Origin of the sequence: Arthrobacter humicola, assembly GCF_022803015.1 — a bacterium.
Lineage (GTDB): Bacteria > Actinomycetota > Actinomycetes > Actinomycetales > Micrococcaceae > Arthrobacter > Arthrobacter humicola_A.
The window spans coordinates 853,319-966,536 of record NZ_JAFKON010000001.1 but is presented as its reverse complement, the minus strand read 5'-3'; the positions used below and the strand labels follow the sequence as shown (position 1 = coordinate 966,536).

Genomic DNA, 113,218 nt, shown 5'->3' with positions numbered 1-113,218 from the left:
CGGGTGCAGAGATCGGCGTGACCACGCTGATCCCGGGCGGGATGAATACCCGCTTCTTCGACGACCGGGCCGAGAAGTACAAGCCCCAGGACGGTTCGCGCCTGAACGATCCGGCCAGGGTGGCGCAGGCCGTGATGTTTGCACTTTCCCAGCCTCCGGGTTGTGAAGTCCGCGAGTTGCTCATCTGCCATGCGCAAGAGGAGTCCTGGCCGTGAACCACCGCACGTCCGCGTAAACATCCGCCGGACTGATTCCCGCCAGGAGGGAGGTATCGTGCTCGCAGCGCGGCGCCGTCCATCCCACCTGGGTGAGGTCGGCGCCGCATTGTGGGCACCGCGTCACCCATGACAGATGGATGCGGTGCAGGCTTCGGCCCAGCGGCCCTGCGTTGATCAGGTTGCCAACCCAGTACAAGCCCACCGTCGGCGTCCCCAGGGCCTGGGCCAGATGACGGGGGCCGCTGTCATTGCCCAGCAACACAGCACAGCTGTCCAACAACGCCGCCAAGGCGCCCAGGCTGAGTGTGCCGGCCAGTGAGATGACCCGGTCTGAGCCGGCCGCCGTCACGACCCCGTCAGCGAGTTGCCGTTCGTCCGCGGTGCCCACTACCACCACACGGCAGCCATCGGCGGCGCAGGCCGCCGCCACCTCGCCGAACCTCTCCGCCGGCCAGCGCCGGCGGGGATCCATGGCGCCGGGATGGACAGCCACAACAGGGGTTGCCGGGCTGTCGCGGAGGCGATCAAGGAATTCCTTGACCTTGGACAGGTGCTGGTCCTGTGGCCGCAGCCTGGCTTCCAGGTCAACCGGGGGAGCGCCGGCCAGTCCCGCCACCTCCAGCCCCCGAAGCGGCTCGTGCTGGTAATAGGCGTAGGGGACGCTACGCTCCAGTGGCGCAGCGTCGGCCGTCCGCGTTCCCACGGTGTGGCGGGCCCCCAAGCGCAGGAGGAACGGATTGGAGTAGCGGCCGCCGCCATGGAGCTGAACCGCGAGATCGAACTCCTCGTCCCGCATGGAGGCCAGGAAGGCGTCGATCGCTGCGGGGTCTTGCCTGCCGGGCCTCAAGCCTTCAACTATGGGCAGCACCCGGACGTCTCTGACCGGCCCCAGGGTGCCGCCCAGCAGTTCAGTGTGGACGGGGGTCCCCAGCATCGTGACACTTGCCCCGGGGTACGCCGCGACGAGCGCCGACACTGCCGGCAGGGCAAACAGCAGATCACCCAGCCCGCCGCCCCGCAGGACCGCGATCCGCGAGACCTTCGGAAATTTTTTCAGCACCGGCCCGACGCCCCAGCCCGCTACGTCAGCTCCGCCGAATTCCGCCCTGAGGTCCGCCACCACCCGTCCTGTCCTGTCCGTCCGGTGCACATGTGTGGGGCCACCATAAGTCCCGGACGCAACCTTTGGCTACATTTCGCCCCGCAAGCAATCGTCCGGTTTCCGCGGACCGGCACTGGATGTTCGGGAACGTGAAACTGTCCGTGGCTGCAGGGTGTAGATGCCCCGGCACGAGGGTATGGGTCTACGTAAGAGTGATCTCCCGCCCGGACCGTGACCGGGCAGTTTGCATTCAAACCACAGGGCCGCCGGAAAGGAACAACATGCCAGCGATCGTGCAGATCAGACTCTGCGTGGTGAAGCCGTGACCCGCCCGCGCCCGCAGGATGGCGACGAGCGCCGGGGCGGCCTCTCGGACCAGCGCGGCCTGACCGGCTGGCTGCCCCGACGGCTGGCGGCGGCTGAGCCTTCCATCACCGTCATCGGCGATGTGATGCTCGACGGCTGGTGGTCGGGATCCATTGACCGGCTCTGTCGTGAGGCGCCGGCCCCGGTCGTGGAAGTCGGCCAGCGGAAATTCTCTCCGGGCGGCGCCGCCAACACCGCCATGAACCTGACCGCCCTCGGGGCCAAGGTACGACTGGCAGGGCTAACGGGGCGCGATGATGCCTCGGCGGAGCTGCTCCGCCAATTAGGGGACAGTGGCGTGGACGCCACCTACGTGGACCAGGTGGCCGGTCTGACCACAACCACCAAAATCCGGATCAGCAGCGGCGGCCAAATTCTGCTCCGGCTCGACGAAGTCGCAGGTGAGACCCCGGCGGAGGCCTTGAGCCGACTGGCACAATGTATCCCTCAATTGCTGCAAGACCAGGACGCAGTGGTCCTGTGTGACTACGGAGCCGGGGCGCTCAGCGGAGCGGTACGGAGCGCCCTGTTTGACGTGCTGCCGGGACGCTCGGATCTTCTGCTGGTCGTGGACGCGCATCAGCCACGCGCCTGGGCCGGACTGAAACCGGACCTGGCCACCCCGAACGCCCTGGAAGCTGCCGCCATGCTCGGCGTTAAGCTCACCGCCGGACCCGAGCGGGCGGCCGCCGTCGTCGATCACCGCAACGAGCTGCTGGAAGCGGCCGGCGCGGAGGCGGTCGTTGTGACGCTGGACCGCGAAGGGACGGTTCTGTTGCCCAAATCCGGGGAAGTCCACCGGACCTGGGCACGTCCCGTCCAGGAGGCGCAAGCATCCGGCGCAGGCGACACTTTCGTTGCCGCGCTGACAGTTGCCCGGGCGGCGTCACTGCCGCTGACCACCAGCGTTGATCTTGCCCAGGCCGCCGCCGACGTTGCGGTGCACCGTCCGGGAACTTCGGTGTGCAGTACTGAGGATCTCAGCCGTCACCTTGAGGGGTTCACCGGTGCCGCCCTCGACGCCGACGAGCTCGCCCGGCAAGTGCGCCGGCACCGTGAGGAGGGACGCCGCGTGGTTCTCACCAACGGGTGCTTCGACGTCCTGCACCGCGGCCACACCCGTTACCTCAATCAAGCCAAACAGTTGGGCGATGTCCTGGTGGTGGCTCTGAACAGCGACGAATCCGTCAGCCGGTTGAAAGGGCCCGGACGACCCATTAACACCATCACAGACCGTGCCGCTGTGATTGCCGCCCTTAGCTGCGTGGACTATGTCACAGTTTTCGACACTCCCACGCCCATTCCCCTGCTCAAGAGGATCCGTCCGGAGATCTACGCAAAGGGCGGCGACTACAGCCCCGAAATGCTGGCAGAAACCTCCGTCGTGGAGCGCTATGGCGGCCGGGTGGCGATCCTGGACTACGTTCCTGAACAGTCCACCACTGCGGTGGTGGACCGGATCCGCAGCTTCGACGGCACACCCCGCAGCAAATCCCCCGACCATGCCGGGGACACAGCCGGTCCGCAGACGACCATCAGTCCGATCACAGAGGGGAAATTGCGATGAAGAAGAGCGCCGATTCCGAAGATACAGCTGCCAGCCATTCCTTGTCCGCATACTTGCACAGCCATCTGACCGCCGCCAGCGCGGGGGAGCGTCTCTTCGAGCAGGCCGCCAAGTCCTGGCGGGACACGTCCCATGCCGGCGAAGTCGGCAGGCTCGCAGCCGAGGTGAGTGAAGACAAACGGGCGCTGGAAGAAATCTGCGAACAACTTCATTCGAGCATGCCTGCCTACAAGAAGCCCGTTGCCTGGGCCGGGGCGCAGGTTGCCGCCCTCGATCCGCTCAACCCGCTGCATTCCATCGAGGGAGCCAAAGGGCAACTCGAGCTTGAGTCGCTGATCTCAGCCGTCACCGGAAAACTGCTGCTCTGGAAGACACTCCGGGTGCTGTCACGTGAAGACAAGCGCATCGACCCGGACCGCATGGAACAGCTAAGCAACCGCGCGGCGGCCCAAATTCGGGCCCTGGAGACATTGCTGCTGGACACTTGCCGGACCAGACTCGCGCCTGCCGCGAAGCCGTGAGCATTCCGGAACCGTGAGCATCCAAAGCGCCGGCAGCACCTGGGCTGTGATCCGCCCACGCGATGCCCAGCATCTCGCGCTGCAAACCCTGGGTGCTTAAACTTTTAGTATCGTCGCTGGCGACCGGCCCGCGGCGGAACCATCGGAGGACCATCATGGGAGCGGGAGACAAGATCCAGAACGCCGCCGAGAATCTCGGTGGCAAGAGCAAAGAAGCGGCCGGCAAAGCTACCAACGACCCGGCGCTGGAAGCCGAAGGCAAAGGGGACCAAGTCAAAGCTGACCTGAAGCAGGCCGGCGAAAAGGTCAAGGACGCCTTCAAGAAGTAATGATTCCGGGAACGACGCGAGCACACCGGCGGGCGCACTTGTGATTTGCTTCCGCAAGTTGGAGTGGGTTCGAGGCCTGCGCCCGCCGGGAGGTGTGCCGGATCAGGCCAGGTTGGGCGCGCCGGCCAGAATGTAATCCGTAGCGGCCGGTCCGGTCATAGTCAGGCGGTTGTCCGCAGGATTGATCCGGTGTTCCTTCAGTGCCGCCCAGAGGGACCGGCGGGCTGTGGCCGGTCCTGGTTTATCAGGCACCAACTCGTGTAGAGGCCGTAGAGCTCCTCCTTCCCCAATCCGGTGTCGGACTCGCGGCCAGTGGCGAGAGCTTCGCTAAGGAACCGGTCAAAGTGGGTGGTGGTCATGTCAGTTCCTTTCCTGCTGTTGCTCGTGGCGGGCCCCTCGGCTTCAGCTTGGCTGACTTCGTTGTTCCGGATCCGGCCTGGGATGTGGTGAGAATTCTGCCCGGTGGGCGACGCCCCCGCCTGGGCTGGGCGCCGTCGCTCAATTCCCTGCTTGGCTGACTGCTTTCCTGACGGCGTCAGTGTGGAGGCAGTCAGGCGCTGATCTCGCGGGCCTGGTCACTGCTTGTCTCGATCTGGATCCGGCGGGGTTTTGCCTTTGCGGCGATGGGGATCCGTAGCAACAGCACGCCCGCGTCGTAGCTGGCCTTCACCGCCTCGGTGTCCAGGGCATCGCCGAGGACGATCTGGCGGCTGAAAACGCCGCGGGGACGCTCGGACGCAATTAGTTCCGTGGTGTCGTCTGTCAGATTCTTCCGTTCGGCGCGGACCGTCAGGACGTTGCGTTCGACGTCGATCTCCACCGAGTCGACGTCCACCCCGGGCAGATCGAATGCGACGACAAATTCCTCTCCGGCTTGCCAAGCGTCCATGAGCATCGCGGCGGGCCTGGCCGCCGTGCCGAGGACCTGCTGGGTGAGCCGGTCGAGCTCGCGAAACGGGTCGGTGCGCATCAGCATGGCTATCTCACTCCCTACAGATCGTGTATGACGTTGCCCAGCCAGATTATCTATTCTGGCTGCGATAGATTTTTTATAACACCGGTGCCACACTGGTGCAAGAGGTTAATTCACAGGTCTTAGGGGGATCCTATGGGGCCGGACACCGGCGGGGCCGCGGGCGTCTATGCCATCTCTGTGGCGGCCGAACTCGTGGGGATGGGACAGCAGAATTTGCGTCTCTACGAACGCAAGGGGCTGTTGCAGCCGGGCCGGACCGACGGCGGTACCCGCCTGTACAGCGAACAGGATTTGGTAGCGCTTCGCAGGATCAGCGCGCTCCTTCAGGACGGGCTCAACCTTGCCGGGATCCGGGTCGTCCTCGAGCTGGAGGCGGCCAACCGGCACTTGGAACGCGAACTCGCCGCAGCCAAACGACGAAGTAATCCCTGAGCCGGGCCGCCACGTCACAACTCAGCGGACCACGCTGTGTTCAATTCGCCGCTGGCTGACTTGGGCCCTGGGTGGGCAGTTCGCGCCGGGAGGCTCCGGGCGCCTTGAGGCCAGGCGTGCCGTAATCAGGCGCTCAGCTTTCCAATCGCGCTGCTTTCAAGGTTTTCCAACAGGTGCCGCGGATTGTCGTAGACCTCTGCGGCACCGGCCTCCCGCAGCTCGGCTTCGCTGATTCCGCCACAGGTCAGGGCAATGGCGGGAACTCCGATTGCCGCCGCCGCCAGCACGTCCCAGACGGCGTCGCCAACAAATACGACGTCCGCCGGGCTGAGCCCAAGCTTGTCCAGGCACGCCAGCAGAATGTCGGGAGCGGGCTTGCTCTCGGCGGCGTCGTTGGAACTGGTCCACGCATCGATGGACGTGCCGGCGTCCAGGAGGCGCCGGGCGATGTCCAGGTCGCGCTCCTGCGCTGATGACGCCAAACCCACGGCCAGCCCGGCGCCGGAGCAGGCGGCCAGGAGGTCCCGGGCAGAGTCGAAGGGGCGCAGGGAAGGCCAAAACGTGGCGAACACGGCGCCGTGCGAGGACTTGAGGTCTTCCTGCATGTCCTTGGTGCACCCGGGGACCAAGTGTTCGATGAGCTTGTCGCCGCCCATGCCGACGCAGCGGTGGATAGCCGAGATCTGGACGTCCAGCCCCTCCCGCCGGAACGCCTGCCACCAGGCAAGGGCGTGGAAATAGCTGGAGTCAATCAAGGTCCCGTCGACGTCGAAAAGGACGCCGCGTTTCTTTTCGGATTTTGAACCTGGCACCATTGCTACTCCACCTTTAGTTGAGGGCCGCATGTGCCTGACCAGGCAACGGCTCGGCCCATATCGGATCTTTCCTGACCGGGGTCCGAAGGACCTCTCAAAGACTCATAGTAAGACTACTTAATAGAGGAGTTGAGCGCCCGGCCGGGCCCCCGCTCGCTAGGCTATGTCCATGGACGGGAGCGAGATATGACGCAGCGAACCTACCCTCAGGGCGTACCGTGTTGGATCGACACCGAGCAGCCCGACGTCGAGGCGGCCGCCGAGTTCTATGCCGGCCTCTTTGGCTGGACGTTCGAGGACGCCGTGCCGGCGGGCGCGCCGGGCCGATACTTGATAGCCAAGCTCGATGGCCAGGACGTCGCCGGGATGGCGGACGCCCGTGGTGCCGCGGCATGGAATACCTACATATCCGTCGAGGACGCGGATACCGCAGTGCAGCGTCTGGTCGCAGCCGGCGCTACGGTGCGGTCGGCAGCCGCAGACGCTGGAGAAGGCGGCCGCAGTGCTGCGTTGACCGATCCAGGGGGCGTCGGGTTCCGCATTTGGCAAGCCAGGCGACGCTTGGGGGCACAGGTGGCCAATGCGCCGGGGTCCTGGAATTTCAGCGACCTCCACACGCCTAACCCCGGCGCGGCCATCAAGTTCTATGAGGACGTGTTTGGCTGGCAAGTCGACGACCTCGGCTTCGGGATCATGGTCCGCAGGCCCGGTTACGGTGATCACCTTGAGGCGACAATCGATCCGGGCATCAGGGCGAGGCAGTCAGCCCTGGCCCCTCCACTTGGCTTCGAGGATGCGATCGCCTGGATCGCGACCACGGCCCCCGACGAACTGCCGCAGTGGCACGTCTCGTTCACCGTTGCCGACCGGGACCAGACGGTGGTTGATGCGAAGCGGCTCGGCGCCCAAGTCCTTAGCCAAAGCGAGACCGAGTGGACGCGCACGGCACTGATCCGGGACCCCCAGGGAGCGGAGTTTACCGCCAGCCAGTTCACGCCCCCGTCGCCATGAGCGCTCCTTCAATGGAGGCGCCGGGTCAGAGAGCGCCGGGTCACGAGGGGCTGGCACACGTGGCGTCGGGTCTGGCGCGAACTTTCACTCGGTTGGCCCGGCAAGGAGCTTTCTGATCTCGGCGAGCTTTGCCTCAGACTCTTCGAGGCTCAGGCGGAGCCCCTCGACCGTTGCGGCACTCGTATCAGCCGCATCGACGGGCGGCGCGGAAGCCTTCTTGGGAGCCAGGAAGAAGTTGGCCAGATAGCCGGTGAATGTGCCGAAGATGCCGACACCGACGACGATGATGCCTGTCCCGATCATGCGGCCCGCATCGGTGACCGGATATTGGTCACCGTATCCGACGGTCGAGATCGTGACGATCGTGTACCAGAGGGAGTCCGAGGCGGTCGTGATGTTGGCCCCTGGGGCGTACTGCTCGACGCCGAGCATCGTGAGGCTTCCGAATTCCAGCACGAAAATGCCCATGAGCAGCAGTATGTACAGGGAGCTGCCGGCCCGATCTTTGATCAGCGCTCGGCCGACCGTCTGGATGCCGACATCGCGAAGCAGCCGGTACACCCGGGCAAGCCGGAAAACGCGCAGGATCTTGAACTGCGCCAAAGGCACACTGGCCAACAGGTCGGCCCAGCCGAAGTGCTTGAAGAAATAGGCGCCCGCCGATGGTGCGGTGAAGATCCGGTAGAGGAAGTCGGCGACGAAGATAATGCTGAACAGGGCGTTCATCGCCTTCAGTACGGTGTCGAGCGACTCGTCCTGCGCGGCGTACAAGAGTACGAGATTGACGATCGACAGGATCGAAAGGATACCGATGAAGATTTCGTATCCGATGCTCTTCAGTTCATTGCGTTCCTTGCTCATGTGAGGATTCTGGCACGCGGGCGGCGATGTAGCTGACACTTTTTGCCCAGGTTGCTGGCGCGTACAAAAGGGATCTGCGTGGAGTTCTGTACGGTGTCGCGCGCCGCAGAGCTTTCACGGCAGGTACGCGAAGGTCGCACAGCGGGAATCTATTGACACCCCGGTGTGATGACTGCCATATTTTCAAAGTACGCGCTATGTGAATCGTGTTGTGTAATACGCAATTCGATGGCAGGTGGGGGACGTGCCCTCACCGTCAAAGCACAGGACAAGAGCTTGGGGGAACGGGCAGACGATTTCGGGCCGCAACGGCTGGGCCAGATTGGCATCGCGTGTCCGTCGCCAAGAGTCCCGCAAAAGAGTCCCTCGCGGACTCAGGAAAGGAACACAGGAACTATGGTTCACAAAGTAAAGGCGGTCATCGCCAAGGAAAAGAATGCCCCTGTTTCGGTCGAGAACATCCTCGTGCCGGATCCCGGACCCGGTGAGGCGCTTGTGGACATTCTGACCTGCGGCGTCTGCCACACTGATCTCCACTATAAGCAGGGCGGAATCACCGATGATTTCCCCATCCTGCTGGGCCATGAGGCCACCGGCGTGGTCAGCGCCGTGGGACCGGATGTCACCGAGGTCGCTCCCGGGGACCGCGTGATCCTGAACTGGCGCGCGGTGTGCGGCGAGTGCCGTGCCTGTGCCAAGGGCCAGCCGCAGTACTGCTTCAACACCCACAATGCAACGCAAAAGATGACTCTGGAGGACGGCACCGAGCTGACGGCCGCGCTGGGCATCGGGGCCTTCGCCGAGAAGACGCTCGTCGCGGCCGGGCAGTGCACCAAGGTTGACGAGGACGCCGATCCCGCAGCTGTCGGGCTGCTCGGCTGCGGTGTGATGGCCGGCATCGGCGCCGCCATCAACACCGGTGAGGTCAAGCGCGGCGAATCCGTCGCCGTCATCGGCTGCGGCGGCGTGGGCATCGCCGCGATCACCGGCGCGAAGCTGGCCGGCGCGACGACGATCATCGCGGTGGATATCGACGCCAACAAAATGGAAATGGCCAAGTCCCTCGGCGCCACCCACGGCGTGGACTCGAGCAGGGAAGACCCGATAGAAGCCATCCGGGCGCTGACCGGCGGCAACGGTGCCGACGTCGTGATCGAGGCGGTGGGACGCCCCGAAACGTACAAGCAGGCGTTCTACGCCCGGGACCTCGCCGGCCGCGTAGTGCTGGTGGGCGTGCCGACACCGGACATGTTGCTCGAGTTGCCGCTGCTGGATGTCTTTGGCCGCGGCGGGTCGCTGAAATCCTCCTGGTACGGAGACTGCCTGCCGTCCCGCGACTTCCCGATGCTGGTCCAGCACTACAAGCTCGGCAATCTGGACCTGGACGCCTTCGTCACCGAACGCATCACCATCGACCAGGTGGAAGAGGCCTTCGGCAAGATGCACGAGGGCAAGGTCCTGCGCTCCGTGGTTGAAATCCGGCCGGCCGCCGATCTCGCGGCCGTGGCGGAGCCCGCATGAGCGTCACCATCGAGAGCCTGGTGACGTCGGGGACGTTTTCGCTCGACGGCGGCACCTGGGACGTGGACAACAACGTCTGGATCGTCGGCGACCGCGAAGAATGCGTGATCATCGATTCCCCGCACGACGCAGCCGCAATCATCGACCAGGTCCGCGGCCGGAAGGTCCTTGCCATCCTGCTCACCCATGCGCACAACGACCACATCGGCGCGGCCCGCGAGGTCGCAGCGGCGGTGAATGCCCCCATCCACCTGCACCCCGATGACCTGATGCTCTGGGAAAAGGTTTATCCCGACGTCAAGCCGGACCGTGATCTTGCCGATGGCGAGGTCTTCCGCGTGGGAGGCGCGACACTGAGGGCCATCCACACCCCCGGCCACTCACCCGGATCCACCTGCTTCCTGCTGGCGGGGGAGGGAACGGTGTTCACCGGCGACACTCTGTTTAACGGGGGCCCAGGGGCGACCGGCAGGTCCTACAGCGACTACCCGACCATCCTCTCCTCGATCCGGGAACGGCTGCTGACGCTCCCTCCCGAAACCGTGGTCCGCACCGGGCATGGCGACAGCACCACAATCGGGGCGGAGCGGGAGACGCTGACCAAGGTGAAGCTGTGAAATTAGGCAGGCAGCCGGCTCCCGTCGCGGACATTAACGAGGACGAGCTGGAAGTCCACACACCGAAGAAGCAAGCAGCCGGTGTCAAGGCAGTGATGGTGGCGCTGGAGCGCGCCGTGGCCCAGGCCGGAGTATCCCGGACGGCCCACTCGCTGCTGCGGCTGAACCAGCGCGGCGGGTTCGACTGCCCGGGCTGCGCGTGGCCGGAATCGGATAAGAAGCGCAAAACGGCCGAGTTCTGCGAGAACGGCGCCAAGGCGGTGGCGGAGGAGAACACCCTGCGCACGGTCGGGGCGGAGTTCTGGGCCCGGCATTCCATCGCCGAACTGGCTGGGAAGACGGAATACTGGCTGGGCAACCAGGGCCGGCTCAGTGAGCCCGTGGTCATCCGGGAAGGAGACGCGCATTATTCGCCGATCTCCTGGGCCGAAGCGTTCGGTCTGATCGGGGAGCACATCCGCGCTTCAAGCCCTGACCGCTGCGTTTTATACACCTCCGGGCGCACCGCGAACGAGACGGCGTTTATGTACCAGCTGTTCGCCCGGGCCCTGGGCACGAACAACCTCCCGGACTGTTCCAACATGTGTCACGAATCCTCGGGCTCGGCGCTGAACCCGACCATCGGCATCGGCAAGGGCACCGTGTCCCTGGAGGATATCCACGACTCGGGACTCATCTTCGTCGTGGGGCAGAATCCCGGCACCAACCATCCCCGGATGCTCTCAGCGCTCAAGGAATGCAAGGACAACGGCGGCAAGGTGGTGGCGGTGAACCCGCTGCCCGAGGCCGGGCTGTTCAACTTCAAGGACCCGCAGACCGTCTCCGGTTTGCTCGGCAACGGCACACCGCTGGCAGACGAGTACCTGCAGATCAAGGTGGGCGGGGACCTGGCTTTATTCCAGGCCTTGGGCCACCTGCTCTTGGAGGAGGAAGATCGGGCACCCGGCACCGTCGTCGACCGGACTTTCGTCGAGGCACAGACGGACGGCTTCGACGCCTACCGCGACGCCCGCCGGGAGCTGGACTGGGAAGAGACCGAGACAGCCACCGGCCTGGCCCGGGCCCAGATCGAGGAAGTGGCCGGACTGCTCATCCGGTCCAAGGCCACCATCTTCTGCTGGGCCCTCGGCGTCACGCAGCAGCCGCACTCCGTGGACACCATCAAGGAAATGGTCAACGTCCTGCTCCTGCAGGGCAACTTCGGCAAACCCGGCGCCGGCGCCTGCCCGGTCCGCGGACACTCCAACGTCCAGGGCGACCGGACCATGGGCATCTGGGAGAAGCCCAAGGAATGGCTGCTCGAAGCCCTGGACAAGGAATTCCGGATCACGTCTCCGCGCGGCCACGGCTACGACGCCGTCGAGGCCATGGAGGCCTTTGAGCGGAACGAGGTGGATGTGTTTGTGTCCATGGGCGGCAACTTCTCCCTCGCCTGCTCCGACACCGAAACCCTCGAAGCCGGGATGCAGCGGATCGGACTGACCGTCCACATCTCCACCAAACCCAACCGCTCCCACATCGTGCACGGGCGCACCTCGCTCATCCTTCCCACCCTGGGCCGGACAGACAGGGACGACAAGCACCCGGGCGGCGCCCAGTTCCTCTCCGTGGAGGACTCCATGTCCGTGGTCCACTCCACGCAGGGCCGGCTGATGCCGGTCTCCGAGCACCTGCTCGCCGAGCCGGTGATCATCGCCCGGATGGCTGACGCCACGCTCGGCGAGGACCATCCGGTCAACTGGAAGGCCATGGCCGGGGACTACGACGTGGTCCGGGACCACATCTCCCGCGTCATCCCGGGCTTCGGGGACTTCAACGCCCGGATCCGGACCAGGAACGGCTTCGTACTGCCCAACCCGCCGCGGGACACCCGGTCCTTCAAGACAGACATCGGCCGCGGACGGTTCACCGTCAGCCCGCTGGAGTACCTGACCCCGCCCCAGGGCCACCTGGTCCTCCAGACCATCCGCAGCCACGACCAGTACAACACCACGTTCTACGGCGTGGATGACAGGTACCGCGGGATCTCGGACGGACGCAGGGTGATCCTGGTGCACCCTGAGGACCTGGCGGAGCTCGGTTTCCAGGACCGGGACCTGGTGGACGTGGTGAGCACGTTCCGGGGTCACGACCGGCAGGCGGACAAGTTCCGGCTCGTGGCCTACCCGACGGCCAAGGGCTGCGCTGCGGCGTATTTCCCCGAGGCCAACGCCCTGGTCCACAAGGAGAACGTGGCACGGGAATCCAACACCCCGGGCTTCAAGGCGATGTTCGTCCGCTTCGTGCCGCACCCTGTGGAGCGCCTCGAGCCGGCTGCCGCGCTTGGGGCGGCCACGGCGAGCTAGCCACTGCGACGGAGCGGCCCCGCTTCCTGGTTGGGATCCAGCCCGGGAGGCGGGGCCATTCCGTTGCGCCTCTCTTGCTCCACGTGGCAGATAACGGCAGTGTCCGACGCCGGGACTGCCGTTAAATGCCAGCTGGCGGCAGGAGGGCGGACTCCATTGTCTGTTCGCGCGAACGGCCCGCCAGCCTCGGGATTTCCCCAGACCGGCGGGCCGGATCGCGTCAGCCGCGCAGCCGCTCCATGCCGGGATCGAAGAGCGGCTCGGCCGTGACAGTCGCCGCGATGCGCCCGCCGAAGTACTCCACCTCTACGGCGTCGCCCTCGGTCACCGAGGCAGGCAGCCAGGCATAGGCGAGGGGCTTGCGGACCGAGTAGCCGTAGGCGGCGCTGGTGACATAGCCGGCCGCCTCGCCGTTGACGTACACCGGTTCCTTGCCCAGCACCACGGATGTGCCGTCGTCCACGGTCAGGCACCGCAGCGCCCTGGTGGCCGGCAGTTCCCTGAAGGCGGCCAGGGCGTCGCAGCCCACGAAGCCCTCTTTGTCCTTGGCGATCGAGAATCCCAGGCCGGCCTCGTAGGGGTGGTGCTGGGAGGTCATGTCCGTGCCCCACAACCGGTAGCCCTTCTCGAGCCGCATGCTGTTGAACGCTCCACGCCCGGCCGCGATGATGCCGTGCTCCTTTCCTGCATCGAAGAGGAGGTCCCACAGCTTCAGCCCGTACTCGGCGGTGGTGTATAGCTCCCAGCCAAGCTCGCCTACATAGGAGAGCCGCATGGCGGTGACGGGGATGCCGCCCACCGAGATGTCCTTGGTGCGGAAGTACTTCAGGCCCTCGTTGCTGAGGTCGTCCGTGCTGAGCTTGCCGATCACTTCACGTGCCAGCGGCCCCCAGAGCCCGATGCAGCAGGTGCTGCCGGTGATGTCGGAAACGTGCACCCACCGGGCTGGATCCGCCGCCGACTGCTTCCTGGCCTCGACACGGAGGTAGTCGAAGTCCACGTTGCTGTTCACGCCGAGCTGGAACTGCTCCTCAGCGAGCCGGGCGACCGTCACGTCGCTGCGGATGCCGCCGTCGTCCGCCAGCAGGAGGCAGTACGTCACGGCACCCGGCTTCTTTGCGATGTTGCCGGTGCTCAGCCGCTGCAGCAGTGGCAGCGCCCCGGGCCCCGTGACCGCCAGCCGCTTCAGCGGCGTCATGTCATAAAGCCCGACGGCGGTACGCGTCTTCCACGCTTCGGCCGCCGAGATGGGGGAGTGGAACATCGCGGACCACTCGTCCCGCTCGGGTGCCTGCCATTGCACCGGCAGTTCGTCGAGCAGGCCGCGGTTGGCCTCGAACCAATGCGGGCGCTCCCAGCCAGCGGACTCCAGGAAGAACGCCCCGAGCTCCTTCTGACGGATGTTAAACGGGCTGACGCGCAGGTCCCGCGGGGATTCCTTCGGCTGCAGCGGGTGCAGGACGTCGTAGATTTCCACGAAGTTCTGCTGGGACGTTTCGCTGACATACTGGTCGCTGGTCTGGACCTTCTCGAAGCGCGTGAGCTCGCAGCCGTGCAGGTCGGTGCGGGACTGGCCCTCGATGAGCAACTCCGCCATGGCCCTGGCGACGCCGGCTGAGTGGGTGACCCAGACTGCCTCGGCAACGAAGAAGCCGTCGACGTCGGGGGACTCGCCCAGCAGAGGGCCGCCGTCGGGAGTGAATGAGAAGATGCCGTTGAACCCGTCCTCGATCCGGGCCCCGCGCAGGGCCGGAAGGAGGTCCTGGCTGTCCTCCCAGGCGGGCAGGAAGTCTTCCATGGTGAAGTCCAGGCGCGAGGGCATCCGGTGATCGGACATCTCCTCCGCGCCAACGCGGGGAAGCCGTTCCATGTCCACCGGCATCGGACGGTGCGCGTAACTGCCGATGCCGATCCGGTCGCCGTGCTCGCGGTAGTAGAGGTCCTTGTCCTGGAAGCGCAGGATGGGCAGTCGGGCCCCGTTGGGAAGTTCGTTCCGGCCCTTCAGCTCCGGAAGTGGCGTGGTCTTCACGTACTGGTGCGCCAGCGGCAGCAGCGGCACCTTCAAGCCAACCATCTTGCCGAGCTCGCGGCCCCAAAACCCGGCGCAGGACACCACAATGTCCGCCGGGATCACGCCGTCGGCCGTTTCGACGCCGGTGACCTTGCCCGAGGTCTGTTGGATGCCTGTCACGGTGGTGGAGCCGAGGTAGGTCACGCCGGCTTGGCGGGTGCGGCTGATCAGCAGCTGGACGGCGCGGGCGGCGGAGGCCAGGCCGTCCGTCGGGACGTGAAGGCCGCCGAGGACCTGGTTGCCGTTCGCCAGCGCCCCGGTGGTCAGCAGCGGGTAGTGCTTCCCGCACTCGTCGGGGTCGATGATCCGGCCTTCGATGCCCCAAGAGGTGGCGTACCCCAGCTTGCGCTTGAGGTCCTGCAGCCGCACCTCGGTGGTGGCAAGCTCAAGCCCGCCGAGCTGGTTGAAGCAAGACACTCCGTCGGCGCTGAGGGAGAGCAGCTTGTCCACCGTGTAGCTGGCGAATTCCGTCATGGTCTTGGACGGGTTGGTCTGGAAGACCAGGCCGGGGGCGTGCGAGGTGGAACCGCCGGCCAGTTCCAGCGGACCCTGCTCGACGACCGTGAGGTTGTTCCAGCCGCGGCTGGCGAGTTCGTCCGCGAGGTTGGTGCCGACGATGCCGGCGCCGATGATGACGACGCGTGGTGATGCGCTCATAAGTTGTTCTCCTGGTTCGCGTTAGCGGAATACGACGGTGCGGGTGTTGTTGAGCAGGACGCGGTGCTGGCAATGCCACTTCACAGCCCGGGACAGAGCCTGTGATTCGGCGTCCCGGCCGACCGTCACCAGGGCGTCCGCATCCAGGCTGTGGTCCACCCGGAAGACCTCCTGCTCGATGATGGGTCCCTCATCCAGGTCGGGCGTCACGTAGTGCGCCGTGGCCCCGATGAGCTTCACGCCGCGGTCATAAGCCTGGTGGTACGGCTTCGCGCCCTTGAAGCCCGGCAGGAAGGAATGGTGGATGTTGATGGCCCGGCCGCGCAGGTTTGTGCACAGATCATTGGACAGCACCTGCATATACCGCGCCAGTACCACCAAATCGGCGTCATACCCGGCCACGAGTTCCAGCAGCCGCGCCTCGGCTTCCGGTTTGGTGCCGGGGGTCACCGGAACATGGATGAACGGGAGCCCGGCGTTTTCGGCCATAGCGCGAAGGTCCTCATGGTTGGAAACCACGACGGCGATCTCCGCACCCAGGCTGCCCGCGCGCCACCGGTAGATCAGGTCGTTCAGGCAGTGGCCGAATTTGGAGACCATGACCAGGAGGCGCTGCGGCCGGCCGTCGTGGAAGGTGAAGTTCATGCCAAATTCGGCGGCCGTTGCCGCGAAGCCGGCCGTGAGCCTCTCCGCGATGAAAACCCGGTCGTTGAGCCCGTCGAAACCGGGATCTGGACGGGTTCCGTCACCGGTGTCCGTGCGCCCGCCGGTGAAGGCGGTGCGCAGAAACAGGTTCCCGCTGACGTGGTCATCGAACTGCTGATGCTCCACGATGTCGAAACCGCGGTCGGCCAGGAAGGCGGTGACGGCCCGGACGATGCCGGGCCTTTCGGGGCAGGCCAGGGTGAGGACGAACTCAGGCGTGCGGGTTTTGGGCGACGAGGGCTTAGCAGCGGCCTCGGCCGTTGCGGCTGGAATGCCGCCGGTGGGGCGGCCATCAAGAATTGTGGTCACGATTTCCTCCTACTTCGTGGCGACAGCGTCGGGAGAGGCGCCGGATTTGGCGTCGCTGTCTGTGGCATCGCCGGGGCAGCGGGTGGCTGAGGAACAGCGTCCGTCGCACTCATGCTTGGTCACGAGATCAAACTGGACGCCTCCGTGCTGTTCCACGCCGGTGCGGATGGCACGTTCGACGACGGTCGTGGCGAGCCTCTGTCGCAAGGCCAGCGGATCGCGGCGCAGGTCACGGGCCAGTGCGACGCACAGCAGCAGCATGACCAGAACGAAAGGCAGGGCGGCCACGATCGTGATGCGCTGCAGGCCGGATAGCGCTTCGGACGGTTCATCGCCGCCGGCCAGGAGCATCACGGCTGCCACTCCGCCGGTCAGCAGGCCCCAGAAGATCACCAGTCCGCGGCGAGGTTCGCTGGCTCCGTTGGAGCTCAGCGAGGCCATGATGATGGAGGCTGAGTCTGCTCCGGTGATGAAGAAGATTGCCACGAGGACCATGGCCAGGACGATGACGGCGGTGGTTGCCCAGGCAGGCATGTTCAGGTTCTTGACCAGGTCGAAGAGGGCACCGTCGAAGGATATGGAGGGTGCGCCGTCGACCATTTTCACGAGGCCGTCAGCGGGGTTCTCCGTCTTGTCGGCCTGCTGCTGGATGCTGAAGGCAGTGCCGCCGAAGATGCCGAACCAGATCACGCTGACAATGCTCGGAACCAGCAGTACTCCGGTGACGAACTGCCGGATGGTGCGTCCCCGGCTGATGCGGGCGATGAACATTCCAACGAACGGCGTCCAGGACAGCCACCAGGCCCAGTAGAAGATCGTCCAGCTGGACATCCAGCTCCGCAATGCCTCGTCTCCCACGGCTTCCGTCCGGGAAGACATTTCGGCCAGGTCCCTGGCATAGTCACCGATCGCGGCTGGAATCAGGTTGAGGATGAAGAGCGTGGGGCCGGCAACAAAGACGATGAGTGCCAGGACGACGGCCAGGACCATGTTGATGTTGGACAGCCATTGGATGCCGCGGCTGATGCCGGATACCGCGGAGGCCACGAAGCAGGTGGTCAGGATAGCCACGATCACCACGAGCACCGGGGTGCCGATCTCCCCGACCCAGCCGTTGGACGTCAGGCCGCTGCCGATCTGGAGGGCGCCAAGGCCCAACGACGCTGCCGTACCGAACAGCGTGGCGAAGATTGCCAGGATGTTGATGAACTTGCCGACGGGCCCTTCGACCATCCGTATGCCAAAAAGCGAGGTGAAGGCCGCAGAGATGAGTTGCTTGCGCCCCAAGCGGTAGCTGCCGTAGGCCATGGCGATGCCAACAACCGCGTACATTGCCCAGGGGTGCAGGGTCCAGTGGAAGATGGACGTTGCCATGGCGGTCTGGATGGCTGCGGGGGTCCGTCCGTCCACGGTTCCGGGCGGCGGTGAGATGTAGTGGTACAGGGGTTCAGCCACGCCGTAGAACATGAGCCCGATGCCCATGCCTGCGGCAAACATCATGGCTATCCAGGAGATGGTGCGGAATTCGGGTTTTTCCCCGTCTTTGCCCAGCGGGATGTTGCCGAACTTACCGACGGCGAGCCACAGCACGAAGACCACGAAGAGAGAAGCCAAGACCATGAAGAGCCAGCCGGTGTACTCCATGACCCAGTCGAGAACGCCCTGCGACGTGGCAGAAAGGCTGTCCCTTCCGAGGAAACCCCACATCACGAAGGCGACGGCGCATGCGCCCGTGATCCCGAATGTGACCTTGTCGAGGGTCAGCTTGCGGTTCCGACGTTCCGTCACGGCCCGCTCGGTCTTGCCCTGACGCAGTTCCTGCAGGAGCTGATCATAGTTTTCGGTATCCGGGACGAGTGCAGGAGGGAGGGGATCCGGGGCAGTTGGCTCCGCTTCCAAAGGTGTTGAAGGTGTGAGGACTGCCGCCTGCCCGGCGGGGGTGGTGACGTTGACGTCGGTGTCCACACCGATGTCACTGTTCAAGTTCGTGTCGCTGTTCAAGCCAATGTCACTGTTCAATGCCATGAGGGATTCCTCTGTTCGGATTCATGGGCTGGGGCTAGATGTGGCCGTCCACTGTCAGGCCTGGGGGGAGGTTGGGAACCTCATTGGATTCGGTGATCATGATGTCGCCGTCGATCACTGTGACTTCGTGGGAGCGGACCGGCAGCTTGGCCGGCGGGGCGTCGACGCTTCCCGTACGCAGGTTGAACCTGGATGCGTGGAGCGGGCATTCGACCCAGCAGTCCTCCACCCAGCCGTCCGCCAGGGAAGCATCCTGGTGGGTGCATGTGTCGTCAATGGCAAAGAGTTCGCCTTCCTCGGTGTGGAAGACGGCGATGGGCGGTGAGGTGTTCAGCCGCAGCGCTTCCCCGGGCGCCAGTTCGCTGAGCGGGCATGCCTTGTGCATGGAGGGACCTCTTCTTCGGTCGGGATCCTTGGCTGTGCAACTGCCGCTGGTGGTGTTCCGTAGTGAACAACAGCAATCGCAATAAGCAACAGAGTGCGGTAGGTCACAATGCTTGTCAAGGTATTACCTCTCTGTTTCGTGCCAGGGTCCCTTTGGCGGAGGGACCCTTGACAGTGGGCGTGGCATGAATCACGCTGTTGCATATAGCGATTGTTGTTGCGTAGGAAGCAATTGAAGGGACGTCGAAATGCAGACGCTTGCGATTGTGGGAGCTTCCCTGGCGGGTCTTTCCGCCGCCCGGGCGGCCCGCGCCCAAGGCTTTACCGGCCGGCTGGTCATTATTGGCGACGAGCCGCACCGGCCGTACGACCGGCCGCCGCTGTCCAAGGACTTCCTGCTCGGCGCCATCACAGCGGAGGACCTTTTCCTGGAGTCCGACGCCGACGAGCTGCAGGCCGAATGGCTGCTCGGAGCCGGAGCCGCGTCCCTGGATGCCTCTTCGCGAACCATCCTCCTGACGGACGGCCGCAGCGTGACAGCGGACGGAATTGTCATTGCCACCGGCGCGAAGGCACGGCAGCTGCCTATCTTGGCGGGGCTGAGCAATGTGTTCACGTTGCGCACCCTGGCGGACGCACAGAGTCTTGCCCCCGAGCTGGTGCCCGGGAGCAGGATGGCTGTGATCGGGGCCGGATTCATCGGCGCCGAGGTGGCCTCCGCTGCCGCGTCGCGCGGCATGGAAGTCACGATGATCGACACCAAGGCCGTCCCGTTCGCCGCCCAGCTCGGTACGGAGATGGGCGGCGTGGTGGCCGGGCTCCATGCCGCCAACGGCGTGGAGCTCATTTCCTCAGCAGTCATAGAGGACTTCTACAGCGGCGAAGGCAACGTCACCGGGCTCCGGCTGGCCGGTGGACGCTATGTGGCCGCCGACGTCGTGGTGGTTGGCATTGGAGCCGAGCCGAACACCGGCTGGCTGGAGGGCTCCGGCGTGGAGCTCCGCGGCGGTGTGTTGTGCGATGCCATGGGCCGCACCGGTGTCCCCGGGATCGTGGCCGTGGGCGACTGCGCCTCCTGGTTCGACCATGCAGCCGGCACACACCGCCGGGTGGAGCACTGGACCGGCGCCCTGGAGCGTGCGGCCCTGGCCGTTGAGGCGCTGCTGGACTCTGATGCCCCGCCGAAGCCGGCAAAGCCTCACTATTTCTGGTCCGACCAGTACGGCGTCAAGTTGCAGTTCGCCGGCCACTGCGCCGGCTATGACCGGGTGGAGATCGAAGCCGGCGACGTCCTGACGCATAGCTGTCTTGCCGTGTACTACCGGGGGGATGTTCCGGTGGCGGTCCTCGGGATGAACCAGCCGCGGCTGTTCACGAAGTGGCGGCGCCTGCTCGCTGCACCGGCCCGGCCACTGGGCTCGCCCAGCGGGCAGGCTGCCTGTGCGGACGCCTCCGCGCTGGTGGCCCTGGTGGGGGCTGCCGCCGTGTCCTGACAACCGTGCCTGAAACCTGACCCAAGAATCCCGTCCCAACAAGTTCCAGCTTTCGTTGTTCGTTTTGTTCGTTAGGAGGACAAATTGTCTGTTGAGGTAAGCGCTCCGAGTCTGATCCCCACCCTGCCCGGTTACACCTACGTGGATGAAGCCGTATTCCGGGCGGAGCAGGAGCGGATCTTCGAGCAGATGTGGTTCTGCGCCGTCCGGTCCGCGGACCTGGACAAGGCGGGTGCCTGGAGGACAGTCCAGGTGGGGCGGGAGAGCGTGCTGATCAGCCGGACCCGCAAGGGCGGAATCCGTGCCTTCTACAACATCTGCCGGCACCGGGGCGTCAAGCTGTGCATGGAAGAGCAGGGCGAAGCCGCCCGCTCGTTCCAATGCCCTTACCACGCCTGGACCTATGACTTCGAAGGCAAACTCATCGCGGCCCCCAACCTGACCAAGATGCCGGACATCGACCGGGACGAGTACGGCCTGGTGAAGGTCCATATCCGCGAATACCTGGGCTACGTCTGGGTGTGCCTGGCTGACGAGCCGCCGTCATTCGAAGAGGAAGTGATGGGTGCCATCGAGGAACGGCTCGGCGACCTCAAGGCGATCGAAGGCTACGACGTGGCCAACCTCAGCCTGGGCCGCCGGATCCGCTATGACGTGAAGGCGAACTGGAAGCTCATCATCGAGAACTTCATGGAGTGCTACCACTGCGCCACGATCCACCCCGAACTCACCGAGGTGCTGCCGGAATTCGCTGACGGCCTGGCTGCGCAGTACTTCGTGGGCCATGGCGCCGAGTTCGGCGAGGACGTCAAGGGTTTCACCATCGACGGCTCGGAAGGGCTGGACCTGATTCCGGGGGTGGGGGAGGACCAGGACCGCCGGTACTACGCCATCACCATCAAGCCCACAGTGTTCGTGAACCTGGTCCCGGACCACGTGATCATCCACCGCATGTTCCCCATGGCCGCGGACCACACGATCGTGGAGTGCGACTGGCTCTACGTGCCCAGCGTCGTGGAGAGCGGCAAGGACGTCAGCGCGTCCGTGGAGCTGTTCCACCGCGTCAACCAGCAGGACTTCGACGCCTGCGAGCGGTGCCAGCCGGCCATGGGATCGAAGGTCTATGCCAAGGGCGGCGTGCTGGTGCCGAGCGAGCACCACATCGGCGCCTTCCATGACTGGGTGCAGGAGAAGGTAGGGGACATCGTGGCCGGTTCCTGAGCCGAACCCGGCCGGACCTCAGCTGGTGGTTGGGCTTGCTCCAGCAAGCCCAACCACCAGCGTGGAGTTTAACGCCCGGTGTAGCCCATCTTCGCGCTGATCTGCAGCCCCGCCTGTTTCAGCGCATCGAGGAGTCCCGGCGCCGTCTCCGGATCAAAACGGAAGGCCGGCCCGGAAATACTTACCGCGCCGATCACGGCTCCCACATGGTTGTACACCGGCACGGACATCGAGTTGAGCCCAATTTCGAACTCCTCCCGGACCACTCCGTAGCCGTCACGGGCGACGTCGATCAGCTGGCTTTCGAGCTTGTTCCTGTTGGTGATGGTCCGCGGCGTCCGGGCCGGAAGCCCGGTCTCCTTCAGGACACGGTCCCGCTCGTCCGCGGACAGTGCAGCGAGCAGCACCTTTCCACTGGAGGTCGCGTGGAGCGGCGTCAGGCTGCCCACCCAGTCGTAGGTGGCCAAGGTCGACGGGCCCATGGCCTGGTCCACGTTGACGGCGTAGTTGGAGCGCAGGACGGCCAGGTTCACCGTCTCCTTGAACTCCTCTGCCAGGCTTTCGAGTACGGGCCGGGCCTCGCGGACCAGGCTGAGCCGCCCGGGGATGGAGCTTGCCAGCCTCAGGATGCCGAAGCCCAGCTGGTACTTTCCGCGCTCGCTGTTCTGGTGGACCATTTCCCGGCTCACCAGCGAACCCAGCAGCCGGGAGACTGTGGACTTGTGGATGCCCATCTCGTCGGCGATTTCGCTCACGCCCGCGTGGCCGTCCCGCGCCAGGATCTCCAGGACCATAAGCGCCCGGTCCACTGACTGGACACCACCGTGCTGGCCCGACTCCGCATCGGCGTCGGACTCGGGGTCATTTTTGGAAGCCATGATCCATACTCTCAAGTAGTTTCTGCGGCTTGCTTACCCGCCACAAGGCCGCCTGTAGCGTCCTCTCGGTTAGTTCCACAGTTTCGATCCTATGCCGTGAGGTGTGATGAGGCCGACATTGGGTAGGGACCCGCGCCAAGGAAGCCCAGCGACGCCCGGATCCGCTCACGACTGCGCCCTTCAGGAGTAGGGTTTGGCTTGGCAGACGAAGGGGTCGGCAGACGAAGGGGTCCACATGAGCTACAAATATCGAACCGTCCGGGTTCGCGGCACTGACCTGGTTGGAACCATCGCGCGCAAACACGGGGGCGCGCCTGAGATCTACGAAACCTCGAAGGACCCGAGCACCTCGGTTGTCCCGGTGTTCTTCCAGGCAACGGGTGAGGTCCGATTCTTCGACAGGTCAATGCTGGAGGACGTCGTGACGCCGGCCAGCTAGCAGCGGTGTTGCACCGCTGCTGCAAACGGAAAAGTCGCCTTGGCGACCGTTCCGGCAGGACGACCCGCGCCCCTTTATTCGAAGCGCGGGGCCGGCCGGGAGGGCCCTTTGCGTGGGTGTCCGCATGGCGTTGACACTGCTCAGGGCCGCGAGGAGGATTTGTTTTGGGGGGGCCTCTTCGAAAGGAGCCCTAAATGCCGTGGCATGTCGAAGGTACCTATTTTGAGAACTGCAACTGCGACATGGTCTGCCCGTGTACGGCGACAGGACAGACGGCACCGGCGGACAATGACCGCTGCAACGTGGCCTTGGCCTTCCACGTGGAAACCGGCGAAGTCAACGGTGTCGACGTCGGCGGTCTGACAGTCTGCGTCGTGGCCGATACCCCGGCCCTGATGAGTGAGGGGGGCTGGAAGGTCGGTCTCCTGATGGACGCCGCCGCCTCCGCCGAGCAGGCCGAAGCGCTCGGTGCAGTCTTCGGCGGCCAGCTCGGCGGACCGATGGAGGGCCTCGCTCCCTTGATCGGTGAAATGGCGGGCATGGAGTCCCAGGAAATGGCCTACGCCGACGACGGGCGTATCCACCAGGTGCGTATAGGCAGTGCCGTTGACATGGTGGTCGAGGACTTCATGAATCCATTTGATTCCACAGGGCGGGGAGTGAAACTTAGTGGGGTCGGATTCCCGGCCGACACTCTGGCAGCCGGCACATCCAGCACCGCCCGCGTCGACGTGTTCGGGATGACCTGGGATAACGCCGGGAAGAACTCCTTCTCGGCCCCCTTCGCCTGGTCCGCTTAGGTGCCGGGCAGCAGCCGCCTGACAGCCGGCCACCATGCCGGAGAGTTGGCGCTGATCGGGTGCGCCGCACTGGCCTGGTACCTGACTTTCCTAGGCCTTTCCGACATGTCCACAGGCCCGGGAACGATGGGATTGAGGCTCTGGGGTTTCCTGGCGGTGTGGACGCTAATGATGGCAGCCATGATGTTGCCGGCGCTGGCGCCCCTGACTTCGATGTATCTCAGATCCATCCGCGCCGTGCGCAGCAGCCGGGTCAGGGCCATCCGGACAACGGCCCTGGTAGGCGGCTACCTTCTGACATGGATCGGATTCGGCGTCGTGGCCTACGCGGCCGCGGCCCTGTCTGAGCTACTGGCTGAGAACGCGGCGGACATCGCACCCTGGGTGGGTGCCGGCGTCCTCGTGGCGGCCGGAGCCTACCAGCTGACCCCGCTGAAGGACTTCTGCCTCAGGCACTGCCGGTCGCCCATAGCCTTCCTGCTGCACGTATCCGGGTACAAGGGCCGCTTGCGGGACGTCCGCGTCGGCATGTATCACGGCGTGTACTGCGTCGGCTGCTGTTGGGGGCTCATGCTGGTGCTGATTGCCGTGGGCGTGATGAACCTGGCGTGGATGGCCGTGCTCACGGTAGTTATCTTCCTGGAGAAGACATGGAAATACGGGCCCGCCTTCAGCCGGATAACTGGTGTCTCGCTGATCGTTTTCGCGCTCTTCGTCCCGGCGCACCCGGAGCTGCTGCCCGGGCTCTATATGCCCGCGCCCATGTAAGGGACGCTGACCACCGTCTTCGAATAGGAGTCCGGGGATCGACGTCGGCACGGGGTTCCGCGCCGTCTTCGCTTCTACGGCGTGCCCCCGTGGGCGGGTCGGCGCGAAAACAGCGTGCTGACCAGCCGGACCCCAAAGCCTTCATCCAGCGGCGAGCCGCTCAGGAAGAACCGGTAGTAGATCGGCCCCAGCAGGAGGTCGGTGAGCATCTCGGCGTCGACGTCCGGGCTCAGGTCTCCTCGGGAGATGCCCCGCTCCACCAAATGCAGCACTGGCGGTCGGACACCGGGAGGTCCAAGCTTTAACCATTCGACGCGGGCCACGTGTGGGCGTCCCGGCTTCCGGGGATGGCACGGCGAGGGTGACTGCACGGCGAGGGTGACGGCACGGCGGGTGCGAGGAGAGTGACGATGGTTGACACGGCAGCGCAGACTCTTCGGGCCGGGGCGCGCAACGACCTTGTGACGCAACTGCTGGGCATCTGGCTCCTCCTGGCTGTGTTCCTGGACGGCTGGGCCCACTTGCACGTTCCCGGGCTGGAAACCTTCTTCACCCCCTGGCACGCGGCACTCTATTCGGGCCTCATGGCCACCGCCGCGTGGACGGCAAGCGTGATCTGGAGGAACCGCCAGCCCGGGCGGCCATTGAACCGGTCGGTGCCGGCCGGCTACCGGGGCACGGTTATCGGACTGGTCCTGTTCGCCCTCGCGGGTGTCCTGGATGTGGCCTGGCACGAGATCCTGGGCATCGAAGTCTCCCTCGATGCGCTGGTGAGCCCCACCCACCTGCTACTGGGGTTCAGCCTCTTCCTTATCCTCGGCACCGGTATCCGCAGTGCACGGGCCGCCGGCGGCGCAGAGGCCTTCAACTGGACGCCGCCTGCACTGTTGTCGCTCGCCCTCATGACGGGCCTGGGAGCCTTCTTCCTCATTTACTGCTCGGCGTTCGTCCGGACCCCGCCGGCCGTCCCGTATCTACAGACGCCGATCGGGAGCCCCGGGCACACCCAGGCGGAGCTGCCCCCGGCCCTCGGACTGGCCAGCTATTTGGTGACCACAGCGCTGATTATCGCGCCCTTCCTCTACACCTTCTCCGGAGCCCGGAGGCCTCCTTTCGGTATTGCCACCATCCTGGTCGCCGTGGTGGCGTGGCTGCCGCTGGCCATGTCGGGGCTGCGCCCGGCCGCGGTCGCCGGTGCGGCCGGAGCCACGATCATCGCGGCAGCGTCGGATCTGCTGCTTGCCCGACGGTCGGGCCCGTGGCTGAGGCGCAGGTTGCCGGCGGTCACCGCCGTGCTGGCGGCACTCATCTGGACCGGGCAACTGGCTGGGATCGCCCTCGGGGCATCGATTCAATGGCCAGTGTCGATGTGGCTGGGAGCCGTCGTGCTGAGTGCCGGACTGGCAGCGGCCCTCGCCTTCCTCAGCTCGTTGAACACCAGGAGCGTCCCGGGGCCGGCGGCGCCACGATGACCGTCAAATCCCCACTGTTCCCGGTGCCCGGAGTGGGCTAATTTGGGGATATAGGGGAGCGCCCGGTGCCCGGTTCGTTGACGGCGGAGGCACCTGGCTTCGCCATCGAGTAAGGAATCCGACCGTGGCCTACAACGTGGCCCAAAAGCTCATCGCATCCCATCTCGTGGCCGGGGAGATGATTCCCGGCCGTGAGATTGGCCTGCATATCGATCAGACCCTCACCCAGGACGCGACCGGGACGCTGGTCATGCTTGAACTGGAGGCCATCGGGCTCGACCGGGCACAAACTGAAGTGTCCGTGCAGTACGTGGACCACAACTTGTTGCAGGCCGACAGCAGGAACGCTGAGGACCATGATTTTCTCCGCTCGGCCTGCCGCCGGTTTGGTCTGTGGTTCTCGAAGGCCGGAAACGGCGTGTCCCATCCGACCCACATGCAGCGGTTTGGCCGTCCGGGCACGACCATGGTCGGTTCCGACAGTCACACCCCGGCCGCTGGGTCGCTGGGGATGCTGGCAATCGGGGTCGGCGGCACCGAGGTAGCCCTGGCCATCGCGGGCGAGCCGCTCTACCTGAAGATGCCGGAGATCTGGGGCGTGCGGCTTACCGGCAAGCTGCCACCGTGGACCAGTGCCAAGGACGTCATTCTTGAAATGCTTCGCCGGCACGGCGTGAAGGGCGGCAAGGACCGGATCATCGAGTACTACGGTCCCGGCCTCGCCACGCTGAGCGCGATGGACCGGCACGTGATTGCCAATATGGGCGCCGAACTCGGTGCGACGAGCACGGTCTTCCCGGCCGACGACCAGGTCCGGGCCTTCCTGCGCACCGAACAGCGCGAGGACGATTTCACCGAACTCCTCGCCGATTCCGGGGCCATCTACGACGTGACCGACGAGATCGACCTGGCCACGATCGAGCCGCTCATCGCCCTGCCCAGCTCGCCCGGCAACGTCGTTCCGGTGCGGGAGGTCACTGGCAGGCCGGTGGCGCAGGTCGTGATTGGGTCCTCAGCGAACCCGGGCCTGCGCGACTTCGCCATTGTCGCCGCCATCACGAAGGGACGGCAGTGCCACCCGGGACTGTCCTTCGACGTCAACCCTAGTTCCCGGCAGATCCTCCAGGACCTCACCAGGATGGGGGCCACGTTTGATCTGATACGCGCCGGAGCCCGGCTGCACCAGACCGGATGCATGGGCTGCATCGGGATGGGACAGGCCCCCGCGAACGGAAGCAACAGCCTGCGCACAATGCCCCGCAACTTTCCCGGCCGTTCGGGCACGAAGGAGGACTCGGTCTACCTGTGCTCACCGGAGACGGCCGCGGCTGCTGCGCTCACGGGAATTATCACCGACCCGCGGGACCTGACGGAGCTTTTCGACCTTGAGTACCCCGAGATCGAACTTCCCGCGGTGTCGAGCGTGAACGTGGCAATGCTCGAGGAGCCGTTGGCGCCGGAAGACGCCGGCAAAGTAGCACTGGTCAAGGGCGAAAACATCTCCTCGCTTCCGGTCTTCGGCCCACTCGCCGACCGCATCGAGGCACCAGTGGCCTTGGTGGTGGGCAACGATGTCTCGACGGACGAGATTCTGCCAGCCGGAGCCCGCGTTCTGCCCTACCGCAGCAACATCCCCAAACTCGCCGAATTCACCTTCGACCAGCTCGACCCCTCCTATGCCGCCCGCGCCGCCCGTACCCGCGACTCCACTGGGCACATCCTGGTCGGCGGCACGAACTACGGCCAGGGATCCTCTCGGGAACACGCGGCTATCACCCCGCGCTTCCTCGGGCTGCGCGCAGTGGTGGCCGTCTCGTTCGCGCGGATCCACTGGCAGAACCTGGCCAATTTCGGCGTCCTTGCAGTCGAGTTCACAAATGCGGCCGATCATGACCGCATCGAACAGGACGATGTGCTCGCGCTGACAGGGATACACGACGCCCTGCTCACAGGCAAGGAGATCCTCGTGGAGAACCGGACCCGCGGCGAGGTCTACCCTGTGCGGCACAGCCTCTCCAGCCGTCAGGTGGACATGCTCCTGGCAGGTGGCCTCATCCCGTGGCTGCGCGAACGGAGAGCGCGGGAATGAGCTGCCGATCACCGCTGACGAGGATGGGTGTGCCGCGGTGAGCGGATGGCCGAGGCCGGACGATCCCTCCGGCGAAATCAGCCTTGTACTCGACCAGCGCAGCACCCTGGATCCGAAGGCTGACCTGCGCGACGGGTTGTCCGCGGTCGCCCGGCAGGGTTCCCACCTTTGGGTCGCCAATGACGAGACGACCAGCCTCGAACGGCTCACCCTGGAGGCCGGCGACCAGGCCCGCACCCACCGCAGCTTCGATCTCACCCACCTCCTTGAGCTGCCCGGGGACAGGGGTGAGATGGACATCGAGGGCCTCGATGTCGAGGATGACACGCTGTGGCTGCTTGGATCGCACAGCTCGGCCCGCAAACAGGTCAAGAACAACGCCACGCCCGCAGAAGCGCGGGATTCCCTGGCGACAGTGGAGGTCAGCCAGCGCCGTCGGGTGTTGGCCCGGCTTTCGACTAAGGACCTCCTCGATCCGGGCGGCGGCCGGACGGGGCAGCAGCAGCGCCCCGCCGTGCTGGGCCTCGGCCGGGGCACGGACCTGGTGGATCTGCTGGCCGATGACCCACATCTTGGTAGCTTCATCCAGTCCTCGACGACCGGTCGCCCGATCCCGGGCAAGGACAACGGCATTGACTGCGAGGGCCTCGCCGTAGCGGGCGACCGGGTGTTCATCGGTCTGCGCGGGCCGGTGCTGCGTGGGTGGGCGATGATCATAGAGCTCCAGGTTGGTGACGGGCCCGGCTTGGAGCCGCAGCCGATCGGTCCCGGGAATCGTCGCTACCGCAAGCACTTCCTTCGCCTGCATGGTTTGGGCGTGCGGGATCTGTGCCGGCACGGACAGGACCTGCTCGTCCTGGCAGGACCCACCATGGAACTCGACGGGCGCGCGGCCGTGTTTCGCTGGCGGGGCGCGCTGACGTCGCAGGCCGAGGCCGTCTTGCCGAAAGACGACCTGCATTGCGAATTTGACGCGCCATTCGGCGAGGACGAGGACCATGCCGAGGGGATCACCGTTCTCGACGACGATCGGTCGGTCTTGGTGTTGTATGGGACGCCGTCGGGCAAGCGCAAGACCGGACGCCACGCGATCAAAGCCGACGTCTTCCGCCTCAGCGCTTAGGAACCGGCGCCGCCACGGTCCCCGGGAGGTGTTCCTACTGCTGCCGGCCCACTTTTCCCAGCCAGGCCCGCAGGAGAGGAACGACGACGTCACTGTGCATCGCACCCAGGTGATCGAGTGCGGGGAGTACTTGCACATCCCACCCGGCCTCGATGAGCTCGCGCTCATGGGCTGCCAGCGGTTCGCCGATCCGCACCGTCACGTCCCCCCAGCGGGGTCCGTAAGCGATGTGATCGGCGGCGCCCGCGAACGCCAGCCGGGGCAGATCCGGCGCCAGGCCAATAGTTGAATCGTCGAAGTCCTGGAGCGCTTCGTAAAGCGTGAGGAACTGGCGGGTCTGTGTCTCGTTGGTCTGTATCGTGGCGGCATCCCAGTCGCCGGGTTCGACCGGGAGGTTCACCTCCGGCGATTGTTCCGGGGCCCTGGCAGCCGCCGAGTGGGCCGCCCGCGTCACCGCCAACATGCTCCTGTACGGGCCGTCGCGCGGCGGGAATCCTCCCATGATGAGCGCCCAGAGCCGGTTTGTGCGGATCGCCAACTGCAAACCGCACAGGCCCAGCCACGAGTAGCCGTAGTATCCGAAGGTCTCGGCGGGTGCCGCATCAGCGATAGCCAGCAAGTCGGCGGTGACGTTCTCCGGGGTGAGGGTATCGGGCGCCGGGTGCGCCATCCGGTGCCCCTCGTAGTCGGCCGCGATTACCCGATAGGACTGCGCGAGGCCCGACACCAGATTGGGCCCGAGGTCCGGGTCCGCGCCCCACTCCCGCATCGTCTGGGCTTCCGGCCCGGACCGCGGCTTCACATTGGCAGGGATGAGGAGCGCCCGGCCGTCACCGCTCACCAGGACGGGTATTGCCGTGCCGTCGTGCAAAAGGGCCTCAACCATCTCGGACACCGGGATCCTCCTTATGGCTACAGCTCCGGTGGACAAAGTCTGCCACCGGTGCGTTCGCTTCGGAACGCCCCGGAGCCATGGTGTCCCGGCCCTGCTCTGGCGCACACCGGCGCAGGGGGGCCAGAATGGGGTCGTGCTCACCCCTGATCGAACCCAGAGGAAGGACTTTCATGACGCTCTATCAGCCTGAACCGGTCGAAATTTCAACACGGATGCGGCCGGGGGAGTGGACCGAGGAAAGCCTGGAGATGCTGGTCGCGTCATACCGCGAGCAGCTCTCGCGCATGGGGGCGACCGCCTCCGAGATCGACGTCGCGATCGACCGCGACGACGGAGGCGGCGTCAGCGTGGTGGCGTCGTGGCTTAAGCCTGACATCGCGCAGGAGATGACGGAGGTGAAGGACGACACCGGACTCGTGGCGATGGACCCCGACGCCGGGTCAGTGCGGCCGGCGCGCGACGACTCCGCGCCCCGATAGTACTTCGGGACCCGCTTGCGCTCCGGCAGGGTGGTGTTCCCGAAGCAGCCCTTCGATCAGAGTGGAGCTTTCATGGCACCGCAGATTTCCGGCAAAATCGATAAGAAACTGTTTGGGCTCTACCTCTCGGACCACCTCGCGGGGGCCACGGCGGGGCAGGGTCGCATCGAGCGAATGGCGCGCGACTTTACGGACACTCCCTTCCGCACAGAACTTGAAGCGCTCGCCACCCAGATCCGGGAGGAGCGGGAGTACCTGAACGGACTAGTGGGGGATTTTGGCCTGCCACGGCGAACTCCCCGGAGGGCGGCGGCGTGGGTCGCGGAGCGTGCCGGCCGGCTCAAGCTCAACGGGCGGGTGGTGCGCCGCTCGCCGCTGACGCTGGTGTTGGAGTCTGAGGTCATGCGGTCAGCGGTGATGGGAAAGCTGGGGCTGTGGCAGACGCTGCGGGACCTCTCCGGCGATCTGGGACTGGACGGTGCCAGGTTTGACGGCCTGGCCACCACGGCTCGCCACCAGATCGCCACCCTGGACAGGGTCCATGAGTACGCCCGCCGGCGGTCGTTCTACACGAACCAGGGCAGCTGAGCAGACCGGGCATCGTCGGCTCGACCTTTCGCGTCGTGCCCTGCGCCCGGTGGGCACTGGCGCGCGCCGGCAGCGGAGACGAGAATGGGCTCGTGCTCCCTCCTCGCCCCGGCGGGGACGGCGACGCGATGAACGCCGCCGCCCGAAAGATTCAGCGCATCTATCTGACGTTGACGCTGGGCAATACCCTTGCGGCCTCGTTCATCTGGGGGATCAACACCCTCTTCCTGCTCGACGCCGGACTCAGCAACTTCGAGGCGTTTGCCGCGAATGCCTTCTTCACGGCCGGCATGGTCCTGTTCGAGGTGCCCACCGGAGTGGTTGCCGACGGTTGGGGCCGGCGCGTCTCGTTCCTGCTCGGAACCGTGACCCTCGCCGTCTCGACCTACTTCTACTACCTGCTCTGGCAGTTCTCCGCCCCGTTCTGGTGGTGGGCGGTAGTGTCGGTCCTGCTCGGCCTGGGCTTCACCTTCTTCTCCGGAGCGGTCGAGGCCTGGCTCGTCGATGCACTGCGCTTCTCGGGGTTCGAGGGCGGGATGGAAGCGGTGCTCGGGCGGGGCCAGATGGTCGCCGGAGTCGCGATGCTCGCCGGCTCTGTTGCCGGCGGCGTGATCGCGCAGGCCACCAATCTGGGCGTGCCGTTCCTGATGCGCGTGGGAGTGCTGCTGGCCATGTTCGCGGTGGCGTTTGGGCTCATGCGCGACGTCGGGTTCACCCCCGAACGCTCGACCCATCCCCTCCAGGCGACCCGGGCTGTACTCGCCGCCTCGATCGAGAACGGCTTGAAGAATCCGCCCGTTCGTTACGTGATGCTGGCCGCGCCGTTCACCGCCGGCGTCGCGATCTATGTGTTTTACGCCCTGCAGCCGTACCTGCTCGAGCTTTATGGGGACCCCCACGCGTATTCCGTCGCGGGCCTGGCGGCGGCCATCGTGGCCGCGGCGCAGGTGCTCGGCGGCTGGATGGCTCCGCGCATCCGGCGCCTTGTCCGCCGGCGCACCACCGTGTTGATCCTGAGCAGCGTCATGGACACGGTGATCCTGGTGGTGCTCGGGTTGACCCACGTGTTCTGGGTGGCCCTGGTGCTGTTGGCGCTCTGGGCAGTGGTGTCATCGGCGGGCATACCGGTGCGGCAGGCGTACCTGAACGACATGATCGCCTCGAAGCAGCGCGCCACAGTGCTCAGCTTCGATTCACTCATGGGCTCAAGCGGTGGCGTGGTGGTCCAGCCGCTGCTCGGCCGGGCGGCAGATGTGTACGGCTACGCGGCGTCGCTGGCGATCGGCGGCGTGATCGAGTTGATCGCGGTGCCGTTCCTGCTGGCGAGCCGCCGGCAACGCCACCAGGCCGATCAGTCCAACGCCCCGACCAGCACCAACACCGGATCCCAGCCGGCGTAAGAGGCCAGCCGGAATAACACTTCGGCCTCGCTCCTTACTTGGCGGGGCCTTCGGGGCCTACAGTGGGCGTGTAGAACCGTCGACAGGAGCGCCTCAGTGATTACCCTGCAGATCGAACACCAGGTCCGGGATTTTGACATGTGGCGGAGGGCTTTCGACAGCGATCCGCTGGACCGCGCCGCGTCGGGCGTGCGGTCATTCCGGATCTCGCGCCCGCTTGACCAGCAGGATTACGTGATGCTGGAGATGGACTTCGATACGCAGGCGGCGGCGGTGGACTTCCTGGGCCGGCTGCAGAACGATACGTGGAAAACGGGTGTGACGGCGCCGGCGCTGGTCGGCGAGCCATCGACCAGAATCATCGAAACGGTCGCCATCGAGAACGTGGCGGCCGCTGACCGCGGCCTTCGGTAGAACGTCTGCGCCGACACGGGGATCAGACGCGGGGATCACAAGACGCTCACGTCATGCGTTTCGCTGTTGCCCCTGCTGTCCCTGGACGGGGTCCTGCGCGCTCCGCGGAGACACCGTGAGGGTGGCGACGCGTTCCAGCCTCGGATGCAGGTGGTCGCCGTCGTCCACCACCCCGGTCTGCCACCACAATTTCAGCCCTTCCGGCACGACTTCCAGGTAGGCCAAGTTGTTTTGGAACCAGGGCCCCCGGATGCCGGACCAGTGGAACGGCGGGTCCGGCACCTTGGCCGAGCGCGCGACCAAGGCGCCTACCGGGGTGGCCAGGCCGTAGGACATGACGGCCGCGAAAGACCTCATCAGGCGGGGCAACGGGTTGCGGATGGGGGAGCAGACGGCCTGCAGGATCCGGCTGCCCGAGGCACGCTCCACCTCCGCCACATAAGAGTAGTGGACGTCCCCGGAGAGGAAGGTGATTGTTTCCGGTGCCGGGCCGCGCTTGCCGTCGGCCACTTCGCTGGCCATGGCCGCCAGTTCCCTGAAGCTGTTTTGGAATGCGCCCCAGTGTTCCAGGTCCAGCGCCTGGCGCAGCTTCTCGCCGGCCCAAGCGGCACGGTTTCCCCACGCACCTTCAGAGACGGCCTCATTCCACGACTCGACGTAGTGCAGGCCCATCGGCAACAGGAAAGGCAGGGATGTCGCCACGAGCAGGTGGCGGAAGCCGCCTTGCATCCGGTCGTTCAGCCAGGCCATTTCCACCGCGTCAACCAGCGCCCGGTCGTCCGGCGTCAGGTCCCGGGCTGCGCGGGAGTCAACCACGATCAGCCGGGTGTCGCCGAAGTCGCGGCAATAGCTCCACCGGTAGGATTTCGGGTCCCGATCAGCCCGCTCCGCGAAGCTGTCCAGCTCGGCGCCCACATCGAGCTCATCCCCGCCGGTGTGCCCGATGATCCGCTGCCACACGGCATCCTCCGCCCGTTCCTGCGGTGACAGGTTCCCCAGATGCTGGTAGACCCAGTACGAGGCCAGTCCCGCGACGATCCGCCCATGCCACCACGAGGTCGCCTCCATCTTCTTCTTCCAGCTCAGCGAGGTGTTCCAGTCGTCGCGGATGTCGTGGTCATCGAAGATCATGGCGCTGGGCAGGGTGGACAGCAGCCATCGGTTCGCGGGGTCTGACCAGGCCAGAAAGTACAGGTGGGCGTATTCCTCGTAGTCCTTGAGCTCTTCGCCGGGGGGTGCCTTGATGTCGCGCCGGCCGCGGATGAACTCCTGCATCTGTTCGCTGGTCAGGTCGGCATAGACCTGGTCTCCGAGGAAGGCCAGCAGATCCGGCCACGGCAGGTCTCCGCCGGAGGCCATCTTCAGCGCATAGGCGCGCAGGGAGTCGACGCCATGGGTCCGGTTGCCGGATGCATCGTGCGGGACGCTGGTCCTGCAGGAGCCGTAGGCCATCCGCAGCGGCTTGCCGGTGGCCAATGTGGCGATCATTGACGGCGGAAACCCGGATGAGGGGTCGGGCCAGACCTGTGTTCCGTTGATATCGAGGGCGTACGGCGTCACCGTGCCGGGCTCCAGCCCGTCCAATTCCACCAGCGCGTAGTGGTGGCCGTGAACTGCGAATGTGCGGGCCTCCCAGCCCCGGCCGCCGGCACGGATGGAAACCCGGGCAGCGGTTTGGGTCTCCACCCAGACACTCGCCGACGTCTCATCCACGTACCGCACCATAGGGCCGAGCACCAGGGAAGGGGTGGTCATGAATCAGTTGTACCCGCTCCGGCCGGCTGCGGCCATGGCGTCAGGACAGTCCAAGCGCAACGCAGGCAGCGTCAATGCCCCTGAGGCGGTTCTTTGGGTGTCTCTCCGAGGGCCGGGGTGCTGCCGGAATCGCCCGGTCCCTGGGCGAGCTGGTCATGGAGCCTGCTGATCTGGGCCACGAGGCGGGCACGTTCCTCGCTGCCGATGCCTTCGTCCGACCGCTTCCGCAGATTGGTTGCTGCCGTCACACTTTCAACGAGCCAGGAGGACACCACCGCCGTGACCATGCTCAGGACTGCAAACCCGCCGACCATCAGCGTGGCCGCAGCCCACCGGCCCGGAACGGTTACGGGGTAGTAGTCGCCATAGCCGATCGTTGTGATGGTGACAATTGCCCACCACAACGAGTCGCCCATTGAGGTGATATTCGCGTTCGGTGCGCCCTTTTCGAAATTGAAGACGCTCAGGGCGACCGTGTAAAGCAGGAGGATCGCGGAGACAATGACGTAGGCCAGGACGCGGGTCCTGATGGCGGTGCCCGGGGCCCGTTCCATGACCCGGCGCAAGGTGAACGGACGCAGGAGCCGCAACGGCCGCGCAACGGGGAGCACCACCATGAGCAGGTCCAAGGGGTGGCGGACGAACCACCGGCCCCGATGGGGCGCCAGGAGCAACTTCACGATGTAGTCGGCGCCGAAGGCGACCCACGTTGACCCCACGACGATTTCGAGAAGGTCGGCGTAGGGCTGCGGCGGTTCGGCAATGACGAGGATGGAGTAGGCCGCCAGAAAAACAAAAGCCGCACCGACGAGGGGCCACTCGGAATACTTTTGCCAGGTTTCTTGCCTCATGGCTGAATGCTAGGACTTTGTCCCGCGGATGTCCTTACGAAATTGCCACACTGTCCCAAGCCCGCCACCAGCTGACAGCGAGCCACCCGCGTACCGCTGACAACCGTCGCCGGCAGCGGTACATTGGCCTTCTGAGGTGGCAGACCGAGGCTGGGCACGGCAGACCACATGGCCAGAACCTGCGGAGGCGGACAGCCATGGCGGCAAATCAGGACAAAGACAGCGCTAACCAGGGCCACGCCCATCACCGCGTCATCCCCAACGTGCTGGGAACAGTAGAGCAAAGCGTCGTGCAGCGGATTGAGGATTTTAATGATCCGCGCCAGGAATGGCGGCGCCTGTTCTCTGAGTTGTACGGCACGTTCCTGCTCGTGGTCGTCGCGGCCGGCGGCGGTATGATGGGCCAGGCGTTCCCCGGTGTCATCAGCCGCACGGCGGCAGTGGTGGCTCCGGGCCTGATGGTCATGGGCATCATCTTGTTCATGGGCAAGATCTCGGGCGCGCATCTGAACCCTGCGGTCAGCATTGCGTTCGCGCTCCGCGGTGATTTCCCGTGGCGCCGGGTGCCGGGCTACATCGTCGTTCAGCTCATTGGCGCGACGCTCGCCTGTCTGCTGCTGCAGGGCGTGATCGGCGTCTCCGCCACCTACGGTTCAAACTATCCGGCGGCTGGTTATACGGCCGGCGCCGCGTTCCTGATGGAGGCACTGCTGACGATGGTGCTGGTCAGCGTCATCCTGGGAACCGCCTCCGGGGCCCAGAACGTCGGGCTGTTTGGGGCGTTCGGGGTCGGCGCGTACATCGCCTTGGCAGGCCTGTGGGGCAGCCCCATCTCCGGCACGTCGATGAATCCGGCACGAACGTTCGGGCCGGATCTCGCCAGCGGAAATTTCAGCGACTACTGGGTGTATGTCGCCGGGCCGCTGGTCGGCGCGGCCGCCGCCGTCGGTATCGCATTCATCCTGCGCGGAGCGGGCGGCGGGAGGTCGGGCTCGGGAGCCGCGCAGGGTGCCCTCTTCACCGAGGCCGCCGAGGAAGAGAAGCCGTAGCGGGCCGTGAACGTGATCTCGCAGAAGGAGGGCGCCGTGAGAAGGTCCGCGCCGTCTCATCCGCTGGATCCGCTGGGCGAGGACGAGTTCCGTGCAGCTGCGTCCTTGCTCGCGAGCGCGCAGGGCGTCACGTTTCCGGCGTGGCGGCTTGCCGCAATCGAGCTGATCGAACCGGAAAAGGCTGCCGTCGTAGCCTTCGAAGCCGATGCCGACGCGCCGGCTCCGGAGCGGATCGTCGGCGTGAACTGCTTCGAACGGTCCTCCAACAAGACCTACCAGGCGCGGCTGTCGCTGACTCACGGGGTTGTCCTCTCCTTCACCCATATCCCTGGCGTTCAGGCGAACATGACCGTCGACGAGTGGGAAGAAGCTGACGGAGCGCTGCGCAGCCACCCGCAGGTGATCGCTGCGCTTGCCAAGCGCGGCATCACTGATCTGTCCCTGGTCTTCATGGACGTGTGGACCTATGGCCTGTCAATGATCCGGGAGGAGTACCAGGGGCGCCGGATCGGCTGGTCCGATACGTGGGTCCGTGCCCGTGCGGGCGCCAACCCCTATGCGGGGCCGGTCAACGGGTTCCACTGCGTCATTGACCTGGCTTCCATGGAACTGCTGGACATCGAGGACACTTTTGTGGTGGACCGTCCCGAGATCATGGGCGAATATGTTCCGGCGCTGATCCCGGACCGGCTCCGCGACGCAAGCACCCGCGAACCGCTCAAGCCACTGGACATTGTCCAGCCCGAAGGCGTTTCCTTTCAGATGGACGGCAACAGGATCAGCTGGCAGAACTGGTCCATGCGCGTCGGGTTCAACTACCGCGAGGGGCTGACGCTGCACCGGGTCAGCTATCGTGACGGCGGCCGCGAACGGCCGATCGCGAACCGCCTGTCCTTCGCCGAAATGGCCGTTCCCTACCGGGATCCCAGCGATGACCACTACCGGCGCACCGCGTTCGACGTCGGCGAATGGGGTCTGGGATTCATGACGACCTCGCTGGAACTGGGCTGTGACTGCCTCGGGGAAATCCGGTATTTGGATGCGGTCATGCACAATTCTGCGGGGGAGCCCTACACCATCAGGAACGCCATCTGCATCCACGAAGAGGATGGGGCGGTGTTATGGAAGCACATCGATCACGACGGCGGCATGGAAGTGCGCCGGATACGTCGACTGGTGATTTCTTTCCATGTCACCGTGGCCAACTATGAATACCTGGTGTACTGGCGCTTCTACCAGGACGGGAACATTGAGTGTGAGGTGAGGGCCACCGGCATCATGGTGGTCAGCCATTTCGGCGAGGGCCAGCAGCATCCGAGCGGAACGCTGGTGGACAACCGCACCTACGCACCCTTCCACCAGCACTTCCTCGTGGCCCGGCTCGACCTGGACATCGACGGCACCGCAAATACCGTTTACCGTTCGGAAACCGCGATGGTCCCGATGGGTCCGGGCAATCCGTACGGGCTCGCCTTGCATCAGAACAAGACCCCCATCACGACCGAGGGGCACGACGACTACTCCTGGGAGACCCAGCGGGCCTGGACGGTGGCGAACGACAACTCGGTCAACGGGCTCGGGACCCCGGTGTCGTACAAGCTGGTGCCCGGCGCAGCTTTCCCGTCGTTCTTTGACCCGGCATCTCCGGTTTTCCAGCGTGCGGAGGTCATCGGGCACACGGTATGGGTGACGCCCAACGATGCCGCGGAACGCTGGCCGGCCGGCGAGTTCGTGAACCAAGGCACAGGCGGGCTGGGAATGCCCGAATGGGTGCGGCAGGGGCGGTCCGTGGAAAACACCGACGTCGTCCTTTGGTACGTCTTTGGCATTCACCACATCCCGCGGCCGGAGGAGTGGCCGGTTATGCCGGTGGACACTGTCGCGTTCTGGCTTTAGCCGGCCGGCTTCTTCGACCGGAACCCGGCGCTGGACGTTTAGGCGGCCCGGGCCAGGGCGTGCCGCCAGAGGCACGTCACTGAAGTAGATTTGTCGGAGTCGAGGCAGCATTTTGGGACTAAAGAACAGGGGATACGTGTGAGCAGGCTGGGCGGAAGATCGGACGGAACCGATGCGGACTTCGCGGCAACGCGCCTCACGGAGCCGGCGTATCCGCAACTGCGGCTCAACAGCGCTGCCCTCGAGAACAACATCCGGGTCATGGCGGCGTGGTGCCGGGATCGGGGCGTGGAACTCGCACCGCACGTCAAGACAACGATGTCGGCACCGATCATCGAGCGGCAGTTGGCGGCCGGCGCCGTCGGCGTCACTGTCGCCACCGTGGATCAAGTCGCCTCGGCACTGCGCTGGGGTCATCAGCGCGTCCTCGTCGCCAACGAGATCGTCGACAGGTCCGGACTAACGCGTGTCCGTGCCTGGCTGGAGGAAGATCCCGCCCGGGAAATCCGCTGCTTCGTCGATTCGGCAGCAGGGGTGAAGGTGGCTGCCGAGATCTTCGACGGCGCGGCGGCCGACCTGGAGGTGCTGATCGACGTCGGAACCCCCGGCGGGCGCACCGGCATCCGCAGCCTGTCCGAGGGTCTGCGCCTGGCCGGGCTGGTCCGTGTCACGCCGGGACTGAGGCTGGTGGGTGTTGCCGGGTATGAAGGCGTCGTGCCCAACAGCCGCGCTGAGGATACGGTCACTGCAGTTGACCGGCACTGCCGGCTGGTGCGGGACGTCTATCTGGAAGCGGCGGAGTTCTTTGAAACCGCCACTCCCATCTACTCCATGGGTGGGTCGGCGTTCCCTGACCGCGTGGTTGAGTTCCTTCCCGACCGCGGCCAGGTGCCCGGAACGCGAATTCTTCTCCGATCGGGCTGCTACGTCACCCACGACCACGGCACCTATGCCGCCGTCAGCCCCGTTCCGGGACTCATTCCGGCGCTCTCCGTTCGCGCGATCGTCCTGTCCACGCCCGAAGCCGGGTTGGCCGTCGTCGGCGCCGGCAAACGGGACCTTCCCTACGACGCCGGACTGCCCAGCGTCCTCTCGGTCCGGACCGCGGACGGAGCCCTCAAGCCCGCTACAACCGCAGCGGTGCGCAATCTCTTCGACCATCATGCGGTGCTCACCGGGGTGTCCGGAGTGGATGTCACCGACACGGTGGATTTCGGGATTTCCCATCCTTGTTCCGCGTTTGACCGCTGGCCCGACTACGTCCTCACCGACGCCGACGGGCAGGAGACGGACGTTTGGCAGACCGACTTCCGCCGGTCGTCCCTGGCCCCAGGCTACGCCCCGTCCTGACGCTCAATCCTTGAGCTGCCTGGTCAGCACTTCGAATTCCTCCACGCCCAGGATCTGCATGTGCTGCTCTGCGCTGGTCTCCGTGCGGATCTTGGCTGCGGCCTCTTGGCTGCCGGCGAGGGCCTGCTCGTCCGCCCACAGCGTGATTGACAATGATTTGCTGTCCTTCCCCAGCAGGTAGTAGATGCCCAGGCATCCCGGCAGCTGGAGCACCCGGTTGACGGTGTCCTCCGACGGTGCCCCGGAGCTGTCCGGGCTTGGCTGATACGTGCTGACGCGAGCGAACATGTGCATCCTCCTAGTTCCAGGTTCGACGGTTGGATCGCCTGCCGCCCCAACCGTTGAACCGGGAGCTGGATCCTTGCGATGTCGCGCCCTGGTGGCGGGCGGCCTGGTCTCCTCCCACCAGTAAGGACCCGCGGGCGCAGAAGCACAAGGCTCCTGTGCCGGTCTATCCGCCCTAGTCCGCCGGCCGCTGCTCAGCCGCCGGCGCCGATGGCCGCACGGGCGTTCCTCTTGAGCTCGGCGAGTTCCTTGCGCGCCACAAGGGCTTCGTCCAGGCTGATTGCCACGAACCTGGTGGATGTGCCGGGAGCGGCCCGGGCCACCAGATCCATGTCGGCGCTGATGACCGTCCCCACCATGGCGTAACCGCCACCGGAGACGGCATCGCGGTGCAGGATGATCGGTTGGGTGCCGCCGGGAATCTGGATGGACCCGACAGCGTATCCGGCATCAACAATGTTGGACGGGTCGGAACCGGCGCCGAATGGCTGTTCCCGCTCTTTCCACTGCACTCCGGGACCCGAGTACCGCAATCCCATCCGGTCCGCCACCGGAGTCACCTTCCACTCGCCGTTGAGCAGGTTGTCCAGTCCCTCGTCGGTGAGGCGGTGGTCATAGAGGCCCAGGACGATCCTGACCGTCTGCTCCTTGGAGAAGGCGGGACGGAATTCTTCCGGAACAGTATCGGCGTCGGGCACGGCTCCGCCGTCCAGCGGGCTACCGACTGGAACCTGGTCGCCGGCCTCCAGCTTGCGGCCGTGGAATCCGCCGATTGCGCCCAGACTGTAGGTGGACCGGCTCCCGAGCACGGAGGGGACATCGATGCCGCCCCGGACCGCGATGTAATACCGCGTGCCGCCCTGGATGACGCCGAAGCTGAGTTCGTCGCCAGCCTTCAGCTGCAGCCGGGCCCACTGGGGCCGGGCTTCGCCGTTGACCTTGACTTCAACCGGTGCCCCAGTGACGGCGATAAGGGCATCCTGGTCGGTGGACAGTACAGGGCCCAGGTAAGTGCATTCCAGGACGGCTTCCTTGGCAGTGTTGCCCACCAGGGCATTGCCGAGTTCGGCAGAGTATTGGTCCAGGGAACCGCTCTGCGGGATGCCGACGTTGTAGTGGCCGGTGCGTCCCTGGTCCTGGACCGTGGTGGCCAGCCCGGGGTTCCTGATGTCAAACGCCATTGAGGGCCTCCATGAGTTCCTGGTTGTAGCCTGCGGGGTTCGCCAGCGCCCTGGACAGATCAAATGTCACGGGCACCTGCCGGTAGTGGAACGTTCCGGCGGAGATCTCAGACTGGATGGTGTTGTATTCGGCCTCGGTGACGGGCTTGAACTTCACGATGTCGCCCGGCTTGAAGAACACCATGAAGTCCTTGAAATCGGCCAGGGACTGGGCCGGATCGAAGATGGGGGCGGCAGCGACCCCGAACATCTGGTAGCCGCCGGCACCCCGCACGGAGTAAATGCAGCCGAAGCAGCCGCCGTGGCCCACGGTCAGTTTGGGGGTGTCGGTGCGGGGACTCAAATACTTGGGCACTTCGAGTTGTTTCTCCCGCTCCACCAGTTGGAAGAGGAACGGCAGGCCGGCGACGAAGCCAACCATGGAGACAAGCCACGGTTGCTCATGGTGGCGCTGGATGAATTCGGCGGCATCCTTGAGGTTGTTGACCTTGGCTGCGTAGTCAATGTCGGTGCCGCCGGGCTCCTGATGGAATCCTTCGCGGAATCGCTCCGCCACCTCCGCCGTGAACGGGTCTTCGTACCAGACCGGGACCTCGACGATCCGGGTTTCCAGCGAATGGTCGTGATGGTGCGCCAGATCCCCTTCAATGGCCCGGACGGTCTCTTCCAGGGTCGACGGCGGCAGGACATCGGGATCGAACCTCACCAGCAGCGAGGCGTTGGCGGGACAGACGTCCACGATGCCGGGCAGCTGCATGGCCGAAAGTTTCGCTGCTATCGACATCACCCTGAAGTTGGCCGCCAGGCTCATGGACTCCGCGACCTCAACGAACAGGAATTCGTCTCCGCCCCAGGTGTAGCGGGCCTCCATCACGGCGGGTTCCGGGCTGCTGCTCATTGTGCCTCCATCAGATCGGGGACGGTTTCAAGGAATTTGGAGTGGTGGGTGACGGCTACGAATTCGGGCCGGCTCAGCAGTTTCTTGTGCACCGGGATGGTGGTCTTGACCCCTTCGATGTGGGTTTCATCCAGGGCCGACAGCATCGCCTCAATGGCCGCTTCGCGCGTGTCCGCATGCACAATCAGCTTGGCCAGCAGGGAGTCGTAGTACGGAGTGACCGTGGAACCGGCCTCCACCCCGGTGTCTACCCTGATGCCTGCGCCCGCGGGCCAGTCCATGGCGGTGATGAGGCCAGGGCTGGGGAAGAAGTGGTGGTCGGGGTCCTCCGCATTGACGCGGCATTCGATGGCGTGGCCATTGAATGCGATGTCGTCCTGGCGGAGGGACATCGCCCCGGTGAACGCGATCTGCAGTTGTTCGCGGATCAGATCGACGCCCGTGATTTGCTCCGTAATCGGGTGCTCAACCTGGATGCGGGTGTTCATTTCGATGAACGCCGCTTCATGGTTGACCGGGTCATAGAGGAATTCCACCGTTCCGGCGCCGCTGTAGCCGCACTCGCGGGCGAGTTCCACGGAGGAATCCCAGATCCTCTGGCGGACGTGGTCGGGGAGGTCCGGCGCCGGTGCTTCTTCAATGACCTTCTGGGAGCGCCGCTGCATGGAGCAGTCGCGGTCGCCGATATGGATGAAGTTTGTTCCATCGCCGAGGACCTGTACCTCCACGTGACGGGCATGCTGCACAAAGCGTTCCAGGTAAACGGTGGGATCGCCGAAGACAGCAGCCGCTTCGCCGCGCGTCTGCTCAATGGATTCCAGAAGCTTGCCTTCGCTGTGCACAAAGCGGATGCCCCGGCCGCCGCCGCCGGCGGAGGCCTTAATCATGAGCGGGTAGCCGATGCCGCGGGCGATTTCTACGGCGTCGGCCGCCGGATCGAGGGGGCCGTCCGAGCCACGGAGCACGGGGACGCCAGCCTTCCGGGCCGATTCCCTCGCCAAGGACTTATTGCCCATCATCGCGATGGCGTCCGCACGCGGCCCCACCCAGATCAGGCCAGCATCAGCGACCTTCCGGGCGAAGGCCGCATTCTCGGAGAGGAACCCGTAGCCCGGATGGACGGCATCGCAGGCGTTGTCCACGGCCGCGGCGACGATGGCGTCCTGGTTCAGGTAGCTGGCGGTGGCAGGCGCCGGACCCACCACGACGACGTGGTCAGCGGACCGGGCAGCCAAGGACTCGACGTCGGCTTCGCTGGCAACCACGAATGTTTCGATGCCCATTTCACGGGCGGTCCGGGCAATGCGCACGGCGATCTCGCCGCGGTTGGCGATGAGCAGTTTCTTCATGGCTATCCTTCCCGGACGACGACGATTGCGTCGCCTGGGTTGACCATGTCGCCCTCGTTGACCTCAAACGACTCCAGGGTGCCGGCCACATCGGACTGGATTTCGGTGAACTGTTTCATGATTTCGATAATGCCGAGGGTCTGTCCGACCTCGATGGCGTCGCCTTCATTGGCGAAAGGCGGCTTGCCGGGGCCGGGCTTGCGGTAGAAGACGCCGGGGAGCGGGGAAATGATGGTTGCCACGGGATGCTCTCTTTCAGGTGGTTTGGATAGATCGGTTCAGCCAAGGACCGCACGCACTGCTGTGGCCACTGCGACAGAATTGGGTGCGTCGGAGTGGACGCAGATGCTTTGGAACTGGATGTCCAGTTCGGTGCCGTCAACAGCGAGGACTGGCTTGCCCGCCAGCGCCCTGCTGACACGCTCGGCCGCGGCGTCGGGATCGGTGGGCGCCGGGCGGCGCTGGATCAGCAGCTCACCGCCCGGGCCGTAGTTGAGGTCAACATAGAGTTCGGGCACGAAGTCCACCCCCATGGCCCGGCACACGCTTTCGTGGGCGGTCCCTGCGAGCCCGAAAAACGGAACGCCGAACTGCAAGGCTGTGCCGGCCGCGGCTTGCATTAGTTCCTCGTCGCCGGCCAGCATGCCGTAGAGGGCGCCGTGCGGCTTGATGTGGTTCAGTTTCAGCCCGTGCTTTGCGAGGAACGCTGTCAGGGCCCCGGTCTGGTACAGGATGATCGACTCTACCTCCGCCGGGGTGAGCACCATTCGGCGGCGTCCAAACCCCACAAAGTCCGGCAGGCCGGGGTGCGCTCCGACTGCCACGCCGTGCTCTGCAGCCAACGCCACGGTCCGTTCCATGACGTCGGGATCGCCGGCATGATACCCACAGGCCACGTTGGCGACGTCGATGATGCGCATGAGTTCTTCGTCATTGCCGAACTCGTGAAGGCCGAGGCCTTCGCCCAAATCGGAGTTCAAGAGCACCCGCCCTGAAGTGTGGGGAGAGGCCTCGGGAGAGGTGTCGGGGGTCACATTGGTTTGCATGAATGCAACGCTACTCAGCAATTCACGCGCCCGATATTGTGCAGGTCGCTGAATCTGCAGGCATGACTTATGGTTGTTGCACTGTCCGGCGGGGCGTCCCGCCATAGTTGGAGGGCCCGTGCGAATTTCAGACTTAGCCGACAACGCCGATCTCAACATCCGACTCCGTGTTGCCGGCGGCGAAGGCCGCCTGGCCCGGCCCATCACTTGGTGCGCCCCCACCGAACACATGGACCCCACGCCCTTCCTTAGCGTGAACGCCTTGGTGCTGACCAACGGCATGGGCCTGAACGTCAAGGACTTCCGGACCTGGGACGCCTACGTGGAACGGCTGGTTTCCGTCCCCGTCTCCGGTCTGGCGTTCGGCTTGGGCGCGGCCCACAGCGAGCTGCCGGCCGGCCTGCTCCGTGCCTGCGAGGTGCACGGCCTGCCATTGTTGGAGCTCGCGCCGCAGGTGCCCTTTGTGCTGGTCATGCGGCACGTGGAGCGGGTCATCGCTGCCGAGCGCTATGAGGAGTTGCGGAAGGGGTGGGAACTGGCGGACCAATGCACCCGGTTGGCGGCCGACGGACATTCCTTGGCGGAGGTGCTGGCGAGGGTGGCGGACGCCATTAATGCGAGGGTGGCCGTGATCGACCAGAATGCCTTCGAACTCGTCTCGGCGGGCGCGGCTCACGGAGGGACCGCGCGGACCGCGCTGCGCCTGCCCAGCGGTGAATCCGAGCAGTTCAGGCTTGCCATCGAGGGGATCGGGAGCAACATTGTGCTGCAGCCCATCCTGGGCCCCGTGGCCGCCGTCATCGCTATGCAACTTAGCTATACCCTCGGTTCCCATTCGCCCCTGCATTCCCGGGAAGCCGCACGCTTTATGGAAGCCCTATATGAAGACCGCGGCGAGCCGTCCGTGCCGCTGCGCCGCTACGCCCTCGAATCCGGGTTCGATCCTGACACGGACTGGGGTGCGGTGCTCATCGGCACCTCAGAAGAGGTGGCCCCCGCAAAGTTGCGCGCCATCGCATGGCGCGCCCGGGTGGGACTTCAGGCCGGGTTCGGCACGGTGAGGTTCATGGAAGAAGCAGGGCTCACGACTCTCTTGCTGCAGCAGGGGCACGCGCAGGCCGACCTGCTGGATGCCGCCCGGGCGTTCTTTACGGACGTCCCGGAACTATCCGTTATTGTCTCGGAATCCGCGGGCCTCAGTGAACTGCCGCTCGCGCTTCAGCTTGCCCGCCGTCACCTGGGACAGCCCGGCGTGCACCAGGCGCCAACGGCCGATCTCGCCGGCATTGTGCAGGGATTGCCCAGCCCGGGGCTGGTGGCAATGTGCCAGCGGCTGCTGGCTCCCTTGGCCTCCGACGGCGGCAGTTCGCTGCGGGAGACCTTCGACGCGTACCTGCGCCACAGCGGGAACTCCGCGAAGATCTGCGACGAGCTCTTTATTCATCGGAATACGCTCAGCTACCGGCTGCGGAAAATCGAGGAGCTGCTGAAACTGGATCTGTCCGATGGCGAAGTCCGCGCCACGTGCATGCTCGCTCTCGGGATTGTTGCGTCCGCCCGCTAAGGCGAATGTGCAGCTTGCACGAAAAGCAGTCTCAATCTTGGGAGTAATGCCAATGTGACACTGTGAGACGGATCACTAATCTCAACTCATGGGCTCCTCAACTCATGGGTTTGGAGCCCCACGGTTGGGCTATTGATTGGCGGACGGCGCGGGCCCGTATGGCCTCCCGCTTCCACCCACTGATTCGACTGACTGGAGGATTCACTTGCAGTGTCACACCGGGGTCCTGAAGGCGCTGCTTTCCCGCACGCACAGTACCGGCTTCAGTCTGATGGATTCGACCTCCCGGCCGTCCAGGACGCCCTTAAGGAGCTGTACCGCAGTCCGCCCGATATCCAGCATGGGCGAGCGGACTGAAGAGAGCGGGATGGGCAGTTCCGCGGCCAGCGAGGTGTCATTGAAGCCAACCACCGCCACGTCGCGGCCGACGCCGAGGCCATGGGAACGCAGGGCTCCCATGGCGCCGATGGCCGCGAAGTCGTTGACGGCGAACAGTGCAGTCGGGTGGGAGTTGCCGTGAGCCAGGATGGTCTCGGCCGCTTCCCGTCCTCCGCCGGTATCGAATCGGGACCACACAACGGCGTCAGGGGGAATCTTCCCGCCCAGCGCACGCCAGCGGTCCACGAAACCGGCCGTCCGGTCGACGGCCGTGCTGGCATAGGGCTCGCCGGCGATCACGGCGACGTCCCGGTGCCCCATGCCCCACAGGTGGTCGGCCACAAGCTCGCCGCCAAGGACGTCGTCGCAGGTGGCCGATGGGAAGCCCGGGACGCGCCGGTTCATGAGCACGAACGGCACTTTCCGGGAGGCGAGCTCCCGCAACAGGCCGCTGTCCAAGTGTGCATCGCCGATGATCAGCCCGTCCACGCGTCGGGCCAGCATGGACTCCGTTTTGCGGCGCTGCTCCTCGGGCTCATCGCGCGAGTTCATGACAAACGTGGAATAGCCGAGCTCCGCCGCGGCTTCGTCGATCCCCTCGTACATAATCGCCAGAACGAGGTCCGAAAGCCGGGGAACTATCACGCCCATGAGATGCGTGCGCCGCGTCCGCAGGCCGGCGGCCTGCGGGTCGGGGGAGTAGCCGCGCTTCCGAGCGAGCTCACGCACGCGTTCGGCGGTAGCTACGGAGGCTGCCCCGCGCGCCACCTCGGAGCCCGAGTGCAGGATCCTGGATACGGTCGAGGGGTGGATGCCGAGCTCGCTCGCGAGATCCTTCAGCGTGATGGTGCGGCCACCGGCCGTGCTCTCTTCCATTCAGTCCCCTGCCTCAGCTCAAAAGGTCGTCATCACCAAGGGTGCCTGATAATGCCCGGATCTTTGGTCCAGGCACTCTTGACGTGTCGCACCTCACATTCTATAGTCAATCAAACGGCGTACCCAATCGATTGGGTAGACGGAATCCCGGGAGCTGGCGGCGAAGTATTTACCCCCCTGAAACTTCCGGGAGCATCTGCAGGAAACATGGCAGGGATAACTTTTAGCCAACAACCCAATCGATTGGGTAAGTGCGCGGAAACAGTTACAGAACAAACGGAGTGGACATGACCGTCACAGATTCAGTTGGCCCCCACGTGGTCCTGCTGGCCACGGGAGGAACGATTTCTTCCCGCGCGTCCGAGGCCGGCGGAGCCGCGGTGGCGTCCGACACGGGGGAGCAGGTGTTTGCCAGCATGGGAGTGCCAGCGGCCCATCCGGTCCGCGTGGTCGACGTTTTCCGGAAAGGCTCGTACCTGCTGACAGTCGACGACATGATCGCCATCTGCGCCACGATCCGGCAAGTATTGGCCGATCCGCAGGTTCTGGGCGTCGTGGTCACCCACGGGACGGACACGATGGAGGAAACGGCCTATCTCGTTGACCTCACCCACGATGATCCCCGCCCGGTGGTATTCACCGGAGCGCAGCAGGCTGCCGACGCCGACTCCCCTGACGGTCCTGGCAATCTGTCCCGCGCGATCGCCGTCGCCGGTTCTCCGCGGGCGCGGGGAACCGGTGTGCTGCTGGCGTTTGCCGGGACTATCTTCCCTGCGGCCGGCGTCCGCAAGCGCCACACGACCAGCCTCGACGCCTTCGCCAACCCGGACTTCGGAACCGTGGGATCGGTGTCCGACTCTGGCGAGGTCGAAATCCAGGCGGTACGGCCCGGATCTTCCCCGTTGCCCCTGCCGGGCGCGGACGCCGGTTCGCCGCGCGTGGACCTCGTTGCTGCCCACCCCGGAGCTGACGCCACCCTCCTGCGGGCCGCTCGGCAGGCCGGGGCCGCAGGGATCGTGCTCCAAGGGACGGGAACGGGCAACGCAAACCGCGTGCTGTGCCAGGAAGTCGCCGACGCCACCGCGGCCGGCGTCGTGGTGGTGACGAGCACCCGCGTGGAAGCCGGTGCCGTAGTGCCCCGCTACGGCGACGGCGGCGGCGAGGATCTGCGCGCTGCCGGTGCCATCCCCGCCGGGCTGCTCAAGCCATCCCAATCGCTGGTCCTGCTGAGCCTTCTGCTCAGGCTCGGCACTCCCGCCGACGGGATCGCGGACGCCTTCGCCCGGAGGGGCACGCTCGCTGACTAGTTCCCGCCCAAAGCCAGGCCTCACCAACAAGCCACAGCCCAAAGACAAACCTCAACAAGAAGCCAAACCTCAACAAAAGCGCAGTGAAAGGTTGATCTCATGACTAAGGACATCCAAGTCGCGTTCGGCGTGGACGTGGACGCAGTTGCCGGAATGCTCGGCTCCTACGGGGGCGAGGACTCGCCCTGCGATATCTCCCGCGGCTTGTTCAGCGGCGAGGTCGGCGGCCCGCGCCTCATCCGGCTTTTCGAGAAGTACAGCCTGCCCGCCACCTGGTTCGTGCCGGGCCACTCGATCGAGACCTTCCCGGACCTGACGCGGATGATCGTCGACGCCGGGCACGAAATCGGCGTGCACGGGTACTCGCATGAAAACCCCATCGCCATGACCCGCGAGCAGGAGACGGCCATCCTGGACCGGTCAATCCAACTCATCGAGAAAGTCTCCGGCCGACGGCCCACGGGCTACGTTGCTCCCTGGTGGGAATTTTCCCCGGTCACCAACGAGATCCTGCTCGAACGCGGGATCAAATACGACCACTCCCTGATGCACAAGGACTTCGAGCCCTACTACGTCCGGGTCGGCGACAGCTGGAAGAAGATCGACTACACCAAGGCTGCCGAAACCTGGATGGAGCCGCTGGTCAGGGGCACGGAAACCGACCTCGTCGAGATCCCGGCCAACTGGTACCTGGACGACCTGCCTCCCATGATGTTCATCAAGGCGGCCCCGAACTCCCACGGATTCGTCAGTCCCCGGGATATCGAACAAATGTGGCGCGACCAGTTCGACTGGGTGTACCGGGAAATGGATCAGGCCGTCTTCACCATGACCATCCATCCGGATGTCTCGGGCCGCCCCCAAGTGCTGCTCATGCTTGAGCGCCTCATCGAACACATCAATTCCCACGAAGGCGTCAGCTGGCTGAAGTTCGACCAGATAGCGGACTCCTTCCTCGCACGCAGCCCCCGAAAGGAAAACCAGTAATGACCATCCAGCAGCCCGCCGTCGATCTGACGCAACCCGGACCGGACGAAAAACGCCGCTTCCCGGTTTTCTCCAAGCACCACACAACCGTCGCCACCGTCTTGGCGCTCTGTGCCTGGACGGTCGCCGTATTCGACTTCGGACTTTTCGGCACCCTCCTGCCGGCCATGCAGCAGGAGTTCGGCTGGACCGCCACCGAAGCGTACGCAATCAACACCTGGATCGCCGTCGGCACCGCGATCGTCTGCTTCGGAATCGGCCCGGTCATTGACCGGCTCGGCCGCCGCAAGGGCATGATGACCACGATCGGCGGGACCGCCATTGTCTCGGGCCTGACGGCCCTGATTCCGACCGGGATCCCGTTCCTCAGCAACGGCCTGCTGGTGCTGGTCCGTTCCTTCGGCGGGCTCGGGTTCTCGGAGCAGGCCGTCAACGCCACCTACATGAACGAGGTCTACCAGGTCACCGAAGTCGCGGATAAGCGCAAGCGCCCCGGCTTCCACTACTCCTTCATCCAGGGTGGCTGGCCGCTGGGCTTCCTGCTTGCCAGCGCCCTCGCCCTCGTCTTCCTCCCGTCCCTCGGCTGGCGTGCCCTATACCTGATGGCGACCGTTCCGGCCGCGATCATCGTGTGGGTCATCGCCAAGAAACTGAAGGAGACGCCGCAGTTCGAACTGCACCACAAACTGACCCAACTCGAGAAGAGCGGCAAGACCGAGGAAGCCCATTCCCTGGCCCACGCCTTCGGCGTCGAGCACTCCTCCGCAGCCCCGCTCAAGCGCATCTGGGAGCCGCACCTGCGCCGGAATACGATCGTCCTGTCGCTGGCCTGGATCTTCAACTTCTTCGGCATCCTTATTTTCAGCATTCTCGGCAGTTCTGTTCTGAAGAACGCCAAGGGTGTGGAACTTTCTGACGCCTTCTGGATGCTGATCGTCATCAACGGGCTGGCGTACTTCGGCTATGTCTTCCATGGGTGGCTCGGTGACAAGATCGGCCGCAAGCGGACCATCATCGGAGGCTGGATTATCTCCGGCATCTCCTTCGCCATCATGCTCAGCCCCCTTGCCACGGACCCCTTCATGATCATCGTCACCTACGGCGCCGGACTGTTCTTCCTGGTCGGACCGTACGCCGCGATCCAGTACTTCATGGCGGAGTGCTACCCCGTCAGCTGCCGTGCCACCGGCACAGCCTTTATCGGCGCAATGAGCCAGCCCGGCACGATTCTCGGTGGTTTCCTGTTCACGCTAGCGGCCGCCAGCGTAGGAACCGGTGCTGCAGCCTTGTGGGTCGGCGCGGCCGGAACCCTTTTCTCCGGCCTGCTGATGATCGCCGCGAAGCCGCCGGTCGAAGCCCTGCTCGAGGACCACCCCCATGACGCCTGAGAACAGGGTGGCCGCGATCACCGGAGCGGCCAGCGGCATAGGACGGGCCCTCGCGGTCCACTACGCCCACCGCGGCGTGCATTCTGTCATCGGAACCTTTCCCGGCGACCCGCACGACCCGGAGGAAACCCTTCGGATGGTGAAGGACGCCGGCGGCCAGGGGGTCATCCACGAAGTGGACGTCCGCAGTACCCCGTCTGTCGATGCCTTCGCCGAACGCGCCGTCGACGAGTACGGCCGCCTGGACTACGCCGTGGCCAACGCCGGAATCCTGCGCAACTCACCGCTGGAGGAGATGACCGATCAGCGCTGGCACGACATGCTCGACGTCGACCTCACCGGCGTGTTGCGGACCCTGCGCGCCGGGTCCGCGAAGATGACCAACGGCGGAGCGATGGTTGCCGTATCCTCCATTGCCGGCGGCGTCTACGGCTGGGAGGAACATGCCCACTACGCAGCCGCCAAGGCCGGCGTGCTCGGCCTGATCCGCAGTGTGGCCGCCGAGTTGGGGCCGCGCGGCATCCGCGCCAACGCCGTTATCCCCGGACTGATCGAAACTCCCCAGTCCCTGGATCCGGTGAATTCCCTCGGGCCCGAGGGCCTGCAACGCGCCGGTTTGGAAATCCCCTGGGGCCGGGTCGGACGTCCCCAGGAGGTTGCCAGCGTGATCGGCTTCCTGACCTCCGATGACGCTGTCTACGTCACGGGCCAGTCCCTGATTGTTGACGGCGGCCTCACCATCAAGATGCGTGCCTGAAAAGCCTCGGAAGGACAAGAATGAACAACCCTGACGCCTCCCGGAAAACGGAGGGCCGCGCCGTTGTGGTCACCGGCGGAGCCAGCGGCATCGGCAAGGCCATCGCCGAGGCCTTCACCGCCAACGGCGACAGAGTCGTCGTCCTGGACCGGTCGGGCGCGGCGGGAAGCATCGCCGTCGACGTCTCAGACGAGGCGAGCGTGAAGGCGGCCTTTGCCGCCGCACGCTCCCAGCTCGGAAGCATCGACATTCTCGTGAACAGCGCCGGCCTGCTGACGGAATCGCCGTTGGAAGACATGACGCTTGCCATGTGGAACGAGACGATTGCCGTGGACCTGACCGGTGTCTTCCTCTGCTGCCGGGAGGTGGTGGGGGAGATGCGGCAGCAGAAGTGGGGCCGGATTATCAACATCGCCTCCCAGCTGGCTATCAAGGGCGGCACCGGGCTCAGCCACTACAGCGCCGCCAAAGCCGGAGTCGTGGGGCTGACCAAGGCCCTGGCCCTGGAAACGGCCGCCGACAACGTGCTGGTCAACAACATTGCCCCGGGCCCCATCGAGACGCCCTTGGTTGACGGCATCTCGGAGGAATGGAAAGCGGCGAAGCGTGCCGGGCTGCCGCTGCTGCGCTTCGGGCTGGCGGACGAGGTGGCGCCAACGGCGCTGCTTTTGGCCAGCGATCCCGGCGGCAACTTGTACGTGGGGCAGACACTCGGACCCAATTCCGGCGACGTCATGCCCTAGGAGGGAGACCTATATGTGCGGTGCCTGTGGACGAAATGTGGTGAGCGATCCTGTCCTGGGTTCGATCAGAACGCTGCGGCAGCACCTGATTGTCGCCCAAACGATTAATGGTGCCAGCCAATCCTGGCCAGGAGCCCCGAAAGTGGCCGCGACCAGCGGCGGCTGGCTGGTCTCGGGGCCGACGGGAGCCACGGTGGCCGTATCAACCGTGCAGGCGCTGTGGTCGGCTGTCCTGCTGGGCAGGCCGGGGCTGCAGCGGCAGGACCTGCGTGCCGCCGGGGACCTGGGAGCGGGTGAACCGGGAGCCGGTGAACTGGGCACGGGGGCGCTGGGGGCCGGGGAACCGGACCCGGGGGAGTTGGCGCGCCGGGTGATGAACCTCGGCCACGAGATGGCACAGGATTCCGCTACGGAAACGGACACGTGACACGCCACAGGTCAGGCGCTACGGGGATCCCCGTAGCGCCTGACCTTTTCCGCGGCGCCCGGCCCGAATTCGTCGCGAAAACCTAGCCAAACGGCCGGGCCGGGCCCAAGTGCCGGGGTCAGCCTTCAGCCATCAGGATGCAGGCGTAGCCGGGGGCGCGGCCGGGGAGTCGGAGTGCGGGCAGCGAATCTGCTCGCGGCCCTGTCGCGCGTTCTCGACGTCCGCCGCGCTTTCCAGGTCACCGCGGGCCCGCAGCCCGGCCACCACACCGTCAACATCGGCGCCGGGCCGGTTCTGGCTGAGTTTGTGCTTCGCCTCGATCCTCGTGATGAGAAGCTCGACGCCGACGATCGCGCGCAACTGGCCGGCAATGTAGCGCTCCGGGGCATCCTCGACAGTCCAGGGCTGCTCGGAGCCGGCCTCGTTGTGGTTGCTCAGCCGCCTCACATGGCTGGCGAGCCAGGCGGGATCGTCGTGGATGACCAGGGTGCCGTACACGTGGGCCGTGGAGTAGTTCCAAGTGGGAACCACGCGTCCGTGCTCCGCCTTGGACGCATACCACCGCGGCGAGATGTAGGCGTCCGCGCCCTGGATAATGGCGAGCGATTCGCCGAGGGCGGGTTCAGACCACTGGGGGTTGTTGCGGGCCAGATGCGCGTGCAGGGCACCGTGCTCACCGGCCGAGGGGTCGAAGACGAAGGGCAGCAGCGTGGCAAGCATGCCCTTCGCGGTTGCGGTGACCAGGTTGGCCGCGGACGGTCGCGTGAGCAGATGCCGGACTGCATCGGGGCCGGCGGCGAAATGTGCGGGGATGTACACGGAACTTCCATTCGGATTGCGGATCGGGTCTGGGCTGGGCGGCTTCGGGGGCGGGGCGTGTGATCAGATCAGCCGGATTGTTTCACTGTCACGGTGTCCTTCGCGTTGTTCCCCGGGCTGTCCTGGGGGCTGTCCAGCACGCCCGCATTGCTTCCCGCCTCCCTGGCCGCACGTGGCCGGGAGCGGACGGCCAGGCCGGCGCAGAGGATGACCGCCGTGCCGCCGATGATGGTCGCCCAGGTCAAGTCTTCGCCCAGTATGAGCCCGGCCCAGCAGATGCTCAAGACCGGCTGGACGAGTTGGATCTGGCTGACCTGCGCCATGGGTCCGATGGCCAGGCCGCGGTACCAGGCGAAGAAGCCGAAAAACATGCTCACGACGCCCAGGTATGCGAAGGCCGCCCACTGCACGGGAGTAGCGGAGGGAGGCTGGCTGGCCATAGAAAAGGCCGCGATGCCGGCCATGAGCGGCGAGGACAGAACGAGGGCCCAGGAGACGGTCTGCCACGAGCCGAGTTCGCGGGCCAGCAGGCCGCCTTCGGCGTAGCCGATTGCCGCCGAGAGGACGGCGCCGAACAGCAGCAGGTCGGCCAATTGCAGTTGCCCGATGCCGCCGGACTGCGCAGAGGCGAAACCAATCGCCGCCACTGCGCCCGCGCCGGTGATCATCCAGAAAGACCTGGGCGGCCGTTCGTGGCCGCGGATCACCGCCATCGTTGCGGTCGCCGCGGGGAGTAGCGCAATAACAACCGCGCCGTGGCTGGCGGGAACCGAGGTGAGGGCGAAGGAGGTCAGCAGCGGGAATCCGACCACCACGCCGCCGGCGACCACCGCAATACGCGCCCACTGGGCGCCCCGGGGCAGGCGCTGCCGGGTCAAAGTGAGGGCGAACGCGGCGAGAACGGTCGCAACAACAGCCCGGCCCGATCCGATGAACAACGGAGACAACCCCGCAACCGCCACCCGGGTGAACGGCAGTGTGAAGGAAAATGCGGCGACGCCGACGAACCCCCACCACAGTCCGGCTGCCGGCCGGGACGATAACGGTTGTTTGATCTCCTGAGTAGCGCTACTATTGCCTTTCATGTCTTACGATAGCACCACGCGGATGGCGGCGCGGCTCCGGGAATGGATTGCGGCCGCCGCGCCGGGCGCCCGGCTGCCTTCCACGCGTTCCCTGGTCGCCGAGTACCAGGCCAGCCCCGTGACCGTGCAAAAGGTCCTGCGGACCCTCTCCGCGCAGGGCCTGATCGACAGCCGCCCCGGCGTCGGGACGTTCGTGCGGGCCGTTCGAACAGCGCGGCCGGCGGACTACGGCTGGCAGACGACGGCGCTGGGATCGCCCCGGGCGCCGCTCCGCCCCGTCTCCACTGCGATGCGCAGCGCCTCAAACGACGTCATCGCTTTCCATTCAGGCTATCCGGACCGGGAACTGCTGCCCGAGCGGCTGGTCAGGGCAGCTCTGACCCGGGCTGCCCGGGGTGAGGCTGCCCTGTCACGTCCGCCTGCCGCGGGCCTGCCCGACCTGCAATCCTGGTTCGCGCACGAGCTCCGGGGGGCTACCGGGGCCGGCGTCGCCCCGCCAACGCCGCGCGACGTGATCGTACTCCCGGGGAGCCAGGGCGGGCTCAGTTCCGTGTTCCGGGCGCTGGTCGGCAGCGGGCAGCCGCTGCTGGTGGAATCCCCGACATACTGGGGGGCGCTCCAGGCCGCGGCGCAGTCCGGTGTCCGGGTTGTTCCGGTACCCAGCGGTCCCGAAGGCCCGGACCCCGAGGACCTGGCCCGCGCCTTTGACGAGACCGGCGCCCGGCTGTTCTACGCGCAGCCGAACTATGCGAATCCCACCGGGGCGCAATGGCCCGCCCGCCTGCGCGAGCAGGTGCTCGACGTGGTGCGCGAACACGGTGCTTTCCTGGTGGAGGATGACTGGGCCCATGACTTCGGAATCACCACGGATTCCGTGCCCGTTGCCAGCCTCGACGATTCCGGCCATGTCGTTTATCTCCGTTCGCTGACCAAGAGCGTGTCCCCGGCCATACGCATTGCCGCGGTGATCGCCCGCGGCCCGGCACGTGATCGCATCCTGGCCGACCGGGGCGCCGAGTCCATGTATGTCAGCGGCGTTCTCCAGGCGGCCGCCCTCGACGTCGTCACGCAGCCGGGATGGCAGACACACCTGCGCGGACTGCGGCTGCAGCTCCAGTCCCGCCGTGATCTCATGCTCAGCAGCCTGCGGGAACTTGCCCCGCTGGCCCACGTGGAGCACGTGCCCACGGGCGGGCTCAACCTCTGGGTCCGCCTTCCCGACGGGACCGACGTCGACCAGTTCGTAGGGGACTGCGAGGCCGCGGGGGTCATCATCGCGGCCGGTACCGAGTGGTTCCCGGCCGAACCGGCCGGACCGTTCATCCGGCTGAACTTCGCCGGACCCAATCCGGGCGCTTTCCGGGAAGGCGCGCGGATCCTCGGCCAGGTGCTCGAACGCACCGCCGGGCGGTAGGCCGCCGCCGCGCTACGCCGGCGTGAGCAGCGCCTCAGGTGCCGCGAGCGTCACGAGGCCCTGCACGGAGCGGGCGAGCCCGGCGTTGAGCGTCACAAAGGCGTCTGCCTGAAGCCGGGCCAGGGCCACGTATTCGGCGTCGAGGGTGTCATCCAAGCCAAGTTCCTCGGCGAGGCTCCACGCGGTGCGTTGCAGGACGCGGTCGCCGAGGAGCCGGATGCGAAGGCCCCGGATGTAGTCGAGCTGACGATTGGCATCGGCCCGCGTCACGTCGCCGCGCCGGACTGACTGGTACAGGAGCGAGAGCACCTGCGAGCGGAGGAGCGTCGGCGCCACCAGCTGGTGATCGTCTGAAACCGCCGGCCTTTCGAGGGCAAGATGAAGGGCAACGTCCGGGCCAATCACGAATCGGGTCATGGTTACTGGATCCTTCCTGGGTACAGCGGCGGTCATCCCGCCTCGCGGGGCGCGAACATGATGACGGCGACCCCGAACAGGCAGATCACCGAACCCAGGACGTCCCACCGGTCGGGCCGGAAGCCGTCGAAGATCATGCCCCAGGCCAGTGAACCGGCCACGAACACGCCGCCGTACGCGGCGAGGATACGCCCGAAGTGTGCGTCCGGCTGCAACGTCGCGGCAAAGCCGTAGATGCCCAGCGCCACGACACCCAGCCCGGCCCACCACCAGGCCCGGCCCTCACGGACGGACTGCCAGACGAGCCAGGCCCCACCTATTTCGGCAACGGCGGCGAGGACGAACAGCAGGATGGTTTTCGGGATAGTCACGCCCTCATGATGGCACCGGCTGGTTGCCTATCCGGGCCGGTGCGCGCCGACGCGCCCGCCCGGCCGTCATGCGGGGTCATCGCTTGCATCACCGGCCACCCGGGCCTATAACTTTAAGGTTCAAGTAAACTTGGCCGGAAAGGCTGTGCCGCTCGAAGCCGACTGGCTTGACGGCTCCGCCCCCGCCGACGTCAGCACCTGCTGCCCCATACCTGAGGACCCGAGATGACCCTTGCGCCAGAAACCACTGCAACGCCGAGGGCCGCAGCACCTTCGGCCGCCGTGCGCAGCCGCGTCGTCGTGCCGCTGCGCTTCCCCGACGGGTTCGAAGCCGTTGCCGACGTGCTGAGCTTCAGCGGGCTCACCGACGGCAAGGAGCACCTGCTGCTGGCCCTCGGCGAGTGGGAGGCTGCACTGCAGGGCGCGGCGCAAGGCGGTGCCGGACCGCTGGTGCGGCAGCACAGCGAGTGCCTTACCGGGGACGTATTCGGGAGCCAGAGGTGCAATTGTGGCCCGCAGCTGCGGGAGGCCGTGGAGCGGATTGCCGCCGAGGGAGGCTTCCTGCTCTACCTCCGCCAGGAAGGCCGCGGCATCGGCCTGTATTCGAAGCTTGACGCCTACGCACTGCAGGATGGCGGCCTTGACACCTACGCCGCGAATCTGGCCCTGGGCCACGGCGAAGACGAGCGGGACTACACGGCGGCGGCCCAGATGCTGGAGGCAATGAGTGCCAGCACGCTGCGGCTGCTCAGCAACAACCCGGACAATGCAGCCCAGCTGACCGGCCTCGGCCTCGAAGTGTCCGGGCAGGTCGCCACCGGCGTCCATGCCTCGGCGGCCAATCTTCGGTACCTGGCCGCAAAACGCGACCATACCGGCCACACGCTCGTGCTCCCGTCCGACGCCGGACCCGTCGCCGGTGCGCCCGGCGCTGCCCCTGGCGGTGCCCCCGGCGCTGCCCCTGGCGACGTCGGGGCTGCGTCCCGGGCCGGGGCGGCGGCCGTCCCGACCCATGACGACATGCTCGCCCGGGTCCAGGGGCTCGTGCCCGGCCTGCGCGAGCGGGCCGCGGAAACCGAGGAGCTCCGAAAGTGCCCGGAGGCTACTCCATCTCGGGCCGGTGGACCTTTGCCTCCGGGGTCATGCATGCCCGGTGGGCGCTGCTCGCCGCGCAGCACGGCGACGTGCGCCTGCAGTGCCTGGTGCCGCTGGCCGACGTCGAGCTCCTCGACGTGTGGCAGACGGCCGGCCTGCGGGGTACCGGGAGCAACGACATTCGGGCGGGCGACCTGTTCGTCCCGGAGCATCGGACTCTGGACTGGGAACTCCTGGGCGCGGAAACCAATCCGGGGAGCCTGCTCCATGCGGATCCGCTGATCCACACCCCCATGGGCGCGCTGCTGAACATGGTGGCCCCGGCCGCTGCCCTGGGGTCTGCCGAATACGCGCTCGACCTGTTCCGCGAGCTGATCATGGTCCGGAAGGTCAAGCACGCCGTGGAGAACCGCCAGGCGGACTCCCCGCTCGCGCAAGTCCGGTATGCGCACGCCTTCGGGCTGGAGGCCACCGCGCGGCTGCACTGGCAGGAGGCGGTCCGGGTGGTCTCTGCCGCCCATGCGCGCGGGCCTTCGACCACGACGGAGCCGGACCGCGGGCAGTACCGGCTGTCCCTCGCCCTGAGCGGCGAGGCGTCGGCCGAGGCGGTTCGGGTGATCATGCTGGGATCCGGCGGGAGTGTGCACCGGCTGTCGCATCCGCTCCAGCGGATCCAGCGCGACGTCAATGTCCTGATGAACCATGCGGCGCTGACGAGGGATCCGGTTCTCGAGCAGGCGGGCCGGGGCCTCCTGAATCTTGGGTTCAGTGTGCCCTCGTTCTAGCTGGAAGCTTGAAGCTTCAATCAAAATGGATTAGGATGATCCCATGACTCAGACCACTGACCGCCCCCCGGTTCTCTTCCTCAGCCATGGCGCACCGCCGCTGGCCGACGACTCCACGTGGACCCGCGAACTCCACGACTGGTCCGGCACCTTCGGCAAGCCCCGGGACATCCTCATGGTCTCCGCCCACTGGGAAAACGCCCCCGTGACGCTCAGTGCAACCGGGCGGGATCCGGGCCTGGTCTACGACTTCGGCGGCTTCCCGCAGAAGTACTACGAGGTGGCCTATGACGCCCCGCAGGCACCCGAGTTGGCTGCCGAAGTCGAGAAGCTCGTCGCCGGCCACGGCCACCACGTGGAGCGCGATGAAAGCCGCGGGCTGGACCATGGCGCCTACGTTCCGCTGAAGGAGATGTACCCCGACGCCGACGTGCCGGTCGTGCAGATGTCCATGCCGACGCTTGATCCGCAGGGGTTGTTCGACCTCGGCATGTCGCTGGGGCCCTTGCGGGAGCGGGGCACGCTGATTGTCGGATCGGGATTCACGACGCACAACCTGCGCTGGTTCAATCCCGCCGGGGGACCGGACTCCGCCCCTCCCGCGGCCTCCAGCGAATTCGACCACTGGGCCGAGGAGGCCATGGCCCGCGGCGATGTCGACTCCATCCTCGACTTCCTGAACAAGGCGCCCGCCGCCCGGGAAGCGCACCCCCGCAGCGAGCACTGGGCTCCGCTCTATGTTGCCCTCGGGGCTGCGTACGGCTCGGGAGACATCCACGCCAGGACAGCAATCGACGGGTTCTGGTTCGGGTTGTCCAAGCGGTCGTGGACCCTGACGTAGCAGTCGCACAACGTAACACGGGGAATGAACCGGACCAGGGTCCGGTTATGCCCGCCAGCGCCGGATCGCCGGCGAACCAGAACGTGACGTGGCTTGACCACTGATGAGGAGTGCAACATGACGATTGCAGTAACGGGTGCGACAGGACAGCTGGGCAGACTGGTCCTCGATGAACTGCTCACCAGCCAGGAACCGGATTCGCTGGTGGCCATCGTGCGCGACGCCGCGAAAGCCGCGGAGCTGGGTGCACGTGGCGTCCAGGTGCGCGTCGCGGACTACTCCGATCCCGCGGCTCTCGAGGCCGCGCTCACGGGAGTTGACAGGCTCCTGCTGGTCTCCGGAAGCGAGGTGGGTTCCCGGGTGGCGCAGCACGGCAACGTCATCGACGCGGCCAGGGCCGCCGGCGTCGGGTTCATCGCCTACACATCCGTCCTGGCCGCGGACACCACCGAACTGATCCTGGCGCCCGAGCACAAGGCAACAGAGGAGCTCATCCGCGCGTCGGGACTCGACAACACCATCCTGCGCAACGGCTGGTACACCGAAAACTACGCCCAGACCGTGGCAACGGCCAAGCAGACGGGCGCCGTCGTGGCCGCTGCCGGTGACGGCCGGGTGGCCAGCGCGACGCGGGCTGACTACGCCGCGGCGGCCGCGGCGGTGCTCAGCTCCACCGGGCACGAGGGCCGCACGTACGAACTCTCCGGCGACTACGCCTGGGACTTCAAGGAACTGGCGACGGCGATCACCCGGATCACGGGCCGGGAAGTTGTCTACCAGCCCGTCTCCGCCCCGGAACTGGTTGAGGTCCTGACCGCGGCCGGCCTCGACACGGGCACCGCGGGATTCCTCGCCGCCCTGGACGCGGACACCGAGGCGGGCCTGCTGGCCACCGTCACTGGCGAGCTGTCCCGGCTGATCGGTCGGCCGACGACGCCGCTGTTGCAGGCTCTGACGTCGGCGGCCGCGAGCTAATCCGCACTGCCCAAGGAGGCAGCGAGACCGGGAGGCCGGGAGTGGGCATAATGAAGGCGTGGATTCCCGCTGCGCCCGCAGGGCATAGACACCCTGCGGGTGCGCGCCTCGACTGACAGGACCCATGGAAACTCCCGGTGATTTTCAGCAGGCCGGGGCCGGTGAATGGTCGGACGGCCCGCTGGTTCTCGGTGTGCCGTGGGAATTCGACGAGCGCCTGGTACGGGCCGCCGCCGGGCTCGCCGCGATCATGGGAGTGCACCTGATTTGCGCGTTCGTGGACCCGGCGAGCTACCTCACCGAGTGGGAGCCCGCCGGAGTCCTGGATGGCACCTCACTTGATCCTGCCCCGAATGTCGAAGCCGAATACCCGGCCTCACAGCTGCTCAGCTGCCTTGAGGGCATTCTCGGTCCTCCCGGCGGGGCATGGTCCTTCCGGGTGCTGAACGGCGAAGTTGCCCACGCCCTGGACCGGCTGGCGCAGAACGCGGACGCGGCTGCGCTGATTGTCGGCGGGCAGCGGCCTGGGCGGATTGCCCAGATGGGCCGGCTCCTGGAGGGCTCGGTCAGCGTTTCCCTGACCCGTCTGCAGGGCAGGCCAGTACTGGTCGTTCCGCACGCGGGTCAGTGACGCACGCGCCGGCCGTGCGTTCCGTCCACCGACGGCGGCCCAACAGCGGGCCAGCACCGCGCCAACAAACCTGAGGCCGGCGGGGCGGGTTCATCCGTTCCGGGGGACGGCCCCGGGCCGCCGCGGCCATAGCGTTGGAGTACCGCCGGTGTGCGAGCGCCCGGGATGCGAAAGATTGCTGGAGCACAAGGGGCTGACGCTGACGGCGGAACTGCACGAGCCGTTAACGCCAGCGAATCGAAGTGAGTGATGGTAGACCCGAACAAGCCAGCAGCCGTCACGTCAGAGGCGCGGGCGCTCTTCGTCGGCAGCGCCGCCTTCCTCGTCCTGGGCGGCATCGCTTTTCTGCTGATCGGGCGGGAACCCGTCCCGTTGTCCGGACGGGGTTCAGTCGGTGACATTGCCTCGATCGGCACGGCAGTGTTGGGCGCCGGGGCGGTGGTGGCCGGTTGCCTGCAACGTCGTCCGGCTGTGGCACCGGAGGCCCGCGGGGGAGGCCGGATCCGCACGTCCATCGATATCGCCGCACTCGCGCTGGCGCACGCCTGCATCTTCCTGCTCGGCTGGCTGGCGCTCTTTTCGCTGTTCCAGCAGGCGTTCATCGGTGCGGTCGTCTACCCGTTCGCGGCCGCTGTCCTGGTCGGGACCACAGGAGCCATCAGCGCCTATATCGCCTACCTGTCCGCGCTCAGCATGACCGCCTACCGGCTCGCGGCCCTCCTCGCCGGCTTCCTGGTCACCGGCCTGCTCACGAGCATGCTCACCGCACAGGATCCACTGTGGTGGCAGGAGAACCTCAGTGCCCTCGGCATGAGCTCCGACGTCTCCGGAGTGGCGTTCAACTTCACCCTGATCGTCGCCGGCGTGGTCATCTCCACGCTGGCGGGATATGCGACGGCGACCCTCGCGGCGACCGCGAAGTCCCCGTCCGCGCTGCATCGGGTGAGGCTGCTCGAAGGCGGGATCGCCCTGATCGGCGTCTTCCTCGCCTGCGTGGGATTGTTCCCCGTCGATGAGCGCTTCGGGCTCCACACCCTGGTCGCGTCCGGCATGGTGGTGGTCTTCGCGTCCCTTATTGTCCGCATCCGCACGCTGGTTCCGTCCGTCTCGGCCACCTTCGCTGCGCTTGGCTGGCTATTCCTGGCGGTCATCGTCGCCGCCGCGGTGCTGTGGTTCCCGGTGGGCTACTACAACCTGACCGCGGTGGAGCTGATCGCCGCGTCGCTGATCTTCGCCTGGCTCATCATCCTGATCCGTAACCTCGCAGCCGTCGATGCCGACCAGCTTGAGGCGAACCTGCCGGCCCGGCCGCTGCCATCGCCGGCTGAGCCTGCGAATCGGCCAGTTTCCGCAACAGACAGCGCAGTGCCCGACCCGTAAGTGCCGCGGGGCCTGCCGACGACGGAAGTGCCGACGCCGGGAGTGCCGTCGGGAAGGGCCGCTTCAAGGCTCGCCTATGAGTGCGTCGGTTCTTCGACCAGCGCTGTGGCGATGCTGTCGGCGTCCTCGAGCGCGGACAGGAAGCGTTCGGCGTCCAGGGCCGCGGCGCAGCCGGTGCCGGCGGCGGTGATGGCCTGGCGGTAGCGGTGGTCCACGGCGTCGCCGCAGGCGAAGACGCCAGTCAGGTTGGTGACCGTCGTAGGGGAGTCGACCTGGATGTAGCCGTCGGCATCGAGGTCTATCTGGCCGGCCAAAAGCTCGGTCCGGGGCACGTGCCCGATCGCGACGAAGATGCCCGTGGCGGCCTGCTGCCGGGTGTCGCCGGTGCGGGTGTCGGTCAGGGTCACTCCGGTGACCTTGCCGTTGCCGTGGATCGCGGTGACGGCGGAGTTCCAGGCGAACCTGATCTTGGGGTTGTCCTTGGCCCGCTGGGCCATGATCCGGGAGGCGCGCAGTTCGCCCTTGCGGACCACCACGGTCACCGATTTGCCGAAGCGGGTCAGGAACGTGGCCTCCTCCATCGCCGAGTCGCCGCCGCCGACCACGATGATGTCCTGGTCGCGGAAGAAGAAGCCGTCGCAAGTGGCGCACCAGGACAGTCCGTGGCCGCTGAACTTCTTCTCCTCCGGCAGGCCCAGTTCCTTATACGCCGAGCCCGTGGCGAGGATGACGGCGGGCGCTTCATGTCTCGCCCCGGCGGCGGTGACCACACACTTCAGGTGCCCGGCGAGCTGCACCTCGGTGACGTCGTCGAACACCACCTGCGCGCCAAACTTTTCGGCCTGCTGCTGCAGGCCGTCCATCAGTTCGGGGCCCTGGATGCCGCCCGGGAAACCGGGGAAGTTTTCCACCTCGGTGGTGTTCATCAGAGCGCCCCCGGCAGTGACCGCACCGGCGATGACGAGCGGCTTGAGCCCGGCCCGGGCGGCGTAGATCGCCGCGGTGTACCCCGCGGGACCGGACCCGATGATGATCAGCTTCTCGGTTGTCTTGATTGCGGCGCTCACGGTCGGGCTCCTTCGGTGACGGTTGCCGGCATGTGCTGATCATCCCGCCCGGTGGGGCGCTTATCAACGCCCCCGGGGTTGATCCGGAGTTCGGACACCCGGGAACGCTGCGCGGGAGCTGCCCGGGCAGCTAGGCGGAGGCCAGCGTCTGAGTCAGGATGGTGCCGCCAACCCCGACCAGGACCGCGCCTGAACCCCCGACAACGATCCGGCCGGTCCGGGGCCGCGCGAGGACTCCGGTCACTTTCTTGAGCGCGCTGAGCAGCAGCACGTACCAGGCCAACGCGATCAGCAGGAAGATGCCCGCCATCAATGCGTGCTGGGCGAGGGGCGGCAACGGGGCGACAGTGAACTGCGGGAACAGCGACAAGTAGAAGACGGCGACTTTCGGGTTGAGCAAGTTGCTCACCATTCCTTGCACGAAAGGCGAGCTCCCGCCGCGTTGGCGTTCTGCTGCCGGTGCCGGGGGTTGGCTGGGTTTGGGTGTTCTGGCGAACGCCTCAGCGAAGGCGCGCAGGCCCAGGTAGAGCAGGTAGGCGGCCCCGGCAATTCTGATCCCGGTCCCGACGACTTCCGAGGCCCCCAGCAGCGCCGTGACACCGAGCACCGCCAGCACGGCAAGGATCGTGTTGCCAACCATTATGCCGGCGGCGGCTGTGGTTGCCGCCCGTGTGCCGCGGGGCGCATTCCTGAGGACAAGTGCAAAGTCAGGTCCGGGCACCACCACTACGACCAAGCAGGTCAGCACGAAGGCTGCCAGTTGTTCCAGCATCGGGGATTTCCTCCGGGCGTCAGTCTGTGGCGGTGGGTGGTGAATTTCTGTCCGGGAACGAAACCCGGGCAGCCTTCTACGTTAGGCCAATACGGGCACACTGGAGCGCAGCCCCGCTCGTCGCCGGCGGAAGGGGGCAGCAACCTCACCCGCTGGGCATGATTCGGTCTCGAGGCCGGACCGCTAGCTTTGCATCAGCATCGCATTGCGGTGGGCGCTGATGGGATGTGCCTGCAGGACCATGCTCATGCGTGAACTGCCCGGTCTGCTCCAGAGGAGGCAACATGTCCGGTTGTGTGGTGGACCCGAGCGAGCCAACGAGTGTGGGAGGCGGACCGCGATGAACCCTCCGAAGGACGCCGGGACCCCGCCGGTGCAGTTCAACCAAAGGCTGGCGCTGCTGCTGGCCATGGCGATGTTCGTGCTGGTTGTCGACACGTCGATCATGAACGTATCGATCTCCGCCGTGGTGGACGACATAGGCGCGACCGTCAGCGGACTCCAGTCGACAATCGCCCTCGAGGCGCTGGTATCCGCGGCCTTTATCCTGATCGGCGGCAAGATTGGCGACCTGATCGGGCGCAAGCGCGCCTACGTCATTGGGCTTTCCTGCTACGCCGTCGGCGCCGTGGCGATGACGCTCGCCCAGACTCTCCTCCCGGTGATCATCTGCTGGGCCCTGATCGGCGGCCTTGGCGCCTCGCTGCTCCTTCCCGCCATGCAGTCGCTCATCCACGGAAATTTCGAGGGAGATGCCCAGCACCGGGTCTACGCCCTGGTCGGCGCGTCGGCCGCGATCGCCGCCGCCGTCGGTCCTCTGCTCGGGGGCTTCCTCACCACGTTCCTGTCCTGGCGCGTCGCCTTTCTGCTCGAGGCCCTCATCATCGCGGTCGTCCTGTCCGGAATCAAGCTCGTCAAAGACGTGCCGTACACCGGGCCCCGGGAACTGGATATCTTCGGATCACTTCTGTCCATCGTCGGCATGGGCGGCGTCGTGCTCGGAATCCTGGTCTGGCAGGAAGGCGGCGAGGCAGTGGGCGCACTCCTGGCCGTGGGTGCCGTCGGACTGGGCGGCCTGGTCTACTGGCTCCTTCAGCGCAAACGCCGCAACAAGCCGACGCTGCTGGACCCGGACCTGTTCCAAGCAAAAGCCTTCCGCTTTGGTGCCACGGGACAAATGCTCCAGCAGATCGCTCTGGGTGGCACCATGATCGTGCTGCCCATCTACCTTCAGATGGTGCTCGGATACAACGCGATGCAGTCAGGCCTGTCCATCGCCCCGCTCTCGCTGACCATGTTCGCTGTCGCCATGATCGTCGGGAAGAGGTCCGGGAGGCGGCGCCCGGCCAGCCTCATACGTTGGGGCTTTCTGTTTCTGATCGCGGGTTTGCTGGTGCTGGTCCCAATCGTGCCGCGAGCTGACTCCGGCTGGTGGCTGCTGATCCCGCTGATCATTTCAGGCTTTGGCCTGGGGCTGCTGGTATCCCAGCTCAACAACTACACCTTGTCCCCGATTTCGGACGAGCGGGTCAGCGAGGCCGCCAGCGTGAACTCGGCCGCGGGATCGTTCGGCTTGTCCTTCGGACTTGCGTTCGCCGGCGGCATCATGCTGGCATCGCTCTCGACCATCTTCATCGGCTTGTCCGATGCCAGCACGGTCCTCCCGCCCGACGACAAGCAGCAGGTCGCGACGGTACTGGAAGACGACGCCCAGGTGATGAGCGACGCGCAACTCCAGGAACAGATCGCCGGCCAGCCGGAGGACATCCAGAACGAAATCATCCGCATCAACACGGAGGCACGGCCCCTGGCCCTCCAGATTGCACTGTTCGTCCCGATCCTTGCCGGCCTTGCCGGGCTGGGTACTTCGTTCCGCATGATTCGGATCCCTGACCCCAAGCCCGCCGGCACCGGCGAGGGGAGCGTCCTGGGCTGAAGTCCACAGCGGCGAGCGTCCAGGTGCACCCCTGACAGCGAAGTTCCCCGGGATCCGTCGAGGCGCGTGGTTTCGGGGTAGTCCGATCAGAGCTGGAGAAGGCTGTAGCCCACGAGGAAGATCCCAATCGTCAGCGTCGCGATCGCTGCGATCCTGCGGCCATTGCGCTGCAGCCAATTGAACAGGGCGGTCAAAGGCACTTGGGCCCGTTCGGGGGAGCGCAGCCACACAGCGACCGGAATGATGACGGCTGACTGGACCACGGCGGCGTAGGCGAGGACAAGCAGGCTGCTTGGCAGCGGCGGCAGTTCCTGGACACCGATCACGGCACCGGCGGTGACGGCCAGCAGGAGTGCCTTCGGTCGAAGGTTAAAGCCAAGGCCCAGGACGACGAATTCCCAGGGCCGGGCCGAGCGGAACCGCGACTTCATCTTGCCAAGCATGGCGTTGTCCCGGCCGCCCTTGCTCACGAGGAGGTACACGGCGTACGCAACCAGAAGCGCGCCGATCACAATGGCGAACTGTGCCACCCATTCGTCCTTACGCAGGCGCGGCGGTTTGACGGGCAGGAATTGCAGCCCGACCGCCGCCAGGCCCACGACCACGATCGAACCCGCGAGGCTGCCGATCAGGAAGGGAAGGGCGCCGCGGCGCGGACTTGGCGAGAGCAGAATCATGATCGTCACGCTGACAGGCACTGTGCTGAGAGCCCCGGCCAGGGCGAAGAGAGCCAGGCTGCTGAGAGTGCTCAGCATGCTCCCCTCACCTTCCCCCGGCAGCACCCCGACGGCATGTCATGCCTTCGGCCCGCTTCCGGTGTCCGGGCGGCCCGTCTTCAGTCGTCCGCGGCGTGCCCGGATCGCCTTGTCTTCTTCCTTGATGAGCAGTTCGAGGTCCTTATTGTCGCCCGTCAACGGCCGCCACCATGAAAGTGTCGGGTCGGAATCGAGCAGGATGGTTCGGAACAAGAGCGTCAGGGGAACGGCGAGGACGGCGCCCACAGGACCCAGGACCACTGCCCAGAAGAGGACGGAGAAGAAGGTCAACGTCTCACTCAGCGACACCGCGTTGCCCACGTATTTCGGCTGGATGATCGACTGGATGATGCTGTTGATTCCGCCATAGATGATGATGACTGCCACGAAGGTCGGCCAGCCCCCGGTGAGATAGCCGAAGAACAACGGTGGGATGATGGCGATGAAATACCCGATGTTGGGGATGAAGCTGCAGATGAAAGACAGCAGCCCCCAGAGCAGGGCGCCGGGGATCTGCAGGATGACCAGAACCAGCCAGTTGAACAACCCCTGCGCGATTCCGAGGACTGTGGTGGCGACCATGTAGCGGCGTACACCGGTTCCGAAGCCGTTGAGCGCTGAAACCAGTGCCGGCCGGTGATAGTTCAGGTGAATCAAGAGCGCCGGCACGCGCGAGCCGTCAATCGCCATAAGAATGAGCATGGTCAGGATGATCACGAGGCTGGTCACCAGGCTTGCGACGTTTCCCAGGAGGCCGCCGAGGAACCCGACGATGCGGCCCGGCGTAAACCCGTTCAGGACTGCCTGGGTTTGCTCCGGGCCAAATCCTACAGATTCCAGCATCGCGGAGATCCTTGCGCCGAACTCGGCCATTTGGGGGGCGTATTGCGGCAGCAACGCGGAGAACTGGGCGAGTGAGGCAATCAGGACTGCGGCGAAGGCGGTCAGCAATCCGAAGACAGCCGCGATGGTGGTCCCGGTGGCGATGCCCCGGGAAATTCCCCGTGCCTGCATCCAGCGGCGCAGCGGATGGACACAAAGCGTCAGCACGAAGGCAAAAAAGACGGGGGTGACTATTCCCTGGATCGCGCCGAGGCCGAACGCTGCAATCGTCGCGCTGGCCAGGGCGAGCAGGATTATTACGGTGCGGGGGAGGGCCGAACGATTGGATTCCGATGGTTCCGGCTCCATGAGCCCTCCTTGGTTCAGCCTAGCCATATCTTAGAAGCCTCATGGCCTCATGAATAGCGAGTTGGCCAGGCCTGCTCCTCGCGCCTCAACCCGGAGTCAGACGACGATCTTGCTCTTGATCTGGGCAAACTCCTCTGCACTGATGGTTCCCGCGTCCATGAGTGCTTTGGCTTTCGCGATCTCCTCGGTGGGGCTGGCCGTGGCGACACTGCGGATGTAGGCATCGGTTTCCTGCTGGGATTTACGGGCCCGCGCCATTGACCGCTCCGCCATGCCCTTGCCCCGGGCAATCATGTATGCCAGCACGGTCAGGAACGGTATGAAGACCAGAAGGACGATCCAGACGGCTTTCCACCAGCCACTGAGTTCGTCGTCGCGGAAGAGGTCGCCGATCACCATGAACACTGCATACAGGAAGGCGATAATCGCATAGAAGATGAACAACCACCAGAGAATATCCCAAAAGTTCTCGAAGAAATTCATTTTGGCTTCCCTACTTTCGCTTGGTGCGGCGTCGCCTACGAACGCAGCCTTGGATGGGAATGGGTTTCACCGCGGATATCCCGGAAGACCCGGGCTAGCACTTGGCGTCATTCGAGAGATCGCTGATGGCGGCCTGCACGTTCGCGGCTTCGTCCTTGAGCGAGTTGGCCGCCTGCGTCAGGGTGGCGTCGTCGGGAACGGAGTTCACAGCGGAGGTGAACTTCTGTTGGGCAGCTTTAACGGCATCCACCCGATCTTTGGCCGCGTCGCTGGCCGCGTTGACCAGATCGTCGTAGCTCTTCCGCACCTGATCACGGGCCGCCTGGATCTGGCCGATCGTGGCGCCTGGCTTGAGGGAGTCCTTGAAATTCGTCAGGGCTGTTGAAAAGCCAGTGGCCGCAGCGCAAACCGGTGAAACGCTCGCCGTCGGGCTCGCGCTGGGGCTGTTGCTGGGTCCCGAGGTGGCGCAGCCGGCGAGCAGCGCAACTGCCGCCCCGAGCGCAGACATTCGCGCGAGGACTGGTTTTGGTGTCGACATTGGACTCGCCTCTCCATGGGCTTTCGCCTGGCAGCCCAATCACTGGCAGGTACCACCAGTGTTGGGTGAGGGGCCCGCTTGCGCGTCACCCGCCGCGGGTGATCCTTTCACGCCGCTCCCCATGCCAGGCACGCCGCTGACCAGCGGGGACGCGACGCCGGAACTATCGGACACGGGTGGGACCCCATTGCCTCCCACCCCGCGGCCCGAATCACCCCGGGGTGATGATGTGCCCGCTCCGTCGCCGTGATGGACTGCAGTCCACAACTGAGGGAGGATGCCATGTGTCGTTGGCTAGCGTATTCGGGTTCGCCGGTGCAACTGGAGGAGCTGTTGTACAAACCGACCAACTCGCTCGTGATGCAGAGCAAGCACGCTCGAATGGGCGTTGAAACCACCAACGGGGACGGCTTCGGCGTGGGCTGGTACGGATCCGCGCCGTATCCCGGGTTGTTCCACAGCACGGAGCCCGCGTGGAATGACCGCAACCTCCGCGAGTTGTCGGCCCAGGCGTCGGCCGGCCGGGTCTTCGCGCACATTCGGGCCTCGACCGGATCGGCGGTCCAACAGACCAACTGCCATCCATTCCGCCACGGCAGCTGGCTGTGGATGCACAACGGACTCATCCGGGAGTTCCCGACGGTGAAGCGCGACTTGGCCATGGCCGTTGAGCCATCGCTCTTTCCGCTGATCGAGGGAGCCACGGACTCAGAGCTCTTCTTCTTCCTCGCCCTGACCTTCGGGCTGGAGCAGGACCCGAGGGCGGCCGTAGCTGCCGCGGTTGGACTGATTGAAGACGTCGGCCGGCGCCACGGGATCGAGCAGCCAATCCAGATGACAGTGGCCACGACCGACGGCGACACCACCTGGGCGTTCCGCTACTCGAGTGAACGGCAGTCCCGGTCGCTGTTCCACAGCACCGACGTCGCGACCCTTCGCGTCCAGTACCCGGAGAACCCGTTGCTTCATGACCTGGCGGACAACGCGCGCCTGGTCGTCTCCGAACCGCTGGGGGATCTCCGCGGGGCGTGGCGGGAAGTACCCGAGGCCACCTGCGTGGTGGTGCACGGCGCCGGCGAGGACCTGTTCCCGTTCACGCCGACCGCCCCCTAGTGCCGGCGGCGGTGCCCCCCTCAGCGTCTGCGACGGGTGCCGCTGCCGTGCAGCACCGGCTGGTGCGGCGCTAACCGGTGGTCCGGTCCCGCCGCCGGCCCTTCACGCGCCGGTTCCTCCGGCGTCGGGCGCCCGGGGGATGGGAGTCGTGGGATACGTGTCATCGGGAGGGCCGCCCGCCGTGACCGGCTCACCGGTTGGCTCGGTGCCGGACTCGACACTGGACTCACCGCCGGGCTCGATGCCCGGCTCGCCTCCGGGTTCGGCGCCCGGCACGCCGGCTACGGCCGGCCGGCACAGCAGTTCGACCACGAGAATGACCAGCACGGCCAGGACGGCCGTCCAGATGGCGACGGCCGCCGTCGGGTCCTGCCAGAAGACCAGCACCAGCACAGCGATGCCGACGACGGTGGCTTCGATGATCCGCCGGTAGCGGGCCAACCAGAGCTGCCATGGCTTGGCCTGGCCGCCGCCGATCTTGCCGGTGATGTAGTCGCCCGCCGTCGCCAGGCCGTGCCGGACATACTCCGCGGGACGCGAGTGGCCCCCCAGAAATGCTGCCAGGGCGATCAGCAGTCCGACGACGAAGACAAGGCGCAGGCTGGTGCGCAGCGGTACCAAGAGCGCCTCGACCAGGCTTTCTGCCGCCGCTGGGGAGACAGCACTCGTCGGAATCGAGTTCAGGACGTAGCTTCGCCCGATCACAAGGGACAGCGCCAGCACCGCCATCGATACCGCCACGGCCAACCCCACGCCGCTCGTCGTGCTCCGTCTCCGGCCCCGGGGGGCAACGGCAATGGCGCCCACGGCGCTGAGCACCGTCAGCCACGCCAGTATTGGGCCGAGCCGGTCCAGGGTCCGGATGGTTTCCGTGGCACGGACCAGTTCAGGCGACTGGAACAGGGCGATCTGCGCGTCAACTTCCGGGATCCTCGAGGCGATATCCACCCCTTGCTGGACAAGGAGAGTCTTGACCCGGGCGATGATCTCTTTCGTGGAAATCGACACCGTGCCGTTCTCATCAATACTGACCGTGCCTCCCGTACTTCCCGTGGCAAGGTTGACCAGCCCCTGGTGCGCGACCCGGTTCACCTGGATCCAAAGGTCCTGGAACTGCGGTGTCGCAACGAATCTGGCAACGGCGGTATGGATGAGCGTTTTGGTCTGCTCCGCAAGCATCGGGGCCAGCCCGGTGAGCACGGCCGCCACGCGGGGCGCCGTTTTAGCGAGCTCGTTCAGGGCATCGCGCGTGATGGTCTGGAAATCCACGGCGTCGGTGATCTGTTGGGTGACCTTGTCGGCGATTTCGGCCTGGATCGCAGGGTCCGAGGCCAACGGTGCGACGGTGGCGACGTAGCGATCGGTGTCGATGACTTCGCTGCGCAGGTAAAGGGCCGGAACTGTCGCGAAGGCCAACAGGCCAGTGATAACCACCAGCACGATTGCCACAATGCGCCGGGCCAGCCCCGTATGCCGCACGGCCGGCCTGGGCGGGGCCTTGCGGGCAGTGTCCCGTTCCTGCTGGAGACGGGCAACTTCTGCCCGTAACCGCAGAATTTCTTCCTGTTCCGGGCTAGCGGGGCCAGCGGGCTGATCGTTCAGCGACATGAGGGGATCCGCCTTAGCTTGTGTTCCGCGGCTGGGCATTTCACGGCTATTTTCATTGTTCACTCGGCGTGCCGGTCCAGCCCCACCCACACAGGGTGATCTGTCACGCCGGGGAAGGGCCGGCCACGGCCGTCCCTACGGGCTGGAGGCCGCGCGTCGGACGTGCAGAGTGGCGCACCGAATCCCGGCGCTGCCCGCGAAATTTCAGCCGGCCGGCCCGCTGTCATCCGTTTTGGGTGATGACGGCGGCGGATTCAGGATTCGCCGCCCAGACGCCGCCCGGCCGCGAAGAACGCGACTTTTGCGATCAATAGGAGTGCACCTAAATCGGCAATCATTTGGACGGACACGACACCCCTCGCCAGCTGGCTTACCGGCGTAATATCCCCGAACCCGACGGTGGCAAACGTGGAAGTGGTGAAGTAAAGGGCATCGGTTCGGCTCAGGGGCTCGCTAAACGCCGCCGCAGATGTGATCGACATTGATGTGTAAAGGAGCGCGAAGAGACACAAAAACATCAACAGGGTTTCGGCGACAGCCGCGGCCGCCCGAACCCTCGGAATATGCGCCACGAGTATCAGCCGCAATTGAATTGCCAAGACTGCGAAAAAGACCAGCACGACACCCGCCAGGCGGATCCAGGCGGCCGCGGGATCGGCGTCATTGAATCCCCCGACGGGAATAAAGAAATACAGGGCGAGGACCACAACCGAAAATGCGATGAGACGTGCAATCGCGAAAATAATGACCCGCCTGCGGTCGGCCTTGTCGAGGTCATGAAGGAAAATCGGGTCTGTCGGGCTGCCGTGCTTCATAGGCATGACTGATGATACAGCCGGGCACCCAATTCGTGCCGTGCCGCAATCGGGTCGTCCTAATCGCCGTATTGTCGCGCTATGGAACGGCGCACAAGGGGTCTTTGCGCCCTGTTGGTGCCCTTTTGCCCCCACCTAGCATGTGGAATGTGAGAGATAGGCTAGAAGCCGAATGGGTACCGGGCCCACAGTTCAAGATCCGCCCGCCTGTGCGCGGTCTCGGAGCGCTGGAGCGTCCACGTCTGGAAAGCGCCCTGTCCGCGGCCGCAGATTCGCACCGCCTGACCCTCGTTGCGGCCCCGGCCGGCTACGGCAAGTCCACGTTCCTGGGTGATTGGGTCCGCAAGTGCGCTCTGCCGTGCGCATGGCTGTCACTTGACCGGTTCGACACGCAGCCCGCGCGGCTGTTTCACGGTGTCGTTGGGGCGATCCAGTCCGCGGCGAGCAAACTGCCGTTGCCCGGAACCGACGCCCTCCTGGCTCTTGACCCGAGCCTTGCCCATGACCGGGCGGCTTCCTACGACCTTCTCCTCGGGGCACTCGAGCACCTCACCGAACCGATTGTCCTGGTGATCGATGACGTCCATTTGGCCGGACCTGGGCTGGCGAACGGAATCGTCGGGGTGCTCGCAGCATCGGCACCCCCCTCACTGCGGCTGGTCCTCTCGGGACGCGGCCATACGTCCATCCAGCTCGAAAGATTCCGGTACGGCGAGGGACTGGGTGAACTTCGCGCCGCCGAACTGGCCTTCACGCGGGAGGAAGTTGCCCAGTTCGCCAGTGCGCTGGGACAGGATCAAACGTTCGACGCCGGGTCGCTCTGGAAAATGACAGCCGGCTGGCCTGTGGCAGTCCACGCCAGCCTGGTCACGTTGGCGCAGGCGCGCAACGTCCCGCTTGCAACGTCAGGCTCCGCGCCGACGCACGTCCCGCTCGCCGACTACGTCGCAGAAGAGATCCTCGACCAGATCGAACCGTCGCTGGCCGAATTCATTCTCAGGGCCACTACCAGCGACTGGCTCGGCCGCCGGCTCGCCGTCGAACTCGAAGGCCGTCCCCGCGGCGGCGTGCTGCTTGAGGAATGCCTCCGTAACGGGCTCTTCATCGAGGAGCACGAATACCGTGCGGGCGAATCGATGTTCCGGTGGCATTCCCTCTTCGCGGCGCAGTGCCGGCGCATCCTGCAGCGGCGCGACCCTCTGCTCGCCGAGCGTCTGCACCGCGTGGCGGCGAGGTACTACCAGGACGTCGACGTCGTCGAGGGCGTCGCCCAGGCGCTGCAAGGAAGCGCACCCCGGCAAGCCGTGATTTCCCTCGGCGCCCATTGGCTCGAATTCCTGCTCGGAAATGACGTGCAGACCCTTGAACGGCTGTGCCTGGATCTCCCCGCACCGTGGGGCGAGGATCCGGAGATCCTGATGATCCGTTCGGTCTGCCGTGCCCTTTCCGGCGACGGCACCGCCGCAGCCGAGCTCACCGACCGGGCGCTGTCGCGGACCTTCGCGCTGGACGCAATTCGACGCCGGAGACTGGAGAGTTACCGGGCGCTCTACGAGCCGCTGCCTGCCGACGGCCGCCTGGACCCGCACACCGAGACGGACGACGGCCAGTCGACGACGGACATTTCAGGCGATGGGCGCTCCAGCTCCTTCTCGACAGGACTCTTCCTGCTGGCCCAGGCAGAGTTCCGGCTGCACCGCACCGGCGAACTTGCGACGGCGCTGCTCCAGGCAACGGCGGCCACCGGCAACCCGGAACAGCTGGAAGCCGTGGAAATCTGCGCCCAGGCCGAGCTCGCGTTGGCTCACGCCATCGCCGGTAACCTCGCGAGCGCCGACGAACTTGGCACGGCGGCGTTGGAACGGGGAGAGGCGCTGGGTTGGAATTCGCGGCAACGGATGGCTCCGGCCTGGCTGGCCCGGGGCATCGCGTGCTACTGGAATGATGATCTGAAGGCTGCGCGGACCTGTCTTACCAAAGCACAGCGATTGGGCAGCGAGCTGTTACCGACGGGTCCGCTCAGCGCCATCTATCGGGTCCTGGTTGATTGCGCCGCCGGCGACCTGCCCCGCCTGGCCGACTCCGGTGCGGCGCTGGAGTCCTTTCACGGGCGGGGACGGTACGCCGTGTCATGGAATGCCCTGGAGACCATCGCGGTGGCGAAAATTGCCGAAGCCAGGGGCGACCGGGACGGAGCTTTGCGGACCGTCCAACCACTGGGTGCCGGGGGGCACGGCGCATTGGCGGATACGCTGCTGGCGGAGTTGCTGCGTCGCGAAGGTGACACCGCCGCTTCGCAACGCTGTGCCGAGTCACTGGCCGAACGCCGCGGCAGCTCATATATCGACACCTGCCTGAGCCTGACCGAGGCGATCATGGCCCATGGAGCCGGAGATGCCGCGGCGGCACACGAGCGGATTGAACATGCTGTCCTCCGTGCCGAGCCTGAAACCGTCCTGCGTCCTTTCGCCGAACGGAGAGAGGAATTGGCGGATCTGCTCGTGGAGCACGCTGTATGGGGCACAGCGCACGAGTCGTTCATCGCAGCGCTGATGGCACGCGAGGCACAGGGTGAGACCCGCCTTCGTGCGCAGTCCTACTGGAACCTGACCGAGCGCGAACGCGAAGTCCTTTCCTACATGCGCTCCATCATGACCGCTGCTGAAATTGCCGAGGCGTTGTACATTTCCGTGAACACGGTCAAGACCCACGAACGGTCCATTTACCGCAAACTCGGGGCGGTAAGCAGGCGCGACGCGCTCAAGACGGCCGCCAAGCGTGGCATCGTCTGAACCCCCGCGGCAGCCTTGATGGCCTTCGCGGTGAGGCACCGGTCCCGGATGGGGTCAGAGGCCCCTAGCCGCCGCAAACCGGCAGTGAAAGTCTGGAACCATGAAAAAAGTTGATCCCTTTGTGATCGTGATCGGATTTGACGGCTCGAAGCAATCACATGAGGCCCTGGCGTGGGGTGTTGAAGAGGCCCGGTACCGCAATGCGGAGCTCCGGGTCCTGACCGTCTGGAACAAGGCGCCAATGGCGTGGTATCCGGCGATGCTGGAAACGGCGGCAGGCGAAATCGTGGCGGAGGACTCACCGGAGCAGCAGGCCGAAGCGCTGGGCGCCGAGGCGGCGAAATCCGCAGTGGGTGTCAATGTCGTGACGCGGTCCATCAAAAACGACTCAGCGGCCTCGGCAATACTTGAGGCCGCACGGGAAGCCGACCTGGTGATCGTCGGCTCCCGCGGCCACGGCGGTTTCGCCGCGCTGCACATCGGATCGGTCTCCGCCCAGGTGGCCAGCCACTCTCCGTGCCCTGTCCTGGTGATCCGGCCGAAGGCTTCCTGAGCGTCCGATGCCAGCGAGCCGGGAGGGCTACCATCGGCGTATGACCGTCCTGGACTGGCTGATGGATTCAGATCCTTCCCTTCGGTGGCAGGTGTTGCAGGATCTCAGCAACGCCGCGCCCGAGGCCGTTACCGCAGAGCGCGCGCGGGTAGCGACCGAAGGCTGGGGTGCCCGCCTGCTGGCATTGCGGGACGAGGACGGCCAATGGGCGCATGGCGCATATTTCCCCGCCCAGGGCGACCGCCCCGACGGCGGCCGTGCCGAGAGCGGCCGTGCCGAGGGCGACGGTCCCGAGGGCGGCGGTGCGGATGATGCCGGCGGTGACACAGGTTGGGACCGCGTGCCCCAGCCGTGGACCGCCACAACGTACAGCTTGCTCCTGCTGCGTGACTTCGGGATCGACCCGCGAAGTGAGCAGATGCGCCAGACCATAGCGCTGGTCAGGGACAAATGCCGCTGGGAGGAGGGCGGCCAGCCGTATTTCCAAGGCGAGGTGGAGCCGTGCATCAACGGAATGACAGTGGCGCTCGGCGCGTACTTTGATCAGGACGTCGACGGCGTCGTCTCCCGGCTCGTCAGCGGGCAACTGGGCGACGGCGGGTGGAACTGTTGGGCGGAGTCCGGCGCCGTGGTGTCCTCGGCCGCCACGACGATCAACGTCCTCGAGGGCCTCCTGGCCCACGAACGGGTCACGGGCGGCTCGGCGCAGTCCGTGGACGCGCGGCGCCGGGGCGAGGAGTATCTGCTGGAGCGGGGCCTGTTCCGACGCAAGAGCACCGGCGCGGTCATAGACCCGGCTTGGCTGACGTTCTCCTTTCCGACCCGCTGGCACTACGACGTGCTCCGTGCCCTGGAGTACTTCCGTTCGACGGGAGAGCCTCCGGACCCGCGCGTGGCCGAAGCCGTGGAGGTGCTCCGGTCAAAGGAGCAGCCCGACGGGACCTGGTTGCTCGAAAACACGCATCCCGGGATCGTCCATTTCCCGGTTGATGACGGTGACGGCCGGTCCAGCCGGTGGAACACCCTCCGCGCGTTGCGTGTACTCGACTGGTACGGGCGCGCCGTTTGAAGTGGCGTGCGGTTTACCTGCTGCTAGGGCAGAACCTTGTAGAGGTCGATCACCGTCTCTTCGGGCGGAGCGGCGAAGCCGCCCTCAATACCCGCCTGCATCCGGGGCAGGAGGATCGTGTCCCGGAATTTTTCCCAGCTTTCTTTCGATTCGTGGACTGCCATGACCGTCCAGCCACCCTCGGATGCCCCGCCGGCGTGGAAGATCTGACCCTCGGGCAGGAGCCCCGCGCCCGGATGGACGGCTGCAAGCGACGCCTCGTATTGTTCCTTGGTGCCTCCCGGGAAGAAGTGCACGATTCCGTAGGGCGTGGTGGCCATAACAACTCCTAGGCTGGTGGATTGGACGGGACAAGGCCAGTCCTAGACGCCGCCACCGGGCGTGTCAAGGGCTCGCGGAAGCAGGCGGGGCTCCGGGGACCGGCGTGCCCCGCAAGTTCAACATGATGAGCCTTGATCCCAACGCCGCGGCGGCCTTTCCGCTGGTTGGCAGGGCCGGCGGTTGGCAGGTCCGCGGTCAGCCGTCCGACAGGGTCCGGACGTCCTCGGCCAGGGCAGCCCGGTAGCCAAGGTTTCGTGAGACTGCCCTCGCGGTGGCCATCACCGCCGGAGCCAGGACGTTGGGCGGGGTGGTCCCGTCCGGTACCACGATCGACAGTGCGGCCACCACCGTGCCCTGGGCATCAAAGACGGGCGCCGCCACGGACACTGTCAGCGACGGCGCGGACCGGCGGATCATGGCAATCCCCGTCCGGTGGACGTCGGACAGGGTGCGCCGCAGCTGGCCCTCCGGCATGGGAGCCACGCCCGGTTCAGTTTCCGCGGGTTCCCTGAGGATCTTTTCCTGGAATGCCGCGTCCGAGCCGGCCATCAGGACCAGGCCGACGGCCGTGGAGCGCAGGGGGAGCCGGCCGCCCACCCGGTAGGCGACTTCCGTGGCCTGCTTGGAGGAAAGCCGTTCGATCAGGACGGCCTGGTCTTTATCCCGCACGGCCAACAACACGTGATGGCGCGTCACCTCGAAGAGATCCTCAAGGTAGGGCAACGCGATTTCGCGGATCCCGTGGCCCCTCGGGGAGAGGGACGCTATTTCCCACAGCCGGACGCCCACAACGTAGCGTCCGTCGTCGAGCCGTTCCAGAGCGCCCCAGGCGACCAGCCGGGCAATGAGGCGCAACGCCGTCGGGGCGGGCATTTGCGCAAAACGGGCCATCTCTGACAGGGTCAGCGCCCGGCGGCGGTCCGTGAAGACGGCGAGCAGGCTCAGGGCCCGGTCTATCACCGGTTCGCCCTGTTTGGGCCGCTTGCCGCGCGCGGGAGCGGGGGTTCCGGGCCCGGCGCTGTCCGGATCCCTTTCCTGGGCTGCTGTCATTTCAGACCGTTCCTAGTTCGTCGCCAGTGACCCCCACCACAATAGTGTTTCGCCCAATGAAACTCCTAGCCGGTACTCCATGGCTGCGGCACTGTTGGGGTGGGGCGTCGACTGCGCCGGCGCTGGTTCAAACGGACGCAGTCACCCTCGTCCCGGCAAGGCTGCCGAGGAACTTGGCACTCTCCTTCGGGGTCCGTTCCTGCGTGGCCCGGTCCACCGCGATGAGTCCAAACTTCGGACCGTAGCCAAAGATCCACTCGAAGTTGTCGAAGGCTGTCCAGGCGATGTAGCCGCGGACATCGATGCCGTCGGCCAGGCAGGACGCCACGCCGGCGACCGCCGTGCGGAGGTAGGCCAGTCGCTGAGAGTCGTCGTCGGTCGCCAGGCCGTTCTCCGTGACGATGACAGGGATGCCGGCGACGCTGGCTGCCTCCCGAATGGTCGCTTCGAGGGCCTCGGGGTAAATTTCCTCGCCCATCTGGTTCGTCGCGGCTCCCTCGGGGGCCGGCATCACCCCGTCCGGACCGAAGACCGTCCGGCCGTACGTCTGGATCCCCACGAAGTCGTCGTCGCGGGACGCCACGAGGAAGCGTTCGTTGACCTCTCGACGGATCCTGTCCGCCCGGTCCTGGCCGCCTTCGGCTGCCTGGATGTCGGTGTTGGCCAGGGTCCACCCGACCGGGAGCTCCGGCCGGATCGCCTTGATGGCGGCCCGGCCCTGCCGGTGTGCAGCAAGCTTGATGTCGAAGCCAGCCTCGGAGACCGTGAACTGGAAGGGTGCCACGCGGCTTGCGTCGATCCCGAGCCGGTCTGCCGCGGCCGCCCACAGCGGCACCTCTGCCCTGCGTTCGGGGGCCTCGCCGCCCAGGCCAAGTTCCTTGAGGAGCCACGGGAGGTTGGGCTCGTTGAGGGTGCAGGCGACGCCGATGAGATCGCCGAGGTGCCTCATGGCCCGGTCGCAGTAGCGGGCGAACCGTTCGGGGGTCTGCGGGTCCTCCCAGCCGCCGGCCGCCAGGAGCCACCTGGGTGACGTGAAGTGATGGAAGGTGACTACCGGGATGAGCCCGTGCTCATGGCAGGCCTCCAGCACGCGGCGGTAATGGTTGAGTTCCGCCACCGAGAAGTAGCCTTCCTCGGGCTCGATGCGGGCCCACTCCAAGGAGAAGCGGTAACTCGTGAACCCCAGGCCGGCGATCAGGGCAATGTCCTCGCGGTACCGGTGGTAGTGGTCGACGGCGTCCCCGGACGGTTCGGCGAAGATCGTTCCGGGGAGCCTCTCCAGGAACCAGCAGTCACTGTTGACATTGTTTCCCTCGACCTGGTGGGCTGCCGTGGCGAGGCCCCACAGGAAATCGTGCGGGAAGGCAAAAGAGTCGGTCATCTGGTTCCTTTCGATCTGAGCGCCAAGCGACTGTGCATGGGCTGACTGTCCATCCTCCGCGGTCAATGCCAGGGGAGGGCGGCCGTTTTCATTGGTTGAAAGACTCATCGCTGGTCCCGCGGACATTGCGCGTCCATTCGAGACCCGTCCGGAGTGACCCTCACCACAATACTTTTCCAATCAATGACATTCTCGTGTTTCCGTTTGAGGCGTCGCCGTGATCCTTGAGTGAGCCGGTCGCCGAGACCCATCTGACGAGAGGGGCACCGGCGCAACGGCCCGGAAGCTGGTCACGGACGATCGGTATACAGGCCGCCAGGCTCCCCACGGATGTTGACCCCCGTTTGCTGAGAAAGAATGCGAAGGCGCACTACATGAAACTTCTGAACTCCACCGCACGACGGAGCGCGGCCGTTCTGGCCGGGGCGCTTCTCATGAGTTCGCTCACCGCCTGTGGCGGCGGGACCCAGGCGGCAACCGCCGTCAACAAAGACACATTGACCATCGCCGTCGACAGCGACAGCGCTTCCTTCGGCTTCGATCCGCTGCGTGTCGCCGACGCGCAGCGGCAGTTTTTTGAAGGCCTCTACGAAAACCTCATGACCCTGCAACCGGACGGTTCCGTTGGGCCGGGCTTGGCCAAGGAGTTCAGCTACAGCGCGGACAACACGGTCCTTACGCTGACCCTCAAGGAAGGCGTCATCTTCACGGACGGCGCTACCCTGGATGCGGCTCTGGTGAAGGCAAACCTGGACCGCCGCAGCGACCCCGCACTCAGCGCCTACTCCGCAATCGCCAAGGGCGGAGCCCAGGAAATCACTTCGGTGAGTGTTGTCAGTCCCACGCAGGTGGCCATCAAGTTCGCCAAGCCGCAGCCAGGGTTCGAAAAGAACCTCGCCTCCACCATGGGCATGGTTGTCGGCAAGAGCGGTGTTGCCGATACGGCCAGCCTCGCCAAAACCCCGGACGGCTCCGGTCCCTACACGCTCGACCCCTCCACGGTTAAGGGCAACAAGTACGTCATGGTGAAGAACGGCAAGAATGCCGACGCCGCAAACTACGCCTACCAGAAGATCACCTTCAGCGTCATCCAGGATCCCCAGGCGCGCGCCAACGCTCTCGTCTCCGGCCAGGCCGATGTCGCCATGCTCACTTCCCCCACAGTGGACTTCGCAAAGTCCAAGGGCCTCGGCGTGTCCCAGATCGGTGGAACGCTGCACACCATGGTTTCCTTCGACAAGACCGGAAAGACCGCTCCAGCCTTCGCCAGCGAGAAAGTCCGTCAGGCGTTCCAGTTCGCCATCAACCGCCAGTCACTGGTGGATGCACTGCACAAGGGTGACATCGCGGCCTGGAATGCACTTCCCAAGGATTCCGCAGGCTTCACCCATGAGCTGAACACCAAGTTCGCCTACGACCCGGCGAAGGCCAAGAGCCTGCTGGCCGAGGCCGGCTACGCCAACGGCTTCGAGTTCACCATTGTTGGCAGCGCTGAAACCCAGACGGACCTGCAGGCCGTCCAGAAGGATCTGGCCGCCGTCGGAATCAAGATGAACATTAAGATGGCGTCCTCCACCGATGAAGCCTTCGCGGCAGTCGCGACCACGCCCCTCGGCTACGCCGCACTCGGCTGGGACAACCCGGTGGGGCTGATGTACGGGGTGGTCCTGAACGGTTTCACCAATGTGCAGAAAGCCTCCGATGAGCAGTTGACTGCGGCTACGGGCGAAGCCGCGGCCGCGAAGGACGACGCCGCCAAGAAGACCGCCCTCACCAAGCTCAACACCCGCCTGGTGGAATCCGGCTGGATGATCCCGCTCTATGAGTCACTCACCAACCAGGGTTACAACACCAAGAAGGTTCAGCAGGTGAAGTTCGCAGGTTCGAACGCCTACCCGCTTCTCTCGTCCTACGCACCGGCTAGCTGATCACCGAACCTGCCGGACGGCCACCCCGACTCTGGAACGGGCAGCCGTCCGGCAGGTCCTGACCGATGGAGGTCACCATGGCACTATTCATCACCAAGCGTCTGCTGATGGCGCTGGCCACCGTGCTGGTGGTCGCGGTACTGGCATTCCTGCTGGTGCACGCGATGCCCGGCAGCCCCGGCGCTGTGTCGCTCGGCGCCGGTGCCTCCCAAGAAGCGATTGACGAGGTCAACGGGCGGCTCGGCTGGAACGATCCTCTCCTCGCCCAGTTCTTCCGCTGGCTCGGCGACGCCGTCCAGGGCAACCTCGGCACGTCCCTGATCGATGGCCGCTCGGTTAGCGCGGACCTGGGCAACAGGCTTCCGGTGACGGCATCACTCGCGGCTGGCGCCACCGTCCTGAGCGCGATCCTCGGGATCGGCCTGGGCGTGAGCGCGGCGGTCCGCGGTGGCCTGGTGGACCGGATCGTGGGCGGGATCTGCGGCCTGGCCGTGGCCCTGCCTGCCTTCTGGATCGGCATCATCTTTGTGTACCTGTTCGCCGTGCAGTCCTCGGTCTTTCCCGCCACCGGCTACGTGCCGTTCGAAGTCTCACCGCAGGACTGGGGCATGTCCCTGGCCCTTCCTGTCATCACGCTTGCCGTAGGCGGCGCGGCCTTCATCGCCCGCCAGACCAGGGCCTCGATGCTTGAGGCGTTGCAGCAGGAGCACATCCGGACGCTGCGTGCCACGGCCACACCGACCTGGAAAATCCTCTACATCCACGCCCTGCGCTACGCCAGCCTCCCCATCGTGGCCGGCATCGCGCTGCAGTTCATCGGCCTGTTCGGCGGCTCCGTCATCGCGGAGCAGCTCTTCGCCATGCCCGGCCTGGGCCAGGCCGTCCAGACCTCCGTCAGCACCCACGACGCTCCCGCCGTCCAGGGCGTGGTGGTCATCGCCACCGTCGTGGTGGTGGCCGTGAATCTCGTGCTGGAACTCGCCACCAAGTTCCTCGACCCGAAGTTGCGTGCCTCATGATCCCCAACGTCGCCCCCGCTCCTGCCGACAGTGCGCCAGCCACGGCTGCCGCAGCTGTGCAGCCCAAGTCCGGCCAGCGGGCCGCCTTCAGCAAAATTTCCGCAAGCCGGCTCTTCGCCTCGCCCGGCGGCGTGGCCGGCGTCGTATGGCTGGCAGCCCTGGTGGTTGCCTCGCTGACTGCCCAGTGGTGGCTACCCTACAAAACGGAGGACCAGGACTTCACCGCTGTCCTGTCCGGTCCCACCGCCGCGCACTGGCTCGGCACCGACGAACTCGGCCGGGACCTCCTCAGCCGCATCTTCGCTGCCGCCGCAGGCACCCTGGGAACCTCACTGATCACGGTGATTGTCGGCGTCGTGCTCGGAACCGCCCTGGCCATGGTGGCCGCCGGCAGAGGCCAGACGGAAGGAGGGATCAGCCGCGTCACCGAGGTCATGATGTCGCTGCCCGGCACCGTCATCATCCTGGCAGTTATCGGTGCCGTGGGAACCAACATCCCGCTGATCATGGCCATCTTGGGCGTCCTCATTTCCGCCGGCATCTACCGCGTCATGCTGGGCCAGGCCAAGTCGCTCCAGTCCCAGCTGTACGTGGACGCGGCCAAGGTGGACGGCGTCAGCACCCTGGGGATCAGCCTCCGCCACGTTTTGCCCGGACTGACCAACACCATCGTGGTCCAGTCCGCCCTCATCTTCGCTGTCGGCATGCTGATCCAGGCCGGCCTGGCGTTCATCGGCTTCGGCCCGCCCATCCCGCAACCCAGCTGGGGCGGCATGATCCAGGGCGCTTCCCAGCACGTCTACGACGCCCCGTGGCTGATGGTTCCCACCGGTGCGGTCCTTGCCCTGACCGTCCTGGCCGCCAACGCGATCGGCAGCGCCCTGGGGAAGGCGCCGAACACTGGCGTCTCGCACCTGCCGTCGGCAGCGGCGCGCGGCCAGCGTTCTGTTGCAGCGGGCGCCGCGGCCTCGGTGGCCGAGGCGGGAGCCATCCCGGCCAAAGGCCACCTGAGCGTCCGCGGACTCTCTGTAGGGGTCGACGGCGGGACTCCGCTGGTCACGGACGTCTCGTTCGACGTCGGGCCGGGAACCGTGTTGGGCCTGGTGGGGGAATCCGGCTGCGGAAAGACCATGACCGCGCTATCGCTGCTGGGCCTGCTGCCCGCCGGGGTCTCCGCCACCGGCGGCCAGATCCTGTGGAATGGCAAGAACCTGGCCGCCGCCACGGAGCGCGAGATGGAAGGCATCCGCGGCCGGGACATCGCCCTGATCTCGCAGGAACCCATGCGGGCCCTGGATCCCATGTTCACCGTGGGCTACCAGCTCACCGCGGCCATCCGCCGGCTGCGGAAGGTGGGCAAGGCCGAGGCACATGCCGAAGCCCTCAGCTTGCTCGAAAAGGTGGGCATTGTGGACGCCAAACGCATCCTCAAGACCTACCCGCACCAGATCAGCGGCGGCATGGCCCAGCGCGTCGCCATCGCCCTGGCACTGTCCGGCCGGCCCAGGCTGCTGGTGGCCGACGAACCCACCACAGCGCTGGACGTCACCGTGCAGGCCGAAATCCTCTCGCTGCTGCGCTCCCTGGTGAAGGACACCGGGATGTCCGTGGTGATGGTCACCCACGACCTCGGCGTCGTGGCGGACATCTGCGACAACGTCGCCGTGATGTACGCCGGCCAGGTGGTGGAAAGCGGCGGGACCGCCAATATTCTCGACAACCCCCGCCACCCTTACACCTTGGCGCTTCTGGCCGCCGACCCGCACGCCAACACCGCGGCGGACATGCCTGAACGGCTGGCCACCATCAGCGGCCAGGTTCCGCAGCCAAAGGACTGGCCCACGGGCTGCCGCTTCATGGCGCGCTGCCAGTTCGCCGGCTCCGCGTGCGCCGCCCCGGTGCCGCTGCTGCCTTCCGGCTCCGAAGACGGAGTGGTCCGCTGCGTCAAGGCGGACGAACTGGCGGTGGAGGGCCTGGAATGGCTTGCCACCGAAGTGCCCACTCACCGAGTACTGAAAATCGTCGAAAAGGACCTGGCATGAGCATCGAGACGGCAGAACGGCAGGACACGGCGCCAGTTGCGCCGGAGCAGCCCATGCTGGAGGTCAAGGACCTGCTGGTCCGGTACGGCCGCGGCCGGAAAGCTGCAGCAGCCCCGGCAGCGGTGGACGGCGTCAGCTTCTCCATCCGTCCCGGCGAGACCGTAGGCCTGGTGGGGGAATCCGGCTCCGGAAAATCCACCATCGGCAAGGCGATCCTTGGCCTCCAGAAGAGCGCCGGCGGCACCATCAGCTACCAGGGCAAGGACATCACCTATGCCGGTGCTGCAGAGCGCCGCGCCCTCGGCGGTGAACTGCGGGCGGTCTTCCAGGACCCCAACTCCTCGCTGAACCCGCGCCAGAGCATCGGTGCTTCGCTGGCGGAGCCGCTGCGGATCCGCGGGGTTACGGCCGCAGTGGCGCGCGAAAAAGCCGAAGCCATGCTCGAACGCGTGGGGCTGCCCCGTGAGGCCGTGGACCGCTACCCCAGCCAGTTCTCCGGCGGCCAGCGCCAGCGGATCGCCGTCGCCCGTGCCCTGATCTGCGAACCGAAGCTCGTGGTGTGCGATGAGGCGGTCAGTGCCCTGGATCTCTCCACCCAGGCCCAGGTGCTCAACCTCCTGGCCGACCTCCGCGACGAGCTTGGCCTGAGCTACCTGTTCATCGCCCACGACATCTCGGTGGTCCAGTTCCTGGCGCAGCGCGTTGTCGTCCTCTACCGCGGCCAGGTGATGGAAAGCGGGCCGGCGGCAGCCGTCACGGAGTCGCCCAAGCATCCGTTCACCCAGGCCCTCGTGGCTGCTTCGCCCGTGCCGAGGCCCGCGGAACAGGCCGAGCGGAGGATGCTGCGCGAATCCCTTGGCGTCCGCACGGCCGCTGCAGTGGCGGGGTCGCCGGGAGGCTGTCCCTTCAGCCAGCGGTGCCCGCTCGCCACAGAACTCTGCACCGCCGAGCGTCCGGCCCTTCGGCGGGTGGGCGCCGCCGACGTCGCCTGCCACTACGCCTGACCCCGCGCAGCCCAGCGTCAGGTCCGCCTCAAACAAGTTGAGCCCAACTTCAGGGAGCTTCCCCGCATGAACCACCCCACGCACCTTCGGACGGACCACCTCAGCGAATCCTTCGGGATCACCAATACGCTGTCTGGATTCAGCTGGACGCCGCCGCAGGGCACGGTCCGGCAGGTTGCCTACCAGCTGGCAGCCAGCAATGGCTGGGACACCGGCCGGGTGGACGGCGGCACGCACGGCTTCGTGCCGTACGGCGGCCCCGCCCTCGGCTCCCGGGACCGCTTCGACTGGACGGTCCGGACCTGGAACGTGGCCTCTGACGGCACCGAAGTTCTGTCCGCCTGGTCCGAGCCGATGGCCGTGGAACTGGGCCTGCTGCACCCGGAGGATTGGACCGCGCAGTGGATCGGCCCCGACGAACCGGCGGTTCCGGAACCGGGGGAGCGTCCCGGACATGCTCTGTCAAAAACCTTCACGCTGGACGCAGCCCCCGCAAAGTCGCGCTGCTACGCCACAGCCCACGGCATCTACGAGCTCTTCATCAACGGCGTGCGGGTGGGGGACCAACAGCTCACACCGGGCTCGACGAGTTACCACAGCACGCTCCAGGTCCAGGCCTTTGATATCGCCCGCATGCTCCGGCCCGGTACCAACACCGTCCGGGCCGTCCTCACCGACGGCTGGTACCGCGGCACGTTCGGGTACACACGCGACGCCGACATGTACGGACCGCAGACGGCCTTCCTGGCTCAGCTGGAGCTGGAGTCCGGCGGACAACGGACAGTCGTCGGCACCGACGGCTCGTGGGACGTTTCCGCGACGGAGATCGTCAGCGCCGATCTCATGGCCGGCCAGCGAGTAGATTTCCGCCGCGGCCACGGGGCAACCGGGCACGCAGTCCTCCGCGACGGCAGCTTCACCACCCTCACCGGCCCCGTGGCGCCCCCCACGCGCATCGTGGAAGAACTCAGCCCGGTATCCATCACGCGACTGGCCAACGGCAACCAGATCGTGGACCTGGGCCAGAACATCAACGGCTGGATCCGCCTGAGCCGGCTTGGCGCCCCAGGGAAGACTGTCACGATGGTGTACGGCGAAGCCCTGGGCGCTGACGGCGACGTCACCCAGGAACACCTCCGTCCCCACGATTTCCGCAATCCGGGGCAGTTCCTCGGCGCCGGACAGGTGGATTCCGTGGTGGCATCTGGCGCCCCGGGCGAGGTCTTCGAGCCGCGCCACACCACCCATGGCTTCCAGTACGTCGCCGTGCAGGGCCTGGACGCAGACCTGGAACCGGCGGACATCGTGGGCTGCATGGTCCAGACCCAGCTGGAACGCCTGGGGACTTTCAACTGCAGCGACGACCGGCTCAACAGGCTGCACGACATTGTGGAGTGGAGCTTCCGCGGCAACGCTTGTGAAGTTCCCACCGACTGCCCGCAGCGGGAAAAGGCAGGCTGGACCGGCGACTGGCAGCTGTTTGTACCCACCGCCGCCTACCTCTTCGACGTGGCAGGTTTTACGGCGAAGTGGCTCAGGGACGTGAGGACCGATCAGTGGGACAACGGAGTGGTGGTCAACATCTCTCCCTCGCCGGGACCGGAGGTAACCAGTGCCGAATTCATGGCCTTTACGAATGGGTCCTCAGGGTGGGGGGATGCGGTGGTCATGGTGCCTTGGGAGATCCATCTCGCCACCGGTGACACCGGCATCCTGGAACAGAACTGGGAGGCGATGGAACGCTGGCTCGGCTTCATCCGCAGCGCCGCGGAGGGCAACCGGCACCCGGCCAGGGCAGAGGCCCACGCCATGCCGGCCCCGCATGAGCAGTATCTCTGGGACACCGGCTTCCATTTCGGGGAATGGATGGAACCGGGTGGCCCGGCGCCGGACCTATTCGCCTCTCGGTCTGCCGACAACGGCATCGTGGCCACCGCCTACTACCGGCACTCCTCCGCCATCATGGCCAGGATTGCCGCCGTCCTGGGCAAGGGGGACAAAGCCCGGGAACTTGGGGAGCTCTCCGGTAACGTCCGCCGCGCGTGGCAGCGGGAATACCTGCGGGCCGACGGAACAGTCGACGGTGGCACGCAGGCCAACTGCGTGCGCGCGCTGGCCTTTGACCTGGTTCCGGACGGCGGCCGGCCGGCGGTGGTCAAGCATTTGGTCACGCTCGTTCGCGACGCCGGCACGCACCTGGGCACCGGCTTCCTGGCCACCCCCTACCTGCTGCCTGTGCTCGCCGATAACGGACAGCCGGACCTCGCCTATGAACTGCTCATGCAGGACTCCGAACCCTCCTGGCTGGTGATGGTGGACCGCGGTGCCACCACCATGTGGGAAGCCTGGGACGGAAGAGGCGCGGACGGAACAACGCGCCAGTCGCTGAACCACTACAGCAAGGGCGCCGTGATCTCGTTCCTGCACCGCTACACGGCGGGCCTGCGCCAGGCACCCGGGAACGCGGCCTACAAACGGATCATCATCGAGCCCCGCCCCGGCGCCGGGATCACCTCCGCGGCCACGTCGCACCGGGGCCCGCAGGGCCCCATCGAGGTCAGCTGGGCAATTGACGACGGCGAGATCACCCTCATTGCGACCGTCCCGCCCGGCACCACAGCGGAAGTCCGCCTCACCGGCCGGCCGAACGCCGTCGTCGGGCCCGGAACCCATACCTTCACCGCCCCTGCCGGCGGCAATGACCACCAGCCCCAACTTGCAAGGAGTGCATCATGACCCCGGACGCAGCCACAGCCACGGAAACCACCCCCGTCGAAACAGGTCAGGCGGCACCGGCCGGGCTGCCGGCCCCGGCCTTCCCGGCGTTCCTGCCCCCGGGCGCGGCCGAAGTCGTGTCGGAAAACTCTGCCGTCCACCGCGAAGTCAGCTACGCGATCGCTATCGGCTTCCGCCGGCTCGCCATGGATATCTGGCTGCCCCGCAACGCTGCCGGGACGCCGGTGCCGCTGGTTGTCTGGATCCACGGCGGCGCGTTCCAGCTGGGAGACCGCCGCGAGCTGCCGCCTACCTTCGCCCCGGACTCAGTGTTCCGCCTGCTGAACGAAGCCGGTATCGCGTGCGCCACCGTGGACTACCGCCATGCCCTGGAGGCGCCGTTGCCGGCGCAGCTGCACGACCTCAAGGCCGCCGTCCGGTACCTCCGCGAACACGCAGACATGTTGGGGATCGACGCCGGACGGATCGGCGCGTGGGGCGAGTCGGCCGGCGGGCATCTTGCCGCCTTGCTGGGACTGACTGGCGCCAGGAAGGACCTCGAGGGTGGCCTCGGAGTCCAAGGGCACTCCAGCGCCGTGAGCGCCGTCATCGACTTCTACGGGGTGTCCTCGCTGCCGGACATGCCGGCCATGAACATTCCCCCGGGCATGATGACCGGGCCGTTGAGCGCGGCGGTGCCGGACGGCATGACCCTCGAGCCCGGCCCCATGCTGGTGGGCGGCACCGCCGACGCCGCCCTGCTGGCCGCAGCGAGTCCGCTGGGCTACGTCACCGCGGACGCGCCGCCGTTCCTGCTGGTCCACGGCGACAGCGACGGCCTGGTTCCGCTCTCCCAAAGCCAACTGCTCGCCGCCGCGCTCGATGACGCGAACGTCCGCAACGAACTCATCACCATCCGGGGCGGTGACCACTGCTTTTTCGGCGCCGAAGGCCAGCTGGACCGGATCCTCGGCTCAGCGGTGGCATATTTCGCCCACGAGCTTTAGCGACAAGCTCAATTTCCGGCGGTAGCATTCCGCTATGCCTATCGCACGCTTCCCAGGTCTCGTCATTGATTGCCCCGACGCCGCGGTCCTCGCGGGTTTTTACGGCGCCCTGCTGGGCTGGCAGGTGAAGGTCGACGGTGACTGGGCCGAAATCCGCCCTGACGACGGCAGTAACTGCATTTCGTTCCAGCAGGTGGACGGCTACCGTGCCCCGGAATGGCCTGGCCAGGAAGTGCCACAGCAAATGCACCTGGACCTGATGGTGCAGGACCTGGATGAAGGCGAAAAGGTCGCCGTCGAGCTGGGGGCCACCAAGGCCGACTCGCAGCCGGGCACCAGCTTCCGGGTATTCCTCGACCCGGCCAGCCACCCCTTCTGCCTCTGCGTGGACTAAACAACTCGCCACGCCCGGTTGGCGTCGGCAGCCGCCGGGTAGGCCCAACAAGGCACTCCATGCACAGGGTTTCCAGTCAATGAAACTTCGCTAGCGGGCGCATTGCCGTTCCCGGGACGCTGGGGAAAGCCCTAGAGCTTCCTCCAACTGATGAATCGAGCCGACGTTGACTCCCAACACCCTTCGTTTCCCGTCCCAGGACCACGCCCGCGCGGGGACCGCCGTTCCCTCCGCCGTCCGATTCGAACACCACGAGGAGCCCTTCGGCATCGGCGAAGACCGCCCCAGGCTCTCCTGGCAGGTCACCACCGACGGGACCGGGTGGGTCCAGGCCGCCTACGAACTCCAGCTCGGCCCCGATGAGGCCGGCCTGACAAGCTACGGCCGCACCGAGACCAGGGAGCAGCTCCTGCAGCCCTGGCCCGCACCGCCGCTGGAGAGCCGCCAGCGCGTCGCCGTCCGCGTCCGTGTCTGGGGCAACGGCGGCGGCGCGCCCTCCGAATGGAGCCCCGTTGCCTACGTAGAGGCGGGATTACTGAACGCGTCCGATTGGCAGGCAGCCATGATCCGCCCGGCCTGGGACGAGGCCAGCGACGCCAACGAGCCGGCAGCGCGCCTGAGCCGGACGTTCGAAGTGGCCGGGCCCGTGGCGTCCGCCCGGCTCTACGCCAGCGCCCACGGCGTCTACGTGGCGCACATCAACGGCCGCCGCGTGGGCCGGGACATCCTGACCCCGGGCTGGACCAGCTACCACCACCGCCTGCGCTACCAGAGCTACGACGTCACTGAGTATCTCCGGCCAGGCACGAACGTGATCGGCCTTGAGTTCGCGGACGGCTGGTGGCGCGGCAATCTGGGCTTCCAGGAGAAGCGCAACACGTACGGCAACCGCACCGCCGTGATCGCCCAGCTGGAAATGACCGACGGCGGCGGGGCAGTGAGCGTGATTGGCTCGGATGCGTCGTGGCTGGCGGGGCGGGGGCCGGTGCTGTCGGCAGACCTGTACGACGGCGAAACGTTCGATGCGCGGCTCCGGAGCCGTGGCTGGGCTGAGACCGGAGCGGAGACCGGCGCGGGCCCCGACTTGCTTCAGCCCGCCGTCGTAGTTGACGGCTTCGATCCTGCAGTCCTGGTCGCACCCGACGGTCCGCCCGTCCGGGCCACCGACGAGTTGCCGGTCAAAGCCGTGCTGGGAACGCCGTCCGGAAAGACCATTCTGGACTTTGGCCAGAACCTGGTGGGCCGGGTGCGTTTCAATGTGAGCGGTGCGGCCGGCACCGAGGTGGTGCTGCGGCACGCCGAGGTTCTGGAGCACGGCGAACTCGGCGTCAGGCCGCTGCGCGTCGCCAAGCAGACCGACCGCTACATCGTGCGAGGCGATTCGGGCGGCGAGAGCTGGGAGCCGGAGTTCACCATCCACGGGTTCCGCTACGTGGAGGTGAGCGGCTGGCCAGGTGTTGTGGATCCGGACGCGTTCACCGCCGTCGTGATCCACTCGGACCTGCGGCGAACGGGCACGTTCGAATGCTCCGATCCGATGCTGAACCAGCTCCACTCGAACGTGGTGTGGGGGATGCGGGGGAACTTTGTCGACGTGCCCACGGACTGCCCGCAGCGCAACGAGCGCCTCGGCTGGACCGGCGACTTCCAGATCTTCGCCGCCACCGCGTCCTTCCTGTACCGGATCCCCGGCTTCACCACGTCCTGGCTCAAGGACCTCGCCGCAGAGCAGGGGACTGACGGGCCGCCGCCGCTGGTGGTCCCGGAAGTGGTGGCCGAAAAGCCGCCATTCCCGGACCGCCCGGTGATGGCCGCGTGGGGTGATGCAGCCGTGCTTGTTCCCTGGGTGCTGTACCAGCGGACGGGGGACCTCGAGTACCTCCGCCGGCAGCTGCCGGGAATGATCGCCTGGCTGGAAGCCGCGGCCCAGGCCGCCGGCCCGGAGCTGCGCTTTGAGCACGGCTTCCAGTTCGGCGACTGGCTGGACCCGGCCGCACCGCCGGACTCGCCCGGCGACGCCCGCACCCCCTGGCAGCTCGTGGCACAGGCCTACCTGGCTTACTCGGGGTCGGTGGCGGGCGAGGCTGCCGGACTGCTGGGCCACGACACGGAATCGGAACGGTTGCGCGAGCTGTCCGCCCGGTCCCGGGCGGTGTTCCGGGAACGCTACCTTAATGACGAAGGCCGGCTCCGGCCGTCCACGCAGACGGCCTACGCGGTGGCACTGCGCTTCGGACTCCTCGAACCGGCCGAACACCCTGCCGCGGCCGCCCGGTTGGCCGACATCGTGGAAGCCGACGGCTACCGCATCGCCACCGGGTTCGTGGGAACTCCGCTGGTCTGCGACGCGCTCAGCGATGAAGGCCACACGACGGCGGCATACCGCCTGCTCCTCCAGACCGAGTGCCCGTCATGGCTGTACCCCGTGACAATGGGCGCCACCACTATTTGGGAACGCTGGGACTCCATGCTCCCGGACGGCAGCATCAATGAGGGCGAAATGACTTCTTTCAACCATTACGCCCTGGGTGCCGTGGCCGATTGGATGCACCGCACTGTGGCCGGCTTGGCACCAGCTGAACCCGGGTATCGGAAACTCGCCATCCGGCCTAGGCCCGGCGGGGGGCTGGCGTGGGCCGCTGCCCGGCACGAGACCCCTTACGGCGAGGCTGTGGTCCGGTGGGAGCTGGACGGCGACGTGTTCTTGCTGTCCGTGTCGGTCCCGGCCGGCTGTACCGCCGCGGTGTACCTGCCCGACGGCGGGACCACCGGCGTCGAGGTCGGTTCCGGGACGCATTCGTTCAGCTGTGCAGTTCCTGAAGCCGCAACCGAGGGCGCCCGCGAGCCGGTGTTTCAGCCATGAGCCTGGATGTGGAGCTGGCCGGCCTCATGCACCACGTGGCTGAAGCCGGCTCCTTCGCCGATCTCCTCGCCGATCCTGCCGGGATGCAGCGGCTGGCGGCGTTCAGCGGCGCGGATCTGCCCTACACGGCCCCTGCCGTACCGATCCGCTCGGTGGAGGCGCCGGGGCCCAACGGACCCGTGCCCATCCGGATCTACGGCCCCGGCATCCTTCGGCTGGACGGTGACCGGGGTTCCGCGGCGGGGAATGCGTCCGGGGCCGCCCTGCCCGGCCTGGTGTGGCTGCATGGCGGCGGGTTCGCCGGAGGGACGCTGGACATGCGGGAGGCCGACCAGGTCGCCCGGGAACTAGCTGACCGGACCGGCGGCCTGGTGTTCTCCGTCGACTACCGGCTGGCCGGCGACGGCGTCCACTTCCCGGTCCCGCACGAAGACGCGCTCGCGGCGTGGATCTGGGCGGCAGCCCACGCCGAGGGCCTTGGCGTGGCCCCGGGAAACCTGTGCCTTGGCGGGGCCAGCGCCGGCGGGAACCTCGCCGTCGGCGCCGCCATGTATCTCAAGGACGCCGGACTCGCACTGCCCGCCAAGCTGCTGCTGGCGTACCCGTTCCTGCACGCCGCGCTTCCCCCTCTGAAGCCGGCCGCGGTGTCCGACGGCAGGGTGCTTTCCAGCCTGCCGCGGATCCTGCGCTTCACCGAGGACGACTGCCAGGCAATGGTGGAGAACTACATCGGCGGCCCCGCCGGGATGGCGTCCTCGTATGCCCTGCCCGGCCGTGCCGATCCTTCGGGGCTCCCCCCGGTGGCGGTCATCGCCTGCGAATACGATGACCTGCGTCCGTCGGCTGAGCTCTTCCGGGAATCGCTCCGCGCGGCCGGCGTCCAGGTGTCCTTCCGGCTGGAAGCGGGGGCGACGCACGGGTACCTCAACCACTCGGCGGCGCTGGGGATCGTGCAGCAGGGGCTGGCATTCCTTGCGGCGGAACTGGCCTCGGCAAAGCCCTTTCAATGATTGAAATCCGCGGTTTGCGCCGGTCCGGTGATCCGACAGTCTTAGGGGAGACGCCGGGCATCACGGAACCCGTGCACAAGCCAAGCGGCGCAGGAAAACGGATGGAGTCGACGATGACGGAAGGTCGCGTGCTGAGCGGCATCGAATTCGCCCGCGCGGGTGACGACGGTTCCCGCCCGCTGTTGCTGGACCTCTACCTTCCCGGTCCTGAGGGCGGGGCGGCTCCCCGGCCGGCGGTGGTCCATTTCCACGGGGGCGGCTGGCGCATGGGGGAGCGGTCTTCCCTGGGCCCGGTCCTGGACGGATTCGGCAACAGCGCCTTCCAAACGTTCACTGACACAGGATTCGTGGTGGCATCGGCGGACTACCGGCTTAGCCAAGAGGCGCATTTCCCGGCCCAGCTGCACGACGCGAAAGCCGCCGTCCGCTGGCTGCGGAACCATGCCGCCGACTACAACGTGGACCCGGAGCGGATCTACGCGTGGGGCGACTCCGCGGGCGGCCATCTCGCCAGCCTGGTGGGTCTCACCACCAATGCCGACGGCGTCAATGCCGGCGATGCCGTCGCCGCGGTGGCAGCCTGGTACCCGCCCACGGACCTGGGCAGGATGGCCGAACAGAGCCTGCCGGGCGCCGTTGCCAGGGCCAACGATCCCGGATCCAGGGAGGAACTCCTTGTCGGTGCTGTACTGGCCGACGAGCCGGCGAAGGCGTCTGCGGCGAGCCCCATCAGCTACGCCAGCCGTTCGGCACCGCCGTTCTTCCTGGCCCACGGAACCGCCGACCGCTTCGTTCCGCCCGCCCAGTCGACGTCCCTAGCGGCGGCGCTGGAAGCCGCCGGAACCGACGTCGAACTGCTCCTGATCGAGGACGCGGACCACATGTGGGTACTGCCCGATCACAGCCCGGCCGCCGCGGAGAAGGCCATGGACGCCACCGTCGACTTCTTCCTCCGCCAGGCCCAAGTCCCCTGACAGAGCCCTCCCCGCGAAGCCAGTGCGGGCCCCGGTCTGACCCGGGCAGCTTTGCCCTGCCAATTTTCCACGATCACCAGTTCCCTCACCCGCCCGTCCGGGCGGAACCTGAAAGGCCCTCCACATGCAGTACATCGGCATCACCCACGACGGCGCGGCCTGGGTTGCGGCCCTGGCCGACAGCCGGGTCTACCCGCTGGCTCCGGTCCAGGATTTCTGGGCGGATGCCGCCGGCTGGCAGGAAAAGTCCCTGTCCCTGACGGCCGGCGGCGCGTCGCTGACCCGCGCGGACGTCACCGAAGTCCCACTGGTCCCGCCCACCGCCCGCGTGATCTGCGTGGGATTGAACTACCGCGCCCACGCCGCCGAGGGTTCCTTCTCCGTGCCCGAGTACCCCACGCTGTTCGGCCGGTGGACCGCGTCCCTGTCGGTCGGCAACGTCCCCGCGCCGGTGCCCGCCGGCGAGGCCGGACTGGACTGGGAAGGCGAAGTCGCCGCCTACGTGGGCCGGCGGGTCGAATCCGCGGACGAAGCCACCGCCGCGGAAGCCGTCTTCGGCTACTCCACCTTCAACGACCTCACCGCGCGGCGGGCCCAAAAGCTCACCGCCCAGTGGACCCTGGGCAAGAACGGCGACTTCAGCGGCCCCCTCGGCCCGCTGGTCAGCCGCGACGAGGCCGGGGACCTTCGCGAGGGATTGCAGGTCCGGACCCGGGTCAACGGCACCGAGGTCCAGAACGGCAACACCCGGGACATGATCTTCTCCGTCCCGGCCATCATCGCCCTGATCAGCCAGACGATGACCCTGCATCCCGGTGACGTCATCGCCACGGGAACCCCGGAAGGGGTCGGCTACGTCCGGACCCCGCCGTGGCTCCTGCAGCCCGGCGACACGGTCGAAGTGGAAATCGACACCCTGGGAACGCTCACCACGCCCGTCGGCGGGCCGTCACTGCGGGCCCGGGCCTGATGACCGCCGTCAACAACGCGGCCCTCGGCGACCTCCCGGACCGGGTGCCGGTGCTGATCGCCGGCGGAGGACCCAGCGGGCTCTTCCTGGCCCTGGACCTCGCGCACCGCGGCATCCGCAGCCTCGTCATCGAGCCGAGGACCACCATTGACCAGGACCGGCCGCGCGCCAAGACCACGAACGCCCGCACCATGACGCACCTGCGCCGCCTCGGGCTTGCCGACAAACTCCGCGACGCCGCGCCGCTGCCGGTCGCCTACGCCCAGGACGTCATCTTCTGCTCCGCCCTCACCGGCCACGAAGTCACCCGGTTCCGCCAGGCCTTCCAGCTCGTCCCGGGCCGGTATGGCCCCCAGCCGGAATGCGGGCAGCAGGTCCCGCAGCCCGTCATGGAGGCCGTGCTCCGGGAGGCCGCCGCCGAATCCCCGCTCATCACGCTGCTGACCGGCCTGAGCGTGGAAGACCTGGACATCAACCAGGGCGGCGGCACGCCGGGCCCAGGCCGGCCGCGCTTCGGCTCGCGCGTGGCGGTGTCCGACGCAACCGGGCGGCGCAAGGCCGTGGACTGCAACTTCGTAGCCGCGGCCGACGGCGGGTCCTCCACTGTGCGCCGCCGGCTGAACATCCGCCTCGCCGGGGGCTCCGCCGAGCTCTCCAACATCAGTGTCCTGTTCCGTTCCGACACCCTCGCCGCCGCGATCACCCTGGACCCGGCCGTCCAGTACTGGGTCCTGGGACCCGAGGTTTCGGGCATGGTGGGGCCGCTGGACCTCGGCAGCACCTGGTGGGCCATCATCCAGGGCGTGGACGGCAGCGGATCACCCGACGCCGGACACCTGGTCCGTTCGCTCGTCGGGGCCGACGTCGACGTCGAGGTCATCGCCACCGACCCCTGGACGGCGCGCATGCTGCTCGCCCCGGGATACGGGCACGACGGCGTGTTCCTGATCGGGGACGCGGCGCACCTGAATCCGCCCTGGGGCGGGCACGGGTTCAACACGTGCATCGGCGACGCCGCCAACCTGGCCTGGAAGATCGCCGCCGCCTTGGAGGGCTGGGCCGGCCCGGCCCTGCCCGGCAGCTATGAGCTGGAGCGCCGGCCCGTCGCGGCCCGGACCATCCGCGACGCCGCCGCCAACGGCAAGTCGCTGGCCTACCACTTCGCGGACCCGGCCCTGGGCCGGGCTGATGCGGACGGCGAGGCAGCCCGGCGGGTCGCCAAGGATGCGCTGGCCGTCAAACAAAGCGAGTTCGACTCGCTGGGACTGGTGCTGGGCTACACGTACGGCTCCTCGCCTCTGGTGGTCCCGGACGGCCTGTCCGTCCCCGCCGAGGACCCCGTCAGCTACGTCCCCTCCGCCAGCCCGGGATCGCTGCTGCCACACGCCTGGCTCGACGCGACAACGTCGCTCTACGACCTGCTGGGCAGCGGCTTCACCCTCCTGGTGGACCGCGACAGCCTGGGCGGCGCGGCCGCCGGGCAGGCCTACGCGGCGGTCCTGGCCGCCGCCGCGATCCACAAAATCCCGCTGTCCGTCGTCGACGTCGGACCCGACCAGGACGGAACCCCGATGACCACGCACTGGCAGGCCGCCGCGGTGCTGGTCCGCCCGGACCAGCACGTCGCCTGGCGGGGGACCGACCCCGTGGGGGCCGCCGCGGCCATTGGCGTGGCCGCCGGCTGGCCGCTGGCAACACCATCCGAAGACCCCGACAGGAGAACACGTGTCCGTGCCGTCCTTCCGTGACTATCTCTACCCGCCCGACCACCCGCGGGTGGCGCAGATCCGTGGCCTGGATGCCCGCGGCTATGCCGAGGCGGCAAAGACCGATCCCTTCGCGGGTCCCATGATCCAAGGCTGGGCCGCCCAATACCCCGAGCCTTTCACCGGGGTGACCAGCGACGGGGTCCGCCGGGACGGGCTGTACCCCCTCGAGACGGCGCCGGCGGGGGAGGAGGCGCCGGCGGCCGCCATGACGGCCGCCGCCCGGGACCTGCTGGCACGACTCACGCCGGCCCAGGCCGAACAGCTCCGCTACGGGGTGGACGCGCACGAATGGCAGAGCTGGGCCAACCCGGAATTCCTGCAACATGACACGGGCCTGCGCCTGGACGAGCTGGACCCGGACGTGCGCGAACAGATCCTGGCCGTCGTGGCGGCGAGCCTGAGTCCGGCCGGCTACGGGCTGGTCCGTAACCTGATGCGGATCAATGGATTCCTGGGCGACCTGGTGGAGCTGCCGGAGCTGATGAACGAGTTAAGCTACAACTTCGCCCTCTACGGTGACCCGTCGGAGACGTCCCCGTGGGGCTGGCAACTCTTCGGCCACCACGTGGCGCTCAACGCCCTGGTGGCCGGGACCCAGCTGGTGGTCTCGCCGGTGTTCCTCGGCGCCGAACCGGACGTCATCGACGCCGGCCCGCACCAGGGCGTGGCCGTTTTCAAGGAGCGGATCGCCTTGGCGCGGCGCCTCATGCAAGCCCTGCCCGGGCCGCTGCGGGACGAGGCCACGCTTTTCGAGGACATGCAGGACCCGGCCATGCCGGAGGGCAGGCTGCACCCCGGGGACGAACGTCACCTGGCCGGCTGCTTCCAGGACAACCGCGTGATTCCCTACGAGGGAATCCCGGTCAGCGCGATGCCCGCCGCGGCACGCGCGATCCTGGACCAGCTCGTGGCAGACTTCATCGCGTTCCTCCCCGACGGGCCGCGGACCGTCCGCCTGCGGGAAATCGCGGCCCACTGGGACGAAACCTGGTTCTGCTGGATCGGCGGATGGGAGGCGCAGGACGCCTTCTACTTCCGCCTGCAGAGCCCCGTGCTGGTCATGGAACTGGACCACCACACAGGCGTCTTCCTCAGCAATGACACCCCGGCCCCGTTCCACATGCACACGGTGCTGCGCACCCCGAACGGCAACGACTACGGGCGCGAGCTGGTGCGCCAGGCTCTGAACGGACACGCGTCATGAACCGCTGACAAGCCGTCCACCGACGCGAATGGCCCGGAACCCTCCGCGGGGGTTCCGGGCCATTCGTGTGGGACCTGCAGCCGGACCGGAAAACCGGGCCAGATGCCCAGGTCCGCCTAGATGTCCAGCGCAGCCCTGCGCTGCGGCGGGGGACCCACCACGGTCAGGTCCATCTCGGCCTGGGCCCGGCCGAAGCCCTCCATGTCCATGTAGGGCTCGCCGCCCTCGGTGTACATGTAATCCTCCGTGGGCTTGTTGAAGTACTCGAAGAAGCCGTTGAAGACCGACGGCGTCAGGAACCCGACCATCTGGGTGTTGTGGGAATCGAAGGCGAAGGAGTGGATGGTCCCGGCCGGGGCGTGGAGGAAGTCGCCCTTGGTGAGCAGCACTTCGCGGCCGTTGGCGTAGATCCACATCCGGCCCTCGGTGCAGAGGAAGTTTTCCGTGTGCTGCTCGTGGAAGTGCAGCGGAATGTAGGGGGACTTGGCGCCCTTGGTGTGGACGGCGAAGTAGTTCGCTCCCGTGTTCGCCGGCCGGGACAGGTACGTGAACATGGTCTGGTAGCTGACCATCCGCTCGCCCTCGCCCGCACTGAGGAAGTACGGGCTCTGAGCCGCCGGCAGCCCGGCGTCCTGCCGGAAAGACGGTGCCACCCGTTCGACGTCGGGGAACGTGATGCCGAATTCGGCGCCCACCGCCGCGCACTCCTGCAGGCTGGGCTTCCGGCCCGGGGTGACAGGTGGGACGTGCGAATCGATGGGTGTGCCGACGCGTTCGTAGTAGGCCTCGGCGCCGCCCGGTGTCATCCAGTTCAGGAACCGGGTGTAGTGGCTAGCCATCCGGTACGCGTGCGGGGTTCCCGGCGGGATCACCACGGAATCCCCGGGAGTCAGGATGCGGCTTTCGCCCGGCAGCCAGACGTGCAGGATGCCGTCGAAGACGTACAGCGTTTTGTGTTCCACCGCGTGGCTCACAAACGGTGATTCGGCCCCCATGCCGCCGGAGATGTAGGCGGCGCTGAAAATGCCGCCAGTGTCTGCCGCCCGGGCGACCACCGTGACCAGCTGGCCGGCGATCTCATAGCGGGCGCCTTCGCCCGACGCCATGTAGTACGGGACGGCGTCGCCCGGCAGCACATTCGCCAACGGGAGCTCTTTGTTCATTTCCTCAACGCTGAGGGACATCGCATCCTTCTTTCCTGTCTGTGGAGCGCGGGCTGCCCCCAAGACTGCCCCTGATTCTCCGCCGCGGCGACCTCCATTTCCAATGGATGAAACACTTCTGTCCGTCGCTCCGGGCTGTTGGGCGCCGGGAAGCCGTTGGCGGCGGCCGGCGGGCGGTCAGGGGTAGGCGCCCGCGGCCATTCGCCGATACGGTCCAAAGTCCCTGTTTTGGTGTCAGTACTCCCGGCTAGTCTTGCGTGAGGCGCATGGCGGTCCGTAATGCGAGCCGGTGCGCCTCCAGCCAAGAACAATGGGGGGTACGTTGTCCAACGATTCAGTCATGACCTGGCTTCCCGGCGACGCAGGCCGCACCGCGGCAGCCGAGCCTTCAGAGCGGAGCGAGGCCGTCGGCCCCTCCTGGGACCGCGTCATCCCGCAAGGATCTCCCGGCGTCAGCCGCGGTGACTACTGCCGCGACCATTGGCCGCCCCTGTAGGGGTACCGCTGAGGCGGCAGTGTTCCTGCCCGCGGAGGACCCAGACGGCGGTTGCCCGCGCACGGCTGTTGGCTTCTATTTACCTGGGATTTACGTGACTTGCCTTGTGGGCGTTCCACGGCCGCAGCGAGACTTTAATGACGGGCTGACATCATCCGTTCAGCCTCAGGGACAAACCAATCCAGCGGGCAGCAGCGACGCTTTCCCCTTCACCCCGTGGCAATGATGCCCGGACGGGGAGCCCGCGAACCGGGAGGATCGTCATGGCCGGCACATTTGAACTCTTCGTTGACGCTGATGCCTGCTTCAGGTTTCGGCTCAGGGCACCGGACGGGGCAGTACTGGCCGTGTCAAAGGGCTTCGCGGACAAGCCGGCAGCGGTTGCCGGCATCACCGCGGTGCGCGAGTATGCCGGCATGGGGCTGATCAGTGATCTGTGCCCGGAGCCGCCGGCAAGTCCGGCGGCACCGCGGCCGAGAAGCACTCCGGCGCCGGTGCCCGGCGTCGACCGGCGGGTGCACGACAACGACCTCCGGATCCGCGCCCGGGCCCTCCGCCGCCCGGCGCACGGGCCGGGCGCGGTAGGCGTCGGCTGATCCGGCAGGGCGCACGGCGACCCGGCCGCGGCAGACCGGCCCACGCGGACGTTGGGTGGCCAGGGGCGCCGCTACGGGTCCATTCCGGCGTGCACCGGAACGAACTCGATCTTGTTCGCTGGCTGGACCGTTTTCTTGGGGGCCCGCGAGAACCCCTTGGCATCCAGGTGGTTCTGCGCCCGGTACTCCGCCAGGGCCTCGTCGTAGATCCCGTTGAGGCGGTGCCCGGAATAGACGTGTTCTGAGCCGTCCGTGAACGTGATGCTGATGAGCGACTTTTCCGGGAAGTGCCGGTTCATGCGGATGAACCCCTCGGCGTCTTGCTTGAGATTGATCATGTGGTTCCCACTTTCGTGATCGAGTTGATCCAGTCTCCCGCCTTCGCTGTGACTAAACCAACCGGCCACGGCCAGCCGGCTGCCTCCATCGGTTCAGGCCACCCTGCTCGATCGGGATGGGGGCGTACCCCTATTCGGGGGCATACGCGTCCACCGCCTGCTGCAGCACCGGGCTGAAGCGGTCCCAGGAATCGGCCGGCGTGGCCACAACCAGGACGCTGCTTCCCCGGGTTCCTGCAACGAGGCAGGCTATTTCACGGTAATTGTGGGCACCGATCCGCGTTACATAGGTGTCTTCCACGCAGGAACCGGTGCCTCCCCGGAACCCCATTCCGGCGCGGTACTGCAGCCGGCTCGCGGATGCGGCGTTCTCGCCTCTGAGATGGGCCAGCCGGAATTCGGGCCAATTGGCCAGCGACTCGTCGCCCTGTTGCGGCGTGGCATTGAGATAGATATGGAGGTCCCCGTCGGGTGCGGTGACGGTCGCGGACACGCTGCCGGGGTCGCCCGGCACGGGAGCGGCATCAGGTGGGATGGCCAGCACGGCTGTCGTGTCCGGAAGCTCCAGCGGCTGCCATCCTGCCGGGGCCGGTCCGGGACGGAACCACGCGAACGGGGTGGGGCCGGAGGCAGGCGCCGCCGTCTGGTTCCCGGCCGGACTGCCGCACGCGCCGAGGGCCAAGGCCGCTAGCGCCGCCGGCACCCCGAACAGGAGCCCCCTGCCGGGGCCCGGCCCAAGCGCCCCGTGGCTGCTACTTGTTGCCGTCACCGTCGTCCGGTCCTCCGTTGTTGTCGGCATCATGATCGTTTCCGGCAGGCACCCGGGCGGGCGGCGGAACCATGGGCCGCGGCGCCGGTGGAGCGACGCGCCGCGGGGCGGGCGCCGGCGGCCGGATCATGGGCGCCGGGGCGGGCGGCGCAATGTACCGTGGCGGGGCCGGCGCAACGGGCGGGGCAACATACCGTGGCGGCGCCGGCGCAACGGGCGCGGCAACGGTCGACGGCGGAGCCGCGTTGCTGGCGGGGTCCTTGGGCGACGGTGAGGGGTTCCCCGTCGCAGGAACTGACGGGACTGTGTAGGGGGCCGGTGCCGGCGTCGCTGTGTGCCCGCCGAAGCAGGCCCCCAGCAGCAGGATGGCGCCCAACGCCGCGGCGGCAGTCGCCGGGCGAAGAATCCTCATTGTGCTCTCCTTAGGGATGGCCGGCCAGGGGCGGCCGGACCTGTCCCTACAACGGTTCCGGCAGCCTGCAGGTTCAACACGGACTGCGGCCATTGACCGCGCCGGGCGCAAGTGAACTGTTTGCCGCCCGGCGTCGTCCTACCTCCAAGGAGGCGGAAATGTCCGATCAGGAGGCCGAGTTACTGCGATCGCTGCAGGAGGCTTACGGCCCGGCGCTATGGCGGTTCGTCATGGGAATGACGCGTGACAGCGCCCTGGCGGACGACGTCGTGCAGGAGACGCTGATCCGCGCGTGGAAACACCCGGCGATTCTGCAGCGCCCGGAGCCGGCGGTGCGGGCCTGGCTTTACACGGTCGCCCGCAATCTCGTCATCGATGACCGGCGCAGCGCCCGCCGCCGGCACGAAACGGCAACCGACCAGCTGCCAGAGATTCCGGAGGCGGACCGGGTCGACAGGATCCTGGACGGGTGGCTTGTCTCGGATGCGCTCGCCGGGCTGTCCGCCGAGCACCGGGCCGTCGTCATTCATTCGTACTATTTGCGGGAGACGACCGCCGAGATCGCGCAAAATCTTCAACTGGCCGAGGGAACAGTGAAGTCGCGCCTGCACTACGCGCTGAGGGCGATGAGGCTGGCCCTTCAGGAGGGAGGCGTGACGCCATGAACCGGAACGGAACCGATGAGTACCGGCGCTGGGATGCCGCGTACGTGCTGGGATCCCTCGTCTCCTCTGAGCGGCACGAGTTCGAGGAGCACCTGTCCGGCTGCGCTGGCTGCAGGGCCGCCGTCGCCGAACTTGCCGGACTGCCGTCGCTGCTGGCAGCACTCTCACCCGAGGAAGCCCAGTCCCTCGGGCGGACTGACGGCGAACGGCGGACACCGACGTTGCAGCCCGGACTGGCGCGCAAGGTCCAGCGCGGCCGCCGGCGCACCCGCCTGGCTGTCGCCGGGATCATGCTGGGCGCCGCTGCCGCCGCGGGCGCGGTTTACGTTGAGGTCACGGCCTCCCCGCCCCCGGCTGCCCAGATCCAGGCCGCATCCGCGACGGCCCTGAACTTCACCCCGGTCGCCGACAGTGCCATGGTGGCCACCGGATCCCTGACCACGCAGCCGTGGGGAACGCAGATCGACTGGCAGTGCACGTACACGCCGTCCCCGGCCGACTATGCTCTGCCGGGCGGTCTCCGCGCGCCGGAGGAGTACGGATTGGTGATTCTCGACTCCCGCGGCGCCACCACCCAGGTGGCCACCTGGACAGCAACGCCGGGGACAGTGGCGACACCGACGGCCACCACAGTTGTCCCGAGAGCCGATATCCGCAGCATTGAAATCCGTGCCGTCGCGAGCGGCAAGACGCTCCTGGCCGCGCACCCGTAGCGCCGGCACACCCGCGTGCACGAACGGGGCCGCACCCGTGCCCGCGCCGGCGGGGCGCCGGCGGGTGGATCAGCGGCGCGGCGCCGGATGGATGGCCAGGACTCCATTGCAGGGACAATGGAGGCGTGACTTCCGCGAACACACCCCTGGACCCAGCCTGCGCGAAGGGGCTCTTCGACCTCGACGCCATCGGGGCTGGCCTGGCTTTTGCGGAATCGCTGGGAGCCCTCGCGGCGGCATTGCACGCCGGTGGTGCGGGGGCGTCCGCGGTGGTGCAGGCGCCTCCCGGCACAGGCAAAACGACGCTGGTGCCGCCGCTGCTCGCAAACATCGCCGCCGGCGGGAGGGGCCGGCGCCCGCGGATCGTGGTCACCCAGCCGCGCCGCGTCGCTGCCCGTGCGGCCGCCCGGCGCCTGGCCGCCCTGGACGGCACCCGGCTCGGCGACCGCGTGGGCTACACGGTCCGCGGGGAACGCCAGACCGGCCCCGGTACTGTGATCGAGTTCGTTACCCCCGGCATCCTGCTTCGCCGCCTCCTCGCGGACCCGGGGCTCGAGGGCACGGACGCCGTGATCCTCGATGAGGTCCACGAACGCGGGCTGGAGACCGACCTCCTCGTTGGCATGCTCGCCGAAGTCCGCCAGTTGCGCGGCGACCTCGCCCTGATCGCTATGTCGGCCACCCTCGATGCCCCCCGCTTCGCCGCCTTGATCGGAGACACGCTGATCGGTGAGGCGGCGGACGGAAACGACGACGGCGGCGGCCCGGCACCGGTCATTGACTGTCCGTCCGTGCTCTTTTCGCTGGACGTGGAATGGGCCCCCGCGTCGGCGCCGCGGCTGGATGAGCGGGGCGTGGCCCGGGCCTTCCTGGACCATGTGGCCGACACGGCAGCGGCCGGGCATGCGGCCGCGCTGGCTGGCGGACGGGACGTGGACGCCCTGGTGTTCGTTCCCGGCGCGTGGGAGGTTTCCTACGTGGCGGCGCGGCTCCGTGGCCGGAGCCGCGCCGAGGTTCTGGAACTCCACGGCCAGGCCCCGGCGGCGGAGCAGGACCGCGCCGTCTCCGGGCGTGAGCCCGGCGGGGCTGCCCGGATCATCGTTTCCACCGCACTCGCCGAGTCCTCCCTCACTGTTCCGGGCGTCCGGCTGGTCATCGATTCCGGGCTGTCCCGCGAGCCGCGGCGCGACGCCGGCCGCGGAATGTCCGGCCTCGTGACGGTGTCCTGCTCCCGGGCGTCCGCGGACCAGCGTGCCGGCCGTGCCGCACGCCAGGGCCCGGGCACGGTGATCCGCTGCTATGACCAGAGGGCCTTTGGTGCCGCGCCGGCGCACCCGACGCCGGAGATCGCGGCAGCTGACCTGACCGGCGCCGCCCTGGTCCTGGCCTGCTGGGGAGCCCCCGGCGGCCGGGGACTTGCGCTGCCGGACACGCCGCCCCGGGCCGCGATGGACGAGGCCGTCGAAGTGCTGCGGGAACTCGGCGCCGTCACCGCGGACGGTCACGCAACCGAGGTGGGCAAGACCCTGGCCCGGGTCCCGACTGACCCCCGCCTTGCCCGCGCCCTGCTGGACGGCGCCGCGACGGTGGGCTACCGCACGGCGGCCGAGGCCGTCGCCCTGGTGTCGGGGGACCAGCGCGCACCGGGCGCAGACCTCACCAGACTGCTTGCCGCGCTGCGGACGGGCCGCGATCCCGGATCCCGGCGCTGGTCGGAGGACGTCCGGCGGATGGAATCAATCGCCCGGCAGGAATCCACCGGTGGCGGGCACCAGAAGCCATCCCGCGCCGCGCCGGTTGCGTCTGCTGGGGCCGTTGGTGCCGCGGAGGCCGTCGGGTTTGTCGTCGCCCTGGCCTTTCCGGACCGGGTGGCGCGCCGCGTTCCGGGCCAGGGGCCGGCACAATACCTGCTGACCTCCGGAACCCGGGCCGGGTTGCCGGCCGGCAGCGCCCTGTCCGGGCACGAATGGCTGGGAGTGGCCGAAGTGTCCCGCGCACAAGGGCGCGATGCCGCGGGGACCGGTGCCGTCATCCGCTCTGCGGCGCCGCTGACGGCGGACACCGCAGAGGCCGCCGCCGGCAACCTCCTGAGCGACACGCTGCAGGCGCGGTTTAGCCAGGGCCGGGTCTCGGCCCGGCGGGAGCGCCGCCTGGGCGCGATCGTGCTCTCGTCCACCCCGGTACGGCCTCCTGCGCAGGAGGGCCGCGCAGCTGTGGCCCGCGCACTGGCCAGCGAGGGGCTGGCCACCATCGGATGGTCGAACGCGGCGGACGGCTTGCGCCGCCGTCTTGCCCTGCTGCACCGGGAGCTGGGCGGGGCATGGCCCGACGTTTCCGAGCCCGCGTTGCTGGCCCGGCTTCAGGACTGGCTGGCCCCGGAGCTCGCGGCGTTGGCCGGCGGGGCATCGACGGGCGGGATCGACCTCGCCGGCCCGCTGGGCCGGCTGCTGCCGTGGCCCGAGGCGGCCCGGCTGGGCGAACTGGCACCCGAGTCGCTGGCGGTCCCCAGCGGATCCCGGATCCGGATCGACTACCCGGACGCCGCAGACGCCACCGGCCGGCCCGTGGTGGCCGTCAAGCTGCAGGAGTGCTTTGGCTGGGCGGAGACGCCGCGGCTGGCCGACGGGCGCGTGCCGGTGCTGTTCCACCTGCTCTCGCCGGCCCGCCGGCCCCTGGCCGTGACGGACGATCTCGCGTCCTTCTGGTCCGGGCCCTACGCCCAGGTCCGGGCCGAAATGCGCGGCCGCTATCCGCGGCATCCGTGGCCTGAAGACCCGTGGACCGCGCCCGCGACGGCCCGGACCAAGCCGCGGAACTAACGCCTGACCAGCTGCCCGGCGCTGCCAACTGACCACTCGCGCCGCGCGGTCAACAGGGGCATGATGAAGGAGCACGACGCCGGCGGGCCTCCGGACCCGCGGGACGACGGGCAAACAGGCCGGTCAACCGGGCCGGGCAAACCTGCCCGTCAAACAAAAAAATCAGCCACGCGATGAAGAGTGATGGCCATGCACCTTGCGTTCGTCTCCATTCCCGCCTACGGACACGTCAACCCGACCCTGCCGCTGGTGGCGGAGCTCGTGGTCCGGGGGCACAGGGTCACATACTTCACGTCCGCCGACTTTGAACCGCTGATCCGCAAGGCCGGCGCGGACTTTCACGCGTCCGGCGGGAACTGGATGGCATCGATGCCTTCCTTGGGGCCCGGGCAGAGGGCGCAGGCGCACCTCATGCTGCCGATCATGCACCGCGTGTTCGAGGACCTCAGAACCAGCTTTCCGGCGCTGGTCGATCAACTCCGCCAGGACCCGCCGGACGCCATCTGCTTTGACGCGATGACGCTCAGCGGCAGCATGGCGGCGGAAAAGATCGGCGCCCCGGCCATTGCCCTCATGCCCACCTATGCCACCAACGAGCACTTCTCGCTGAGATCGCTGATGCCTGCCCCGCCACCGGACGGCGCCGATGAGATGGCCAAGGTTGCCCTGGCCATGGGCCGATTGCTGGCGGAATTCGCGGCCGGGCAGGGCGTGCGGACACCGCGGATGTTCGATGGTCCGCCTGCGCCGTTCAACATCGTGTTCCTACCCCGCGAATTCCAGCCCATGGGGGCGACCTTCGATGACCGGTTCCGGTTTGTGGGTCCCAGCGTCGGCGGCCGGGACACCGACGGCGAATGGGAGCGTGAGGGAACGGGACCGCTGTTGTTCATCTCGCTGGGCACCACCCCGCTGAACCGCCGGCCGGACTTCTTCCGGATGTGCCTTGACGCCTTCGGCGGAAGCGAGTGGGACGTCGCGATGGCCGTCGGGGACCAGACCAGCATGGCCGATCTCGGAACGATTGCGCCGAACATCCGGGTCCGGCCGGTCTTCCCGCAGTTGCAGGTACTGCGCCGGACCGCCGTCTTCATCACCCACGCGGGCATGAATTCGACCATGGAAGCGCTGTATTACGCCGTCCCAATGGTGGCCGTGCCCCAGCAGCCGGAACAGGCGGCCACCGCCCGCCGGCTGGAAGAACTGGGTCTTGGCCTGCGCCTTGCGCCGGAGGACGTCGGGTCCGAAGCGCTCCGGGCCGCGGTCACCGCGGTCCATACGGACGCGCAGGTCCGGCGCAACCTGGCCGCGATGCGTGATGTTGTCCGCAGCGCGGGAGGGGCCGTGGCCGCCGCCGACGCCATCGAGGCGCGCGTGCAGCACGGGGCGGGCCGGTTCGGCGACGTCGGTTAGGCCGGGCCGTGACGCCAGACCGGTCAGGGGAGCGCGGCCGCCGGATTATCGCCGTGTGTCTTCAGGAATTCGGCGACCGTCGCCGCCAGTGACGCCCCCGCCTCGTCGGCACTGCGCTTCGCGCCGGCAACGGCAAAGGAGTGGTCCCCGCCCTCGCGCCACTCCACGGTCGCGGACGGCCCGATTTTGGTCGCCACGGCCTCCAGCAGTTCCGGGGTGGCGAACGTGTCCCGCGTGCCCTGCAGGAAGAGCATCGGCAGCGTCAGCCCATAGAGGTGCTCGTCGCGGAGCTTTTCCGGTTTCCCCGGCGGGTGCAGCGGGTAGCCCAGATAGACCAGCCCGGCAGCCGGCATGCCTTCCGCCACGGCCATTGAGGCCATGCGCCCGCCGAACGATTTCCCGGCGGCCCACAACGGCCGGCCCGCGGAACGGGATGCGGCGGCGGCCATGGCCGCCCGCCAGGTGGCGATGGCAGCCGGCGGCCGGTCCGGGAATTTTCGTCCTGCCTCGCGGTAGGGGAAGTTGAAGCGCAGGGTGGCGACGCCGAGTTCGTTCAGGGCGCGGGTGAAGCCCACAAGGAAGGGATGGTCCATTCCCGCCCCGGCGCCGTGGGCAACAACCAGGGTTGCGAAGGAGTCCTCGGGGCCGGCAAAGACGCCCGACACTGCGGCGTCGCCGACGTCAAGGGTGATCGGGAGCTCGGGCGTTGTCATGTGTCCATCATGCCCGGTGGAGGATGTTCCGCTCTTCAACTGTCCCCGCCGCCGGGGTAGGTTGTCCCCATGGCCAAGGAAGAAGTCCATCTCACCGTCAGCGGTCCGCACGGCGACCGGGAGTTGCGGGTGTCGAGCCCGGCGAGGGTCGTCTGGCCCGGCCTGGGACTGACCAAGCTGGACCTGGCCCGGTACATGGTGGCCGTCGGGGATGCCTTCCTGGCGGCGAACGGGGACCGGCCGGTGACCCTCCAGCGGTTCAAGGACACGGTGGACGGCGAGCAGTTCTTCTCCAAGAACCCGCCCAAGGGTGCGCCGGATTTCATCCGTTCGGTCGACGTCGTCTATCCCAGCGGACGCTCGCATCCCCAGCTTGTCATTGACGAAATCGCCGCCGCGGTGTGGGCGGTGCAGATGAATACGGTGGTCTTCCACCCCTGGCCCTCCCGGGCCGGAAATCCGGACAATCCGGACGAGTTGCGGATCGACCTCGACCCGCAGCCGGGTACCGGGTTCGCCGAGGCCGTTCCGGTCGCGATGGAGCTACGCCGCTTACTCGCGGAGGCCGGGCTGGATGCGTTCATCAAGACCTCAGGAAACCGGGGGCTCCATGTCTTTGCACCGATCGAGCCGACCCGGGAGTTCCTGGATGTGAGGCATGCAGTCATCGCGGCGGCGCGCGAACTCGAGCGGCGCCTGCCCGACCAGGTAACCACCGCCTGGTGGAAGGAAGAACGCGGCGCCCGCATCTTCGCCGACTTCAACCAGGCGAACCGTGACCGTACGATAGCGGGGGCCTACAGCCCGCGTGCACTCGCCACTGCCACCGTGTCGTGCCCAATCCGCTGGGAGGAGCTCGAGTCCGCCGATCCGACGACCTTCACGATCGTCACCGTGCCGGAACGGCTCAAAGCCACCGGCGATCCGTGGGAGGGCATGCATTCGGGCGGCGCGGGCACCGTCGATCTCCTCCTCGAATGGTGGGACAGGGATATCGAGGCCGGGCTGGGGGAGATGCCGTTCCCGCCGGACTTCCCGAAGATGCCCGGGGAACCGCCGCGGGTGCAACCCAGCCGCGCGCGCAACAGCGGCTGAGGCTGCCCGCGCGGACAGGCAACAGCCGCCGGCCCATCCGTGACCGCGCCCGCATCGAATTACCGGCATGAGCAAGTCGGAGAAGAAGAACCTGCGCTATTGCGACTACTACTGCTTCATGTCGCTGAAGGACTTCGCGGCCTGGGTGGACGCCGACGACGACCGGGAACCCGCCATGTCCTACGCCGTGACCCCTACCAGGTGAGTTCCTGGGCCTTTATTTCGTAGTGTCCGTCCCGTTCGGTGAACGTGGCCCGGTACCCGCGTTTGACACCGTTAACCACCATCTGGCAATCGGTATGCGTGTTGACCTTGATATCCGGGAAGTTCTTGCACTCCACTTCGGAGATCGTGACGCCAGGGTCCGTGGGTTTGGCGCGGGCCTTGATCCGCTCGGCCAGAACCTTGCCGCTGGTCTGCGGATCGAAGACCACCACCGACGGCGGGGCCGTCACCGTGGTTGTGGGGCCCGGTATGGCCGGGGGAGCGCCGCAACCCGTCATCAGGAGCGCCGCGCCCAGGCTTGCTGCACATGCAGTTCTGAATAAGTTCATCGTCGATCAAGTCCGTCCGACGCCCGACCACAGGGCTACCCGAGACCCAGGCTGCCAGACCCAACGATGCCCGGACGGGCTTGGGGAATCCTTGGCCCTGCGGCCGCGGTGCTAGCGGTGGGAACGGACGGTGCGAAGAATGCCGCGGATCGAAACGCCAACGGCGCACACCAGAGGGGCCAGCGCCACCAGGAGGACGACGGTGTTGGGCCTGAACGTCATGCGGCCCGAGGAGCCCTTGGCGTAGACGCCCAGGGGCAAGACGAAGCCGCCGCCCCCGCCTCCACTTCCGCCGCTGCCGGGCTGGGCGTCTTCCGGGCTGCTGCCTCCGCCGAACCCGAAGGACACCACCGCTACCGGGACGATCTCTTCTCCTGCGATGTTCACGGCGGGCCCGTAGGCCCGGGACACACCGACATTCTTGAACGTGTCCACGAGGGACGAGAAAGACTCAGACATAGGACACACCATAGGCAACAGCACCCCCACGCGCCAGAGCCGTTCGCCGCTGATGCTTTGGGAAGGAGTGGTGTGCGGGGAGGAGGTGAGGGGACGGGGAAAGGAATCGGAACCAAAGCTCTGGTTGCCGGGCGTGTCATGCCCTTAGATTTGGAACTGGCGCGGCTCAGCCCGCAGCACCGGAGACGAAGCACTGGAATTGAGGCACTGGACATGACGGCATCCACGAATGCGGCTTCACGGCTGGCCGACGCGCTGGCGATCATCCTTGGCACCGACGGCATCCCCCTGCGGCTGAAAGCCTGGGACGGCTCGGAAGCGGGACCGGAAGACGCTCCAGTCGTCGTTTTCCGGTCCCGGCGGGCACTTCGACGGATGCTGTGGTCCCCAGGGCAGCTTGGACTGAGCCGTGCCTACGTGGCCGGCGATGTCGAGGCACCCGGCGACATCTTCGCCGCCTTCGCGGCCATCAGTGCGGCGGGAAAGTTCGCCGAGCCCGGCCCGTTCCGGCCGCCGACACCCGGCGAGGTGTTCGCGCTGGTCAAAACAGCAGTCCGGCTCGGCGCGCTCGGAACGAACCCGGCGCCGCCGCCGGAGGAAGCGCGCGTGAGCAGGCACGGCCGGCGGCATTCCAAGGGGCGCGATGCCGCGGCCATTTCCCACCATTACGACGTCGGGAACGACTTTTACGCCCTCGTCCTGGGCCCTTCCATGGTGTACTCGTGCGCGGTCTGGGAGTCGGAGGAGACCGGGCTTGACGCCGCCCAGAGCGCCAAGCTCGATCTGGTCTGCCGCAAGTTGGGGCTCCGCCCGGGCATGCGGGTGCTGGACGTGGGATGCGGTTGGGGCAGCCTGGCGCTGCATGCCGCGCAACACTATGGGGCCGACGTCGTCGGGGTGACGCTCTCGGTCGAACAGGCGGCCCTGGCCCGCAAGCGGGCGGCGGACGCCGGACTCACGGACCGGGTGGACATCCGGGTGCAGGACTACCGGGACGTGGAGGACGGGCCGTTCGACGCGATCAGCTCCATCGGCATGTCAGAGCATGTGGGGCGCGAGCAGATCCAGCACTATTCTTCCCACCTGCAAGGCCTGCTCCGGCCGGGAGGACGGCTGCTTAACCACGCGATTTCCTGGAACGCCGGCGCGACCCCGCCGGACCCTGACTCCTTCATTCCCCGCTATGTATTCCCGGACGGCGAGATGCTCAGCCTCTCGGAGATGGTCGCGGCACTCGAATCGGCGGACCTGGAGATCATCGACGTCGAGGCGTTGCGGCCCCACTATGCCCTGACGCTCAGGGCGTGGGTGCGGAACCTGGAGGAGCACTGGGACGAGGCCGTGCGCTTGGCCGGGCTGGGAAGGGCCCGGGTGTGGCGGCTCTACATGGCCGCGAGCGCACTCGGCTTCGAGGCCGGCATCACGGGCGTGAACCAGATCCTGGTCCAGCGCCCGGGCGGCGCGGAACCCCCATTGCGCCGTTCGGCCTGGATGTGAGGCCCGGTCCTGGAAGGTCAGGCCGTGTGCGAAGGCTGACCCGCGGACCGCGCGAAGCTAGGCTGTCATCATGAGCAATACCGAAGTCGCGCCCCAGGAAATCCTCTGCGAAACAAACGGGACCTTCGCCGGCGTCGAACTCCTGGTTCCGCGGCAGGTCCCGCTGGGCGGCCCGCGCGCGATGGATGTGCGGCGCACCCTTCCGCAGCGCCAGCGCAGCCTCATTGGGGCGTGGTGCTTCCTGGACCACTACGGCCCGGACCAGGTCGGCGATTCCGGCGGCATGAAAGTCCCGCGCCACCCGCACACCGGGCTTCAAACCGTCAGCTGGCTGTTCACAGGCGAGATCGAACACCGGGATTCGGCCGGTTTCCACGCAGCG

Annotated in this window: 108 protein-coding genes and 1 pseudogene (2 of these 109 cut by a window edge); 67 read left to right on the top strand and 42 right to left on the bottom strand. The window is 66.8% G+C overall.

The window, feature by feature from the left end; genetic code table 11:
• Positions 1-215, top strand: the end of a protein-coding gene (locus ARTB_RS04500; RefSeq protein ID WP_243177893.1) for an SDR family oxidoreductase. Its footprint begins 499 nt before the window's first position; only the last 215 of its 714 coding nucleotides appear in the window; the start codon falls outside the window, past its left edge; it ends in the stop codon at positions 213-215.
• Here the strand turns inward: ARTB_RS04500 and ARTB_RS04495 are convergent.
• Entirely contained in the window at positions 181-1,338 is a 1,158-nt protein-coding gene (locus ARTB_RS04495; RefSeq protein WP_243177892.1) for a glycosyltransferase family 9 protein, read from the bottom strand. The genes ARTB_RS04500 and ARTB_RS04495 overlap by 35 nt on opposite strands.
• Positions 1,339-1,642: 304 nt before the next feature.
• On the opposite strand from ARTB_RS04495, the gene rfaE2 reads away from it, so the two are divergent.
• The 3 genes from rfaE2 (at position 1,643) to ARTB_RS04480 (ending at position 4,103) form a co-directional block, all read left to right on the top strand.
• Entirely contained in the window at positions 1,643-3,253 is a 1,611-nt protein-coding gene (rfaE2, locus tag ARTB_RS04490; RefSeq protein ID WP_243177891.1) for a D-glycero-beta-D-manno-heptose 1-phosphate adenylyltransferase, read from the top strand.
• Positions 3,250-3,774: a hypothetical protein gene (locus tag ARTB_RS04485; protein ID WP_243177890.1), complete on the top strand. Its 525-nt coding sequence runs from the start codon at positions 3,250-3,252 to the stop codon at positions 3,772-3,774. The genes rfaE2 and ARTB_RS04485 overlap by 4 nt, the downstream gene beginning before the upstream one ends.
• A gap of 155 nt (positions 3,775-3,929) precedes the next feature.
• Complete coding sequence (locus ARTB_RS04480) at positions 3,930-4,103, top strand: CsbD family protein (protein WP_043435456.1); 174 nt, start codon at positions 3,930-3,932, stop codon at positions 4,101-4,103.
• Positions 4,104-4,300: 197 nt separating this feature from the next.
• Here the strand turns inward: ARTB_RS04480 and ARTB_RS21735 are convergent, their stop codons facing one another.
• Together ARTB_RS21735 and ARTB_RS04470 are read right to left on the bottom strand one after the other, a co-directional pair.
• On the bottom strand, positions 4,301-4,462 hold the full coding sequence (locus tag ARTB_RS21735) for a hypothetical protein (protein ID WP_308197217.1): 162 nt from the start codon (positions 4,460-4,462) through the stop codon (positions 4,301-4,303).
• A gap of 191 nt (positions 4,463-4,653) precedes the next feature.
• On the bottom strand, positions 4,654-5,079 hold the full coding sequence (locus ARTB_RS04470; RefSeq protein ID WP_243177889.1) for an Hsp20/alpha crystallin family protein: 426 nt from the start codon (positions 5,077-5,079) through the stop codon (positions 4,654-4,656).
• A 132-nt stretch (positions 5,080-5,211) separates the two neighbouring features.
• Here ARTB_RS04470 and ARTB_RS04465 point away from each other — a divergent pair, with 132 nt between their 5' ends.
• Positions 5,212-5,511 carry a MerR family transcriptional regulator gene (locus ARTB_RS04465; RefSeq protein WP_243177888.1) on the top strand — a complete coding sequence of 100 codons (300 nt, stop codon included), beginning with the start codon at positions 5,212-5,214 and terminating at the stop codon, positions 5,509-5,511.
• Between the two features lie 125 nt (positions 5,512-5,636).
• Here ARTB_RS04465 and ARTB_RS04460 read toward each other — a convergent pair whose 3' ends face one another.
• The gene (locus ARTB_RS04460) at positions 5,637-6,326 is read right to left on the bottom strand and encodes an HAD family hydrolase (RefSeq protein WP_243177887.1); all 690 of its coding nucleotides are present in this window, start codon (positions 6,324-6,326) and stop codon (positions 5,637-5,639) included.
• Between the two features lie 186 nt (positions 6,327-6,512).
• Between ARTB_RS04460 and ARTB_RS04455 the strand changes: the two genes are divergently transcribed.
• On the top strand, positions 6,513-7,337 hold the full coding sequence (locus ARTB_RS04455; RefSeq protein ID WP_243177886.1) for a VOC family protein: 825 nt from the start codon (positions 6,513-6,515) through the stop codon (positions 7,335-7,337).
• 84 nt (positions 7,338-7,421) lie between these two features.
• Here ARTB_RS04455 and ARTB_RS04450 read toward each other — a convergent pair whose 3' ends face one another.
• Complete coding sequence (locus ARTB_RS04450; protein ID WP_243177885.1) at positions 7,422-8,198, bottom strand: ion transporter; 777 nt, start codon at positions 8,196-8,198, stop codon at positions 7,422-7,424.
• 396 nt (positions 8,199-8,594) lie between these two features.
• Between ARTB_RS04450 and ARTB_RS04445 the strand changes: the two genes are divergently transcribed.
• The 3 genes from ARTB_RS04445 to ARTB_RS04435 are packed head-to-tail and all read left to right on the top strand — an operon-like array spanning position 8,595 to position 12,681.
• On the top strand, positions 8,595-9,719 hold the full coding sequence (locus tag ARTB_RS04445) for an S-(hydroxymethyl)mycothiol dehydrogenase (protein WP_243177884.1): 1,125 nt from the start codon (positions 8,595-8,597) through the stop codon (positions 9,717-9,719).
• Entirely contained in the window at positions 9,716-10,336 is a 621-nt protein-coding gene (locus ARTB_RS04440; RefSeq protein ID WP_243177883.1) for an MBL fold metallo-hydrolase, read from the top strand. The genes ARTB_RS04445 and ARTB_RS04440 overlap by 4 nt, the downstream gene beginning before the upstream one ends.
• The gene (locus ARTB_RS04435) at positions 10,333-12,681 is read left to right on the top strand and encodes an FdhF/YdeP family oxidoreductase (protein ID WP_243177882.1); all 2,349 of its coding nucleotides are present in this window, start codon (positions 10,333-10,335) and stop codon (positions 12,679-12,681) included. Before ARTB_RS04440 ends, ARTB_RS04435 begins: the two co-directional genes overlap by 4 nt.
• Before the next feature lie 220 nt (positions 12,682-12,901).
• Here the strand turns inward: ARTB_RS04435 and ARTB_RS04430 are convergent, their stop codons facing one another.
• Genes ARTB_RS04430 through ARTB_RS04415 form a run of 4 tightly spaced genes read right to left on the bottom strand, consistent with a single transcriptional unit; the run spans position 12,902 to position 18,833 of the window.
• Positions 12,902-15,409, bottom strand: a complete 2,508-nt coding sequence (locus ARTB_RS04430) for a GcvT family protein (protein ID WP_243177881.1) — start codon at positions 15,407-15,409, stop codon at positions 12,902-12,904.
• 21 nt (positions 15,410-15,430) lie between these two features.
• The gene (gene purU / locus ARTB_RS04425) at positions 15,431-16,423 is read right to left on the bottom strand and encodes a formyltetrahydrofolate deformylase (protein WP_243177880.1); all 993 of its coding nucleotides are present in this window, start codon (positions 16,421-16,423) and stop codon (positions 15,431-15,433) included.
• Between the two features lie 9 nt (positions 16,424-16,432).
• A complete protein-coding gene (locus ARTB_RS04420) occupies positions 16,433-18,448 on the bottom strand; it encodes a BCCT family transporter (protein WP_243177879.1) in 2,016 nt (671 codons plus the stop codon).
• A 34-nt stretch (positions 18,449-18,482) separates the two neighbouring features.
• The gene (locus tag ARTB_RS04415; protein WP_243177878.1) at positions 18,483-18,833 is read right to left on the bottom strand and encodes a bifunctional 3-phenylpropionate/cinnamic acid dioxygenase ferredoxin subunit; all 351 of its coding nucleotides are present in this window, start codon (positions 18,831-18,833) and stop codon (positions 18,483-18,485) included.
• A 247-nt stretch (positions 18,834-19,080) separates the two neighbouring features.
• Here ARTB_RS04415 and ARTB_RS04410 point away from each other — a divergent pair, with 247 nt between their 5' ends.
• Together ARTB_RS04410 and ARTB_RS04405 are read left to right on the top strand one after the other, a co-directional pair.
• Entirely contained in the window at positions 19,081-20,325 is a 1,245-nt protein-coding gene (locus ARTB_RS04410; protein WP_243177877.1) for an NAD(P)/FAD-dependent oxidoreductase, read from the top strand.
• Positions 20,326-20,409: 84 nt separating this feature from the next.
• Positions 20,410-21,546, top strand: a complete 1,137-nt coding sequence (locus ARTB_RS04405; RefSeq protein ID WP_243177876.1) for an aromatic ring-hydroxylating oxygenase subunit alpha — start codon at positions 20,410-20,412, stop codon at positions 21,544-21,546.
• Positions 21,547-21,614: 68 nt separating this feature from the next.
• Here the strand turns inward: ARTB_RS04405 and ARTB_RS04400 are convergent, their stop codons facing one another.
• Positions 21,615-22,424 (bottom strand): IclR family transcriptional regulator, encoded by an 810-nt coding sequence (locus ARTB_RS04400; RefSeq protein ID WP_243177875.1) that lies wholly within the window; start codon positions 22,422-22,424, stop codon positions 21,615-21,617.
• Between the two features lie 235 nt (positions 22,425-22,659).
• On the opposite strand from ARTB_RS04400, the gene ARTB_RS04395 reads away from it, so the two are divergent.
• From ARTB_RS04395 to ARTB_RS04385, 3 genes are all read left to right on the top strand, one after another.
• Positions 22,660-22,863: a hypothetical protein gene (locus tag ARTB_RS04395; protein ID WP_043435465.1), complete on the top strand. Its 204-nt coding sequence runs from the start codon at positions 22,660-22,662 to the stop codon at positions 22,861-22,863.
• A gap of 194 nt (positions 22,864-23,057) precedes the next feature.
• Positions 23,058-23,663 (top strand): DUF1326 domain-containing protein, encoded by a 606-nt coding sequence (locus tag ARTB_RS04390; protein ID WP_243177874.1) that lies wholly within the window; start codon positions 23,058-23,060, stop codon positions 23,661-23,663.
• A 105-nt stretch (positions 23,664-23,768) separates the two neighbouring features.
• Positions 23,769-24,431, top strand: a complete 663-nt coding sequence (locus tag ARTB_RS04385; protein WP_308197216.1) for a DUF2182 domain-containing protein — start codon at positions 23,769-23,771, stop codon at positions 24,429-24,431.
• Between the two features lie 74 nt (positions 24,432-24,505).
• Here the strand turns inward: ARTB_RS04385 and ARTB_RS04380 are convergent, their stop codons facing one another.
• A complete protein-coding gene (locus tag ARTB_RS04380; protein ID WP_243177872.1) occupies positions 24,506-24,703 on the bottom strand; it encodes a TetR-like C-terminal domain-containing protein in 198 nt (65 codons plus the stop codon).
• A gap of 138 nt (positions 24,704-24,841) precedes the next feature.
• On the opposite strand from ARTB_RS04380, the gene ARTB_RS04375 reads away from it, so the two are divergent.
• The 3 genes from ARTB_RS04375 to ARTB_RS04365 all read left to right on the top strand — a co-directional run bounded on the left by ARTB_RS04375 (position 24,842) and on the right by ARTB_RS04365 (position 29,115).
• The gene (locus ARTB_RS04375; protein ID WP_243177871.1) at positions 24,842-25,903 is read left to right on the top strand and encodes a hypothetical protein; all 1,062 of its coding nucleotides are present in this window, start codon (positions 24,842-24,844) and stop codon (positions 25,901-25,903) included.
• Between the two features lie 124 nt (positions 25,904-26,027).
• On the top strand, positions 26,028-27,992 hold the full coding sequence (locus ARTB_RS04370; protein WP_243177870.1) for an aconitate hydratase: 1,965 nt from the start codon (positions 26,028-26,030) through the stop codon (positions 27,990-27,992).
• Between the two features lie 37 nt (positions 27,993-28,029).
• On the top strand, positions 28,030-29,115 hold the full coding sequence (locus tag ARTB_RS04365) for a DUF3616 domain-containing protein (protein ID WP_243177869.1): 1,086 nt from the start codon (positions 28,030-28,032) through the stop codon (positions 29,113-29,115).
• Between the two features lie 34 nt (positions 29,116-29,149).
• Here ARTB_RS04365 and ARTB_RS04360 read toward each other — a convergent pair whose 3' ends face one another.
• A complete protein-coding gene (locus tag ARTB_RS04360) occupies positions 29,150-30,001 on the bottom strand; it encodes an alpha/beta hydrolase (RefSeq protein WP_243178000.1) in 852 nt (283 codons plus the stop codon).
• 179 nt (positions 30,002-30,180) lie between these two features.
• Here ARTB_RS04360 and ARTB_RS04355 point away from each other — a divergent pair, with 179 nt between their 5' ends.
• From ARTB_RS04355 to ARTB_RS04340, 4 genes are all read left to right on the top strand, one after another.
• The gene (locus ARTB_RS04355) at positions 30,181-30,489 is read left to right on the top strand and encodes a hypothetical protein (RefSeq protein WP_243177868.1); all 309 of its coding nucleotides are present in this window, start codon (positions 30,181-30,183) and stop codon (positions 30,487-30,489) included.
• A 72-nt stretch (positions 30,490-30,561) separates the two neighbouring features.
• Positions 30,562-31,077: a hypothetical protein gene (locus ARTB_RS04350; protein ID WP_243177867.1), complete on the top strand. Its 516-nt coding sequence runs from the start codon at positions 30,562-30,564 to the stop codon at positions 31,075-31,077.
• Between the two features lie 128 nt (positions 31,078-31,205).
• On the top strand, positions 31,206-32,477 hold the full coding sequence (locus ARTB_RS04345; RefSeq protein WP_243177999.1) for an MFS transporter: 1,272 nt from the start codon (positions 31,206-31,208) through the stop codon (positions 32,475-32,477).
• 96 nt (positions 32,478-32,573) lie between these two features.
• Complete coding sequence (locus tag ARTB_RS04340; RefSeq protein WP_243177866.1) at positions 32,574-32,891, top strand: hypothetical protein; 318 nt, start codon at positions 32,574-32,576, stop codon at positions 32,889-32,891.
• 51 nt (positions 32,892-32,942) lie between these two features.
• Here the strand turns inward: ARTB_RS04340 and ARTB_RS04335 are convergent, their stop codons facing one another.
• Entirely contained in the window at positions 32,943-34,646 is a 1,704-nt protein-coding gene (locus ARTB_RS04335; RefSeq protein WP_243177865.1) for an alkaline phosphatase D family protein, read from the bottom strand.
• A gap of 71 nt (positions 34,647-34,717) precedes the next feature.
• Positions 34,718-35,497: an ion transporter gene (locus ARTB_RS04330; RefSeq protein ID WP_243177864.1), complete on the bottom strand. Its 780-nt coding sequence runs from the start codon at positions 35,495-35,497 to the stop codon at positions 34,718-34,720.
• Between the two features lie 197 nt (positions 35,498-35,694).
• Between ARTB_RS04330 and ARTB_RS04325 the strand changes: the two genes are divergently transcribed.
• The 3 genes from ARTB_RS04325 (at position 35,695) to ARTB_RS04315 (ending at position 39,792) form a co-directional block, all read left to right on the top strand.
• On the top strand, positions 35,695-36,546 hold the full coding sequence (locus ARTB_RS04325; RefSeq protein WP_243177863.1) for an MIP/aquaporin family protein: 852 nt from the start codon (positions 35,695-35,697) through the stop codon (positions 36,544-36,546).
• 36 nt (positions 36,547-36,582) lie between these two features.
• Entirely contained in the window at positions 36,583-38,442 is a 1,860-nt protein-coding gene (locus ARTB_RS04320; RefSeq protein ID WP_243177862.1) for a primary-amine oxidase, read from the top strand.
• A 138-nt stretch (positions 38,443-38,580) separates the two neighbouring features.
• Entirely contained in the window at positions 38,581-39,792 is a 1,212-nt protein-coding gene (locus ARTB_RS04315) for an alanine racemase (protein WP_243177861.1), read from the top strand.
• A 3-nt stretch (positions 39,793-39,795) separates the two neighbouring features.
• On the opposite strand, the gene ARTB_RS04310 is transcribed toward ARTB_RS04315, so the two are convergent.
• The 6 genes from ARTB_RS04310 to pxpA all read right to left on the bottom strand — a co-directional run bounded on the left by ARTB_RS04310 (position 39,796) and on the right by pxpA (position 44,551).
• Complete coding sequence (locus tag ARTB_RS04310; protein ID WP_243177860.1) at positions 39,796-40,080, bottom strand: hypothetical protein; 285 nt, start codon at positions 40,078-40,080, stop codon at positions 39,796-39,798.
• Between the two features lie 191 nt (positions 40,081-40,271).
• Positions 40,272-41,258: a biotin-dependent carboxyltransferase family protein gene (locus tag ARTB_RS04305; protein ID WP_243177859.1), complete on the bottom strand. Its 987-nt coding sequence runs from the start codon at positions 41,256-41,258 to the stop codon at positions 40,272-40,274.
• A complete protein-coding gene (locus ARTB_RS04300) occupies positions 41,248-42,156 on the bottom strand; it encodes a 5-oxoprolinase subunit B family protein (RefSeq protein WP_243177858.1) in 909 nt (302 codons plus the stop codon). Before ARTB_RS04300 ends, ARTB_RS04305 begins: the two co-directional genes overlap by 11 nt.
• On the bottom strand, positions 42,153-43,505 hold the full coding sequence (locus tag ARTB_RS04295; RefSeq protein ID WP_243177857.1) for an acetyl-CoA carboxylase biotin carboxylase subunit: 1,353 nt from the start codon (positions 43,503-43,505) through the stop codon (positions 42,153-42,155). Before ARTB_RS04295 ends, ARTB_RS04300 begins: the two co-directional genes overlap by 4 nt.
• Positions 43,506-43,507: 2 nt before the next feature.
• Positions 43,508-43,747, bottom strand: coding sequence for an acetyl-CoA carboxylase (locus ARTB_RS04290; RefSeq protein ID WP_243177856.1), 240 nt, complete (start codon positions 43,745-43,747; stop codon positions 43,508-43,510).
• 36 nt (positions 43,748-43,783) lie between these two features.
• Positions 43,784-44,551, bottom strand: a complete 768-nt coding sequence (gene pxpA, locus ARTB_RS04285) for a 5-oxoprolinase subunit PxpA (protein WP_243177855.1) — start codon at positions 44,549-44,551, stop codon at positions 43,784-43,786.
• Between the two features lie 118 nt (positions 44,552-44,669).
• On the opposite strand from pxpA, the gene ARTB_RS04280 reads away from it, so the two are divergent.
• The gene (locus ARTB_RS04280) at positions 44,670-46,115 is read left to right on the top strand and encodes a PucR family transcriptional regulator (protein WP_243177854.1); all 1,446 of its coding nucleotides are present in this window, start codon (positions 44,670-44,672) and stop codon (positions 46,113-46,115) included.
• Positions 46,116-46,328: 213 nt separating this feature from the next.
• On the opposite strand, the gene ARTB_RS04275 is transcribed toward ARTB_RS04280, so the two are convergent.
• Entirely contained in the window at positions 46,329-47,369 is a 1,041-nt protein-coding gene (locus ARTB_RS04275) for a LacI family DNA-binding transcriptional regulator (protein ID WP_243177853.1), read from the bottom strand.
• A 287-nt stretch (positions 47,370-47,656) separates the two neighbouring features.
• Here ARTB_RS04275 and ARTB_RS04270 point away from each other — a divergent pair, with 287 nt between their 5' ends.
• From ARTB_RS04270 to ARTB_RS04245, 6 genes are all read left to right on the top strand, one after another.
• Positions 47,657-48,676: an asparaginase gene (locus tag ARTB_RS04270; protein WP_243177852.1), complete on the top strand. Its 1,020-nt coding sequence runs from the start codon at positions 47,657-47,659 to the stop codon at positions 48,674-48,676.
• Between the two features lie 99 nt (positions 48,677-48,775).
• The gene (locus ARTB_RS04265; RefSeq protein WP_243177851.1) at positions 48,776-49,663 is read left to right on the top strand and encodes a polysaccharide deacetylase family protein; all 888 of its coding nucleotides are present in this window, start codon (positions 48,776-48,778) and stop codon (positions 49,661-49,663) included.
• Positions 49,663-51,051, top strand: coding sequence for an MFS transporter (locus ARTB_RS04260; RefSeq protein WP_243177850.1), 1,389 nt, complete (start codon positions 49,663-49,665; stop codon positions 51,049-51,051). Before ARTB_RS04265 ends, ARTB_RS04260 begins: the two co-directional genes overlap by 1 nt.
• Positions 51,041-51,808, top strand: coding sequence for an SDR family NAD(P)-dependent oxidoreductase (locus ARTB_RS04255; RefSeq protein ID WP_243177849.1), 768 nt, complete (start codon positions 51,041-51,043; stop codon positions 51,806-51,808). The genes ARTB_RS04260 and ARTB_RS04255 overlap by 11 nt, the downstream gene beginning before the upstream one ends.
• Positions 51,809-51,828: 20 nt before the next feature.
• Positions 51,829-52,551, top strand: a complete 723-nt coding sequence (locus ARTB_RS04250) for an SDR family NAD(P)-dependent oxidoreductase (RefSeq protein WP_243177848.1) — start codon at positions 51,829-51,831, stop codon at positions 52,549-52,551.
• A gap of 142 nt (positions 52,552-52,693) precedes the next feature.
• Positions 52,694-52,978 carry a hypothetical protein gene (locus ARTB_RS04245; protein ID WP_243177847.1) on the top strand — a complete coding sequence of 95 codons (285 nt, stop codon included), beginning with the start codon at positions 52,694-52,696 and terminating at the stop codon, positions 52,976-52,978.
• Between the two features lie 132 nt (positions 52,979-53,110).
• Here the strand turns inward: ARTB_RS04245 and ARTB_RS04240 are convergent, their stop codons facing one another.
• Both ARTB_RS04240 and ARTB_RS04235 read right to left on the bottom strand, forming a co-directional pair.
• A complete protein-coding gene (locus ARTB_RS04240) occupies positions 53,111-53,797 on the bottom strand; it encodes an FMN-binding negative transcriptional regulator (RefSeq protein WP_243177846.1) in 687 nt (228 codons plus the stop codon).
• Positions 53,798-53,865: 68 nt separating this feature from the next.
• The gene (locus tag ARTB_RS04235) at positions 53,866-54,882 is read right to left on the bottom strand and encodes a DMT family transporter (protein WP_243177845.1); all 1,017 of its coding nucleotides are present in this window, start codon (positions 54,880-54,882) and stop codon (positions 53,866-53,868) included.
• Here ARTB_RS04235 and ARTB_RS04230 point away from each other — a divergent pair.
• Complete coding sequence (locus ARTB_RS04230; protein WP_243177844.1) at positions 54,881-56,296, top strand: aminotransferase-like domain-containing protein; 1,416 nt, start codon at positions 54,881-54,883, stop codon at positions 56,294-56,296. The two genes, ARTB_RS04235 and ARTB_RS04230, sit on opposite strands and share 2 nt — an antisense overlap.
• 12 nt (positions 56,297-56,308) lie before the next feature.
• On the opposite strand, the gene ARTB_RS04225 is transcribed toward ARTB_RS04230, so the two are convergent.
• Entirely contained in the window at positions 56,309-56,713 is a 405-nt protein-coding gene (locus ARTB_RS04225; RefSeq protein ID WP_243177843.1) for a type II toxin-antitoxin system VapC family toxin, read from the bottom strand.
• 32 nt (positions 56,714-56,745) lie between these two features.
• Positions 56,746-57,084 carry a YnfA family protein gene (locus tag ARTB_RS04220; RefSeq protein WP_028276742.1) on the bottom strand — a complete coding sequence of 113 codons (339 nt, stop codon included), beginning with the start codon at positions 57,082-57,084 and terminating at the stop codon, positions 56,746-56,748.
• 225 nt (positions 57,085-57,309) lie between these two features.
• On the opposite strand from ARTB_RS04220, the pseudogene ribA reads away from it, so the two are divergent.
• The 6 genes and pseudogenes from ribA to ARTB_RS04190 all read left to right on the top strand — a co-directional run.
• A pseudogene (ribA, locus tag ARTB_RS21730) lies at positions 57,310-57,915 on the top strand (GTP cyclohydrolase II RibA); the annotation flags it as partial.
• 260 nt (positions 57,916-58,175) lie between these two features.
• Positions 58,176-58,964 carry a hypothetical protein gene (locus ARTB_RS21725; protein WP_308197215.1) on the top strand — a complete coding sequence of 263 codons (789 nt, stop codon included), beginning with the start codon at positions 58,176-58,178 and terminating at the stop codon, positions 58,962-58,964.
• A 43-nt stretch (positions 58,965-59,007) separates the two neighbouring features.
• Entirely contained in the window at positions 59,008-59,805 is a 798-nt protein-coding gene (locus ARTB_RS04205) for a dioxygenase family protein (RefSeq protein WP_243177841.1), read from the top strand.
• A 117-nt stretch (positions 59,806-59,922) separates the two neighbouring features.
• Positions 59,923-60,780 carry an SDR family oxidoreductase gene (locus tag ARTB_RS04200; protein WP_243177840.1) on the top strand — a complete coding sequence of 286 codons (858 nt, stop codon included), beginning with the start codon at positions 59,923-59,925 and terminating at the stop codon, positions 60,778-60,780.
• 124 nt (positions 60,781-60,904) lie between these two features.
• Positions 60,905-61,411 (top strand): universal stress protein, encoded by a 507-nt coding sequence (locus ARTB_RS04195; RefSeq protein WP_243177839.1) that lies wholly within the window; start codon positions 60,905-60,907, stop codon positions 61,409-61,411.
• A gap of 249 nt (positions 61,412-61,660) precedes the next feature.
• The gene (locus ARTB_RS04190; RefSeq protein WP_243177838.1) at positions 61,661-62,791 is read left to right on the top strand and encodes a hypothetical protein; all 1,131 of its coding nucleotides are present in this window, start codon (positions 61,661-61,663) and stop codon (positions 62,789-62,791) included.
• 74 nt (positions 62,792-62,865) lie between these two features.
• Here ARTB_RS04190 and trxB read toward each other — a convergent pair whose 3' ends face one another.
• Positions 62,866-63,858 carry a thioredoxin-disulfide reductase gene (gene trxB, locus ARTB_RS04185; protein WP_243177837.1) on the bottom strand — a complete coding sequence of 331 codons (993 nt, stop codon included), beginning with the start codon at positions 63,856-63,858 and terminating at the stop codon, positions 62,866-62,868.
• Between the two features lie 130 nt (positions 63,859-63,988).
• Positions 63,989-64,630 carry a LysE family translocator gene (locus ARTB_RS04180; RefSeq protein WP_043436044.1) on the bottom strand — a complete coding sequence of 214 codons (642 nt, stop codon included), beginning with the start codon at positions 64,628-64,630 and terminating at the stop codon, positions 63,989-63,991.
• Positions 64,631-64,970: 340 nt separating this feature from the next.
• Here ARTB_RS04180 and ARTB_RS04175 point away from each other — a divergent pair, with 340 nt between their 5' ends.
• Positions 64,971-66,566: an MFS transporter gene (locus ARTB_RS04175; protein ID WP_243177836.1), complete on the top strand. Its 1,596-nt coding sequence runs from the start codon at positions 64,971-64,973 to the stop codon at positions 66,564-66,566.
• Positions 66,567-66,652: 86 nt separating this feature from the next.
• On the opposite strand, the gene ARTB_RS04170 is transcribed toward ARTB_RS04175, so the two are convergent.
• The 4 genes from ARTB_RS04170 to ARTB_RS04155 all read right to left on the bottom strand — a co-directional run bounded on the left by ARTB_RS04170 (position 66,653) and on the right by ARTB_RS04155 (position 69,533).
• Positions 66,653-67,321 (bottom strand): GAP family protein, encoded by a 669-nt coding sequence (locus ARTB_RS04170; RefSeq protein WP_243177835.1) that lies wholly within the window; start codon positions 67,319-67,321, stop codon positions 66,653-66,655.
• 39 nt (positions 67,322-67,360) lie between these two features.
• Positions 67,361-68,512: an AI-2E family transporter gene (locus ARTB_RS04165; protein ID WP_243177834.1), complete on the bottom strand. Its 1,152-nt coding sequence runs from the start codon at positions 68,510-68,512 to the stop codon at positions 67,361-67,363.
• Between the two features lie 96 nt (positions 68,513-68,608).
• A complete protein-coding gene (locus tag ARTB_RS04160; protein WP_230010772.1) occupies positions 68,609-68,995 on the bottom strand; it encodes an SHOCT domain-containing protein in 387 nt (128 codons plus the stop codon).
• Between the two features lie 94 nt (positions 68,996-69,089).
• Positions 69,090-69,533 (bottom strand): hypothetical protein, encoded by a 444-nt coding sequence (locus tag ARTB_RS04155; protein ID WP_243177833.1) that lies wholly within the window; start codon positions 69,531-69,533, stop codon positions 69,090-69,092.
• 282 nt (positions 69,534-69,815) lie between these two features.
• Here ARTB_RS04155 and ARTB_RS04150 point away from each other — a divergent pair, with 282 nt between their 5' ends.
• On the top strand, positions 69,816-70,646 hold the full coding sequence (locus ARTB_RS04150; RefSeq protein ID WP_028276753.1) for a class II glutamine amidotransferase: 831 nt from the start codon (positions 69,816-69,818) through the stop codon (positions 70,644-70,646).
• A gap of 102 nt (positions 70,647-70,748) precedes the next feature.
• Here ARTB_RS04150 and ARTB_RS04145 read toward each other — a convergent pair whose 3' ends face one another.
• Together ARTB_RS04145 and ARTB_RS04140 are read right to left on the bottom strand one after the other, a co-directional pair.
• Complete coding sequence (locus tag ARTB_RS04145) at positions 70,749-72,254, bottom strand: hypothetical protein (protein ID WP_243177832.1); 1,506 nt, start codon at positions 72,252-72,254, stop codon at positions 70,749-70,751.
• Between the two features lie 254 nt (positions 72,255-72,508).
• Positions 72,509-73,069, bottom strand: coding sequence for a potassium channel family protein (locus ARTB_RS04140; RefSeq protein WP_243177831.1), 561 nt, complete (start codon positions 73,067-73,069; stop codon positions 72,509-72,511).
• Between the two features lie 209 nt (positions 73,070-73,278).
• Between ARTB_RS04140 and ARTB_RS21720 the strand changes: the two genes are divergently transcribed.
• The 3 genes from ARTB_RS21720 to ARTB_RS04125 all read left to right on the top strand — a co-directional run bounded on the left by ARTB_RS21720 (position 73,279) and on the right by ARTB_RS04125 (position 77,483).
• Positions 73,279-75,861 carry a helix-turn-helix transcriptional regulator gene (locus ARTB_RS21720; protein WP_243177830.1) on the top strand — a complete coding sequence of 861 codons (2,583 nt, stop codon included), beginning with the start codon at positions 73,279-73,281 and terminating at the stop codon, positions 75,859-75,861.
• A gap of 100 nt (positions 75,862-75,961) precedes the next feature.
• Entirely contained in the window at positions 75,962-76,414 is a 453-nt protein-coding gene (locus ARTB_RS04130; protein WP_243177829.1) for a universal stress protein, read from the top strand.
• 40 nt (positions 76,415-76,454) lie between these two features.
• Positions 76,455-77,483 (top strand): hypothetical protein, encoded by a 1,029-nt coding sequence (locus tag ARTB_RS04125; protein ID WP_243177828.1) that lies wholly within the window; start codon positions 76,455-76,457, stop codon positions 77,481-77,483.
• 23 nt (positions 77,484-77,506) lie between these two features.
• Here the strand turns inward: ARTB_RS04125 and ARTB_RS04120 are convergent, their stop codons facing one another.
• From ARTB_RS04120 to ARTB_RS04110, 3 genes are all read right to left on the bottom strand, one after another.
• Positions 77,507-77,803 (bottom strand): hypothetical protein, encoded by a 297-nt coding sequence (locus ARTB_RS04120; RefSeq protein WP_243177827.1) that lies wholly within the window; start codon positions 77,801-77,803, stop codon positions 77,507-77,509.
• 196 nt (positions 77,804-77,999) lie between these two features.
• Positions 78,000-78,854: an IclR family transcriptional regulator gene (locus ARTB_RS04115; protein ID WP_243177826.1), complete on the bottom strand. Its 855-nt coding sequence runs from the start codon at positions 78,852-78,854 to the stop codon at positions 78,000-78,002.
• Between the two features lie 127 nt (positions 78,855-78,981).
• Positions 78,982-80,235 carry a glycoside hydrolase family 1 protein gene (locus ARTB_RS04110; protein WP_243177825.1) on the bottom strand — a complete coding sequence of 418 codons (1,254 nt, stop codon included), beginning with the start codon at positions 80,233-80,235 and terminating at the stop codon, positions 78,982-78,984.
• 374 nt (positions 80,236-80,609) lie between these two features.
• On the opposite strand from ARTB_RS04110, the gene ARTB_RS04105 reads away from it, so the two are divergent.
• From ARTB_RS04105 to ARTB_RS04045, 13 genes are all read left to right on the top strand, one after another.
• The gene (locus tag ARTB_RS04105) at positions 80,610-82,163 is read left to right on the top strand and encodes an ABC transporter substrate-binding protein (protein WP_243177824.1); all 1,554 of its coding nucleotides are present in this window, start codon (positions 80,610-80,612) and stop codon (positions 82,161-82,163) included.
• A 65-nt stretch (positions 82,164-82,228) separates the two neighbouring features.
• The gene (locus ARTB_RS04100) at positions 82,229-83,182 is read left to right on the top strand and encodes an ABC transporter permease (RefSeq protein WP_308197214.1); all 954 of its coding nucleotides are present in this window, start codon (positions 82,229-82,231) and stop codon (positions 83,180-83,182) included.
• The gene (locus ARTB_RS04095; RefSeq protein ID WP_243177822.1) at positions 83,179-85,224 is read left to right on the top strand and encodes a dipeptide/oligopeptide/nickel ABC transporter permease/ATP-binding protein; all 2,046 of its coding nucleotides are present in this window, start codon (positions 83,179-83,181) and stop codon (positions 85,222-85,224) included. The genes ARTB_RS04100 and ARTB_RS04095 overlap by 4 nt, the downstream gene beginning before the upstream one ends.
• A complete protein-coding gene (locus tag ARTB_RS04090; RefSeq protein ID WP_243177821.1) occupies positions 85,221-86,228 on the top strand; it encodes an oligopeptide/dipeptide ABC transporter ATP-binding protein in 1,008 nt (335 codons plus the stop codon). The genes ARTB_RS04095 and ARTB_RS04090 overlap by 4 nt, the downstream gene beginning before the upstream one ends.
• Positions 86,229-86,294: 66 nt before the next feature.
• Positions 86,295-88,964, top strand: coding sequence for an alpha-L-rhamnosidase (locus ARTB_RS04085; protein WP_243177820.1), 2,670 nt, complete (start codon positions 86,295-86,297; stop codon positions 88,962-88,964).
• Positions 88,961-89,950, top strand: coding sequence for an alpha/beta hydrolase (locus ARTB_RS04080; RefSeq protein ID WP_243177819.1), 990 nt, complete (start codon positions 88,961-88,963; stop codon positions 89,948-89,950). The genes ARTB_RS04085 and ARTB_RS04080 overlap by 4 nt, the downstream gene beginning before the upstream one ends.
• Before the next feature lie 34 nt (positions 89,951-89,984).
• The gene (locus tag ARTB_RS04075) at positions 89,985-90,344 is read left to right on the top strand and encodes a VOC family protein (protein WP_243177818.1); all 360 of its coding nucleotides are present in this window, start codon (positions 89,985-89,987) and stop codon (positions 90,342-90,344) included.
• Positions 90,345-90,510: 166 nt separating this feature from the next.
• Positions 90,511-93,207 carry a glycoside hydrolase family 78 protein gene (locus ARTB_RS04070; RefSeq protein ID WP_243177817.1) on the top strand — a complete coding sequence of 899 codons (2,697 nt, stop codon included), beginning with the start codon at positions 90,511-90,513 and terminating at the stop codon, positions 93,205-93,207.
• A complete protein-coding gene (locus ARTB_RS04065) occupies positions 93,204-94,217 on the top strand; it encodes an alpha/beta hydrolase fold domain-containing protein (RefSeq protein ID WP_243177816.1) in 1,014 nt (337 codons plus the stop codon). Before ARTB_RS04070 ends, ARTB_RS04065 begins: the two co-directional genes overlap by 4 nt.
• Positions 94,218-94,330: 113 nt before the next feature.
• A complete protein-coding gene (locus tag ARTB_RS04060; protein WP_243177815.1) occupies positions 94,331-95,191 on the top strand; it encodes an alpha/beta hydrolase in 861 nt (286 codons plus the stop codon).
• A 124-nt stretch (positions 95,192-95,315) separates the two neighbouring features.
• Positions 95,316-96,161 (top strand): fumarylacetoacetate hydrolase family protein, encoded by an 846-nt coding sequence (locus ARTB_RS04055; RefSeq protein WP_028276770.1) that lies wholly within the window; start codon positions 95,316-95,318, stop codon positions 96,159-96,161.
• The gene (locus ARTB_RS04050; RefSeq protein ID WP_243177814.1) at positions 96,161-97,909 is read left to right on the top strand and encodes an FAD-dependent monooxygenase; all 1,749 of its coding nucleotides are present in this window, start codon (positions 96,161-96,163) and stop codon (positions 97,907-97,909) included. Before ARTB_RS04055 ends, ARTB_RS04050 begins: the two co-directional genes overlap by 1 nt.
• A complete protein-coding gene (locus ARTB_RS04045; RefSeq protein ID WP_243177813.1) occupies positions 97,887-99,134 on the top strand; it encodes a DUF3500 domain-containing protein in 1,248 nt (415 codons plus the stop codon). Before ARTB_RS04050 ends, ARTB_RS04045 begins: the two co-directional genes overlap by 23 nt.
• A gap of 116 nt (positions 99,135-99,250) precedes the next feature.
• On the opposite strand, the gene ARTB_RS04040 is transcribed toward ARTB_RS04045, so the two are convergent.
• Positions 99,251-100,318, bottom strand: a complete 1,068-nt coding sequence (locus ARTB_RS04040; RefSeq protein ID WP_243177812.1) for a quercetin 2,3-dioxygenase — start codon at positions 100,316-100,318, stop codon at positions 99,251-99,253.
• Positions 100,319-100,637: 319 nt separating this feature from the next.
• Between ARTB_RS04040 and ARTB_RS04035 the strand changes: the two genes are divergently transcribed.
• Positions 100,638-100,793: a hypothetical protein gene (locus ARTB_RS04035; RefSeq protein WP_243177811.1), complete on the top strand. Its 156-nt coding sequence runs from the start codon at positions 100,638-100,640 to the stop codon at positions 100,791-100,793.
• Between the two features lie 263 nt (positions 100,794-101,056).
• Entirely contained in the window at positions 101,057-101,389 is a 333-nt protein-coding gene (locus tag ARTB_RS04030) for a YegP family protein (protein WP_243177810.1), read from the top strand.
• A gap of 71 nt (positions 101,390-101,460) precedes the next feature.
• Here ARTB_RS04030 and ARTB_RS04025 read toward each other — a convergent pair whose 3' ends face one another.
• Both ARTB_RS04025 and ARTB_RS04020 read right to left on the bottom strand, forming a co-directional pair.
• Positions 101,461-101,727 carry a hypothetical protein gene (locus ARTB_RS04025; RefSeq protein WP_018772760.1) on the bottom strand — a complete coding sequence of 89 codons (267 nt, stop codon included), beginning with the start codon at positions 101,725-101,727 and terminating at the stop codon, positions 101,461-101,463.
• 130 nt (positions 101,728-101,857) lie between these two features.
• Positions 101,858-102,529, bottom strand: a complete 672-nt coding sequence (locus tag ARTB_RS04020; RefSeq protein WP_243177809.1) for a hypothetical protein — start codon at positions 102,527-102,529, stop codon at positions 101,858-101,860.
• A gap of 38 nt (positions 102,530-102,567) precedes the next feature.
• Here ARTB_RS04020 and ARTB_RS04015 point away from each other — a divergent pair, with 38 nt between their 5' ends.
• The 5 genes from ARTB_RS04015 to ARTB_RS03995 all read left to right on the top strand — a co-directional run bounded on the left by ARTB_RS04015 (position 102,568) and on the right by ARTB_RS03995 (position 108,518).
• The gene (locus ARTB_RS04015) at positions 102,568-102,807 is read left to right on the top strand and encodes a hypothetical protein (protein ID WP_243177808.1); all 240 of its coding nucleotides are present in this window, start codon (positions 102,568-102,570) and stop codon (positions 102,805-102,807) included.
• Positions 102,808-103,066: 259 nt separating this feature from the next.
• Positions 103,067-103,573, top strand: coding sequence for a sigma-70 family RNA polymerase sigma factor (locus tag ARTB_RS04010; protein ID WP_028276775.1), 507 nt, complete (start codon positions 103,067-103,069; stop codon positions 103,571-103,573).
• Positions 103,570-104,286 (top strand): anti-sigma factor family protein, encoded by a 717-nt coding sequence (locus ARTB_RS04005; protein WP_243177807.1) that lies wholly within the window; start codon positions 103,570-103,572, stop codon positions 104,284-104,286. The genes ARTB_RS04010 and ARTB_RS04005 overlap by 4 nt, the downstream gene beginning before the upstream one ends.
• A gap of 125 nt (positions 104,287-104,411) precedes the next feature.
• Positions 104,412-107,105, top strand: a complete 2,694-nt coding sequence (hrpB, locus tag ARTB_RS04000) for an ATP-dependent helicase HrpB (RefSeq protein WP_243177806.1) — start codon at positions 104,412-104,414, stop codon at positions 107,103-107,105.
• 189 nt (positions 107,106-107,294) lie between these two features.
• Positions 107,295-108,518 (top strand): macrolide family glycosyltransferase, encoded by a 1,224-nt coding sequence (locus ARTB_RS03995; RefSeq protein WP_243177805.1) that lies wholly within the window; start codon positions 107,295-107,297, stop codon positions 108,516-108,518.
• Between the two features lie 23 nt (positions 108,519-108,541).
• Here the strand turns inward: ARTB_RS03995 and ARTB_RS03990 are convergent, their stop codons facing one another.
• Positions 108,542-109,231: an alpha/beta hydrolase family protein gene (locus ARTB_RS03990; RefSeq protein WP_243177804.1), complete on the bottom strand. Its 690-nt coding sequence runs from the start codon at positions 109,229-109,231 to the stop codon at positions 108,542-108,544.
• Positions 109,232-109,300: 69 nt separating this feature from the next.
• On the opposite strand from ARTB_RS03990, the gene ligD reads away from it, so the two are divergent.
• Both ligD and ARTB_RS03980 read left to right on the top strand, forming a co-directional pair.
• Positions 109,301-110,326: a non-homologous end-joining DNA ligase gene (ligD, locus tag ARTB_RS03985; RefSeq protein WP_243177803.1), complete on the top strand. Its 1,026-nt coding sequence runs from the start codon at positions 109,301-109,303 to the stop codon at positions 110,324-110,326.
• Positions 110,327-110,393: 67 nt separating this feature from the next.
• Positions 110,394-110,531: a hypothetical protein gene (locus ARTB_RS03980; RefSeq protein ID WP_243177802.1), complete on the top strand. Its 138-nt coding sequence runs from the start codon at positions 110,394-110,396 to the stop codon at positions 110,529-110,531.
• Here the strand turns inward: ARTB_RS03980 and ARTB_RS03975 are convergent.
• Together ARTB_RS03975 and ARTB_RS03970 are read right to left on the bottom strand one after the other, a co-directional pair.
• Positions 110,521-110,781: a hypothetical protein gene (locus tag ARTB_RS03975; protein ID WP_243177801.1), complete on the bottom strand. Its 261-nt coding sequence runs from the start codon at positions 110,779-110,781 to the stop codon at positions 110,521-110,523. The two genes, ARTB_RS03980 and ARTB_RS03975, sit on opposite strands and share 11 nt — an antisense overlap.
• 210 nt (positions 110,782-110,991) lie before the next feature.
• Positions 110,992-111,339 (bottom strand): hypothetical protein, encoded by a 348-nt coding sequence (locus tag ARTB_RS03970; protein WP_043436051.1) that lies wholly within the window; start codon positions 111,337-111,339, stop codon positions 110,992-110,994.
• 213 nt (positions 111,340-111,552) lie between these two features.
• Between ARTB_RS03970 and ARTB_RS03965 the strand changes: the two genes are divergently transcribed.
• On the top strand, positions 111,553-112,836 hold the full coding sequence (locus ARTB_RS03965) for an SAM-dependent methyltransferase (RefSeq protein ID WP_243177800.1): 1,284 nt from the start codon (positions 111,553-111,555) through the stop codon (positions 112,834-112,836).
• 70 nt (positions 112,837-112,906) lie between these two features.
• Positions 112,907-113,218, top strand: partial view of a pirin family protein gene (locus tag ARTB_RS03960; RefSeq protein ID WP_243177799.1) — the beginning only. The gene runs 750 nt beyond the window's last position; only the first 312 of its 1,062 coding nucleotides appear in the window; the start codon lies at positions 112,907-112,909; its stop codon lies off the right edge, out of view.

Bases quoted from the DNA above. Each gene is read 5' to 3' on its own strand.
- ARTB_RS04485 (WP_243177890.1), top strand. From the start codon at position 3,250: ATGAAGAAGAGCGCCGATTCCGAAGATACAGCTGCCAGCCATTCCTTG.
- ARTB_RS04480 (WP_043435456.1), top strand. From the start codon at position 3,930: ATGGGAGCGGGAGACAAGATCCAGAACGCCGCCGAGAATCTCGGTGGC.
- ARTB_RS21735 (WP_308197217.1), bottom strand. From the start codon at position 4,462: ATGACCACCACCCACTTTGACCGGTTCCTTAGCGAAGCTCTCGCCACT.
- ARTB_RS04470 (WP_243177889.1), bottom strand. From the start codon at position 5,079: ATGCTGATGCGCACCGACCCGTTTCGCGAGCTCGACCGGCTCACCCAG.
- ARTB_RS04465 (WP_243177888.1), top strand. From the start codon at position 5,212: ATGGGGCCGGACACCGGCGGGGCCGCGGGCGTCTATGCCATCTCTGTG.
- ARTB_RS04460 (WP_243177887.1), bottom strand. From the start codon at position 6,326: ATGGTGCCAGGTTCAAAATCCGAAAAGAAACGCGGCGTCCTTTTCGAC.
- ARTB_RS04455 (WP_243177886.1), top strand. From the start codon at position 6,513: ATGACGCAGCGAACCTACCCTCAGGGCGTACCGTGTTGGATCGACACC.
- ARTB_RS04450 (WP_243177885.1), bottom strand. From the start codon at position 8,198: ATGAGCAAGGAACGCAATGAACTGAAGAGCATCGGATACGAAATCTTC.
- ARTB_RS04445 (WP_243177884.1), top strand. From the start codon at position 8,595: ATGGTTCACAAAGTAAAGGCGGTCATCGCCAAGGAAAAGAATGCCCCT.
- ARTB_RS04440 (WP_243177883.1), top strand. From the start codon at position 9,716: ATGAGCGTCACCATCGAGAGCCTGGTGACGTCGGGGACGTTTTCGCTC.
- ARTB_RS04430 (WP_243177881.1), bottom strand. From the start codon at position 15,409: ATGAGCGCATCACCACGCGTCGTCATCATCGGCGCCGGCATCGTCGGC.
- ARTB_RS04420 (WP_243177879.1), bottom strand. From the start codon at position 18,448: ATGGCATTGAACAGTGACATTGGCTTGAACAGCGACACGAACTTGAAC.
- ARTB_RS04415 (WP_243177878.1), bottom strand. From the start codon at position 18,833: ATGCACAAGGCATGCCCGCTCAGCGAACTGGCGCCCGGGGAAGCGCTG.
- ARTB_RS04410 (WP_243177877.1), top strand. From the start codon at position 19,081: ATGCAGACGCTTGCGATTGTGGGAGCTTCCCTGGCGGGTCTTTCCGCC.
- ARTB_RS04400 (WP_243177875.1), bottom strand. From the start codon at position 22,424: ATGGCTTCCAAAAATGACCCCGAGTCCGACGCCGATGCGGAGTCGGGC.
- ARTB_RS04395 (WP_043435465.1), top strand. From the start codon at position 22,660: ATGAGCTACAAATATCGAACCGTCCGGGTTCGCGGCACTGACCTGGTT.
- ARTB_RS04390 (WP_243177874.1), top strand. From the start codon at position 23,058: ATGCCGTGGCATGTCGAAGGTACCTATTTTGAGAACTGCAACTGCGAC.
- ARTB_RS04385 (WP_308197216.1), top strand. From the start codon at position 23,769: ATGTCCACAGGCCCGGGAACGATGGGATTGAGGCTCTGGGGTTTCCTG.
- ARTB_RS04375 (WP_243177871.1), top strand. From the start codon at position 24,842: ATGGTTGACACGGCAGCGCAGACTCTTCGGGCCGGGGCGCGCAACGAC.
- ARTB_RS04360 (WP_243178000.1), bottom strand. From the start codon at position 30,001: ATGGTTGAGGCCCTTTTGCACGACGGCACGGCAATACCCGTCCTGGTG.
- ARTB_RS04355 (WP_243177868.1), top strand. From the start codon at position 30,181: ATGACGCTCTATCAGCCTGAACCGGTCGAAATTTCAACACGGATGCGG.
- ARTB_RS04350 (WP_243177867.1), top strand. From the start codon at position 30,562: ATGGCACCGCAGATTTCCGGCAAAATCGATAAGAAACTGTTTGGGCTC.
- ARTB_RS04345 (WP_243177999.1), top strand. From the start codon at position 31,206: ATGAACGCCGCCGCCCGAAAGATTCAGCGCATCTATCTGACGTTGACG.
- ARTB_RS04335 (WP_243177865.1), bottom strand. From the start codon at position 34,646: ATGACCACCCCTTCCCTGGTGCTCGGCCCTATGGTGCGGTACGTGGAT.
- ARTB_RS04330 (WP_243177864.1), bottom strand. From the start codon at position 35,497: ATGAGGCAAGAAACCTGGCAAAAGTATTCCGAGTGGCCCCTCGTCGGT.
- ARTB_RS04325 (WP_243177863.1), top strand. From the start codon at position 35,695: ATGGCGGCAAATCAGGACAAAGACAGCGCTAACCAGGGCCACGCCCAT.
- ARTB_RS04310 (WP_243177860.1), bottom strand. From the start codon at position 40,080: ATGTTCGCTCGCGTCAGCACGTATCAGCCAAGCCCGGACAGCTCCGGG.
- ARTB_RS04305 (WP_243177859.1), bottom strand. From the start codon at position 41,258: ATGGCGTTTGACATCAGGAACCCCGGGCTGGCCACCACGGTCCAGGAC.
- ARTB_RS04300 (WP_243177858.1), bottom strand. From the start codon at position 42,156: ATGAGCAGCAGCCCGGAACCCGCCGTGATGGAGGCCCGCTACACCTGG.
- ARTB_RS04295 (WP_243177857.1), bottom strand. From the start codon at position 43,505: ATGAAGAAACTGCTCATCGCCAACCGCGGCGAGATCGCCGTGCGCATT.
- pxpA (WP_243177855.1), bottom strand. From the start codon at position 44,551: ATGCAAACCAATGTGACCCCCGACACCTCTCCCGAGGCCTCTCCCCAC.
- ARTB_RS04275 (WP_243177853.1), bottom strand. From the start codon at position 47,369: ATGGAAGAGAGCACGGCCGGTGGCCGCACCATCACGCTGAAGGATCTC.
- ARTB_RS04270 (WP_243177852.1), top strand. From the start codon at position 47,657: ATGACCGTCACAGATTCAGTTGGCCCCCACGTGGTCCTGCTGGCCACG.
- ARTB_RS04265 (WP_243177851.1), top strand. From the start codon at position 48,776: ATGACTAAGGACATCCAAGTCGCGTTCGGCGTGGACGTGGACGCAGTT.
- ARTB_RS04260 (WP_243177850.1), top strand. From the start codon at position 49,663: ATGACCATCCAGCAGCCCGCCGTCGATCTGACGCAACCCGGACCGGAC.
- ARTB_RS04255 (WP_243177849.1), top strand. From the start codon at position 51,041: ATGACGCCTGAGAACAGGGTGGCCGCGATCACCGGAGCGGCCAGCGGC.
- ARTB_RS04250 (WP_243177848.1), top strand. From the start codon at position 51,829: ATGAACAACCCTGACGCCTCCCGGAAAACGGAGGGCCGCGCCGTTGTG.
- ARTB_RS04230 (WP_243177844.1), top strand. From the start codon at position 54,881: ATGTCTTACGATAGCACCACGCGGATGGCGGCGCGGCTCCGGGAATGG.
- ARTB_RS04235 (WP_243177845.1), bottom strand. From the start codon at position 54,882: ATGAAAGGCAATAGTAGCGCTACTCAGGAGATCAAACAACCGTTATCG.
- ARTB_RS04225 (WP_243177843.1), bottom strand. From the start codon at position 56,713: ATGACCCGATTCGTGATTGGCCCGGACGTTGCCCTTCATCTTGCCCTC.
- ARTB_RS04205 (WP_243177841.1), top strand. From the start codon at position 59,008: ATGACTCAGACCACTGACCGCCCCCCGGTTCTCTTCCTCAGCCATGGC.
- ARTB_RS04200 (WP_243177840.1), top strand. From the start codon at position 59,923: ATGACGATTGCAGTAACGGGTGCGACAGGACAGCTGGGCAGACTGGTC.
- ARTB_RS04195 (WP_243177839.1), top strand. From the start codon at position 60,905: ATGGAAACTCCCGGTGATTTTCAGCAGGCCGGGGCCGGTGAATGGTCG.
- ARTB_RS04190 (WP_243177838.1), top strand. From the start codon at position 61,661: ATGGTAGACCCGAACAAGCCAGCAGCCGTCACGTCAGAGGCGCGGGCG.
- ARTB_RS04180 (WP_043436044.1), bottom strand. From the start codon at position 64,630: ATGCTGGAACAACTGGCAGCCTTCGTGCTGACCTGCTTGGTCGTAGTG.
- ARTB_RS04175 (WP_243177836.1), top strand. From the start codon at position 64,971: ATGAACCCTCCGAAGGACGCCGGGACCCCGCCGGTGCAGTTCAACCAA.
- ARTB_RS04170 (WP_243177835.1), bottom strand. From the start codon at position 67,321: ATGCTGAGCACTCTCAGCAGCCTGGCTCTCTTCGCCCTGGCCGGGGCT.
- ARTB_RS04165 (WP_243177834.1), bottom strand. From the start codon at position 68,512: ATGGAGCCGGAACCATCGGAATCCAATCGTTCGGCCCTCCCCCGCACC.
- ARTB_RS04160 (WP_230010772.1), bottom strand. From the start codon at position 68,995: ATGAATTTCTTCGAGAACTTTTGGGATATTCTCTGGTGGTTGTTCATC.
- ARTB_RS04155 (WP_243177833.1), bottom strand. From the start codon at position 69,533: ATGTCGACACCAAAACCAGTCCTCGCGCGAATGTCTGCGCTCGGGGCG.
- ARTB_RS04150 (WP_028276753.1), top strand. From the start codon at position 69,816: ATGTGTCGTTGGCTAGCGTATTCGGGTTCGCCGGTGCAACTGGAGGAG.
- ARTB_RS04145 (WP_243177832.1), bottom strand. From the start codon at position 72,254: ATGTCGCTGAACGATCAGCCCGCTGGCCCCGCTAGCCCGGAACAGGAA.
- ARTB_RS04140 (WP_243177831.1), bottom strand. From the start codon at position 73,069: ATGAAGCACGGCAGCCCGACAGACCCGATTTTCCTTCATGACCTCGAC.
- ARTB_RS04130 (WP_243177829.1), top strand. From the start codon at position 75,962: ATGAAAAAAGTTGATCCCTTTGTGATCGTGATCGGATTTGACGGCTCG.
- ARTB_RS04125 (WP_243177828.1), top strand. From the start codon at position 76,455: ATGACCGTCCTGGACTGGCTGATGGATTCAGATCCTTCCCTTCGGTGG.
- ARTB_RS04120 (WP_243177827.1), bottom strand. From the start codon at position 77,803: ATGGCCACCACGCCCTACGGAATCGTGCACTTCTTCCCGGGAGGCACC.
- ARTB_RS04115 (WP_243177826.1), bottom strand. From the start codon at position 78,854: ATGACAGCAGCCCAGGAAAGGGATCCGGACAGCGCCGGGCCCGGAACC.
- ARTB_RS04110 (WP_243177825.1), bottom strand. From the start codon at position 80,235: ATGACCGACTCTTTTGCCTTCCCGCACGATTTCCTGTGGGGCCTCGCC.
- ARTB_RS04105 (WP_243177824.1), top strand. From the start codon at position 80,610: ATGAAACTTCTGAACTCCACCGCACGACGGAGCGCGGCCGTTCTGGCC.
- ARTB_RS04100 (WP_308197214.1), top strand. From the start codon at position 82,229: ATGGAGGTCACCATGGCACTATTCATCACCAAGCGTCTGCTGATGGCG.
- ARTB_RS04095 (WP_243177822.1), top strand. From the start codon at position 83,179: ATGATCCCCAACGTCGCCCCCGCTCCTGCCGACAGTGCGCCAGCCACG.
- ARTB_RS04090 (WP_243177821.1), top strand. From the start codon at position 85,221: ATGAGCATCGAGACGGCAGAACGGCAGGACACGGCGCCAGTTGCGCCG.
- ARTB_RS04085 (WP_243177820.1), top strand. From the start codon at position 86,295: ATGAACCACCCCACGCACCTTCGGACGGACCACCTCAGCGAATCCTTC.
- ARTB_RS04080 (WP_243177819.1), top strand. From the start codon at position 88,961: ATGACCCCGGACGCAGCCACAGCCACGGAAACCACCCCCGTCGAAACA.
- ARTB_RS04075 (WP_243177818.1), top strand. From the start codon at position 89,985: ATGCCTATCGCACGCTTCCCAGGTCTCGTCATTGATTGCCCCGACGCC.
- ARTB_RS04065 (WP_243177816.1), top strand. From the start codon at position 93,204: ATGAGCCTGGATGTGGAGCTGGCCGGCCTCATGCACCACGTGGCTGAA.
- ARTB_RS04060 (WP_243177815.1), top strand. From the start codon at position 94,331: ATGACGGAAGGTCGCGTGCTGAGCGGCATCGAATTCGCCCGCGCGGGT.
- ARTB_RS04055 (WP_028276770.1), top strand. From the start codon at position 95,316: ATGCAGTACATCGGCATCACCCACGACGGCGCGGCCTGGGTTGCGGCC.
- ARTB_RS04050 (WP_243177814.1), top strand. From the start codon at position 96,161: ATGACCGCCGTCAACAACGCGGCCCTCGGCGACCTCCCGGACCGGGTG.
- ARTB_RS04040 (WP_243177812.1), bottom strand. From the start codon at position 100,318: ATGTCCCTCAGCGTTGAGGAAATGAACAAAGAGCTCCCGTTGGCGAAT.
- ARTB_RS04035 (WP_243177811.1), top strand. From the start codon at position 100,638: ATGACCTGGCTTCCCGGCGACGCAGGCCGCACCGCGGCAGCCGAGCCT.
- ARTB_RS04030 (WP_243177810.1), top strand. From the start codon at position 101,057: ATGGCCGGCACATTTGAACTCTTCGTTGACGCTGATGCCTGCTTCAGG.
- ARTB_RS04025 (WP_018772760.1), bottom strand. From the start codon at position 101,727: ATGATCAATCTCAAGCAAGACGCCGAGGGGTTCATCCGCATGAACCGG.
- ARTB_RS04020 (WP_243177809.1), bottom strand. From the start codon at position 102,529: ATGATGCCGACAACAACGGAGGACCGGACGACGGTGACGGCAACAAGT.
- ARTB_RS04015 (WP_243177808.1), top strand. From the start codon at position 102,568: ATGGGCCGCGGCGCCGGTGGAGCGACGCGCCGCGGGGCGGGCGCCGGC.
- ARTB_RS04010 (WP_028276775.1), top strand. From the start codon at position 103,067: ATGTCCGATCAGGAGGCCGAGTTACTGCGATCGCTGCAGGAGGCTTAC.
- ARTB_RS04005 (WP_243177807.1), top strand. From the start codon at position 103,570: ATGAACCGGAACGGAACCGATGAGTACCGGCGCTGGGATGCCGCGTAC.
- ARTB_RS03995 (WP_243177805.1), top strand. From the start codon at position 107,295: ATGCACCTTGCGTTCGTCTCCATTCCCGCCTACGGACACGTCAACCCG.
- ARTB_RS03990 (WP_243177804.1), bottom strand. From the start codon at position 109,231: ATGACAACGCCCGAGCTCCCGATCACCCTTGACGTCGGCGACGCCGCA.
- ligD (WP_243177803.1), top strand. From the start codon at position 109,301: ATGGCCAAGGAAGAAGTCCATCTCACCGTCAGCGGTCCGCACGGCGAC.
- ARTB_RS03980 (WP_243177802.1), top strand. From the start codon at position 110,394: ATGAGCAAGTCGGAGAAGAAGAACCTGCGCTATTGCGACTACTACTGC.
- ARTB_RS03970 (WP_043436051.1), bottom strand. From the start codon at position 111,339: ATGTCTGAGTCTTTCTCGTCCCTCGTGGACACGTTCAAGAATGTCGGT.
- ARTB_RS03965 (WP_243177800.1), top strand. From the start codon at position 111,553: ATGACGGCATCCACGAATGCGGCTTCACGGCTGGCCGACGCGCTGGCG.